The 111912-nt window shown below is 62.8% G+C and carries 118 protein-coding genes and 1 tRNA gene (2 of these 119 cut by a window edge); 45 read left to right on the top strand and 74 right to left on the bottom strand.

The window, feature by feature from the left end; all coding sequences use genetic code 11:
- Positions 1-1838, bottom strand: the beginning of a protein-coding gene (locus tag QCE63_RS31905; protein WP_309838649.1) for a hypothetical protein. Its footprint begins 7189 nt before the window's first position; only the first 1838 of its 9027 coding nucleotides appear in the window; it begins with the start codon at positions 1836-1838; its stop codon lies beyond the left edge, outside the window.
- Positions 1839-2351: 513 nt separating this feature from the next.
- Between QCE63_RS31905 and QCE63_RS31910 the strand changes: the two genes are divergently transcribed.
- Positions 2352-3110: a tyrosine-type recombinase/integrase gene (locus QCE63_RS31910; protein WP_309838650.1), complete on the top strand. Its 759-nt coding sequence runs from the start codon at positions 2352-2354 to the stop codon at positions 3108-3110.
- Positions 3111-3135: 25 nt separating this feature from the next.
- On the opposite strand, the gene QCE63_RS31915 is transcribed toward QCE63_RS31910, so the two are convergent.
- The 5 genes from QCE63_RS31915 to QCE63_RS31935 form a co-directional block, all read right to left on the bottom strand.
- Positions 3136-3212: transfer RNA gene (locus QCE63_RS31915), tRNA-Ile, on the bottom strand.
- A 154-nt stretch (positions 3213-3366) separates the two neighbouring features.
- Entirely contained in the window at positions 3367-5433 is a 2067-nt protein-coding gene (rpoD, locus tag QCE63_RS31920; RefSeq protein WP_309838651.1) for an RNA polymerase sigma factor RpoD, read from the bottom strand.
- A 469-nt stretch (positions 5434-5902) separates the two neighbouring features.
- Positions 5903-7780 (bottom strand): DNA primase, encoded by a 1878-nt coding sequence (gene dnaG, locus QCE63_RS31925; RefSeq protein WP_309838652.1) that lies wholly within the window; start codon positions 7778-7780, stop codon positions 5903-5905.
- Between the two features lie 19 nt (positions 7781-7799).
- The gene (locus tag QCE63_RS31930; protein WP_309838653.1) at positions 7800-8246 is read right to left on the bottom strand and encodes a GatB/YqeY domain-containing protein; all 447 of its coding nucleotides are present in this window, start codon (positions 8244-8246) and stop codon (positions 7800-7802) included.
- A 295-nt stretch (positions 8247-8541) separates the two neighbouring features.
- Positions 8542-9768 (bottom strand): NAD(P)/FAD-dependent oxidoreductase, encoded by a 1227-nt coding sequence (locus QCE63_RS31935; protein ID WP_309838654.1) that lies wholly within the window; start codon positions 9766-9768, stop codon positions 8542-8544.
- Positions 9769-9868: 100 nt separating this feature from the next.
- On the opposite strand from QCE63_RS31935, the gene tsaD reads away from it, so the two are divergent.
- Positions 9869-10897 carry a tRNA (adenosine(37)-N6)-threonylcarbamoyltransferase complex transferase subunit TsaD gene (gene tsaD, locus QCE63_RS31940; protein WP_309838656.1) on the top strand — a complete coding sequence of 343 codons (1029 nt, stop codon included), beginning with the start codon at positions 9869-9871 and terminating at the stop codon, positions 10895-10897.
- A gap of 6 nt (positions 10898-10903) precedes the next feature.
- Here the strand turns inward: tsaD and QCE63_RS31945 are convergent, their stop codons facing one another.
- Positions 10904-11530 carry a glutathione S-transferase N-terminal domain-containing protein gene (locus tag QCE63_RS31945; protein ID WP_309838658.1) on the bottom strand — a complete coding sequence of 209 codons (627 nt, stop codon included), beginning with the start codon at positions 11528-11530 and terminating at the stop codon, positions 10904-10906.
- A gap of 35 nt (positions 11531-11565) precedes the next feature.
- Positions 11566-12807, bottom strand: a complete 1242-nt coding sequence (locus tag QCE63_RS31950; RefSeq protein WP_309838659.1) for an MFS transporter — start codon at positions 12805-12807, stop codon at positions 11566-11568.
- 104 nt (positions 12808-12911) lie between these two features.
- On the opposite strand from QCE63_RS31950, the gene QCE63_RS31955 reads away from it, so the two are divergent.
- Positions 12912-13829 (top strand): LysR substrate-binding domain-containing protein, encoded by a 918-nt coding sequence (locus tag QCE63_RS31955; protein WP_309821072.1) that lies wholly within the window; start codon positions 12912-12914, stop codon positions 13827-13829.
- 50 nt (positions 13830-13879) lie between these two features.
- Here QCE63_RS31955 and folE2 read toward each other — a convergent pair whose 3' ends face one another.
- The 4 genes from folE2 to QCE63_RS31975 form a co-directional block, all read right to left on the bottom strand.
- Positions 13880-14686, bottom strand: coding sequence for a GTP cyclohydrolase FolE2 (gene folE2, locus QCE63_RS31960; RefSeq protein WP_309838660.1), 807 nt, complete (start codon positions 14684-14686; stop codon positions 13880-13882).
- Between the two features lie 150 nt (positions 14687-14836).
- Positions 14837-16753 carry a 1-deoxy-D-xylulose-5-phosphate synthase gene (gene dxs / locus QCE63_RS31965; protein ID WP_309838662.1) on the bottom strand — a complete coding sequence of 639 codons (1917 nt, stop codon included), beginning with the start codon at positions 16751-16753 and terminating at the stop codon, positions 14837-14839.
- Positions 16754-16848: 95 nt separating this feature from the next.
- Positions 16849-17736, bottom strand: a complete 888-nt coding sequence (locus tag QCE63_RS31970; protein ID WP_309838664.1) for a farnesyl diphosphate synthase — start codon at positions 17734-17736, stop codon at positions 16849-16851.
- On the bottom strand, positions 17733-18071 hold the full coding sequence (locus QCE63_RS31975; protein ID WP_309838666.1) for an exodeoxyribonuclease VII small subunit: 339 nt from the start codon (positions 18069-18071) through the stop codon (positions 17733-17735). The genes QCE63_RS31970 and QCE63_RS31975 overlap by 4 nt, the downstream gene beginning before the upstream one ends.
- Positions 18072-18384: 313 nt before the next feature.
- On the opposite strand from QCE63_RS31975, the gene QCE63_RS31980 reads away from it, so the two are divergent.
- A complete protein-coding gene (locus tag QCE63_RS31980) occupies positions 18385-19491 on the top strand; it encodes an aromatic ring-hydroxylating dioxygenase subunit alpha (protein WP_309838668.1) in 1107 nt (368 codons plus the stop codon).
- 102 nt (positions 19492-19593) lie between these two features.
- Here the strand turns inward: QCE63_RS31980 and QCE63_RS31985 are convergent, their stop codons facing one another.
- Complete coding sequence (locus QCE63_RS31985; protein WP_309838670.1) at positions 19594-19854, bottom strand: PepSY domain-containing protein; 261 nt, start codon at positions 19852-19854, stop codon at positions 19594-19596.
- A gap of 139 nt (positions 19855-19993) precedes the next feature.
- On the opposite strand from QCE63_RS31985, the gene QCE63_RS31990 reads away from it, so the two are divergent.
- The gene (locus tag QCE63_RS31990; protein WP_309838672.1) at positions 19994-20863 is read left to right on the top strand and encodes a sulfurtransferase; all 870 of its coding nucleotides are present in this window, start codon (positions 19994-19996) and stop codon (positions 20861-20863) included.
- Between the two features lie 6 nt (positions 20864-20869).
- Here the strand turns inward: QCE63_RS31990 and QCE63_RS31995 are convergent, their stop codons facing one another.
- The 3 genes from QCE63_RS31995 to polA form a co-directional block, all read right to left on the bottom strand.
- Positions 20870-21745 (bottom strand): dienelactone hydrolase family protein, encoded by an 876-nt coding sequence (locus QCE63_RS31995; protein WP_309838674.1) that lies wholly within the window; start codon positions 21743-21745, stop codon positions 20870-20872.
- Positions 21746-21947: 202 nt separating this feature from the next.
- The gene (locus QCE63_RS32000) at positions 21948-23312 is read right to left on the bottom strand and encodes an NAD(P)/FAD-dependent oxidoreductase (protein ID WP_309838676.1); all 1365 of its coding nucleotides are present in this window, start codon (positions 23310-23312) and stop codon (positions 21948-21950) included.
- A gap of 190 nt (positions 23313-23502) precedes the next feature.
- Positions 23503-26241 (bottom strand): DNA polymerase I, encoded by a 2739-nt coding sequence (polA, locus tag QCE63_RS32005; RefSeq protein ID WP_309839368.1) that lies wholly within the window; start codon positions 26239-26241, stop codon positions 23503-23505.
- A 1-nt stretch (position 26242) separates the two neighbouring features.
- On the opposite strand from polA, the gene QCE63_RS32010 reads away from it, so the two are divergent.
- From QCE63_RS32010 to QCE63_RS32020, 3 genes are all read left to right on the top strand, one after another.
- Entirely contained in the window at positions 26243-26992 is a 750-nt protein-coding gene (locus tag QCE63_RS32010) for a TIGR00730 family Rossman fold protein (protein ID WP_309838678.1), read from the top strand.
- A 265-nt stretch (positions 26993-27257) separates the two neighbouring features.
- The gene (locus QCE63_RS32015; RefSeq protein ID WP_309838681.1) at positions 27258-27458 is read left to right on the top strand and encodes a hypothetical protein; all 201 of its coding nucleotides are present in this window, start codon (positions 27258-27260) and stop codon (positions 27456-27458) included.
- Positions 27455-27721, top strand: a complete 267-nt coding sequence (locus tag QCE63_RS32020; RefSeq protein ID WP_309838683.1) for a hypothetical protein — start codon at positions 27455-27457, stop codon at positions 27719-27721. Before QCE63_RS32015 ends, QCE63_RS32020 begins: the two co-directional genes overlap by 4 nt.
- Positions 27722-27786: 65 nt before the next feature.
- Here the strand turns inward: QCE63_RS32020 and QCE63_RS32025 are convergent, their stop codons facing one another.
- Entirely contained in the window at positions 27787-29751 is a 1965-nt protein-coding gene (locus QCE63_RS32025; RefSeq protein ID WP_309838685.1) for a hypothetical protein, read from the bottom strand.
- 253 nt (positions 29752-30004) lie between these two features.
- Here QCE63_RS32025 and QCE63_RS32030 point away from each other — a divergent pair, with 253 nt between their 5' ends.
- Entirely contained in the window at positions 30005-30961 is a 957-nt protein-coding gene (locus QCE63_RS32030) for a glycosyltransferase (RefSeq protein WP_309839370.1), read from the top strand.
- Positions 30962-31528: 567 nt separating this feature from the next.
- Here the strand turns inward: QCE63_RS32030 and QCE63_RS32035 are convergent.
- From QCE63_RS32035 to QCE63_RS32195, 33 genes are all read right to left on the bottom strand, one after another.
- A complete protein-coding gene (locus QCE63_RS32035; RefSeq protein ID WP_309838688.1) occupies positions 31529-31813 on the bottom strand; it encodes a hypothetical protein in 285 nt (94 codons plus the stop codon).
- A 17-nt stretch (positions 31814-31830) separates the two neighbouring features.
- Positions 31831-33306, bottom strand: a complete 1476-nt coding sequence (locus tag QCE63_RS32040) for a hypothetical protein (protein ID WP_309838689.1) — start codon at positions 33304-33306, stop codon at positions 31831-31833.
- A gap of 14 nt (positions 33307-33320) precedes the next feature.
- Positions 33321-33737, bottom strand: coding sequence for a hypothetical protein (locus QCE63_RS32045; protein WP_309838690.1), 417 nt, complete (start codon positions 33735-33737; stop codon positions 33321-33323).
- A 3-nt stretch (positions 33738-33740) separates the two neighbouring features.
- Entirely contained in the window at positions 33741-34316 is a 576-nt protein-coding gene (locus tag QCE63_RS32050; RefSeq protein ID WP_309838693.1) for a lysis system i-spanin subunit Rz, read from the bottom strand.
- 2 nt (positions 34317-34318) lie between these two features.
- On the bottom strand, positions 34319-34840 hold the full coding sequence (locus QCE63_RS32055) for a glycoside hydrolase family protein (RefSeq protein ID WP_309838695.1): 522 nt from the start codon (positions 34838-34840) through the stop codon (positions 34319-34321).
- Positions 34812-35105 (bottom strand): hypothetical protein, encoded by a 294-nt coding sequence (locus QCE63_RS32060; protein ID WP_309838697.1) that lies wholly within the window; start codon positions 35103-35105, stop codon positions 34812-34814. The genes QCE63_RS32055 and QCE63_RS32060 overlap by 29 nt, the downstream gene beginning before the upstream one ends.
- On the bottom strand, positions 35102-35260 hold the full coding sequence (locus tag QCE63_RS32065; protein ID WP_309838698.1) for a DUF3309 family protein: 159 nt from the start codon (positions 35258-35260) through the stop codon (positions 35102-35104). Before QCE63_RS32065 ends, QCE63_RS32060 begins: the two co-directional genes overlap by 4 nt.
- A gap of 54 nt (positions 35261-35314) precedes the next feature.
- Positions 35315-35872: a hypothetical protein gene (locus QCE63_RS32070; RefSeq protein ID WP_309838701.1), complete on the bottom strand. Its 558-nt coding sequence runs from the start codon at positions 35870-35872 to the stop codon at positions 35315-35317.
- On the bottom strand, positions 35856-36275 hold the full coding sequence (locus tag QCE63_RS32075; RefSeq protein ID WP_309838703.1) for a hypothetical protein: 420 nt from the start codon (positions 36273-36275) through the stop codon (positions 35856-35858). The genes QCE63_RS32070 and QCE63_RS32075 overlap by 17 nt, the downstream gene beginning before the upstream one ends.
- Before the next feature lie 75 nt (positions 36276-36350).
- Positions 36351-36773 carry a tail fiber assembly protein gene (locus QCE63_RS32080; protein WP_309838705.1) on the bottom strand — a complete coding sequence of 141 codons (423 nt, stop codon included), beginning with the start codon at positions 36771-36773 and terminating at the stop codon, positions 36351-36353.
- 4 nt (positions 36774-36777) lie between these two features.
- Positions 36778-37305 carry a hypothetical protein gene (locus tag QCE63_RS32085; protein ID WP_309838706.1) on the bottom strand — a complete coding sequence of 176 codons (528 nt, stop codon included), beginning with the start codon at positions 37303-37305 and terminating at the stop codon, positions 36778-36780.
- Between the two features lie 8 nt (positions 37306-37313).
- Complete coding sequence (locus QCE63_RS32090; RefSeq protein WP_309838707.1) at positions 37314-37910, bottom strand: putative phage tail protein; 597 nt, start codon at positions 37908-37910, stop codon at positions 37314-37316.
- A 6-nt stretch (positions 37911-37916) separates the two neighbouring features.
- Entirely contained in the window at positions 37917-39080 is a 1164-nt protein-coding gene (locus QCE63_RS32095; protein ID WP_309838710.1) for a baseplate J/gp47 family protein, read from the bottom strand.
- 1 nt (position 39081) lies between these two features.
- Entirely contained in the window at positions 39082-39528 is a 447-nt protein-coding gene (locus QCE63_RS32100; protein ID WP_309838712.1) for a phage GP46 family protein, read from the bottom strand.
- A 3-nt stretch (positions 39529-39531) separates the two neighbouring features.
- Positions 39532-40071, bottom strand: a complete 540-nt coding sequence (locus QCE63_RS32105; RefSeq protein WP_309838714.1) for a phage baseplate assembly protein V — start codon at positions 40069-40071, stop codon at positions 39532-39534.
- A gap of 22 nt (positions 40072-40093) precedes the next feature.
- Positions 40094-41173 carry a phage baseplate assembly protein gene (locus QCE63_RS32110; protein WP_309838716.1) on the bottom strand — a complete coding sequence of 360 codons (1080 nt, stop codon included), beginning with the start codon at positions 41171-41173 and terminating at the stop codon, positions 40094-40096.
- Positions 41173-42783, bottom strand: coding sequence for a phage tail tip lysozyme (locus tag QCE63_RS32115; protein WP_309838718.1), 1611 nt, complete (start codon positions 42781-42783; stop codon positions 41173-41175). Before QCE63_RS32115 ends, QCE63_RS32110 begins: the two co-directional genes overlap by 1 nt.
- Positions 42784-42786: 3 nt before the next feature.
- The gene (locus QCE63_RS32120; protein WP_309838721.1) at positions 42787-44214 is read right to left on the bottom strand and encodes a DNA circularization N-terminal domain-containing protein; all 1428 of its coding nucleotides are present in this window, start codon (positions 44212-44214) and stop codon (positions 42787-42789) included.
- Between the two features lie 163 nt (positions 44215-44377).
- Positions 44378-44938: a phage tail assembly protein gene (locus QCE63_RS32125; protein ID WP_309838722.1), complete on the bottom strand. Its 561-nt coding sequence runs from the start codon at positions 44936-44938 to the stop codon at positions 44378-44380.
- Positions 44939-44941: 3 nt separating this feature from the next.
- Complete coding sequence (locus tag QCE63_RS32130; RefSeq protein WP_309838724.1) at positions 44942-45316, bottom strand: phage tail tube protein; 375 nt, start codon at positions 45314-45316, stop codon at positions 44942-44944.
- Between the two features lie 59 nt (positions 45317-45375).
- Positions 45376-46869, bottom strand: coding sequence for a phage tail sheath subtilisin-like domain-containing protein (locus tag QCE63_RS32135; protein WP_309838726.1), 1494 nt, complete (start codon positions 46867-46869; stop codon positions 45376-45378).
- Positions 46866-47054 (bottom strand): DUF2635 domain-containing protein, encoded by a 189-nt coding sequence (locus QCE63_RS32140; protein ID WP_309838727.1) that lies wholly within the window; start codon positions 47052-47054, stop codon positions 46866-46868. Before QCE63_RS32140 ends, QCE63_RS32135 begins: the two co-directional genes overlap by 4 nt.
- Before the next feature lie 9 nt (positions 47055-47063).
- Positions 47064-47669, bottom strand: a complete 606-nt coding sequence (locus QCE63_RS32145) for a hypothetical protein (RefSeq protein WP_309838729.1) — start codon at positions 47667-47669, stop codon at positions 47064-47066.
- A complete protein-coding gene (locus tag QCE63_RS32150) occupies positions 47662-48009 on the bottom strand; it encodes a hypothetical protein (RefSeq protein ID WP_309838730.1) in 348 nt (115 codons plus the stop codon). The genes QCE63_RS32145 and QCE63_RS32150 overlap by 8 nt, the downstream gene beginning before the upstream one ends.
- Positions 48010-48012: 3 nt before the next feature.
- A complete protein-coding gene (locus tag QCE63_RS32155; RefSeq protein ID WP_309838732.1) occupies positions 48013-48285 on the bottom strand; it encodes a hypothetical protein in 273 nt (90 codons plus the stop codon).
- Positions 48286-48293: 8 nt separating this feature from the next.
- A complete protein-coding gene (locus QCE63_RS32160; RefSeq protein WP_309838733.1) occupies positions 48294-49340 on the bottom strand; it encodes a major capsid protein in 1047 nt (348 codons plus the stop codon).
- A gap of 76 nt (positions 49341-49416) precedes the next feature.
- Positions 49417-49830, bottom strand: a complete 414-nt coding sequence (locus QCE63_RS32165; protein WP_309838734.1) for a head decoration protein — start codon at positions 49828-49830, stop codon at positions 49417-49419.
- A gap of 27 nt (positions 49831-49857) precedes the next feature.
- Positions 49858-50487 carry a hypothetical protein gene (locus QCE63_RS32170; protein WP_309838735.1) on the bottom strand — a complete coding sequence of 210 codons (630 nt, stop codon included), beginning with the start codon at positions 50485-50487 and terminating at the stop codon, positions 49858-49860.
- A gap of 25 nt (positions 50488-50512) precedes the next feature.
- Positions 50513-51364 (bottom strand): S49 family peptidase, encoded by an 852-nt coding sequence (locus tag QCE63_RS32175; RefSeq protein ID WP_309838736.1) that lies wholly within the window; start codon positions 51362-51364, stop codon positions 50513-50515.
- Between the two features lie 29 nt (positions 51365-51393).
- Positions 51394-53052, bottom strand: a complete 1659-nt coding sequence (locus QCE63_RS32180) for a phage portal protein (RefSeq protein ID WP_309838738.1) — start codon at positions 53050-53052, stop codon at positions 51394-51396.
- Between the two features lie 3 nt (positions 53053-53055).
- Complete coding sequence (gene gpW, locus QCE63_RS32185) at positions 53056-53331, bottom strand: gpW family head-tail joining protein (RefSeq protein WP_309838740.1); 276 nt, start codon at positions 53329-53331, stop codon at positions 53056-53058.
- A gap of 17 nt (positions 53332-53348) precedes the next feature.
- The gene (locus QCE63_RS32190; RefSeq protein ID WP_309838742.1) at positions 53349-55370 is read right to left on the bottom strand and encodes a phage terminase large subunit family protein; all 2022 of its coding nucleotides are present in this window, start codon (positions 55368-55370) and stop codon (positions 53349-53351) included.
- Positions 55348-55926: a hypothetical protein gene (locus QCE63_RS32195; RefSeq protein ID WP_309838744.1), complete on the bottom strand. Its 579-nt coding sequence runs from the start codon at positions 55924-55926 to the stop codon at positions 55348-55350. Before QCE63_RS32195 ends, QCE63_RS32190 begins: the two co-directional genes overlap by 23 nt.
- Positions 55927-56233: 307 nt before the next feature.
- Between QCE63_RS32195 and QCE63_RS32200 the strand changes: the two genes are divergently transcribed.
- On the top strand, positions 56234-56590 hold the full coding sequence (locus QCE63_RS32200) for a hypothetical protein (protein ID WP_309838746.1): 357 nt from the start codon (positions 56234-56236) through the stop codon (positions 56588-56590).
- Here QCE63_RS32200 and QCE63_RS32205 read toward each other — a convergent pair.
- The 12 genes from QCE63_RS32205 to QCE63_RS32260 all read right to left on the bottom strand — a co-directional run bounded on the left by QCE63_RS32205 (position 56584) and on the right by QCE63_RS32260 (position 63316).
- The gene (locus QCE63_RS32205; RefSeq protein ID WP_309838748.1) at positions 56584-56793 is read right to left on the bottom strand and encodes a hypothetical protein; all 210 of its coding nucleotides are present in this window, start codon (positions 56791-56793) and stop codon (positions 56584-56586) included. The genes QCE63_RS32200 and QCE63_RS32205 overlap by 7 nt on opposite strands.
- A 7-nt stretch (positions 56794-56800) precedes the next feature.
- Positions 56801-57487: a hypothetical protein gene (locus QCE63_RS32210; protein ID WP_309838750.1), complete on the bottom strand. Its 687-nt coding sequence runs from the start codon at positions 57485-57487 to the stop codon at positions 56801-56803.
- A complete protein-coding gene (locus tag QCE63_RS32215) occupies positions 57487-58293 on the bottom strand; it encodes a hypothetical protein (RefSeq protein ID WP_309838752.1) in 807 nt (268 codons plus the stop codon). Before QCE63_RS32215 ends, QCE63_RS32210 begins: the two co-directional genes overlap by 1 nt.
- Positions 58294-58503: 210 nt before the next feature.
- Positions 58504-58725, bottom strand: coding sequence for a hypothetical protein (locus QCE63_RS32220; RefSeq protein WP_309838753.1), 222 nt, complete (start codon positions 58723-58725; stop codon positions 58504-58506).
- Positions 58726-58749: 24 nt separating this feature from the next.
- The gene (locus QCE63_RS32225) at positions 58750-59349 is read right to left on the bottom strand and encodes a hypothetical protein (RefSeq protein WP_309838755.1); all 600 of its coding nucleotides are present in this window, start codon (positions 59347-59349) and stop codon (positions 58750-58752) included.
- A complete protein-coding gene (locus QCE63_RS32230; RefSeq protein WP_309838757.1) occupies positions 59346-59624 on the bottom strand; it encodes a hypothetical protein in 279 nt (92 codons plus the stop codon). Before QCE63_RS32230 ends, QCE63_RS32225 begins: the two co-directional genes overlap by 4 nt.
- Positions 59621-60091: a hypothetical protein gene (locus QCE63_RS32235; protein WP_309838759.1), complete on the bottom strand. Its 471-nt coding sequence runs from the start codon at positions 60089-60091 to the stop codon at positions 59621-59623. Before QCE63_RS32235 ends, QCE63_RS32230 begins: the two co-directional genes overlap by 4 nt.
- A gap of 79 nt (positions 60092-60170) precedes the next feature.
- A complete protein-coding gene (locus QCE63_RS32240; RefSeq protein ID WP_309838761.1) occupies positions 60171-60713 on the bottom strand; it encodes a hypothetical protein in 543 nt (180 codons plus the stop codon).
- Positions 60714-60999: 286 nt separating this feature from the next.
- Positions 61000-61611, bottom strand: a complete 612-nt coding sequence (locus QCE63_RS32245) for a hypothetical protein (protein ID WP_309838763.1) — start codon at positions 61609-61611, stop codon at positions 61000-61002.
- Positions 61562-62518 (bottom strand): hypothetical protein, encoded by a 957-nt coding sequence (locus tag QCE63_RS32250; protein ID WP_309838765.1) that lies wholly within the window; start codon positions 62516-62518, stop codon positions 61562-61564. The genes QCE63_RS32245 and QCE63_RS32250 overlap by 50 nt, the downstream gene beginning before the upstream one ends.
- Positions 62519-62520: 2 nt before the next feature.
- A complete protein-coding gene (locus QCE63_RS32255; RefSeq protein WP_309838766.1) occupies positions 62521-62823 on the bottom strand; it encodes a hypothetical protein in 303 nt (100 codons plus the stop codon).
- Positions 62824-63145: 322 nt separating this feature from the next.
- Positions 63146-63316: a hypothetical protein gene (locus tag QCE63_RS32260; RefSeq protein ID WP_309838768.1), complete on the bottom strand. Its 171-nt coding sequence runs from the start codon at positions 63314-63316 to the stop codon at positions 63146-63148.
- A gap of 81 nt (positions 63317-63397) precedes the next feature.
- On the opposite strand from QCE63_RS32260, the gene QCE63_RS32265 reads away from it, so the two are divergent.
- The 19 genes from QCE63_RS32265 to QCE63_RS32355 all read left to right on the top strand — a co-directional run bounded on the left by QCE63_RS32265 (position 63398) and on the right by QCE63_RS32355 (position 75330).
- Entirely contained in the window at positions 63398-64540 is a 1143-nt protein-coding gene (locus tag QCE63_RS32265) for a S24 family peptidase (protein ID WP_309838771.1), read from the top strand.
- 562 nt (positions 64541-65102) lie between these two features.
- Positions 65103-65228, top strand: coding sequence for a hypothetical protein (locus tag QCE63_RS32270; RefSeq protein ID WP_309838773.1), 126 nt, complete (start codon positions 65103-65105; stop codon positions 65226-65228).
- A gap of 201 nt (positions 65229-65429) precedes the next feature.
- Positions 65430-65591 (top strand): hypothetical protein, encoded by a 162-nt coding sequence (locus tag QCE63_RS32275; protein ID WP_309838775.1) that lies wholly within the window; start codon positions 65430-65432, stop codon positions 65589-65591.
- A 122-nt stretch (positions 65592-65713) separates the two neighbouring features.
- A complete protein-coding gene (locus QCE63_RS32280; RefSeq protein ID WP_309838777.1) occupies positions 65714-65887 on the top strand; it encodes a hypothetical protein in 174 nt (57 codons plus the stop codon).
- Positions 65888-65966: 79 nt separating this feature from the next.
- A complete protein-coding gene (locus QCE63_RS32285) occupies positions 65967-67166 on the top strand; it encodes a hypothetical protein (protein WP_309838778.1) in 1200 nt (399 codons plus the stop codon).
- Positions 67167-67206: 40 nt separating this feature from the next.
- Positions 67207-68004 (top strand): hypothetical protein, encoded by a 798-nt coding sequence (locus QCE63_RS32290; RefSeq protein WP_309838779.1) that lies wholly within the window; start codon positions 67207-67209, stop codon positions 68002-68004.
- Positions 67997-68677 carry a YqaJ viral recombinase family protein gene (locus tag QCE63_RS32295; RefSeq protein WP_309838781.1) on the top strand — a complete coding sequence of 227 codons (681 nt, stop codon included), beginning with the start codon at positions 67997-67999 and terminating at the stop codon, positions 68675-68677. Before QCE63_RS32290 ends, QCE63_RS32295 begins: the two co-directional genes overlap by 8 nt.
- 92 nt (positions 68678-68769) lie before the next feature.
- Positions 68770-69177 (top strand): hypothetical protein, encoded by a 408-nt coding sequence (locus QCE63_RS32300; RefSeq protein ID WP_309838783.1) that lies wholly within the window; start codon positions 68770-68772, stop codon positions 69175-69177.
- A gap of 69 nt (positions 69178-69246) precedes the next feature.
- Complete coding sequence (locus tag QCE63_RS32305) at positions 69247-69774, top strand: hypothetical protein (RefSeq protein ID WP_309838785.1); 528 nt, start codon at positions 69247-69249, stop codon at positions 69772-69774.
- Positions 69775-69814: 40 nt separating this feature from the next.
- Positions 69815-70126, top strand: coding sequence for a hypothetical protein (locus QCE63_RS32310; protein WP_309838787.1), 312 nt, complete (start codon positions 69815-69817; stop codon positions 70124-70126).
- Positions 70127-70198: 72 nt separating this feature from the next.
- Complete coding sequence (locus QCE63_RS32315) at positions 70199-70438, top strand: hypothetical protein (protein WP_309838789.1); 240 nt, start codon at positions 70199-70201, stop codon at positions 70436-70438.
- Positions 70435-70620, top strand: a complete 186-nt coding sequence (locus QCE63_RS32320) for a hypothetical protein (RefSeq protein ID WP_309838791.1) — start codon at positions 70435-70437, stop codon at positions 70618-70620. Before QCE63_RS32315 ends, QCE63_RS32320 begins: the two co-directional genes overlap by 4 nt.
- Positions 70617-71855, top strand: coding sequence for a phosphoadenosine phosphosulfate reductase family protein (locus tag QCE63_RS32325; protein WP_309838793.1), 1239 nt, complete (start codon positions 70617-70619; stop codon positions 71853-71855). Before QCE63_RS32320 ends, QCE63_RS32325 begins: the two co-directional genes overlap by 4 nt.
- Positions 71852-72124 (top strand): hypothetical protein, encoded by a 273-nt coding sequence (locus QCE63_RS32330; RefSeq protein ID WP_309838795.1) that lies wholly within the window; start codon positions 71852-71854, stop codon positions 72122-72124. The genes QCE63_RS32325 and QCE63_RS32330 overlap by 4 nt, the downstream gene beginning before the upstream one ends.
- Positions 72125-72161: 37 nt before the next feature.
- Positions 72162-73163, top strand: a complete 1002-nt coding sequence (locus QCE63_RS32335; RefSeq protein WP_309838797.1) for a hypothetical protein — start codon at positions 72162-72164, stop codon at positions 73161-73163.
- On the top strand, positions 73147-73572 hold the full coding sequence (locus QCE63_RS32340) for an HNH endonuclease signature motif containing protein (protein ID WP_309838798.1): 426 nt from the start codon (positions 73147-73149) through the stop codon (positions 73570-73572). The genes QCE63_RS32335 and QCE63_RS32340 overlap by 17 nt, the downstream gene beginning before the upstream one ends.
- Positions 73572-73946: a lipoprotein gene (locus tag QCE63_RS32345; protein ID WP_309838800.1), complete on the top strand. Its 375-nt coding sequence runs from the start codon at positions 73572-73574 to the stop codon at positions 73944-73946. Before QCE63_RS32340 ends, QCE63_RS32345 begins: the two co-directional genes overlap by 1 nt.
- 55 nt (positions 73947-74001) lie before the next feature.
- Complete coding sequence (locus QCE63_RS32350; RefSeq protein WP_309838801.1) at positions 74002-74220, top strand: DUF4224 domain-containing protein; 219 nt, start codon at positions 74002-74004, stop codon at positions 74218-74220.
- Complete coding sequence (locus QCE63_RS32355) at positions 74221-75330, top strand: tyrosine-type recombinase/integrase (RefSeq protein ID WP_309838803.1); 1110 nt, start codon at positions 74221-74223, stop codon at positions 75328-75330. It begins immediately after the preceding gene.
- Between the two features lie 67 nt (positions 75331-75397).
- On the opposite strand, the gene QCE63_RS32360 is transcribed toward QCE63_RS32355, so the two are convergent.
- Positions 75398-76924: an AMP nucleosidase gene (locus QCE63_RS32360; protein ID WP_309838804.1), complete on the bottom strand. Its 1527-nt coding sequence runs from the start codon at positions 76922-76924 to the stop codon at positions 75398-75400.
- A 219-nt stretch (positions 76925-77143) separates the two neighbouring features.
- On the opposite strand from QCE63_RS32360, the gene QCE63_RS32365 reads away from it, so the two are divergent.
- From QCE63_RS32365 to QCE63_RS32375, 3 genes are all read left to right on the top strand, one after another.
- The gene (locus QCE63_RS32365) at positions 77144-77554 is read left to right on the top strand and encodes a hypothetical protein (RefSeq protein ID WP_309838805.1); all 411 of its coding nucleotides are present in this window, start codon (positions 77144-77146) and stop codon (positions 77552-77554) included.
- A gap of 125 nt (positions 77555-77679) precedes the next feature.
- Entirely contained in the window at positions 77680-78651 is a 972-nt protein-coding gene (locus QCE63_RS32370; protein ID WP_309838807.1) for a homoserine kinase, read from the top strand.
- A gap of 8 nt (positions 78652-78659) precedes the next feature.
- A complete protein-coding gene (locus tag QCE63_RS32375) occupies positions 78660-79481 on the top strand; it encodes a BPSS1780 family membrane protein (RefSeq protein ID WP_309838809.1) in 822 nt (273 codons plus the stop codon).
- 111 nt (positions 79482-79592) lie between these two features.
- Here the strand turns inward: QCE63_RS32375 and QCE63_RS32380 are convergent, their stop codons facing one another.
- Positions 79593-79766 carry a DUF3563 family protein gene (locus QCE63_RS32380; protein ID WP_309838811.1) on the bottom strand — a complete coding sequence of 58 codons (174 nt, stop codon included), beginning with the start codon at positions 79764-79766 and terminating at the stop codon, positions 79593-79595.
- 128 nt (positions 79767-79894) lie between these two features.
- Positions 79895-81061, bottom strand: coding sequence for a PHB depolymerase family esterase (locus tag QCE63_RS32385; RefSeq protein ID WP_309838813.1), 1167 nt, complete (start codon positions 81059-81061; stop codon positions 79895-79897).
- A gap of 322 nt (positions 81062-81383) precedes the next feature.
- Here QCE63_RS32385 and QCE63_RS32390 point away from each other — a divergent pair, with 322 nt between their 5' ends.
- Positions 81384-82070 carry a phosphatase PAP2 family protein gene (locus tag QCE63_RS32390; protein ID WP_309838815.1) on the top strand — a complete coding sequence of 229 codons (687 nt, stop codon included), beginning with the start codon at positions 81384-81386 and terminating at the stop codon, positions 82068-82070.
- A 21-nt stretch (positions 82071-82091) separates the two neighbouring features.
- Here QCE63_RS32390 and QCE63_RS32395 read toward each other — a convergent pair whose 3' ends face one another.
- Both QCE63_RS32395 and QCE63_RS32400 read right to left on the bottom strand, forming a co-directional pair.
- Positions 82092-82916, bottom strand: coding sequence for a TOBE domain-containing protein (locus tag QCE63_RS32395; protein ID WP_309838817.1), 825 nt, complete (start codon positions 82914-82916; stop codon positions 82092-82094).
- A gap of 56 nt (positions 82917-82972) precedes the next feature.
- The gene (locus QCE63_RS32400) at positions 82973-84457 is read right to left on the bottom strand and encodes a CHAD domain-containing protein (protein WP_309838819.1); all 1485 of its coding nucleotides are present in this window, start codon (positions 84455-84457) and stop codon (positions 82973-82975) included.
- 197 nt (positions 84458-84654) lie between these two features.
- Between QCE63_RS32400 and QCE63_RS32405 the strand changes: the two genes are divergently transcribed.
- Positions 84655-86241, top strand: a complete 1587-nt coding sequence (locus QCE63_RS32405; protein WP_309838821.1) for an inorganic phosphate transporter — start codon at positions 84655-84657, stop codon at positions 86239-86241.
- A gap of 321 nt (positions 86242-86562) precedes the next feature.
- Positions 86563-86721: a DUF3309 family protein gene (locus QCE63_RS32410; protein WP_309838823.1), complete on the top strand. Its 159-nt coding sequence runs from the start codon at positions 86563-86565 to the stop codon at positions 86719-86721.
- Positions 86722-86827: 106 nt separating this feature from the next.
- Here the strand turns inward: QCE63_RS32410 and QCE63_RS32415 are convergent, their stop codons facing one another.
- A complete protein-coding gene (locus tag QCE63_RS32415) occupies positions 86828-87148 on the bottom strand; it encodes a hypothetical protein (RefSeq protein WP_309838825.1) in 321 nt (106 codons plus the stop codon).
- Positions 87145-87390, bottom strand: coding sequence for a hypothetical protein (locus tag QCE63_RS32420; RefSeq protein WP_309838827.1), 246 nt, complete (start codon positions 87388-87390; stop codon positions 87145-87147). Before QCE63_RS32420 ends, QCE63_RS32415 begins: the two co-directional genes overlap by 4 nt.
- A gap of 275 nt (positions 87391-87665) precedes the next feature.
- Between QCE63_RS32420 and QCE63_RS32425 the strand changes: the two genes are divergently transcribed.
- The 3 genes from QCE63_RS32425 to QCE63_RS32435 all read left to right on the top strand — a co-directional run bounded on the left by QCE63_RS32425 (position 87666) and on the right by QCE63_RS32435 (position 89200).
- Positions 87666-87938, top strand: a complete 273-nt coding sequence (locus tag QCE63_RS32425) for a DUF2866 domain-containing protein (protein WP_309838829.1) — start codon at positions 87666-87668, stop codon at positions 87936-87938.
- Between the two features lie 93 nt (positions 87939-88031).
- Positions 88032-88469: an MbcA/ParS/Xre antitoxin family protein gene (locus QCE63_RS32430; protein WP_309838831.1), complete on the top strand. Its 438-nt coding sequence runs from the start codon at positions 88032-88034 to the stop codon at positions 88467-88469.
- Positions 88469-89200, top strand: a complete 732-nt coding sequence (locus tag QCE63_RS32435; protein ID WP_309838833.1) for an RES family NAD+ phosphorylase — start codon at positions 88469-88471, stop codon at positions 89198-89200. Before QCE63_RS32430 ends, QCE63_RS32435 begins: the two co-directional genes overlap by 1 nt.
- Before the next feature lie 21 nt (positions 89201-89221).
- Here the strand turns inward: QCE63_RS32435 and QCE63_RS32440 are convergent, their stop codons facing one another.
- A complete protein-coding gene (locus QCE63_RS32440) occupies positions 89222-90541 on the bottom strand; it encodes a DNA topoisomerase IB (RefSeq protein ID WP_309838835.1) in 1320 nt (439 codons plus the stop codon).
- A gap of 84 nt (positions 90542-90625) precedes the next feature.
- Positions 90626-91363 carry a metallophosphoesterase gene (locus QCE63_RS32445; RefSeq protein WP_309838836.1) on the bottom strand — a complete coding sequence of 246 codons (738 nt, stop codon included), beginning with the start codon at positions 91361-91363 and terminating at the stop codon, positions 90626-90628.
- A gap of 159 nt (positions 91364-91522) precedes the next feature.
- Between QCE63_RS32445 and QCE63_RS32450 the strand changes: the two genes are divergently transcribed.
- From QCE63_RS32450 to glgB, 5 genes are all read left to right on the top strand, one after another.
- A complete protein-coding gene (locus QCE63_RS32450) occupies positions 91523-92194 on the top strand; it encodes a DUF1345 domain-containing protein (protein ID WP_309838838.1) in 672 nt (223 codons plus the stop codon).
- A gap of 326 nt (positions 92195-92520) precedes the next feature.
- Positions 92521-94197 (top strand): glycogen synthase GlgA, encoded by a 1677-nt coding sequence (gene glgA, locus QCE63_RS32455; protein WP_309838840.1) that lies wholly within the window; start codon positions 92521-92523, stop codon positions 94195-94197.
- A gap of 365 nt (positions 94198-94562) precedes the next feature.
- Positions 94563-97967, top strand: a complete 3405-nt coding sequence (locus tag QCE63_RS32460; protein WP_309838842.1) for a maltotransferase domain-containing protein — start codon at positions 94563-94565, stop codon at positions 97965-97967.
- A 168-nt stretch (positions 97968-98135) separates the two neighbouring features.
- Positions 98136-101459, top strand: a complete 3324-nt coding sequence (gene treS, locus QCE63_RS32465) for a maltose alpha-D-glucosyltransferase (RefSeq protein WP_404990235.1) — start codon at positions 98136-98138, stop codon at positions 101457-101459.
- Positions 101446-103671 (top strand): 1,4-alpha-glucan branching protein GlgB, encoded by a 2226-nt coding sequence (gene glgB, locus QCE63_RS32470; protein ID WP_309838844.1) that lies wholly within the window; start codon positions 101446-101448, stop codon positions 103669-103671. Before treS ends, glgB begins: the two co-directional genes overlap by 14 nt.
- Positions 103672-104284: 613 nt before the next feature.
- Here the strand turns inward: glgB and QCE63_RS32475 are convergent.
- The 3 genes from QCE63_RS32475 to QCE63_RS32485 all read right to left on the bottom strand — a co-directional run bounded on the left by QCE63_RS32475 (position 104285) and on the right by QCE63_RS32485 (position 107741).
- Positions 104285-104656: a hypothetical protein gene (locus QCE63_RS32475; protein WP_309838846.1), complete on the bottom strand. Its 372-nt coding sequence runs from the start codon at positions 104654-104656 to the stop codon at positions 104285-104287.
- A 60-nt stretch (positions 104657-104716) separates the two neighbouring features.
- On the bottom strand, positions 104717-105901 hold the full coding sequence (locus QCE63_RS32480; protein WP_309838848.1) for a hypothetical protein: 1185 nt from the start codon (positions 105899-105901) through the stop codon (positions 104717-104719).
- Positions 105902-106343: 442 nt separating this feature from the next.
- Positions 106344-107741: a hypothetical protein gene (locus tag QCE63_RS32485; RefSeq protein ID WP_309838850.1), complete on the bottom strand. Its 1398-nt coding sequence runs from the start codon at positions 107739-107741 to the stop codon at positions 106344-106346.
- A gap of 357 nt (positions 107742-108098) precedes the next feature.
- Between QCE63_RS32485 and glgX the strand changes: the two genes are divergently transcribed.
- Positions 108099-110324, top strand: a complete 2226-nt coding sequence (glgX, locus tag QCE63_RS32490) for a glycogen debranching protein GlgX (RefSeq protein WP_309838852.1) — start codon at positions 108099-108101, stop codon at positions 110322-110324.
- 84 nt (positions 110325-110408) lie between these two features.
- Positions 110409-111912: the 5' portion of a malto-oligosyltrehalose trehalohydrolase gene (treZ, locus tag QCE63_RS32495; protein ID WP_309838854.1), read on the top strand. Its footprint extends 416 nt past the window's final position; the window shows 1504 of its 1920 coding nt (coding positions 1-1504); it begins with the start codon at positions 110409-110411; its stop codon lies beyond the right edge, outside the window.

The raw sequence follows: 111912 nt of genomic DNA on the forward strand, positions 1-111912 counted from the left end.
CCCGCGCACATCTTTTGCAGCAGCACCGAACCTGTTCGCACCATGGTCCGCGTTTCCGGCGGCAGATGCTTCAGCAAGCCTTCGATCCGTTCCGGGTTCTGCAGTGCATGCGCGAGCCAGCCGAGCTGTTCGGGGAGGCCTGCGTCCGCTGGATACGCGGGAAGATTCGAGCGTTCGAATTGCTCAGCGACATTCGAGAGCATTCGCGCCCATTCCAATACGGGCTGAAGGAACTGAGGAAGCCACGCGGCCAGCCCGTCGTCCCTCAATAACGCTTGCAGGAATTCGGCGAAGCTGCCGTGTTCGTGCGCTTTGAGCAGAGCGCCGAGTTGTCCCGTCAGCATCTGGCAGGAACGCAAGGCTTGGCTCACGCCGGCCCGCGCGCTTTCGGGCAGCACGCGAGCCAGGCCGGGATCGCGCACCGCGCGTTCCAATTGCGTGACGGTGCGCTCGATCAACCTGACACGCGCTTCTGCCGATGCACCGTCGCCACCCTTCCACACCGCGAGCAGACCATCCAGCAGGTCCGCGATGACCCTGAGAGGCACGCGCGCGACGTCGGGCAGCAGCTGGCCCGATTGACTCCTGATAAGACTCGACGATGCGCCGAGCTTCGCGGTCAATGTGCCGGCGCTGTTGTGAATCTCGTGAAACGCACCATAGAGACGCTCGCCTGTCTGATAGAACTCCATCAACACGTTGGACGTGTCGATGACGATCAATACGGGTTCCGGTATGTGGCTTCTCAACGGCGCGCCTGCCGGGCCGCCGAGGAAGCCGACCAGCGCCGCAAGCCGGTGATGGAGCGCGCCCGCTGCGCTGGGTTGATCGGCGGAACCCTCGCCGCCGAGGCGATTGCTCACCACCAGGTAGGCCTCGCTCAGAGCCCGGCAATAGGTGGTGAACGTGGTGAGCCGGTCGAAGGATGCAAAGCCCGCTCTTTCGTCGTCGCCGAGCAGCGTAATCAGGGCTTGAGCCAGACCCGTGAGATTACCCGTACGCTCAAAGATGGCGCGGGCATCGTCCATACGCCGCACGCATGCTTGCAGTGTCGCCAAGGATTGCAGCGCAGCACGCATCGATGCATGCAAGGTCTCCGGCAAGCGGCCTGCCTGCAGGTCGATCAGATGACGGGCCTGCGCGAGCCTGTCGTCCATCGAAAGGCACTCGTTCGTCAGCGTGGGCTCGAGGCTTCGAGTGAGGGCATCGATGGCTGAGTAGCTAGCGAGTCCTCGCTTGAGCCATTCGATGGTTGATCGAGCGATGTCGCGCATGTCCTCCGGCAACACCGCGCTGCATCGATCGAAAAGCGAGAGCCAGGCGACCACGTCTTCGAGCCAGGATGCATGGGGCCGTTCGTCACTTCGCGTCGTTCGATACAGACTGTCCGCCGCGCGCCAGAGTGTCAGGGCATCGGCCAGTTGTGCGGCGGCGCGGATGGCTTGCGGCCGGTATGCATCAGGAAGGTAGGCGACGTAGGTTGGCAGCAACTCGCCGAGCTGCAAGAGCGTGGTGAGCCAGTCTTCGCGGCGCGTGTAGATGGGCTGGAGATCGCGAAAGGCCGTTTCGCCGGCACAGCACTGTTGAACGACATCGTGGCTGAAGCGCAAGGCGATACGCGCGACCAGATCCTGGACGGTCCGGATGAAGATGCCGTCTGTGGGGGCGGAGGAGTTGGAGCCTCGGGACGCGTCATCCTCATCCGGCATTGGATCGTGTTCAAGCGTCCAGGGCGACGCGTGCGGACTCGTGTCTGTGAACGCGCGGAACGAAGCACCGGGCGAACCGACACCTCTTCGTCGTGGCTGGCATTCGTCCCGCCTGTCCCGTTCCCACATCGCGTGCTCCTTCGCTTGTCACGAGCGCCGGGGAGCGCTGCTGGAAAAAAGCGGGTCGAGTGATGCCCAGCGCACCATGCGGAAGCGACTGGTGAAACGGATGATTCAGGCTCGGACGCCAAGTCGCATCGCTGAGGATGCGCGCGGGATTGACCTGTCGATTTAGTTCGGCCGGCGTAGTCAATGTCACCGATGCTACGCGCACGAATTCGCTGGGTTTAAATCAGGACACTAATCCACAAAGCACGAGCATCGCGTTGAAAACACAGGATGTTTTGATGAATCTTCAGGAAAACCGGATGGACGAATTTTCGTCCGGATGCCTTATCGTTTGCTTGAAGTGAAACGGCATGGAGTTCAAGAGGGGATTCTTGTGGCGACGCGAACGAGCGGCAGGCCGCTAAACAGGGCCTTTCCGATGAATGGAGCATAATCTGTTTGCAATCCTGGAGTTTCCGCACTACTTCTCACTATCGATAGTGCGCAAATCGTCCAAACGTGACGAGATAAGGCATGACGTGCCAGGGCACTCACAACGCTGACAGTTGGAGATTGCCTCGACAACGGGTTGAACGCGCAGCAGGTCGAGAAGTCGACGCGCCACGGCTACTAGGTCGCGGTGAAGTTCTGGAGACGAGCAGTCTGCGACGATCGGCAGCGTCAGGCGGGCGATGTGACACTCCGCGGTCTGAAGCTCTCTCGCCGAGGCTGCGAAAGTTCACCCGCAGATTCACAACCTGGTTCTGGACCGGACTTCGCACGTCGGAAATCAATGGACTCGAATGGCGGTATGTCGACTTCAGGGACGACACCATCGGGATCGAGCGCGTGCTGGTTTCAGGAGGGGCGAAGGATCGCACGAAGACTGCCGAGCCGCGCTTGGTGAGATTGAACAGCCGCTCGCGCGCAGCACTACAACGGCAGCGTGCGCTGACGCAGATGGCCGGCGACCGGCTCTTCCAGGATCCGCGTCACGGCGAACCGTACCACTGCGAGGAAGCGTTTCAGCGCGTCTTCTGGGCACGCATGCTCAAGAGACTCGGCATCCGCTACCGCAGGCCCTACAACATGCGCCAGACCTACGCGACCAGCATGCTCATGGCCGGCATGACGCCGACGTTCTGCGCACGCCAGGTCGGACACACGATCGCGATGTTCTTGGGGATTTACACGCGGTGGATCGACGGCAGCCAGAACGACATCGAGATGGCGCGGCTTGAGAGCGCCCTATTGTCCCCGGAAAGTCCCCGAGCGAATGGGTCAGGAAGCTAAGCTATTGATTATAAGGAAGGATTCATGGTGGGCCGGGTGGGATTCGAACCCACTATCGGTCGATTATGAGTCGACAGCTTATACCAATTAAGCTTCCGGCCCTTTGGCCCTTTGGCCCTTTGGCGTCCAGGCGCGACGGGCAAAAAGAAAGCGCCTCGATCGGCGCTTTCCTGACTTCTGAACCGTGCGCTGGGCGATTCCGAAGGCTAGCGAGTGTGCCTCACTACGCCTCTCAATACAAGCCCGCCGTGCCCGTTCAATTGCCTTCGAGGAACGACTTCAGCTTGTCCGAGCGGCTCGGATGACGCAGCTTGCGCAGCGCCTTCGCCTCGATCTGACGAATGCGCTCGCGCGTCACGTCGAACTGTTTGCCGACCTCTTCCAGCGTGTGATCCGTGCTCATCTCGATACCGAAACGCATGCGCAGCACTTTCGCCTCACGCGGCGTCAGCGAATCGAGCACGTCCTTCACGACATCGCGCATGGAGGCGTGCAGCGCGGCATCCGACGGCGCCACCGTGTTCGTATCCTCGATGAAGTCGCCGAGATGGGAATCGTCGTCGTCGCCGATCGGCGTTTCCATGGAGATCGGTTCCTTCGCGATCTTCATGATCTTGCGGATCTTGTCCTCCGGCATTTCCATCTTCTCGGCGAGCGTTGCCGGATCCGGCTCGAGACCGGTTTCCTGCAGGATCTGACGCGAGATGCGGTTCATCTTGTTGATCGTTTCGATCATGTGAACCGGAATGCGGATGGTGCGCGCCTGGTCCGCGATGGAACGCGTGATGGCCTGACGGATCCACCATGTGGCGTAAGTCGAGAACTTGTAGCCGCGACGGTATTCGAACTTGTCCACCGCCTTCATCAGGCCGATGTTGCCTTCCTGGATGAGATCGAGAAACTGCAGGCCACGGTTCGTGTACTTCTTCGCGATGGAAATCACGAGGCGCAGATTGGCCTCGGTCATCTCGCGCTTCGCCTGACGCGCCTTCAATTCGCCCGCCGCCATCTGGCGGTTGGTTTCCTTCAAGTCCTTGAGCGGCAACACAACGCGCGCCTGCAAGTCCAACAGACGCTGCTGCTGCTCGCGAATAGCGGGAATATTCCGCTCCAGCACGGCGCTGTAATCGTGCCCTTCAGCAACCACTTTCTCGGACCAGTCGAGATCGGTCTCGCTGCCCGGGAAGCGCGTGATGAACTCGGCGCGCGGCATGCCGCACTTGTCCACCACCGTATGCAGGATCTGCCGTTCGACCTGACGCACTTCATCGACCTGGGCGCGCAGCGTGTCGCACAGGCGCTCGACGGTACGAGCCGTGAAGCGGATGTTCATCAGCTCGGTCTGGATGGCTTCCTGCGCCTTGAGATACGCCTTCGACTTGTAGCCTTCCTTCTCGTAGGCGCGACGCATCTTGTCGAACCATTCGCTGATGAGCGCGAATTTTTCGAGCGACTGGAGCTTCAGCGCTTCGAGCTGGGCGGCGTTGGCGTTGGCCTGGGCGGCGCCGTCGTCCTCTTCTTCCTCTTCCTCGTCGCCGTCCTTCTCTTCCTCGGCTTCCTCGTCTTCGGATTCGATCGCCTCGGCTTCCTGCTCGGAAAAGCCGTCCGTGTCCTGAGCGTTCGGATCGATCAGGCCGTCGACGAGTTCGTCAACGCGAATCTCCTCGTTCTGCACGCGCTCGGCCATGGCCAGAATATCGGCGATGGTCGTCGGGCAGGCGGAGATCGCCATGACCATGTGCTTGAGGCCGTCCTCGATGCGCTTCGCAATCTCGATTTCGCCTTCGCGCGTCAGCAGTTCGACCGTGCCCATCTCGCGCATGTACATGCGGACCGGGTCGGTCGTGCGGCCGAATTCGGAATCGACAGTGGAGAGCGCGACTTCGGCTTCTTCCTCGACTTCGTCGTCGGAAGAGGCATTGGGCGCGTTGTCGTTCAGCAGCAGCGTTTCGGCGTCGGGCGCTTGCTCGTAGACCGCCACGCCCATGTCATTGAACGTACTGATGATGCCTTCGATCGCCTCGGTTTCCGTGAAGTTGTCCGGAAGGTGATCGTTGATCTCGCCATAGGTGAGGAAGCCGCGCTCCTTGCCGAGCTTGATGAGCGCGCGCAGCTTGCCGCGCCGCTCCTCGAGTTCCTCGACCGTGCCCGGCGCGCTCGACGAGAACGCATCCTTCAGAAGTGCCTTCTCCTTCGCGCGGCGATCGCGAGCCCTGGCCTTTTCGACCTTCGCCGCGGGAGCGGCGGCGCCAGACTCTGCGTTTTGCACTGCGTCGTCTTCGACGGATACATCGTTCAGCTTTTTCGTCATGGAGTTCGCCATACCGGCTTTAGTCTCGACTCGCGGCTGCTGGACAACAGCCGATGGAACCGTGAATACCCAATATGCGCACGCTGCTTCGTCCTGCGTGCCCTGCCCGGAGCGCTACCGCCGATCCGACAAGAATGAACCGCCTGTCTCGCCCTACCCGCAATAGCAGCCGCTTCCCTTCCGCCCGTCTGTACGCCGGCGTGCCTTTCCGTCTGTTTCGTCTGATTTATGCGGCCTGTGCCACGCAAATCGACGAACTCACGACAGATACCGCCGTGAAAACCGCCCGGTCAGCCAGCGCCGTTGTGTGCTCCGCGTGCCGCCTGCTGTTTCCGTGGCCCGCAAAAAGCCGCTTAAATGCCCCTTCAAATGCCCTTTTTCAACCACTCCACCGATGTTGCGCCGTGGGCGTTAAACAACAGTCCTGCGACACAAGCAGTTGACAAAAAGCACTTCCATTTGAACTTTTAATTATAGCATTTCACTTTCCGCTATCCGGACTGGCAACGCGCCTGGCCTTGATCTGCGCGACCCGCGCGGAAAGGTCCGAAAACTCCGCCACTTCCTCCGCCGACAGATTCGCTTGCCGCGCCAGTTGATCCAGCCGGGCGCGATAGCTGTCATGTCTCAGCTTCACGACGGTTGCCTGCAACTCTTCGGCAAGCAGACGCTTCTGTTCTTCGACCCGCTGTGCCGCATCCTCGTCGGATGGATCGCGCAACAGCAAATCGCGAACGTTTTCATCATAGGCGAGAATTTCCTGGAAGATATCTTCGTACGTGGGCGCATTTGCTGCATTTCTCAAGACGTCCGAGAGCATCTGGAACTCGGCTTCACCACCCAGTTCACGTGCATGCCCGATCACCTCGCTGAACAACTCGCCGTGTTCCGTCATGGTGACGAGCGTGCGCTCGCTTTCCTGATCGAGTCCCACGCCAATGCCCGGATACATCACCAGGTTGCGCAATGCCCGCTGTTCCTGGCCGGTCACCCGGCGGCGCTCGCTCTTCGGCACGTTCGCGCGGGCCACGGCGGCCGCGCGTGAATCGATGTCGCACAGCGCGGCGATCTCGGTGAACGGCGTGCTCAGCCGGTCCGCGAGCATGTGCAAAATCTGCACGCGCAACGCGTTCGCGGGCAAGGCCTGAAGCAGCGGCTTGGCGTCGAACAGCGCCTTCGCGCGGCCTTCGGGCTGCTCCAGCTCCTTGTCGTTCAGCACTTCGTTCAGCAGGAACTGCGACAGCGGCATCGCGCGATCGACCTGCTCGCCGAAGCCATCCGTGCCGAACTCGCGGACATAGCTGTCCGGGTCGTGCTCCTTCGGCAGGAACAGGAACTTGATCGTGCGGTTGTCGGCCGCGTGCGGCAGCGCCGCTTCCAGCGCGCGACGCGCGGCGCGTCGTCCCGCCGAATCGCCGTCGAAGCTGAACACCACCGTGTCCGTCTGCCGAAACAGTTTTTGCACATGAACCGGCGTGCACGCGGTGCCGAGCGTCGCGACCGCGTTGGCGAAGCCGAGCTGCGCCAGCGCAACGACATCCATATACCCTTCGACGACCAGCACGTAGCCCAGTTCACGCACGGCGAGCCGCGCCTCGAACAATCCATACAGTTCGCTGCCCTTGCTGAAGAGCGGCGTCTCGGGCGAGTTCAGGTACTTGGGCTCGCCACCGTCGAGCACGCGTCCGCCGAAGCCGATCACGTTGCCCTTCACATTGCGGATCGGGAACATCACGCGTTCGCGGAAGCGGTCGTAGCGGCGCGCCTGCCCTTGCGAATCGGTCTTCTCGCTGACGATCACGAGGCCCGCTTCGACCAGGTTCTCATCCCGATAATCGGTAAACGCAGCCTCGAGGTTCTGCCATCCGTCCGGCGCATAGCCGAGGCCAAAGCGCGCTGCCACCTCACCCGTCAGCCCGCGCTTTTTGAGATAAGCGATGGCATTCGGCGCGCCCCGCAACTGCTTGCGATAGAAATCGCAGGCGGTCTGCATGACGTCGGTGAGCGCGACGCTGACGGCCCGGCTCGGCGCGCTTTCGCCGCCGGATCCGCCGCCGCGAAACGACGGCTCCTGCGGCACGGTCAGTCCCGCGCCTTGCGCGAGATCCTTGACGGCTTCCGGGAAGGTCAGGCCGGTGTGCTCCATCAGGAAGCCGATCGCTGTACCGTGCGCGCCGCAGCCGAAGCAGTGATAGAACTGCTTGGTCGGGCTGACCGTGAACGACGGGCTCTTCTCGTTGTGGAACGGACAGAGGCCCATGAAGTTCGCGCCGCCCTTCTTCAGCTGGACGTAGCGACCCACCACGTCGACGATGTCGACGCGGTTGAGCAGGTCTTGCAGGAAAGCGTGAGGAATCACCGGGCGGTCGGCAGCTGATTTACTTGGCGAGCGCCGCCTTCACCTGTGCCGAGACGGCCGTCATGTCGGCCTTGCCGGCGAGCTTCGGCTTCAGCACGCCCATTACCTTGCCCATGTCCTGCGGACCGGCCGCGCCGCTTGCCGCGATGGCGGCCTGCACTTCGGCGGCGATGGCGTCGGCGGAAAGCTGTTCGGGCATGTACGCGGACAGGATGGCGAGTTCCGCCTTTTCCTTGTCGGCGAGATCGGTACGGCCCGCGCTTTCGAACTGGCTGATGGAATCCTTGCGCTGCTTGATCATCTTGTCGATGACGGCCGTGATGGCGGCGTCGTCGAGTGTGACGCGATCGTCGACTTCACGCTGCTTGATTGCCGCGAGCAGCAGCCGAATCGTGCCGAGGCGCTCGGTTTCGCGCGCGCGCATGGCAGTCTTCATGTCGTCGTTGATCTGGTCCTTGAGGCTCATCGTTCACCCGGTGCAATTGCGATAAATGGCGATAACTGGATTCCGGCTGGCCCGGCGGTGTCGTGCTCGTGAAAGCAAAAGCCCGCTTGGGAACGCATCCTCAAGCGGGACTTTTCTGCGGGCCATTTCGGGCCGCGGCAAGGCGTGCCGCAACGACGCTCCCGCGTGCCAGCCAGAGCGGAGGGTTTCCTCCGATGACCGGTTGAGTATAGCAAACGGGTTCGCGTTTCGAGACTCGCCAAAACCCCCGCTCCGGAACAATTGACCGGCTTTCCGCGCGGCCTTCCGAAGGGGCTCAGCCGGCCGTCGTCGCGCTGCGCGCATGCTCCGCCGCCGCCTGGCCTGCCGCGACGCCCGAGGCCCACGCCCACTGAAAGTTGTAGCCGCCGAGCCAGCCGGTCACATCGACCACTTCGCCGATGAAGTACAACCCGGCGACGCGCGCGCTCATCATCGTCGCCGACGACAGCTCGCGCGTATTTACGCCGCCGCGCGTCACTTCCGCCTTGCGATAGCCCTCGGTGCCGCTCGGCGTCAGCGTCCAGTTCGACAACGATGCGCCCAGCGCGCGCAGCGTGCGGTCGGGGAGATCGGCGAGACGGGCGTCGAGGGCGACCTTGTGCGCCGCGAGCCACGCCTGCGCGAGACGCGCGGGCACCTGCGCGGCCAGCAGGGTGCCGATCTGCTTTTTCGAGCCGGCCTTGGCCTCGAGCAGCATCGCAGTAGCGTCGATGCCGGGCAGCAAGTCGATCTCGACCGGCTCGGACGTATTCCAGTAACTCGAAATCTGCAACACGCCCGGCCCGGACACGCCGCGATGCGTGAGCAACAGGTCTTCGTCGAACTCGCCGCGCGTCTTGCCCTTGCCCGCGCCGATGCGCACCGGCAGCGACAGCCCCGACAGCGCCGCGAACGGCTCCCAGTCCGTCGATGTGAAAGTGAGCGGCACGAGCGCCGGCCGGGTGTCGACCAGCGTGTGGCCGAACTGTTTCGCCACGCGGTAGCCGAAGTCCGTCGCGCCAATCTTAGGAATCGAGAGCCCGCCCGTCGCGATCACGAGCGCCGCCGCGCCGAGCGCGCCCGCGTTCGTGTCGAGCGTGAAGCGCGCGCCGTCGTGACGAATCTCGTGAACCGTCACCGGGCGCCGCCAGGTCACGCCGCCCGCGTCGCACTCGCGCTTGAGCATGTCGATGATCGTTTCGCTGGAGTCGTCGCAAAAGAGTTGGCCCTTGTGCTTCTCGTGCCATTTCACGCGGTGCTGCTTGAGCAGCGCGAGAAAGTCGCGCGGCGTGTAGCGCGCCAGCGCGGAGCGGCAGAAGTGCGGATTCTCCGAGAGAAAGTGGGCCGGCTGCGCGTGGCTGTTGGTGAAGTTGCAGCGCCCGCCGCCGGAGATGCGTATTTTTTCGGCGAGACGCGCGGCGTGGTCGATCAGCACGACGCGGCGCCCGGACTGCGCGGCCACGGCCGCGCACATCATGCCGGCCGCGCCCGCGCCGATGACGGCGATATCGAAGGATTCCATGGCGCGCATTCTAACCGCTGCGCCGGGCCGGCTCGTGGCGACGGAACGCGCGCGGGCCGCCGCTGCTATACTTTTTTGTTCCCTCCGAAGTCTCACTCCCATGCTCGTTCTCGGCATCGAAAGCTCCTGCGACGAAACCGGCCTCGCTCTCTATGACACCGAACGCGGCCTGTTAGCCCACGCCCTTCATTCGCAGATCGCGATGCATCGCGATTACGGCGGCGTCGTGCCGGAACTGGCATCGCGCGATCACATCCGGCGGGCGCTGCCGCTGCTCGAAGAGGTGTTGGAACAATCGGGCGCGGCGCGCGACGACATCGACGCCATCGCCTTCACGCAAGGCCCGGGGCTCGCGGGCGCGCTGCTGGTGGGCGCAAGCGTCGCCAATGCGCTCGCCATGGCCTGGGACAAGCCGACCGTCGGCATTCACCATCTGGAAGGGCATCTGCTGTCGCCACTGCTGGTGGCAGAGCCGCCGCCGTTTCCGTTCGTCGCGCTGCTGGTTTCGGGCGGGCACACGCAGTTGATGCGCGTGACCGGTGTCGGCGTCTACGAAACCCTCGGTGAAACGCTCGACGATGCCGCCGGCGAAGCCTTCGACAAGACTGCCAAGCTGCTCGGCCTCGGTTATCCGGGCGGCCCGGAAGTCTCGCGGCTGGCCGAGTTCGGCACGCCGGGCGCGGTTGTGCTGCCGCGTCCGATGCTGCATTCCGGCGACCTCGACTTCAGCTTCAGCGGGCTCAAGACAGCCGTGCTGACGCAGAGCCGCAAGCTCGGCGCCAATGTGTGCGAACAGGGCAAGGCGGATCTGGCGCGCGGTTTCGTCGATGCCGCCGTCGACGTGCTGGTCGCCAAGTCGCTCGCCGCACTGAAGCAGACCGGCCTCAAGCGGCTGGTGGTGGCGGGCGGCGTCGGCGCGAACCGGCAATTGCGCGAAGCGTTGTCGGCGGCGGCGAAGAAGCGCCGCTTCGACGTCCATTACCCCGACCTCTCGCTCTGCACCGACAACGGCGCGATGATCGCGCTCGCCGGCGCATTGCGCCTGTCGCGCTGGCCGGAGCAGGCCGTGCGCGACTACGCGTTCACCGTGAAGCCGCGCTGGGACTTGTCCTCGCTGGCGCGCGCCTGATTCTGCTTATCTCGGCGGGTTGAACGGCTGCACGATCGCCGCGAACACCGGCAGCGTTTCGCACCGGTCACTGTGGGCGATCAGCGCGGGCCATCGTGTCGACGTAAAAATCTCCGGATGCGCCTCGCGCGCGAAGCGCAGCGCGCAGGCCACGGCGATATCCGCGTGGCCGATCGCATCGCCGAACCAGAACGCCGCCGGACGCGCGGCGCGATCCGATTCCAATGCATTCAGCACGCGTTCGACCTGGCCGGTGCAGCGGTCGAGCCATGTCTGCGACCGCTCCTTGTGCAACACGCGTTCATAGACCAGCGCGACGGCCTTGTCGGCCAGGCCGGTGGCCAGCGCGCACACCTTCAGCGCGTGACGCCGTTCCGGCCCGTCCGCCGCAATCAGCGCGCGCGCCGCACCGGCTTGCTCGTCAAGATAGTCGAGGATCATCGCGCTTTCGATCAGCACGTCGCCGGAATCGAGCACGACGGTCGGCACGCGGATCAGCGGATTGAACGGGGCGATCTTGTCGGCGTCGCCGAAGACGGACCACGGACGATGCTCGACCGCCATGCCGTAGAGACTCGCCGCGATGGCGACTCGCCGCACGAACGGGGAATCGTATTGGCCGATCAGGATCAAGGTGCACTCCGCAGCTGTTTTGCCGGACGGTCAGTTTAAGCGCGTGCGGGCCTCGGAAACAACGGCCACGCGAGCGACGCGCACACGCCCGCCGCCAGCCAGACCAGCGGCCAGGAGCCCAGCGCGAGCACATGTGGAATGGCGAGCGGCGTCAGGAAGAAGCCGACGAACACCGCCGTGTTCGCCATGCCGAGCGCCGTGCCGGCGCGCGCGGTGCCCGCGAGCGTCGCGAGCTCGGTATAGGCCACGCCATGCCACGCGGACACGCATACGCCCGCCAGGATCAGCATCGCGGCCAGCAGGACCGGCAGATGGACCGCGCCAAGCGCCGTCGCGAGTCCCAGCACGACGAACGACGCACAGGCGACAACCGTGGACATTTTCAGGTAAGCGCGACGATTTCCATGGCGGTCGGTATGGCGTCCGCTCCAGACGCGCATCCCGATGGCGCCGAGTTGCAGCGCGCCCATCGTCACGCTGATCGCGGTCACGCCGAAACGTGCGGCGTCGTGCAGGAAAATCGTCGCGAAACTCAGCACCGCGAATTGCGCCACGCACAGCACGCCGATGCCGAGCACCACGCGCCACACCTGCACGTCGCGCAAGGGCGTGCCTTGGGCGGGCCGGACCTTGCCTTCCGTTGGCTTGTGCTGCGCCAGCGGCGGTTCATGGAGCCAGCGCCACGCGAACACGGCCGACAAGAGACACATCGCGGCGAGCATGCCGAAGACGGCCGTGAATCCGTGCGTCGACGCCAGCCACGGCAGCAACGCCGCCCCGATGCCGCCGCCGAGCGGCACAGCCGTCTGGCGAATGCTCATCGCAAGGCCGCGCTCGCCTTCGCCGAACCACGCCATCACGGCGCGCCCGCTCGAACCGTTCACGCTGCCGCCGAGCAGCCCGAGGCCGCACATCGCTGCGACCAGCCAGGCAAAACTCGCCGTGGCGGGCGTGGCGAACAGGGCCATCGCGATGAGCGCAGCGGCGGTCGTCAGCAACCCCGTCAACAGCACCGGCCGATCGCCCCAGCGGTCGGTCAGCACGCCCCACGGCAGTTCGGACAACGCGACGCCCAGTCCCAGCGCGCCCAGCACGACGCCCAACTGGCCGTTAGTAAGGTGATACGCCGAGCGGACCCAGACGGCGGTCGTCGGAAAGCCGGTTGCCGCCGCTGACACGCTCGCATTCGCCGCAACGCCCACGCCCAGCACTTTCCAGCGATGCCGGCTGTCGAGCGCGGGCGACTTGATCGAGTTTGATACCCAGGAAATATCCATGACGCAGTCCGCAAGAAGTTTGACTGCGACCAGTCTGAAGGCTTAGGATCATCCTGAAAATCGCAAAGTTTTTCACCATTCATTCAGATAAACAGGATGATTTCATGGGCCAGACGACTTTCGATCTCGCCGTGCTGCGCAGTTTCGTCGCCGGCATGGATCTGGGGAGTTTTGCGAGAGCGGCGGATCGTGTCGGCCGCTCGACCTCGGCGGTGAGCGCGCAGATCCGCAAGCTGGAAGAACAGGCCGGCACGCCGTTGTTTCGCAAGGCCGGCCGCGGGCTGGCGCTCACGGATGCCGGCGAAGTGATGCTCAACTACGCGCGGCGCCTCGTCGAACTGAACGATGAAGCGGCCGTGGCGGTGCGCGGCGTCGATCTGGAGGGCTGGATCCGGCTCGGGCTACAGGAAGATTTCGGCGAAGTGGTGTTGCCCGACGTACTCGGACGTTTCGCGCGCGCGCATCCGAAAGTGCGCATCGAGGCGCGCGTCGCACGGAATACCGAACTGCTGGAGCGCATCGACGGCGCGCAGCTCGATCTCGCGCTAGTCTGGGGCGCGGCGGGCGTCAGCGACGAAAGCCAGGCAGCCAATCTGCCGCAAGCAATCGCCGCCCCGCCGATGCGCTGGATTGCTTCATCGAGCGTGCCGTGGCACTTCGACCTCGACGAACCGTTGCCGCTGATCGCCTTCGACCGGCCGTGCCTGTTCCACAGCGCGGCCGCCGCGGCGCTCGACCGCGCGGGCATCCGCTGGCGCGTGGCGTTCACGAGCCCGAGCCTGTCTGGATTGTGGGCGGCTGCCGCAGCCGGATTGGGCGTGACGGTGCGCACGAGCTACGGCCTGCCTGCAACTGTCCGTCCGCTCGACGCCGACGAAGGCGGCCTGCCCGCGCTGCCGTCCATTCCGCTGGCGCTGCATCGCGCGTCGGGTGTCGGCTCGCCGCTGGTCGAACGGCTAGCGTCGCTCGTGGTGGAATCGGTGCGGGAAGCGCATGTTTCGTCGGAAACCGCGTTCGCATAAACAAAGAGCCGGTGCGAAGACCGGCTCTGCTGGAGAAGTTGCGCGAACGATCAGGCGTCGAAACGCTTGTCCCGCTCGATCACCGCATACGCGCTGTGGTTGTGGATCGACTCGAAATTCTCGGCTTCGAGCGTGTACGCGACGATGCGCTCATCCGCGTTCAGGCGCGTGGCGACATCGCGCACGAGGTCTTCGACGAACTTCGGATTCTCATACGCGCGCTCGGTGACGAACTTCTCGTCCGGGCGCTTGAGCAGTCCCCACAGTTCGCAAGACGCCTCTTCCTCCGCGATGCGGATCAGTTCCTCCACTGCCACTTCGCCCGCCAGTTCGGCCGTGATGGTCACGTGCGAACGCTGGTTATGCGCGCCGTACTGCGAGATTTTCTTCGAGCACGGGCACAGGCTCGTCACGGGCACGAGCACTTTCATCGACAGACGGGTTTCGCCGTCGCGCCGTTCTGCGATGAAGGTCGCCTCGTAGTCGAGCAGACTCTGCACGCCGGACACCGGCGCGGTCTTCATTACGAAGTAAGGCAAGCTCACTTCGATACGTCCCGAATGCGCTTCGAGCTTGGTCAGCATGTCGGCGAGCAGCGTGCGCAGCGTGACCTGGTCGAGCGGCTCGCGATTGTCTTCGAGCAGCGCGACGAAGCGCGACATGTGCGTGCCTTTCTGGTCGGCGGGCAGATGCACGTCGAGATTCCACACGCCGACGCTCGGCTGCACGCCATTCGCCGTACGCACCGACAACGGATGCCGCACACATTGCACGCCCACGCGCTGAATGACGAGCTGACGCGTGTCGGGCGTGCTCTGGACGTCGGGCATCACGAAGGCGGGATTCATCTGGTTCATTTGTTATGTCCTTATGCGCCGCGCGTCGTGACGACGCGGGCGGTTCGATGCTTGAAGCGCACACGGCGCGGATTGGAGCCCGCGCCGTGTGTGAAGCGATCCAAGAAACGATTCGTATCGTACGGCGCGCCCCGAGCGCGCCGTGTTGTCTCAGGCCACGCGCTTGGTCAGCTTGCCTGCCTGCTCGCTCTCGACGGCGTCGAGGAAGCGTTCGCGAATCGAGCGGGCGATGCCGGCCGCGTCGAGGCCCACGCTCGCCAGCAGCTTCGCGGGGTCGCCGTGATCGATGAACACATCCGGCAGACCGAGTTGCAGCACCGGCTTCAGCACGCCGCCCGCAAGCAGCGCTTCCACGCAGGCCGAGCCTGCGCCGCCCATGATCGTGCCTTCCTCGATGGTGACGATGGCGTCATGCGTGGCAGCGAGTTCGCGCAAGAGGTCGGCATCGACTGGCTTCACGAAGCGCATGTTCGCGACGGTGAGATCGAGCTCCCCGGCCGCAGCCAGCGACGGCGCGACCATCGTGCCAAACGCGCAGATGGCAATGCGCTTGCCCGAGCCGAGCTTCTGCGACGACTCGCGGCGAATCTCGCCCTTGCCCACGGGCAGCGCGGTCATCTGCTTGACGGTCGCGACACCGGCGCCCGCGCCGCGCGGATAACGCACGGCCGTCGGGTTGGATTGCTGCAACGCCGTGTAGAGCATCTGGCGGCATTCGTTCTCGTCCGAAGCCGCCATCACCGTCATGTTCGGAATGCAGCGCAGGAACGCGAGGTCATAGTTGCCCGCGTGCGTGGCGCCGTCCGCCCCGACGATGCCCGCGCGGTCGATCGCGAACACGACCGGCAGGTTCTGCAGCGCGACGTCGTGGATCAACTGGTCATACGCGCGTTGCAGGAAGGTGGAGTAGATCGCGACGACCGGCTTCATGCCGTCCGCCGCCAGGCCGCCGGCGAACGTCACCGCGTGCTGCTCGGCAATGCCGACGTCGAAATACCGTTCCGGGAAGCGTTGTTCGAACTCGACCATACCCGAGCCCTCGCGCATCGCCGGCGTGATGCCGACCACGCGCGAATCCTGCGCGGCGGCGTCGCACAGCCATTCGCCGAACACCTGCGTGTAAGTCTTTTTCGAAGGCGCCGTCGACGGCTTGATGCCTTCGGCCGGATTGAACTTGCCCGGGCCGTGATAGAGCACCGGATCGGCTTCGGCGAGCTTGTAGCCCTGGCCTTTCTTCGTCACCACGTGCAGGAATTGCGGACCGCGCAGTTCCTTGATGTTCTGCAATGTGGGGACCAGCGAATCGAGATCGTGACCGTCGATCGGGCCGATGTAGTTGAAGCCGAACTCCTCGAACAGCGTGGCCGGCACGATCATGCCCTTGGCGTGTTCTTCCAGCTTGCGCGCGAGGTCCAGCATGGGCGGCGCGGCGCGCAGCACGCGTTCGACGCCCGCGCGCGCGGCGGCGTAGAAACGCCCCGACATCAGACGCGCGAGATGGCGATTCAGCGCGCCGACCGGCGGCGAAATCGACATGTCGTTATCGTTGAGGATGACGAGCAGCGGCAGGTCGTCGGCGACGCCCGCGTTGTTCATCGCCTCAAAGGCCATGCCGGCGGTCATCGCGCCGTCGCCGATCACGGCGATGGAGTAGCGGTTGTCGCCCTGCAGCTTGTTCGCGACCGCCATGCCGAGCGCCGCCGAAATCGACGTGCTCGAATGCGCGGTGCCGAAGGTGTCGTACTCGGACTCGGAGCGGCGCGGAAAGCCGGAGATGCCGCCCAGCTGGCGGAGTCCCGACATCCGGTCGCGGCGGCCGGTGAGGATCTTGTGCGGATAGGTCTGATGGCCGACATCCCAGACGATGCGGTCAGCAGGAGTATCGAACACATAGTGCAGCGCGATCGTCAGCTCGACAGTGCCCAGATTGGACGACAGATGCCCGCCCGTCTGCGAGACGCTGTCGAGCACGTAGGCTCGCAGCTCGTCGGCTAGCGGTTGCAGTTGGCGTCGATCGAGGGCACGCAAATCGGCCGGATCGTCGATGGATTTCAGCAGGTCGTACATCGTCGTCCCATTTTAGGAAAACTGGCGTGATTCGTTCAGCGCGATGCTTCCGGGTTGGCCCGCTCGCGCCGTGGGGTTCGTCACGCGTTCAACAATCAATTCACCCGGTTCACAACCAGGTCTGCAAGCTCGGCCAGCCGCTGGCCGCGCGGGCCGAATGGCTGGATGGCGCCGTGCGCGTCGCGGCCGAGTTGTGCGGCGAGTTCGCGCGACGCGTCGAGACCGATGATCGACACGTAGGTCGGCTTGTCATGCTGCGCGTCCTTGCCCGCCGTCTTGCCGAGCGTGGCGGAGTCCGCGGTGACATCGAGGATGTCGTCGACCACCTGGAACGCGAGGCCGACCGCGGCGGCGTAGTGATCCAGCGCCGCGAGCGCCTCTGCGTCCGGCGTTGCGCCCGCCAGCGCACCCATGCGCACCGACGCGCGCAACAACGCGCCTGTCTTCTTGCGATGCATGGTCTCGAGCTCCGGCCGCGACAGCTTGCGCCCGACGCTCTCAAGATCGATGGCCTGCCCGCCCGCCATGCCGAGCGAACCGCTCGCGACGGCCAGCTCGCGCACGAGCGCGGCCTGCTGGGTATCGTTCAGACCGTTGCCGGCCGCGGTCAGTGCAACGAAGGCCTGCGATTGCAGCGCGTCGCCGACGAGCAATGCCGTCGCTTCGTCATATTGGATGTGTACCGTGGGCTTGCCGCGACGCAATGCGTCGTCATCCATGGCGGGCATGTCGTCATGCACCAGCGAATACACGTGAATCATTTCGAGCGCCGCGCTGGCCGCTTCCACCGCCTGCGCGCTCGCGCCGGTCAGTTCGCCGGCCGCATGGACCAGCAGCGGACGCACACGCTTGCCGCCGCCGAGCACGGCATAGCGCATGGCTTCGTGCAGCCGCGCAGGCGCGACATCGGTACCCGGCAGATAGTGCTCCAACGCTGTCTCGACGCGGTCGAGCGTCGCACGCATCCATTGTTCGAAGGTCATAGGTCGTCGTCCCCGTCGTCTTTCGTTGCACCCTGGGTGGCGCGCTGTACCTCGGCGGGCAGCGGCTTGAGCGTCTCGCCATCGAGGACGCGTACCTGCTGCTCGACTTTTTCGAGCTGTTGTTGGCAAAACCCTACAAGCGCCGCGCCGCGGCGGTACGCCGCAAGCGATTCCTCGAGACTCAGCGCGCCCTCTTCCATGCGCGCCACGAGCAATTCGAGTTCGCTCAGCGCCGCTTCGTAATTCTCCGGAAGCCGCGCGGCGTCCGCGCGGGGCGCTTCGGTGTCGCTCGCGCCGGTGACCTCACCTGTGTCCTGAACAGCGGTTTTCGCCATGAATCGTGGATGTGCAGTTTAATTTTTTGGAGCCAAGTCGCACATTCTACGGCAAAAGACAAAATTTCGACCCGCATCCGGGCTATCCGGAACTGCTAACAGTGCTTTGCCGCATCGTTCGTGAATTCATTGTCGGAATGCGAAACGTGCGCGCCCGCGGCGCAATCGCGCGGAACTCCCGGCACAATTTATACCCAAATCAAGACCTTAAGCTCCCCAAGGAGGGGGATTTCGGTATAATCGCGGGCTCCCTAAATCGAATCCATCGATGGTTGGGTTGTTCACTGCTTTCACGTTTTCATCGGGAGTGGGAATGTCCAATCTGAGCAATGCATTGCAGCTCAAGGCTGTTCATAGCCAGCTGCCAGTCACGGCTTACTTTGACGAAGCGCTTCTGACGCGCGAACTCGACATACTTTTCAAGCAGGGTCCACGCTATATCGGGCACGAACTCATGGTGCCGGAAGCGGGAAACTATTTCGCGCTTCCGGGGGAAGGCGAAGGGCGCGTGCTTGTTCGTAATCAGCAGAACAATATCGAATTGCTGTCGAATGTGTGCCGCCATCGCCAGGCCATCATGCTCAATGGCCGCGGCAGCGCGGACAACATCGTCTGCCCGTTGCACCGCTGGACCTACGATCTCGACGGTCAGTTGCTCGGCGCGCCGCATTTCGCGGACAAGCCCTGCCTCAACCTCGGCAAGACCCCGCTGCAGAACTGGCAAGGGTTGCTGTTCGAATCGGAGGGCCGCAACGTCGCTGCGGATCTCGCGAGACTGGGCACCGCCCGGCATTTCAACTTCGCGAATTTCATGTTCGATCACGTTGAAGTGCACGAGTGCAACTACAACTGGAAGAGCTTCATCGAGGTCTATCTCGAGGACTATCACGTCGCGCCGTTCCATCCGGGACTCGGCAGCTTCGTGTCGTGCGACAACCTCGAATGGGAATTCGGCGACTGGTACAGCGTCCAGACGGTCGGCGTCCACAAGAATCTCGAGAAGCCGGGCAGCCCGACGTATCGCAAGTGGCACGACGAGGTCCTGCGCTTTCGCAACGGCACGCCGCCCGAATTCGGCGCGATCTGGATGGTGTATTACCCCGGTCTGATGATCGAGTGGTATCCGCACGTGCTAGTCGTGTCGTGGCTGATTCCGGAGGGCACGCAGAAGACGCGCAACATCGTCGAGTTCTATTACCCCGAGGAAATCGCGCTGTTCGAACGCGAGTTCATCGAGGCCGAGCGCGCCGCCTACATGGAAACCGCGCGCGAGGACGACGAGATCGCCGAACGCATGGACGCCGGCCGCCGCGCGTTGATGTCGCGCGGAGAAAACCAGGTTGGTCCGTACCAGAGCCCGATGGAATCCGGCATGCAGCACTTCCACGAGTTCCTGCGGCATCAGCTCGGGACGATCTGAACGTCGTCACGCAAGCTTCGGAATGACGCATGGCCCGATCGGCGCAAGCTGAACGGGCCATTTGCTTTCTGCGCAGGCAAAGGGCAGCCGCGCGGTCTGGCTTCAATGCTTCTGTTCACTCTTCGTGATCGCACCCGAATGAGGATCGACGTGCAGTTCGTAGATCCGTCCGCCCTTTGTGGCTTCGCCTTCCCAATGACCATCGTCAGCCTTCAGATAGGCGTTGGCATAGCCCTGTTGCGTCAGCTTCTGAATGGCCTGTTCCTTTGGCATCCAATCCGCGCCGGGGGTATCGGCGAATGCGGTCTGAGCGGCCAATACGGTCGCCGTCGCCAGCAGGATCCGCAGTTTAGTTGTTTTCATTGAAGCCTCCGTCGTATGAATACCCGGCGCAGCCGCAAGATCCGCGCCGTACCGCCCCATAACCCATGACGACGCACCCCGCATTTGTTTAGACTGACACCTTCCCTCGCCCACAACGAGCGCCGCTCCAGGAGCCGCCATGCAGCACACCCACTACACCACGCTCATCTCCGCCGCGAACCTCGCTGAGCGCCTCGCCGCCGCGCCCGGCAGCGTGCTGGTCTTCGACTGCCGTTTCGACCTCGCGGCGCCCGAAGCAGGCGCGGCCGCTTACGCCGCCGGCCACATTCCCGGCGCGCATTACCTGCATCTCGATCGCGACCTGTCCGGCGCGAAAACCGGCACGAACGGACGGCACCCGTTGCCCGAGCGCGCGGCACTCGTCGAAAAACTGGCGAGCTTCGGACTCGACGAAGGACGCCAGGTCGTTGCCTATGACGCACAGGGCGGCATGGTCGCGGCGCGTCTCTGGTGGCTGCTGCGCTGGCTGGGACACGATTCCGTCGCGCTGCTCGACGGCGGCCTGAACGCCTGGGAAGCCGCCGGACAGCCGCTGGAGACCGCCGTGCCGGCGCGCACGCAAGGTTCCTTCAAGGCCGCGGCGCCGTTGCAAGTGACCATCGACGCAGCGGCCATCGAGCGCAGCATCGGCACCCGCGATCATCTGCTGATCGATGCCCGCGCCGCCGACCGCTATCGCGGCGAGAACGAAACGCTCGATCCCGTCGGCGGCCACATTCCGGGGGCGCTGAATCACTTCTTCAAGGACAACCTGAACGCGGACGGCCGCTTCAAGACCGCGCATGATCTTCGCGAGGCCTTCGGCACGCTGATCGGCGCGACTTCGCCCGAGCGCATCGTCCTGCAATGCGGCTCGGGCGTGACGGCGTGCCACAACGCCCTCGCGATGGAGATCGCGGGGCTGCACGGCGCCGCGCTCTATCCCGGCTCGTGGAGCGAATGGAGCGCCGATCCGGGCAGGCCCGTCGCGACCGGCGCGAAGCCCTGAAAGGTGTTATCGGACGCCGTGCTCGCGGAACCACGCGAGCGCGCGTTTCCAGGCGTCTTCCGCGTCCGCCTTGCGATAGCTCGGCCGATAATCGGCAAAGAACGCGTGCGGCGCGTCGTCGTACACGACGAACTGCGAGTTGCGGGCGGGCGGCGGATCGTTGGCGAGCGCCTGCTTCATCTGCTCGATGGTGTCCTGCGGAATGCTCTGGTCCTGCCGGCCGTACAGCCCGAGCACCGGCACCTTGAGCCCGCTGGCCAGATCGAGCGGATTGCTGGGCGTGTTCTCCGTCTTGTTGCCGACGAGCCGTCCATAGAACGCGACCGCCGCCTTGAGCGACGGATTGTGTTCCGCATAAAGCCACGAGATGCGTCCGCCCCAGCAGAAGCCGACGATGCCCACGCGCTTCGGATCGCCGCCATGCTCGCCCGCCCACTTGACGGTCTGGTCGATATCCGAGATCACCTGCGCGTCCGGCACCTTCGACACGAGTTGCTCGTTGAGTTGTTGCATCGACTTGTAGGCCGAGGCGTCGCCCTGGCGCGTGTAGAGGTCCGGTGCGATCGCCAGATAACCCTGCTTCGCGAAGCGCCGGCACACGTCGGCGATGTGCTCGTGCACGCCGAAGATCTCGTGGATGACGATGATGACCGGCAGATGCGTCTTGCCCTTCGGCTGCGCGCGATACGCCGGCACGAGCGTGCCGTCCGCGCCGCGCACGCCGATTGCGCCGGCTTCGAGGCCGCCGCTGTCGGTGAGGATGGTTTGCGCGGAGACCGGCAGCACCGCGGCCGCGAAGCCGGTGCCGATGCTTGCCTTGATGAAGTTACGGCGATTGAACGGGACGTGCGGAATGAGGCTGTCGACTTCTGGGTCTAGCATACGTGGCTCCCGCGGCAAGGCCGTCGCATTGCGCTTGCAGTGTCAATGCGCGGCACGGATCCTTGAAACCGCGCGACGTGCTCAGGGCTGCACGCGGCGCGGCGCTGCACGACAACGAACGTGCGCTTCGGAAAAAGCGCGCCGCTCATTCTAAACAGCTTTGAACGAACGACGCAGCGGTTCTATTCCATGGCCGTGCGCATCAATGCAGCTTCACGCGCGGCGCGGTGGAGCGGCGCAGCCAATGCGCGATGGTATCGAGCACCATGCGCGCATAGCCGTGCAGCGCGGCGACATGCAGCCGGTACAGCGACATGTACATGAAGCGCGCGAACAGCCCTTCGATCAGCATGTTGCCGCCGATCAGCCCGCCCATCAGATTGCCGACCGCACTGTAATGCCCGAGCGACACCAGCGAGCCGAAGTCGCGATAGGTGTACTCCGGCAGCGGCTTGCCTTGCAGCAGCCGCTCGAACGACTTGAACAGGAAGCTCGCCTGCTGATGCGCGGCCTGCGCGCGCGGCGGGACGTTGCGCTCGTTGCCGGGCCACGGACACGCGGCGCAGTCGCCGAGGGCGAAAATGTTGTCGTCGATTTCGGTTTGCAGCGTGCGGCGCACGTTCAGCTGGCCGAGACGATTGGTCGGCAGGCCGTCGAGGTTGGTGAGAATCGCGGGCGCTTTGATGCCCGCCGCCCACACCGTGAGGTCCGCGCGGATCATCTTGCCGCTCGCCGTGTGGATCGAGTCTCGGCTCACATGCGCAACGGTTTCGCCCGTCAGGAGCTTCACGCCGAGCTTGGTGAGCAGTTCGGCGGTCGCGGTGGAGACGCGCTCCTGCAACGCGGGCAGCACGCGCGGACCGGCCTCGATCAGCACGATGCCGATATCGTGCTTCGGGTCGAGCTTGTGCAAGCCGTAGGCGGACAGCACCTGCGCCGTGTTGCGCAGTTCCGCCGACAATTCCACGCCCGTCGCGCCGGCGCCGACGATCGCCACCTGGATGCGCGGCACCGGATCGACGCCCGGCGGTTCTTCGGCTTCGTCGATGCCGGCGGCCACCGGCTCGGGCGCGACGTGCTCGGCGCGGATGCACGCCGCAATCAGCCGCTTGCGAAACAGCTCGGCCTGGCCGACGGTATCGAGCGCGATGGAGTTGGCTTGCGCGCCGTCGACGCCGAAGAAATGCGTCGTGCTGCCGATGGCGATGACCAGCGTGTCGTATTCCAGGTCGCGTTCCGGCAGGAGTTCGCCAAGTTCCTCGTCGCGCAGCGCGCTGATCCTGATGCGCCGGTTCGCGCGGTCCAGTCCGATCAGATCGCCCTGCTGGAACTCGAAGCCATGCCACAGGGCTTGCGCCGCGTACTCGAGTTCCTGTGTGAACGGATCCATGCTGCCCGCGGCGACTTCATGCAGCAGCGGCTTCCAGATGTGCGTCGGATTGCGGTCGACCAGCGTGATCTGCGCTTTCGGCGGCGTCTTGCTGTCCGTGCTGCCGAAGCGGTCGCCGAGACGCGTCGCGAGTTCGAGGCCGCCGGCCCCTCCGCCGACGATGATGAAGCGATGCATGGAACTCTCCCTGTGCTTTTATAACCGGTCGGCTGTCGTGCTGGTGTGTGCTCGTTTCCTTGAAGAACGGATTGTGCGCGAGGCCCGATGACAGTCACAAGCGCGTCGATGACATGCCGGGCATATGCGTCCGAAGCAGCATAGGCCTTCGCGCGGCGTGTGTCAGCAGGCCTCGATGATGCTCACGGCGTCAGTGCGCCTCCTCCCAGTTGTTGCCGACGCCCACTTCCGCGATGAGCGGCACCTTCAGCTGCGCGACGCCGCACATCAGTTCCGGCAAGCGCTTCCTGACTTCTGGAAGCGCTTCCTCGGGGACTTCGAGCACGAGTTCATCGTGGACCTGCATGATCATCTTCGCACCGGTGCCCGAGGTTTCGAGCCAGTCCTGCACGGCGATCATCGAAAGCTTGATGAGGTCGGCGGCGGTGCCCTGCATCGGCGCGTTGATGGCCGCGCGTTCCGCCGCCTGCCGGCGCGGACCGCTGCCGCCGTTGATCTCGGGCAGCCACAGACGCCGGCCGAAGACCGTCTCGACGAAGCCATGCGCCTTCGCGGCGAGACGCGTGTTTTCCATGTAGGCAGCGACGCCCGGATAACGCGCGAAGTAACGGTCGATATACAGCTTCGCCGCATCGCGCGTGATGCCGAGGTTCGACGCGAGACCGAACGAGCTCATGCCGTAGATCAAGCCGAAGTTGATGACCTTGGCGATGCGGCGCTGATCTTTGTCGACTTCGAGCGGCGTCACGCTGAAGACTTCCGAGGCGGTGGCGCGGTGCACGTCCTCGCCTTCCTTGAACGCGCGCATCAACGAGGCGTCGCCGGAAATGTGCGCCATGATGCGCAACTCGATCTGCGAATAATCCGCGGAGACGATCTTGCGGCCCGGCGGCGCGATGAACGCTTCGCGAATGCGGCGTCCCTCGCCGGTGCGCACCGGGATGTTCTGCAGGTTCGGCTCGTTCGACGACAGCCGCCCCGTCACCGCGACGGCCTGCGCGTAGTTCGTATGGACGCGTCCGGTGTCGGCGTTCACCATGCGCGGAAGTTTGTCCGTGTAGGTGGACTTGAGCTTCGACAGACCGCGATGTTCGAGCAGCACCTTCGGCAGCGGGAAGTCTTCGGCGAGCTTCTGCAACACTTCTTCGTCGGTGGAAGGCGCGCCGCTCGGCGTCTTCTTCACGATCGGCAATTGCAGCTTCTCGAAGAAGATCTGGCCGATCTGCTTTGGCGAACCGAGATTGAACTCGCCGCCCGCAAGCTCGTACGCCTGTGCCTGCAAATCGATGAGACGCTTCGCGATCTCGGTGCTCTGCGCATCGAGCCGTTCGCGGTCGATCAGCACGCCGTTGCGTTCCATCTTGCGCAGCACGCGCGACGTCGGCAATTCGATGTCGCGATACACGCGCAGCAGCCCTTTTTCCTGCTGCACTTGCGGATACAGCGCATGATGCAGACGCAGCGTGATGTCGGCGTCTTCGGCGGCGTAGGCTGCGGCCTGTTCGAGCGGGACTTCGTCGAAGCCGATTTGCCCGGCGCCCTTGCCCGCGACGTCTTCGTACTTGATGGTCTTCACGCCGAGATGGCGCAACGCGAGGTTGTCCATGTCGTGCGGACGGTGCGACTCCAGCACGTACGATTGCAGCAGCGTGTCGTGCTCGACGCCGCGCATCTCGATGCCATAGTTCGCGAGCACCTGCTCGTCGTATTTCAGATGCTGGCCGACCTTCTTCTTCGATGCATCTTCGAGCCACGGCTTGAGCTTCGCGAGCACTTCGTCGCGCGGCAACTGCTCAGGCGCATCCGGCCCGCGATGCGCAACCGGGACATACGCCGCGTGACCCGGCTCGACCGAGAACGACATGCCGACGATCTGCGCAGTCAATGGATCGAGCGAAGTGGTCTCGCTGTCGAACGACGTGAGTTCCGCTTCGTTGATGCGCTTGAGCCACGCATCGAACTGTTCCCACGTCTGCACGGTCTCGTAGTGATGCTCGATCTCGGTGACTTCGGCGGGCGGCGTGTCGCTCGGACCTTCCACGGCATCAGCGATTTCAACTTCGCGCAGCCAGGTCTTGAAGCCATGACGCAGGAACACGTCGCGCAGTTCATCGCGTGATTCGGGACGGCTGGCGAGCGTTGCATCGATCGATTCGATCTGCGAGGCAAGGTCGCATTCCGTGTGCACGGTAACGAGTTTCCGGGCCATGGGCAGGAAGTCCAGAGCCTTGCGCAGATTGTCTCCTACCGCACCTTTGATCTCGCTGGCATGTTCTACGATGCCATCAAGGGTGTCGTATTGCGTGAGCCACTTGAGCGCGGTCTTGGGTCCGCATTTCTCGACGCCCGGCACGTTGTCGACCGTATCGCCGATGAGAGAAAGATAGTCGACGATGCGCTCCGGCGGCACGCCGAACTTGGCCTGCACGCCGGCGCGGTCGAGCGTTTCGTTGGTCATCGTATTGATGAGGGTGACATGATCCGTCACGAGCTGAGCCAGATCCTTGTCGCCCGTCGAGACGATCACCTTCATGCCGCGCTTCTCGGCCTGCACGGCGAGCGTGCCGATGACGTCGTCAGCCTCGACGCCCTCGATCATGACGAGCGGCCAGCCGAGCGCGCGCACGGCAACGTGAATGGGTTCGATCTGCCTGGAGAGATCTTCGGGCATCGAGGGCCGGTTGGCCTTGTACTCGGCGTACCAGTCGTCGCGGAAGGTCTTGCCCTTGGCGTCGAAAATGCACGCGCTATACTCTGCATTGATTTCGCGCCGCAAGCGCCGCAGCATGTTGATCATTCCATACAGTGCGCCAGTGGGACCGCCGTCGGGGCCTCGCAGGTCAGGCATCGCATGGTAGGCCCGGTACAAGTAACTAGAACCGTCGACCAATAGCAGGGTCTTACCTTCAAGACTGAGTTCTTCAGGCATTATGAACAAGAGAAAAGTGATTCCGAGTCTGCGATCGCTCGCAGATCAAGAGCGCGCGACAGCCAAGAAGGCTCGCGCATCGTGGCAGATGTTCACGATTATGGCAGAGTTTATCGAGGCGACCGAGTACCTCTCGGAGATCCGGCCTGCCATCAGCATCTATGGTTCGGCCCGTCTCAAACCCGAGTCGCCGTACTATCAGCGCACCATCGAAATCGCGCAGAAATTCTCCGACGCGGGCTTCGCCGTGATCTCGGGCGGCGGCCCGGGCATCATGGAAGCGGCCAACAAGGGCGCGCATGCGGGCAAGTCGCCTTCGGTCGGCCTCAACATCGAATTGCCGCATGAACAGTCCGGCAATCAATGGCAGGACATCTCGCTGCGCTTCCGTCACTTCTTCACGCGCAAGGTCACGTTCGTGAAGAACTCGGACGCGGTCGTGGTGATGCCGGGCGGCTTCGGCACGCTCGACGAACTTGCTGAAGTCCTCACGCTCATCCAGACGAAGAAGTCGCGTCACGTGCCCATCGTGCTGGTTGGCGGGGAGTTCTGGGCCGGCCTGCTCGACTGGTTCAAGCAGACGCTGCTGACCAATGGCGTGATCGGCGAGAAGGATCTCGACCTGATGCAGGTCATCGACGATCCCGATCAGGTGCTCGACGCCGTACTGCGCTTCTATGAAGACCGCGAAGACGCGCCCGAGCAGCCCGCCGAAGGCAAGTCGGACGAAGACCGCATGTTCTATCTGTGACGTTTTTTCGGGGCGGGCGCCGCTCGCCCCGATGCGAAGCTTCTGACTTACTGGAACGCCACTTCGGCGAAGCTGCGCAGCTTGCTGCTTGTCTCTTGTCTGTAAACAATGAGTTACGCTCTTTTGTCAAACTTGCTGCTCAAACTTCGAGCAGGTTGCATCAAGCTTTTCCGGGCTTTCCCGAGGCCTTGTTAGACAGCGTCGCACCCGTTCTATTGCCTCCGCTATACTGTACATCCATACAGTATTTCGGAAGGTGGCGAGAATGGCGGCGACGTCGATGTGGTGCCCGCTCTGCGCGCGGCGGCTTGAGCGCGACGAGTTCCAGCCGGCGGTCGGTGACGTGCCGAACCGTTGGATGTGCGGCGACTGTGACTGCGTGGTCAACGAGTATGACGACGAGTACGAGCCGCCCGACTGGATCGAGCCAGCGCCGGCAGATGCCCAGACGCAGGGTCAGTCATGAGGAAGGGAAGCGTTTCGCTCGGCGAGGTATTAGCCCGAGCGAGCCACATCAACATCGCCTGCTCTCGTTGCGATCGCAAGGGGCAATACCGGGTCAGCAGATTGGTCGCCGAATATGGCGAGGACTTCGCGATGACAGATCTCGGCGCCGAGCTGGCCGTCTGTCCAAGGCGCACAGCCACCGCGCAGCACGAGCGATGCGACGTCTACTTTCCGGGATTGCGCCTGCTCATGGATTCGACAAGCGAGCCAAGTGTCGGCTGAGCGCCGTACTTGGCTACCTGAAGAGATTCTTGCCGAGCGCGCTTGGGCATCTGTGTCCGCGAAGATCAGTCGCACGGTTCGTACTCAATGCGGGCCGTTGCTAATACCGCGCTGTCGGCACTGCGAAGCTCGAACTTCAGTCCGCCTTGGAGCCATTTAGCAATCTCCGCGGTCCCGATAGACTGAGATAAAGCAAGGCGATTCCATGCCTCGCTTGGCGGATTATTCACAAACAGTTCTGTCTGATCCGTACCGACGACCTTCCAATCCACTCGTGCGGTCCCGTCCAACAGCTTTGCCGGCGCACATTGCTTCACCGGTCGAACATTCAGTTGCGCCTCATTTACCGTGACCACCTTTGCCACGAGCTTGAACTTGCTAGGGGCGTCTCCCGGCACGCCGTTCAGATCGGCTTCGCAAAGCGCAATGTCTGCCGAGACGTTAGTCGATATGGATCGGCACCGCTTGAAGTCTATCCGAACTCCCATCTTCGATAGCCATTCGAAAGATGGCGGTGTCTTGAAATAGTAGGCAACAAACAACGGCCCAGCGGCGTTCCGAATCTGCTTTGCGATGGCCTTGGACACACCATAGCCTCGGAAGTTATATAGGTACCATGGCGTCCCGACGAAGCTGACCGATGGTTGTCTCTCATGTAAAAACGGAGCCATGAAGGCTATCGGTTCGTCTGCGAGAACAACAAGGGAATTCCGCGGTAGTGTAGGAGCATCGATCGAAAACACCCGATCTGCGTACGCAACTCGCTGAGTATTGGGCGGGACCGTGAAGAGCGTCGAGGCTATGACGAGCAAGGCCGCGGCGATGACGGCGGCACTCTTCGCTCGAGAACCAAAATTGTCGCAAGCCCGGCCGATGAAGACCGGCACCAAAACGCAGATCAGGCTTTCAACGGGGATCGCATAACGAAGGATGGAAAACAGGGCGAGCCAAGTGAAATATGAGAACGTTGCAATGAAAGCAACGAGAAACATTGACCTCTCTACAGCAGACGTTTGCCCTATTCGCTGGTCATGTACCTTGGTCACGCGAGCGACTACGCCGAGAACAATCACCAAATATAAAAAAGCAATGCGAGGGTCTCTAGTCGGCAACTCGCTCACCGTATTACTCGCCGACAGAGCCCACTTCAGTGGATAGAAAGCCCAATCGGCAACAGTCTTAGGGAGATAGCGCGTGTCCCGACTGCCAATCTCAGCCCACAGCGGAGAGTGAAAGACGTTATTAAACATCGGGAAGAGCGGATTGCCCGTCTCCCGGTACAGATGGGCTCCCCAAGGCAAGTAAGACAAGCCGAATGCAAGTCCAACGCCAAGACCAAATGCGCCGAACGCGCGTAGCCGCTTTTCGAACACCGGTGTCGAGAGAAGGATTGCTAGTCCTAATGCTGGAACATACGTTACTGCCGTCAGCTTTAGGCCAACGGCGGCCCCCACCAGCGCCCCAATGATCATAGATCTGCGCGTGGAGATCGGGCTTGGCTCTGATTTGGTCACGCCACGGAGAAAAATTAACACGGCGAGCAGAACGAATACTGCGAGTGAAACCTCATTCGTCGTGGTGCCTGCTTGAGACCATAACGCCGAACCGCCTGCAGCGAAGCTGACGCAAATCAGTGCGAGCGTTTGTTTCTGCCATTGGCTGAATCCAACTAGTTGCGAAACAAGCGCGTCGCTTATCAAATACAAAATGTACAGAACTAAACCGTACTGCATTCCCATTACGGCAGAAACGACCTTCGGCCATTGCCCTAGGTTCGCAACAAGGAAATAGTATGGGAGATCCAGAGCGGGATCAAAATAACTCTGAAACTCTGCAGCGAAACGATCGATCCCATAACGAGAATGCGCAAACGCCCACGCATTGTAGTAATGGTAATTGAGCAAGTCCCAATTTGCATCCTGACCTCTGAGAACTGATGCTATTGCCCCTATCGCGATAAACATTACGAAACAAGCAATATTTAAGCACGCCGCCGAGAGGCAATATTTACTGCCGCGTTTCCTGTCCATTTTATTTCGATCTTTCGTTCTTATCCACGCGACACAAACAGCAGAAATCAACGATTGGATGTAGTTTTCGAGCGCCGCAAAGGAGAAACGGAGCTTAGGTCAACCACTCGTACTTGCCGCAACGAGGGTGCAGGCGGAATTATACGATACATGATCGCCTGGTCAGGAGATACGGTAAGATTCGCGTCTTTGTGAACCAGTAGACGTGGACCGTTGTACTGGCGAGCTATCCCCACCCGAAAGCGCCTATATGATGAAACTCCAAGACACAGCTCGCATAGCTGTACTAGTCCCGTGCTACAACGAAGCGACAACGATTACGTCCGTGGTCAAGGATTTCAAGGCGGCACTTCCAAACGCTAACGTCTACGTGTTCGATAACAACTCCACAGACGACACCGTTGCACGAGCTCGTGACGCGGGGGCGACGGTCCGGCGAGTTGGGTATCAAGGCAAGGGAAACGTGATTAGGCGGATGTTTGCTGACGTGGACGCCGACGCCTATGTGCTAGTCGACGGTGACGATACATACGACGCGACTGCAGCTCCGGCGCTCGTGGAGGCCTTGTTCACTGAAGGACTTGACATGATCGTGGGCGCACGGAAGTCAGACGAGCGCGAAGCCTATCGTCTCGGTCACCGGTTAGGCAACAAGGTATTGACACGGTGTGTCGCGACCGTTTTTGGACGCACATTCTCCGATATGCTTTCCGGGTACCGCGTATTTTCACGACGATATGTGAAGTCTTATCCTGCGCATGCCGCTGGCTTTGAGACCGAGACAGAGCTGACTGTTCACGCCCTTGAACTCCGCATGCCGGTCGCTGAGATTGAAACCCGGTATAAATCACGTCCGGCTGGTTCCACTAGCAAGCTCAACACTTATCGCGACGGATGGCGGATATTGCTTACCATCATCAAGCTGTTCAAGACTGAAAGACCGCTTCTGTTTTTTTCGTGCGGCCTTGCGGCTTGTGCAGTGGCTTCGACTTTGCTCGCGTTGCCACTCCTGCGCGACTACTTCATAACAGGCCTGGTACCACGGCTACCTACTGCCGTACTCTGCGCAGCATTGATGCTTCTCGGATTCGTACTCCTCACGTGTGGGATCGTTCTTGACACCGTGACACACGGTCGTCGCGAAGTGAAGCGCCAAGCTTACCTCGATCAGCCTGCCCCCTCCGTTGACTTAAATCGATTCTCCACGTGAAAAGCCAATCTCTTCGATGCGTGGGCTTCCAAGCTTCGAAACTAGTCTGAAAGAGCCGAAACGTCGGTTCCTTTGTGCATCTGATCATAAGTAATAGAGATCCCGCCCTGTGGAATAAGGAAGGTAATAATGGCTCCAAAATTGTCGACGCCCAACGTTTCAGTTTCAAAGAAGCTTATCCGGGGCATTGCCCTTACGATGCTCACATGCGCATTTCTTTACGGTGCGATCATTCTCGCTGGGTCAGGTTTTGCCGGCTTGCAGCTTTCCGACGCGCTGCGCTGATTGTGCAGGGCGACGCGCAACAGTGTCGCCGGAGCCGTAGGTTTTCCACGAAATTGGCGAGTCGGCAGTGGAAGATGCGTTAAACCGGCCCCACCCGGTTCTCATCCGCTCGGCGGGCGGCACTACCGTTCTTCCTCAAGACGCTCCAGCGTTCACAGAATCGAAACGCTGCGTTTCATACTAGTGCTTGAACAGCGACTCGTGGCGGCCATACTGACAGAGGACGCTTGCATGGCGTCTGGTTGCATTCAACCCTCATTGCCCGGCCGCGAGCCGGGCTTTTTATCGGTCCTGTACCGAAATTTGAATCCGGCGCGTCTCTATGCGACCTGCCGACGTCTTGATGGCGCATGCGACGATGTACGAGTTGCCCACCGTGCCACCCGATAGCCATGCGACAACGATACCGTTTCCGATGCTCGACGAGTCAACGTTCATTCCAGCGGCCGGCGCCACTTCCTGCTCGACAATTGATTCGTCCGTGCCAAGCCACGCCGTCCAGTCCCAGCTGAAGTCCAGCACTGCGGCCGGGTCTTTCGAGAAGCCCGGAATATAGGAATATGCCATCTGCAGCTCCGGTGAATTTATGCGACCTGTTCATGCTCGATCACGAGCACTCGTGCGTCGGCCGGCACGACGAACATGCGCCCCTCGTTTTCGATGAATAAGCGCCGCGCCTCAGGCTCTATGGCGTACGCAACCGACATCACCGGGATAACTGACACGGCTCCAGAGGCCGCGCCACGGTTCGCGCCCTGACGCGCCGCTGCCGCGCCCGCGACAGAGATCGCGCCGGAGGCGGCTGTGCCATTGCGAGTCGACGCGGCCGCGTACCCCCCAGCGACCGTGTTGCCGGTCGACCAAGCAACGTCGGCAGCCTGCGCTGACGCCGCCGAACCCGAGCCGCTCACCGCGCCGATAGCGAACGCAGCGTTGGCCTGCTGCTGGCTCGCCGCTGCCCCCTGGGAGACGCCTGGCAAGATGTCCGTCGTGCCTGTCGCGCGCGCCGCGTCAGGCTGTTGCACGCCTGCCGCCGCGCCGCTGATCAAGACCGTACCCGAGCCCGATCCTGCGTCTGGCTTCTGCGATCCAGCGCCCGATCCTGAGATCGAAACAGCGCCTTCGGCAGCCGCGAAGTCTGCGCGTTGCGACGACGACGCGATGCCGCCGACCGACACGGCCCCGACTGCTGCGCCAGTGTTGGACGCCTGCTGGCCAGCGGCTGACGCAGTGATCGAGGTCGTGCTGCTCGCGTTCCCCGCGTTGGCGCGCTGCGCGCTCGATGCGACGCCACCCACGATGGCCGAGCCGGACGCACCGGTCGTGTCCGCACGCTGACTAGCCGAAGCCGCACCGGTTGCTGTCGATCCGCCAACGGCGGCCGCCGCGTTTGTCGACTGCACAGCGGCAGCTGCCCCCGAGACGCCGACAGCACCAGATGCTGCCGCACTGTCCTTGGCCTCAACCGCCGCGCCGTTGCCGGTGCGCGTCGTCGCCACGGCTGACACTGTCGCGGCGTAATACCCGACATTGGCATTACTATCACCGTCCGCCGTTTGGATCGTTACGTCAACGGTGAGCGTTTGCCCGGCTGACCCCGCAGCGTAGGTGACTGTGGAGACGTTCTCATTCTGGCCGTATTGACCAGGGGAGGTGAAGTTGTTGGTGACGGTTGGGGCGGAACCATCAGACAACGTGGCGACTAATCGTGCGGTGCCGGAGTACGCATTCCAGTACACCACTGCGGTGCGCGTGTTGGTGTCCGCGGGAAACGTTGTTCGATACCCGCCCACCGCGAACGTGGACGTTTGGGTAAGGTAGATGTCGAAGTGACCGGAACCTGAGGCGCTGGGCGAGCCGCCGGACCAAATCACATTGCGCGGATCGCCGTTATAGTTGCCGTGGCCATTACTCCCGATGAAGCTGAAGCCGATCGCGCTCCCACCCGCCGCGCGCCGATTAGGCGTGAGGTTGGTCGGGAAGTTGATCCAGTCACCGAATGTATCGTTGAGAACTATATCAGCGGTGCTGATCGTGTTGACGACTCCGAGCGAGGCCATGGATCACGATCGCCTTAGTTCTGATTCGCCAGCGTGTACGAATTGATCTTGACGGCTTGGTTCTGAGCGATCGACGGGTTATCCAGGTTGAGGTCGCAACCCGTTTGACCCACCGTGCCGTCCACCACCGCGGTCGTACCATCCGCCTTGAAGATGCGATACCACGTGGGGGTCTTACCGGTGCCCGCCGCGGCGGTCCCGGTGCCGCTGGCGATCGTCCCGGCGGTCAACACGCCGTTGGCCGACGCGGGCGCGAACGGAGACGCTCCGACGCACTCGACGAGCATGTTCTGCGTGGTCACGGCCACGTCCGGCGAGGCGGGTTGCGTCCCATCGTACAGCCGGGCTTTGCCGCCATTGCCGATGAGAGTGGCGATGGCGTCTTGTTGGGCATTCTTCGCGGCCGTGCTGTATTTGAGGTTCGATGCCATGGTTCATTCCTTCGCGAGGTCAATAGAACAGGTACCCGCAATCACTCCTTGCCGCTGGAGGACGCAGACGTAGTGCTGGAGGTAATCGGCTTTGGCGCGGGCGTCGCTGTCGGCGTCGTCGACGATGCCGAAAAGAGCTGATCCAAACGCTGGTGATAGTTCGGCTGTGCCACCGGCACCATCGCCCACGCCGCTGGCGCCTGCGCCTGAATCTGCGGCACTGCTACCGCCTGCGGGAGTGTAGGCGGTGACTGCGACGCGCAGCCGGCGAGCGCCGTCAGCAATAGCAGCGCGGTTCTTCGCGTTGTCGGCTTCATGGGATGCTTTTTCCTGGCTGAGTTGAGAGTCCAACGCCGCCAGCTGCCCGGCCGCGTCGTTCTGTTTCGCGATCGCCGCGCGCGCCGCGCTCGCGGCCGCGTCGGACACGGCCTGAAGCTTCTGCGCGTTCGTCTCGTTGTCGCGCGCGTGCGCCGCCTGTTCGGCTGACAGCTTCGTCGAGTCGACGGTGTGCAGCGCAGCGCCGCCGATGGCGATTCCGAGCGCGCCCGCGATGATTCCCGTGATGAGGTATGGAGACATGGTCAGTTTCCTCGGCAGGCTCGCGCCTCGAGCTGGCGCCGCGTCACGATGCCACCGCACCTGTTCGCCGCAATTGCGCAGTCCTTGCCGGCCACGAAGCGCCACTTGATGAATTCGGTGCATGCGCCGGGGAAGTCGCGCGCGATGTAACGCCGGCGGAGCGTCGATCCCTTGTAGTTCGGCACGCCGATGTTGTAGGCGAGATCCACGACGGCGACCTTCTGCCCATCGGTCAGCGTGTCAAAGCCGGGCGTGACCGCCTTCACCTGGTCGGCATAGCCCGCGAGGCTGTCGCTGAGCATCGACTTGCACTCGGGCAGCGTGTACGACCGCATGTCGACGTTCGTCTCGCCGAAGCAGACCGTCTGGATGTTGTTCGCCAGCCGGTCGTTGTACGGCTTGAGCGACACGCCCTCCTGTGACGCGGTGAGCGCGACGAGCGCGGCCGCCGCCGCCGCGCCGACCGTCGCCGCGAGGGTCTTCTTGCCTGGGCGCTTACTTGGCTGCTGCGCTTGCGTCGCCATTCGCTTCCCCAGTGGTCGTTTCCGCTTTCGGCGTCGTGGTCGTGTAGCGGGCCGCGATGATGGCCATGCAGCCGATCGCAATCGCTATGGCAAGCCGCCAGCTATTCGGCAGCAGCGACTTCACCTCTTCAGGGATGCCCGCCCAGAATGCCGTCACGAACGGTGAAGCGATTGAGATCGCGCCGAGCGCGGCGGCGATCTGCGTCGATGAGTAGGTGTGGACCTTCGACGCGTCATCGACCAGGCGCAGATTCAGGATGCTCATATGCGCCCCATCAGCAGAAGAACGATGACGACGATCAGGACGATGCCGAGCACGCTGGACGGGCCGTAACCCCACGACCGGCTGTAGGGCCACGAAGGCACGGCACCGAACAGCAGCAGGATCAGGATGATGAGCAGGATGGTTCCGATGGACATGACTTTTCCTTCGCGCCGCACGGCGCTAAATGACATCGCAGAAAAGGGATTGGACTATCGGCGGTTGCCGATCCAGGGCTGCGCAGGAAGTGCGGGATGCACAGCGGTTTCGAGCTTCTTGTCGACGGCCTTCGCCGTTATCGCTGCCTCGTCTGCCTTCGACGCGGCGACGTTCACCTTCTGCTCGACGACTTCAGTCTTCGCGGCTGCGACGGTCGCGGCGGCGGCGGCCTCGCGCGTCTGTTTGATCAACGTCGCCTGACGCGCGTCAGTCAGCTTCGCGCGGTCACCGAGAAAACGCAGCGTGTATTGCGCGACGTCGTGCGTGTCGGTGATCAGCGATCGCAGGTCCGACAGCGCCTGGGCGTTCTGCTGGTTTTGCTGCTGAAGCTGCTGAACCTTGCCCTCGTACTCCGCAACGCATGCGTTGCGCGTCTCGGTGCGGACCTCAGGGAAGCGCTTGATGTACCCTGCCCGTTCCTTCGCCCATTCAGATCGATCAACCGCCATACCCCACTGTCCGATGAAGAAGCCGAAGGCGGCAACGCCGGCTAGGCCGCCAATGATGCAAATTCCAAGAACCCACCACCGCCAATCACGAATTCGGAACATCTGAAGCCCTCCGGTTACCGATCGCCGACTCTAGGCGCTCGATTCGATTCTTCAAATCGGACACTTCCGCTTCGGCTCGCTGAGCTCTGCGATTCGCTTCATCAGCACGTTGCTCGGCGTCGCGCATGAGCTGCTCCGCACGGTCCGCGCGTTGCACAGCGAGAAGCTCACGAGCCTCTGCGCGGCCCGCCCGTTCCTCGGCCAACGTGGCGAGCCGCTCGAACCTCGCAATCGCCTCGACCTGTCCCGCAGAGTCGGCTTTCGTGATCTGCGCGTCGCCTTCGCTCGCCGCTTGCTTGCGGCGGTCGATCTGCCGCCACATGCGGCCGCCGACCCAGAAAGTGCCGACGCTTCCGAGAGCCGTCACGATCGACTTGACGCCTTCATTCCAGAAATCCGACATCGGTACTGCCCTCGTAATCTCGCCGGTCGTCCGGGCATAAAAAGCCGCCCGAAGGCGGTTGTTCCACGTCTTGGATTAAGTGGTTGGCGCGGCCGGCCAGACCGGCGTGGCTTGCGTGAGATCGACCCGATTGACGGCGACGCGGTACTGCTTCCACTGCTTCAGAAGGGCCGTTTCTTCGTCGGTCGCTTCGTCGAGATCGACGGCATCCTGCAGGGGGGCGATAGCGAGCGCAGCGGCGGCGAGCAGCGCGTCGCGTGCGTTCGTGTTGAACGCCTTGATTTCATCTGGCGTAGGCGGCGGCGGATCGACTGCGATCGGCAGACCATCGCCGCCGCGCACCAACCTCTTTCCATTGGCCTGCGCGTCGAGCAAGGCTGTCCACTGTTCGTCGCTGATGTCCACGGTTTGAATGCCCTCAGGTGCCGGGCTGTCCTCGGTGTCGTAGAAGGCGATCAGCGCGTCAGCTTCGTCAAATGCCGCTTGTTTTTGGCTCATGGCTTCAGTATCCGATTGCAAGAAGTGAGGTGTTTCCAGATACCGCCGCGCCAGAGCTATTCCACCGATAAAAACCAGCGCTCGAAAGACTCCAAACTGAAGTCGTTGCGTACGTCGCGCCGGTATCGGCGTTATTAACGAATACGCGTGCCACAGCAGTCGGAAAGGCAATGGGGAACGTCCAAGTGCCGCTTGCACCGTTGGCCGTGCCCCACTGAATGAATAGCGTTCCGGCAGGGGTCGGTATCTTCAAATATCCATTTGTGCTGAGGACAGCCGCGAAGAGAGACTTCAGCGGAAAGAGCGCTTGAAGTGCTTGATAGACCTGGTTGTACGTCGTTTTGCTCGGTGTGAGGCCGCCGGCGACTACGACAGCCCGCAACTCCTCCTGAATCATGTTCAGCCACGCCCCGCGAACATTCGTCGCGGGCGTTCCTGACGTGGGGTTACCTTCCGTGAAATAACCTTCGGTCCCTGCGGCTTCGGGCGTCGGCAGACTCGTTGCTGCGGTTGCGTCATCAATGCGGAACATGTGGCCTCTTATGCATAAGCGAAAATTGGAATCGTGTGCGCCGGCATGATTGCGCGGAATTCGCACTCGAGTACTTTATTGCCCCACGCGGCGAGCGGGTCGCCAGCGGCCATCGCGCCAGCGACTGCGCGCACCACGGTGTTCAGCGGCGCTGTGATCTTCCACGCGAAGTTCCAGTCGTAGCCGCAGCAAGGCTGACCAGCCTTGAGCATGCCCGCCCGCGCCTGCGTGTATTGAGTGATCGTGACCGTGTAGCCAAGGCTGGCGGCGAACCCAATCAGGTACGGAATCGACGCCCCTCCAACGTTCGTGAGCCGCGCTACGACCTGCGCGCGTCGCTGCTGTATCGTTGGCGCAGCACCGGCGCACGGATCTGGAAGGCCGAGCGTCGCTTCCCACTCGGGCAGCAGTTCATACGTCGTCGCGGGGTACGCGTCGACCAGCAGATAGTTCGCGCGTGCCGTCTGACGCTCATAGCTCGGCGCGAGCCCAGCGATCACCTTCGCCTGAACTGTGTCCAGATCGCGAGGCCACACGCGCCCGCGCGGCAGAAGCGCCTGCATCGCCGCCAAGAAATCAGCAGCCTTGAAGTTCGGTGCAAGCATGTGGCCTCACACGTAGATCACGCTTGCGAGGACCGGCAGCTGGCCGGTACCGCTCGTGATGTTGCCCGGATATGTCGTGGTCGTCGTTCCGACAACACCTTGGACGAGCGTAATGACGAAGCCGCTCGTGCCCGACACCGATGCGATTGCTGATTCGATGTCCGACCGGTTGATCGTGCCTGCGAGCGGACTTCCGTTGCGGAATAGAACGTTGGCAATTTCCGATGAAATCGCCGCGCGCGTGGCCGCGGACGCCCCGAGAAGTCCAGAAAGCGTGAAGGTGAGGCTGTTCGGCACCGGCGCACATGAGTACACCAGCGCAGTGACAGGCTGTTCGTTGACGATGCTGTCTGCAACCACCAACTGATCGCCAGTGGCAACCGTGCCGCGCGGCGTTCCGCCCGGCCCCTTGTCGAACTGGGAACACCCATTTGTGCCCTGCGGAAAGCCGTTATTCGAGGCCTCCGCCACATCCCACATCGTGTACAGGACGACAGTCCCGCCGCCGAATCCATTCGGCGCCACCCATGCACGCGTGACACCGGGAACGGCCAAAGACCAGCCGATGTAGTCGTTGGCATCGCCGCCTTGCGGCGTGTTCTGGTATGCCGCGAGCATTCGGGTGCGCAGATCGTCGTTATCTTCGACGTCTGCCCCTGAAGCGACCGTGGCGGTGATAGTGCCCGTCGACTGCAGTCCATCTACCGCTGACCCGAGTGAGACCGTCGTGCCAGGGTCAGAATTGCCTGCCGCACCCTTGACGGTCGCGACGATCGTGACGGACACGAACCCGGTACCGTCCACGGTTGCTGTCGCGGCGGTCGTGTACCTGGCGCCGTCGCTGCGCACCACCTGCGTGCCGGCGCTAAGCGGCTTCCCTGTCACGCCTGGGAAGGTGGCTGTCAGCTGGGCCGCGGTGGCTTGCTTCAGATATACCTTCTTCAGCGCTGCCCATCCCTGAAGGTATTCGTCCTCTGCCGTGAATGGGACTGACTGCTTTGCAATCCAGTCGAGATACCCCATCTGCAGATTCGACATCCCTGCCTGGATCTTGCCGATCACCTTCAAAACGGTGAATCGGAGCAACGCGTCGGCGCCTTGCAGCGACGAGTTGATGTCGGCCGCCACCTCCGCAAGCAGAGTGGAGAGCGTCTTTCGTTGGAATGGCATGTCAGGAGAGCTGTTGCCACGCCCACGCGTATTGAAGCGATACGCTGGGCCCGGCGGGTTGATAGAGCATGATCTGCGCGCCGAGAAACGTGTCGCGCGTCCATTCCGTCTGAACGTCCATGCTGGCCACTACGCCGTCATCAACGAGCCACTGAAGTGCCTCGGTGATGTAGTCGCGAGCGTTGTTCAGCACCTCCTGCGTCTGCTTCGAGCGATCGAGCAACCAGAGCCGCGAGCCGATCGGCGCATCTTCGCCGAGGTCGCCCCACCATCCGCGCGGGTCGCCGGTGCCGTCGGGGATGACGTCGTCGCTATTGGCGACGCGGTCAGTGAAGAGGCTGAGCAGCACAGCCGTTTGCAGATCATTACCGGTCAGCAAGCCCGGCCCGAGCTGCTGCCAATCGCCGCGGCTATTCGCGACGTCCCAGACGATGCTGATGTCAGACATGCGTTACTCCAAAGTCGTCGGTGGATCGGTGTTGGAGCCGCCACGCTGCACGCCGCTGTGCACGTGCGCGTTGTCGTGGGCGCGCATGTCCGCCATCGAGTGAGCGTTCGTGCCGTAGTTGTCGATGATGTCGCCGGTGCACTTCAGCAGCGGCGTGTCCGCGAGAATGTCCGGCGTGTTTGTGATGGTCACCGGCTTGCCGCCGCCGTCGAGAACCATGCCAGCCTGCGAGAGATAGACCTTCTGGCCGGTGTTGTCGTGCAGCACGACTTCACCGCTCTTCAGCGCCGTGACGCGGAATGTCGCGTTCGATGTTGCGATGACGATTCCGTTCGTCCTCTCGCCGTTGCCGAAGACGACAAGCGCCTCCGAGCCGATTGGCGGATTCGATGACAGGCCGTACTCGACATACCGCGGGATGTCACCGACCGTTTCCAGCGCGTTGATCCTCGCCTGCAAGTACTGCACGGTCCTCGTATCGTCAACGAACGAAATCACCGCGCGACTCACGAACAAGCAGATCCGCCGCGACAGCGCGTTCAATGCATCGATCATGCATGGGCCTCTATGCCGGCGCGATGTCCGGGTCAATGCGTTGAAGAACGAGCGGTTCCGGCAGATACGCCTGCCGCGGCGCGAGCAGCAGCTCAGTGTGCGTGCCGTTCTCGTCGAGGATGAAGCTGATCTCGGTGATCAGGAGAAGCGTCTTCTCTGGAATCTTCAGCAGCGGCATCGTCACCGGCACCTGATAGTTCAGATACCATGGCGACCCTTCTGCGTCCGTCCAACTGTCAACCAGCGCGCGAACCTGACGCGACATCCCATAGGCACGAGCGATCTGCCAGTCGACACGCCGCTGCAGGTACGTTCGGTCAGAGGCGGGCTGTTCCGACACGATGTACTTCGGGCGCCACCGCTTCACGCCCGGATCGCTCGCCGTGTATTCCGGGAGCAGATTGACGCCAATGTCGGTCGCGTTGTTGTAGTTGGTCAGCACGCCAGATACGCTCGAGAAGCGTCCAAGCGAGCTTTTGACTGACACCGCTGATTCGACATTGGCCCCCAGTTCGAGACCGGTTGAACCCAGCTCGTCGCCGGCGAGCGCCAAGCACAGCGATCCGTCTTCAAGTTCGAACGCGAGCACGCCGCTATAGCGGCAGCATCGTTCGATGACCTCCCAAGGCGTTTCGGTGATCGAGATCAGTTGGAAGGGAATCGTCGGCAGGTCGTCGATGGTCGCCTGCAGGCTGGACGACAGCACCACGTCGATGTCGAATTTATCCACCAGCGAACGACAGACCGCGTCGATCCTGCTGTTCGCGAGGATGCGATCGACCGGCGCGCTGCAGTCGATCAGATCCTCGCACCGGCCACGTCCAGTCGCACGGATCAGGTGTTCATGCGGCGTGATGATGTATTCGACCGTGTCGACATATCCGGTCAACAGCAGATTGTCTTCGTCGATCGCGATCTGGATGGGCACGCCGCCGATCAGCGAGGTTTCATTGACCTCATCAGGAAAGCGCTCGGTCATTTCCAGCACGAATGCGCCCGTGCAGTTCTCGATTGACCGCGTGACGCGCGCGGCCTTCCACCCGCTGATCGACAGGCCCGCATCCGGAAGCGTCACGACAAGCGAGTTCATCAGTACGTCGCCCCGAGTGCGAATTGGCTGGTTGATCCTGTCGAGCCGCGCTCCACAGTCGATTTCACGTTCGGCGTGCCGGAGACCTCCGCGCGCGATCCCTTCGGAAGATTTCCGAGTTCCACCTTCACACGAAGCTCGCCGTCGGCGCGCGCCGGCGACTGATCCTGCTGTGCGGCAGCTTGCTGCGACGTTCCGCCTGAATACAGCCCGGCGATTCGTTCCGCGGTCGCAGAGCGCGCCGCAGCGGCCCCGTCTGCATCGGCAGGACGCTCATACAGCCGCGAAACTACGTCGGCTGCCTGGCGCGCCGTGTTTGCCGTCTCCAGTTCCGCACCTGCTCGCTGCTCGCCGCCCTGCCGCAACTCGTAGTCGACGAAGCCAAGCTGTTGTTCCAGAGTCGAATTGCCGATCCAGTTGCCCGCCCAATTTTGGAACGCTGCTTGCCGGTCAGCATGCCACTGCGCAATCCCGTAAGCTTTGCCGCTGTCGCCGGAGGCAGAAGGATCGATGCCGCTCTCGTGCTGGAGATTCGAGACGATACCGATTGCTTGCGCGCGCGACCAACCTCGTGATTCGAAGAATTCGACGGCGCGCGGCACGTTTGCATTCGGTTCCGCGCCGACCTGCGCATTCGTGCGAGCACCGTTCCCACGCAGGAAATTGCCGAACTTCTCCAGACCGTCGATCGCACGGTCGCCTACGTTCGCCGCCGGCGGCGCATCTGGCGCAGACGCGGGCACATACCCTTGCCCATTCCAGCGAGTCGGGACGTATTCCTTCCCGTTCAGCCGCGCCGTGACGCGCTCCACTCCTTCAAGGAAGGTCGTCAACGCAGGCGCGAGGCCTCCGAGGATGGACTGTTTCGTTTTGTCGAACTGCGCGTCGAGCCGCGACATCGCTTCGGCGTAGTCGTTGGCGTGCCGGATGTCGTCTTCCGTTGGCGCGAGGGCCAAGCCGCGTGAGTACCGATCGCGAACGCCGCCGGCGCCCTTGTTGAGCAGATCCTCAAGTCCGCCAGCGTCGAGCGCCTCGAATAGCCGATGCCGCGCGAGAGGCCCGTTTCGACCGTTCACGCTCTCGCCGGCGGCCGCGATTTGCTCGAGGAGGCGCTCGGAGCTGAACTGCCCGCGCTCGTCCTGACCGTTGATTCCATACGCCTGGTAGATCATCCGCTTCTGCGGATCGCGGCCCTGAGTCGACTCGTAATAGCCCCGCGTCACGCCTTCGACGGATGACGTCGCCTGCTCGGCGTTCAGTCCCACCGATTTCGCCGCGTTCTGAATTCCGAACAGTTGCTTCGCGTCGATGCCGAGAGACAGCGACTTGTTGCTGACGCTGCGCACAGTGTTCGCCCACGCGGATTCAATCGACAGAATCTTCGACGTGACGAGCGCGGCCGCTCCCAAGACCCCGGCAAACAACGCGGTACTGAGCGCGCTCGCGCGCGTCGCGCCAGTGACGAAGCTCTGCACGGCGGACATGCGCTGCGACGAACGAGACGTGCGCATCATCGCCTGATCGATGGCCCGCAGGTTCCGGTTCGCCGATGCGAATCCGGCGCCGGTCCTGTCGAGCGCAGAAATGACGATCGTCAGGTTATTTGCCATGGTTCAGGTCGCGAGTGCTTTGAAGCTGGTCGGGAAAAAAGCTGGATGAATTGGGTCGGCCTGCGCTGTCAATTCGTCCGCGCGCGCCGCGTCTCGATAGATGCGATTCGCGAGCGTCAGAGACGGCAGCGATGCTTGGAACAGGAAACTACGAATCGCTGGCAATCCCGCCCCGCGCTGATTCAGATCCGAGACGACAGCCCTTCGGAGCGAGCTGAGCGCTTCATAGGTTTCGTCATCGTTCTGATCGCCAGCAATCGACATTTCCGTATCGATCAGGGCCAGTACCTGGCCGCGAACCCGAGCGGCGTCATCGCTCGACGTGGGCTCGTAGCTCGAGGCCGCCACCGCAACCGCTGCGATCGTGCTGCGACGGAACAGGTCCGCCGAAGCTGACTGCATCGTCGCCATGGCCGTCCCGATCGTCGATGACGTAGTGACGCCGCTCGGCGAATAGCCGGCCAACGATGTCAGCAAGCGCATCGAGTCGGCTGGATCAGGGGTTGCCGCGAGCATCGCGCTCGTGACGCCCTGAACCGCCGTGGTGAAGTCGTCGACTGACGATGCATCCAGGCCGTGCGCCGCCGCATCTAGACTCTCGGCAGCTGCATCGAGATTCGCGCGCGCAGCCGCGGCGGCGAGCGTGAGACTCGCCACAGTGGCGCCGCTCGTGTCGACGGACGAGCTCGGGTACTTGCTGAACGTCGGCACGGTCGCGCTACCGGCAAAACGGCCAAAGTCTCCCGGCAGGTTCGTGAGCAACCGAAACAGGTTGCGGGCGTCACCCACCAGATTCTTTGCGGACGTGTACCAGCCGACAGCCGTGTCCACGGCCTCGCCGAGCACCGCGGCGCCGTAAGCAAGGGTGGTGAGCGCCGTGCGAGCGAAGTTCAGCGCGGCAGCCACGTTCAGGCCACTCGCGGCGCTCTCCACCAGGCTACCGCTTGCGACCGATGATGCGGGGAAGACACGTGGGCCGCCCTCGATGAAGTCGAACTCGACTTCAAAGTAGCGGCCCTTCTCCCACCGCTCAATCCAGCGGCTGTCCATCAGGCTCACGTCTCGACGGCCATAGGTCGGATGGACGAGAGCGCCTGCACCCTCCTTCTCGCATGCCGCGATCATCAGATCACGCTGAGCAATCACATCGTCGCCGACGAGAAACCCGAATACACGGAATCGTCGCGTGCCGCGGCCGAGGTCTTCAACCCACGGATCGGCGCGAAGCGGATATTCGTGAACCTCGTTCCTACGCCCGAATGATCCCTCCCCACCCAGCGAGACGAATGGCACGCCGCGAAACGACGCCGGCCGCAGCTGATCGAAGTACGATCCCGCGGATCCGCCGAGTCGCGCGGCGAGCGAGCTTGCCAGATTGGAGATGCCCGAGGTCGTGCCGAGCACTGCGCCTGCGCCGCCTCCAATGTTCATGCCTTCGCTCCAATCTGTTGTTTCATGCGTTTGGCCTGGTCGAGCCAGCGCAATGTCTCGGAAACCGTCATGCCGTCGACGTCATTCGGCCCCCAGCACATGAAATGCGTCAGGTCGGCGAGAACCTCGTCCCATCCGTCCGGCATGGCCGTGACGGCGGCAATCAGTCGTCCGAGTCCGCTGTCCGCCGAAGCTGAAAACCGTTGAAGTACGCGCATGCGGCCATGAAGTCGCGCGCTGTCAGCGCGCGCACCGCGTTCTTCGGCACCTTGGACACGATGCTGATGAGCGCGATGCTCGATGCGAACGTGCCGCCGGCTTTCGACGCCTTGCGCTTCTGCTGATTCGTCGGCTCGCTCAGGTCTAGCGCCGACACGTTGAGCGGGCTGTCGTCTGCCGTCAGCTTCACCGGCGACTGCAGGGCCAGCGCATATTCGTCCTCGCTCGGATTGAGGCTGCTGATCGCGTCCTTGCCGAAAGAGCCGATGAAGTCTGCCGCCTCATCAATCTGACTGGTGTACATCTGGTCGATCACATCGACCGGCACACCGCTCAGCAGGGCGATCAGAGCAACCTGCAGCCCGTACACCCCCGCTGCGCTCTCTGCCTTTTCGTACTCACCGGCCGTCGGCTCTCGAAGGGTGATCGATTCGACGGTCGTTGCCGCTTCGCCCTTTCCGTAGGTGAGCGGCTTGCGCAGTTGAATGGTTTTCGTGTCCGACATCGATCAATTCTCCGTGACCGCGCCTTGCAGCCCTTCCCATTTGACGGTGAACTTCGCCTCCGTCGTATCGACTTCCTGCGCATCCACCGTCCACATGTTGCGGCCGATGATCGTCTTGCCGTTCGCCAGCTCGAGCACCACCGTGTTACTGCGCATCGCATTGAACGCCGCGAGGCTGACGCCGCCCGAGTCGCGAATCGATGCAGAGATCGACGGCGCCTTCGGCTTCTCGCTGAATCCGTGAACGGTGTCCTGGCCCGCGAGCGACTCGCGCGTCACGGTGCCGACGTCGTACTTCAGCTCACCTTCGAGCTGGTAGTTCACGCCGTCGATCGTGATGTACGCGGTGCCGGCGATGAAATTCGTGTTGTTCGCCATCGTTGGCTCTCCACAAATGAAAAAGCCGCCCGGTCAGGGCGGCGCACAGCGTTGGCGAATTACGTCTGGCTGGTCGACAGGCGGAACTGCGCAAGCAGCGCGAAGATCCGCAACTGATTGATCAGCGTGCCAGGCCACAGCACGTCCACCCGGTTCGGGTTCTGGGCATTCTGCTCGACGATGATCGCCTGCGCGAACGCGTCGCTGCCTTGGACATAGCCCTCGTACTCCATCGCCTGATACTCGGCGATCTGGTCGGCCTTGATGATGTTCGGCGTCACGATGCCGGAACCCGGCCCGAAGCGGGTGCCGTTCGCGGCGAGCTTCACACGTGCGTACTTCGACGTCACCAGCGTGCGTAGGCGGCGCAGCACATACGCCAGCAGGAACATCGTCTCGATCTCGAGATAGCTGTTGTCGGGCTGGCCGAAGGCGTTGAGCTGATAGGTCGTGATGAGGTTCTCGATCGCGACCGTGCCGTCTTGGGCAACCGTGAACGTCGAGACGCCGTCGTACAGCAACGTGTTGCGCTGGCTCAGGTTGAACCGGGACTGCAGCGGCGGCGCGAGCACGCCGGTCAGAGCGACCGTCTGCATGGGGACGCCCGGGTCGGCGCGCACGCTGACTGCGGTCACCGCTGCGATCGCGGCCGCCCATTGCCAGGCTGGCGTCGGCGAATCGTTGAAGCCCATGACCGACTCGTGCTGATTGTTGCGAGCCGTGCCGAACGTCGTCAGGTTTGCCCACGTGCCGCGATATGCGGCGAACACGTGCCCGTACACCTGCTGCTGCCAGCTCCAGCGGCCGGTCGAGTCGTTCAGGAACGCCTTAAGCGCATCGAGAGACGTCACATCCGTGAATGCGCACGCGATGAAGTCGAAGGGCATGTCCTGCAGATTACCCAGCGCCGTCGTCAGCGTCGGATTCGTCGCGCCGCCAGCCATCGCGGTGATCGTCGCGGCGAGGCCGGTCGGCAGCGCTTCACCAGCAGGAGTGCCCTGATAGTTGAAGCGGATGTCGATGTCGTTGCCGACGAGCCCCTTGTTGTCCGCGGTCAGCGTGACGGTGCTCGTTGCCGCGCTCGCCGTGACCGGCATGGCCGGGATCAGGTTGATCGCCGCAGCAACAGCGGTTGCGATCTGCGCCGTGGTCTGGCCGGCGGTCACCAACACCGTGACCAGTTGGCCGGCGATGTACAGCGAGATGGTGCCGTTCGCCGTCGGCGCCGCCGTGAAGGCGATCGACCCGCTCGCCGCCGTCGCGCCGGCCGCATCCTGGACTGGCAGATACCAGACCTCGCCGAACTGATCGTTCTGGCGATACGCTGCGGTCATGAGCGCCAGCACCGAGTTCGCACCCGCCTGCACGTTGGCGTCGCCAGTGCCCGACGAGATGAGCGGCACGTTCGGCGTCGCTGCGCCCGCCGATGTCATCGGCCCGATGATCAGCGCGCGCTGGTTCGCCACTGCCGAATTTGCGTGCGAATTGTCGATCTCGGCATAGAACAGCGGCGTGCGGATGTTCTGCGGGATCTGCTTGAACGGAATGGTCATTCTGCGTCACTCCCCGACTGCTTCGGTGCGGGCAGTGCCGCGTTGTCCGCGAGAACGACGTCGCCGTCATTGAGCACGCGGGTCCAGAAGATGTCGCCGTCGGGCACTTCGATGCCTTCGGACGGCAGCAATTGCTTCGTGACCGGATGCCGCACACTGAGGCCCGGTGCAGGTTTGACGATCATTCGTCGCTCCTATTGAGGAAATTGGACGTTCACCGCGCCTTCCGCGCGACCATCTGGGCCCTGCGTTCGCGGGGCCGGCGTGACGGCGTCTGGGAAGGGCGGGTTCGGATAGGTGCCGTTCGGATCAGCGACGTTCACGAGGTCCGCCGTCAAATCCATCTCAAGCAACTGCGTGTTGATGTCGGGCACGAACGTCTCCATCATCTCGATCCCGAGAAGAATGGAGAGCCCGGCGATGTGCGATGCTCCGTCTGCACTCACTTCGGTCTCGGTGTCACAGAACGGGAAGTTCTGCGCACGGCTCCTCAGCGGAATGCTCTTGAATATCGCCGCCTCGATCTCGGCGCCGAGCGTCTCGACCGCCAACATCGCAGCAGGGCCGGAGTTTGCCTGCAGTTCCGCCTTGATTTCGAACGCGGCGACCGTCGTGAACGACGTCTGCCCGTTTCTCCCGTTCGATTCCTTGCGCTCCTTCGCCTGCCGCAGCTTGATCGCTGGCAGCTTCGGCGCCGGCACGTTCCAGTCACCAGGCGAATACACCGTAACGTCTGGAATCGTCTGCAAGATCGAAAGAAGCACGGCGCGAAGCTCCGCGCGGCCAGTCGGGTCAGGCATCGGTTTGTCCCGGAACGTTGAGCATCAGCCGGCCGCCGCCGTGGCCATCGAGATGAACCTCGCGCACCTGCCACTGCTCGCCCGTCTTGTTGATCATCAGCGTGTCTTTTTGCTGCGGCACTATCCCGGCCACCGCGAACTGCGAGACCTGAATGCCGATGGTCGGCTGGTTGGTGACGACCGTCGAGCCTGTGACTGCGTCGACGCCAAAGAACGCTTTGTCGTAGATGCCGCTGATCTGAAACGACCCGCCGACGGCTGGCATGTACGTGATCGCGGTGCCGAACTTCTCCACCAGCGGGCCGAGAATCTTGCCGTCGACGATGTCGTCCCAGTCCATCGCTCAGTCCGCCTCGTTGATCGACACCTGCCCGCCGCTGATGCGAGCACCCTCGAGAGTCACTTCCTCGACCTTGGCGGGCAGCAGATAACCTAGCGCGCGCAATCGTACGACCTCGGACTCAGGAAGACGGACCTTCTGGCCCGCCGTCTTGATCACATCCGCCACCTCCAGCGCGATGTTCTTTTCCTTGTCGGCTTCTCGCACGATCACACAATCGTGGATCGTGCGATTGCGCGCGACGACGGCTTCAACCATTTTTTCGTTGGTAGCCATCAGTCACCTCAAGCGACGGTTGCGGCGAGCGCAGCGTTCACGCGGCTCGGGATGATGATCGGTGCCGACTGCATCATCATGAAGCGCTGCGCCGGGTCTTCCTTCACCCAGGTCTTGGGCGCAAACGGCAGCGAGGCGTAGTTGAACTGCGGGTCGATGATCATGCCGAAGGCGCGCGTACCATCGAGGTCCGGGCCGGTCATGATCAACGTGCCGTCCGGAATCATCGGCTGCTCGACGTTGTTGTCGTCGACGAACCAGTCGTTGTAGAGCCAGAGGTTGTACTGCCCCCAGATCCCCTTCGACACCGCGCCTTTCTGAATCTGCGGACCGACGTTCACGACGTTGCCGTTCTGGCCGAGCGCCGGGTAGTAGATCGCGCCCTTGAGCAACGGATCGAGCTTGAAGCCGTTCCATGCCTTCGGCGTGAAAATGATGTCCGTGACGCCAGCGCCCGAGGACTTCAAGACCTGCGTTTGCCACGCCTCGATGTTGGCCGTCGGATTTGCCGTGCCAGCCGTGATGTTCGCCGCCGTCCACTGCGCACCGCCAGTGAGAGCGATCGTCAGCGAGCCGTCGCGGCCGAAGTCGATCACGGTCGTCGGGAAACCTTCACCCGAGACGGTGAGCGTGCCGGTGACGAGCACTTGCGCGGCCATCCATTCCAGACGCCGCGTGAGCATGTCGATCTGATCTTCGATCTCGAACGCGATGTTCTGTGCTTCGCGCTCTTCCGGCGCCATGTCACCACCGATGCGCTCGCCGATCATGCGGCGAACGGGCTTGCGCAGATCCGGGGCGCGCTTGTCCTTGATGTACGGCGGCTTGAACGTGTTCGTCTGGTAGCGCCGGCTCTCGACGAGCTTGCCTTCCACCAGCGGCGAGCAGAACGGCGACATCCGGCGCTTGCCGACGTCCACGTCGATTGCCACGAATTCTGTGTCCGACATGATCATGTTCGGGAAGAACCGATCCAGCATCCAGCTCTGCGCCGTTTTGAGGTTGCGAACGACTTTGATCAGGGCGATCGTGTCGTAATTCAGGTTTCCGGGCATTGCTCTCTCCGAGTGTGTGGCCCAAATGAAAAGCCCCGCTCAATGGCGGGGCCTTCGCATCAGTCAGTTGAGGGTTTTAGCTCGGGTCAGCAGCCGTGACCGAGGACTTGAGGTGGATGCCGAGCGGGCGCAGCGCATCCTGGGCGGCAGTTGCCGTGATGCCGGTACCGAGCGTGACCGCGTTGACGTTGAATTCGCCTTCGAGGTACACGCCGGCAACCACGTCACCACCGCTGCCGTCGGCGTAATCGGCGAGGATCGCCGTCGGCGTCTGGCTGCCATCGGACGAAGCCGAGAGCGCCGCCGTGTACTTGCCGCTGGCGGTGATCTTGCCGAGCACCGTGCCGCGCACGAACGGGCCGCCGGTGATCGTGACGTTGCGGGTGACCAGTTGCTTCGGGCCCGCGATCAATTGATCGGGTACGAAGGTCTGGGCGGATGCCGACGGAACCTGCGGGTTCTCCCCGACAGTGGTAGGAATCAATGCCATCTGAATTTCTCCGGGTGTGGGGAGGGGTTACTGTTCGACGTGGCGCCGCTTGGTCGCCGCGAGGATTCGATCGGCGGCATCCGGCTCAGCTGCTGCCGGCGCGGAATTGCCAGGATTGGCAGGACGGGAACGCGCCATGCGCTCGTCGAGCGACGGCGTGCGCGCGGCGGGAACGACGGGCGCAGAGGCTGCCTGCTCGGGCTGACCGTACGACAGCGCATTGATCGCTTCGCGCGCGCTCATGCTCGTGTCGAACGCAAACGCGCATGCTTGCTTCACCATGCCGCGCTTCACGCCCTCCGCGACGATGGCGGCACAGCGAACGCGCTCGCGCTGTCGCGCGCCGTTCGCACGGCCGGCCCGCTTACCTTCTTCCTTGTCGTCCTTGTCGTCGGCCTCTGCGTCGGCGTCATCGTCGTCCTGCTCGGCGCGCCGCGCGTCCTTGTCCCTCTCTTCCTGCTCGGCCTTCTTGGCCTTGTCCTTCTCGTCCTGTTCTTCCATGCGCTTGGCATAGTCGTCGTCGGACTCGCCTTCGCGCTGCTTGCGATCCTCGTCTTCCTCCGCGCGGGCAGCCGCGCTCGGCGACGATGCGGACGCGCTGGGCAGCCCGAGGAAATGGGCGAACGGCATCGCGCTCGCGATCTTCGAGAGCTTCATTTGATAGCTTCCCTTGAGTAGAAATTTAAGACCGGATCGACTGGATCAGGGCTCGAAACGCGGCATCGGGCGCCGCCACTTCATCCGCCAGGCCAAGAGCGACACCCTTGTCACCCATGAACGTGGCGGCTTGCGTATCGCGCACCGTGGCGGCCGCGATATTCCGGTTGCGAGCGACTGTTTCGACGAACAGTTCGCCCATCGTGTTGATGTCCGCCTGGAACCTCGCCAAGGCGTCCGGCGCCAGCGGGACCTCCGCATGACCGTCGGCTTTGTAATCGCCGTAGGTGATGAAGGTCACCTTCATGCCGGCCTTCGACAGCGCTTCCGACAGGTCGACGTGAGCGCAGATGACGCCGATGCTTCCGACGCCGCCGGTGCGCGGCACGATGATCCGATCCGCCGCGCTCGCCAGCGCGTACGCGGCGCTGTATGCCGACTCATTGAGGATCGACCACATCGGCTTCACGCCGCGGGCGCTGTGAATCATGTCCACCAAGTCGAAGCAGCCTGCCACCTCGCCGCCGGGCGAATCGATGTCGAACGCGACTGCTCGCACATCCGGATCGTCGAGCGCCATCAGCAGGTTCTGGCGGATGCCGTCGTAACCCGTCATGCCGCTATACGGCCGCAGCGATCCGAGTTTCTGCACCAGCGTGCCCTGGACTTCGATGAGGGCGACGCCGCCGACGTTGTCGTACCCCGCGCGCGGCGTGCGCCCGGGCTCGGCGAAGCCGTATTCGTCATCTTCCATCGCTACTGGAACGAGCCCGGCGCCATCCAGCCGCACCATGCTGCCGATGCCAAGCCGGTCCGCAAGCGCCGCAACGACGATCTCCGCCTTACGGGGATGGATGGCGACGGGCGTGTTGAACATGCGCGTCGCCAGCCGCGGGAGAAGGTTGTTCATTGCGCCTGTGGTTCCTGTGTGACCTCTTCCGCCGACGCATCGTCCTTCAGCGTCGTCGGAAGAGGTATGCCGCGGTCCTTGAAGTACTGGATCTCGATCGCGCGCTGATCGATGTTGTCGCGCCAGTCGTTGCCCGACAGTTGCGCCGACTCGTCTTCCAATGTCGAAAGGCCCGACTCGATGCCGAGGGCGGCGCCTTGGCGCTCCTTCAGCGGATCGACATAGCCGCGGCCCGGACCAATCCACCATGCCCGCGTGTATGCCGCACGCGCGCGCATGAACTCAGGCGCGCCGGCGGGCAACGGCAGCTCGCCGAGGTCCATCGCTTCTTCCGCAATCGCGCAGAGGATCGGTTGGCCGAAACCGCGACCGAAGTCGCTGCGGCGCCGGTCGAACGTCTTCCATGCCTCGAGCGCGGCGGCACGATACGAGCTGTAGTTCACGTCGGCCCAGTTCTGCGTGATCTGCTGCGCGGACATGCCGGTACCGGCCGCGACGTTACGCAGCATGGCGTTCTCGAACTCAGCGAAATTGCCTGCCGGCCGCGTCGCCGAAACGGTATTGATCTGTTCCCCAGGGAACAGGATCGGCAGCCGCGCGCCGCCGAGGCGCAGGTCGGTCTTGTCGTGGAAGTCGGCCCGGGTGTCCTGATAGCCGTTCATGGCAAGTTCGTCCTCGCCATCACCAAGTGCTTCCGTTACCAGCTGTTTGTCAAACGGGCTCGTGACATACGCACCGAAGATCGCGTTGATGATCGCCGCGTCGAGCTCCGTGCCGTCGTACTTGATCAGCATCTTCAGCCGCTGCAGCACTGGCGTCAGAATGCCCGCGCCGCCGCGGTGCTGGCTCGCGCGGTCGAAGTCGTAGTCGTGGACGACGATCGGCCGTCCCCAGTCTGTCTCGAACGGGATCCGCTCCCACGACACTTGCTTGTTGCCACTGAACCAGTCGCCCTGATGCGCCCTGCGGATATGCGCTGCCACCGGTGCGCCATATTCATCGACCTCAACGCCACCGCGCATTGTCTGATTGTCGAAGTTCTGTTGAGGATTCGACAAGCGGTCCGGATCGATCAATTGCAAGACCGTCGCGAAGTGCGCGCCGCGGGGCAGGCGTTCCGGCATCCACTGCAGGATGCCAAGCGCGTCGCCGTCCACGATCTTGTGCCGGAACGCCAGCCGCATCAATTGCGGGATCGTCAGCTTGCGCTGAGCGTCGCAGAAATGCGCTGGATCTTCGGCCCAAGTCCTCCATCCGGCCTCAAGCGCGCGGCCGAATTCATCGGCCCACTTGTGATCGAATGCTTTGATGCCAGTCATCGCCGCGAGCGCGCGATAGTCGGGCTTCGAGATCGGCCGGAAGTCCGCGCCGATGACGTTGTCGAGCGTGCGCGTGACGGCAGCCGATGCCCATCCGTCGTTCCGCACGAGATCGCGCACGCGCGAGACGATGCGGTCACGGTACGGGTTGAGTTCGCCATCTGGCGACCACAGCACCGGATTCCACTCGCGCATGTGCTGGCCGTACATATCGGCCGCGTCATAGGCGCTTTGGCCGCCGTAGCTGTTATAGCTGCCGTTCAGCGCGAGCGCACGGCTCTTGCGTTCCGGCAGCGGTTTCCCGTCCGGACCGAGAAGCTGTACGTTCGATTCCATGCGTCATCGCCTGGTGAAAGAGATTCGGTTTGCCCTGCGGGGCGAGTCGACAATGCCGAGCTGCGCCTGCATGAGTTGGATCGCTGCGGTCAATTCCGCAAGGTTCGCTCGCGTGTAGGTCACAGACCGCGTGCCGTCGCCCTGCGTGTACGAATACGACTCGCCCTGCGCGCCGCTCATCAACTGGATGTAGATCTGCTGCGCCTGCGCGAGCGACTGCCGCAAGGCCGTCTCGTCCATGCCGGCGAGAAGGCTGCGGCTCGGGTCGAAGCGTCGCAAAATATTTCTCCTCTGCTTCAGCCGGCGAGCCGCCGAATCCGAGAGCGTTTCTCAGGTTGTGCCTGCTTGATGACTGGTCCGTCTGGCCGCACCGGCCGGGACGCGCTCACGACGTCAAGCTCGACCTCCTCTTTTTCCGCGGGTGCAGGCGGCACGAGATCGCTCGGATCCGCCTGCACCGCCTCGACCCGCCGATTCAGCTTCAACCCCATGTGCATGAGGCCGCAGAGCGCCGCGTAGCCGTACACGCGGATGTCGAGCGCTTCGTTTGCGCGCCCGGGTGGTAGCTCCCACACTCGGAACTTCTGCCCGTTGGCAAACTTCGTCACCGAGCGCTCCGAGATGAGCTGCGCGAAGTAGTTGATGTCCCGATCGCTCGGGAAGTGCATGTACCCCGCGGGGTACGTCAGCACGCCATCGGTGTCTTCCGGATCGCGCCGCAACCGCTCGCGGACGACGTCCTTGGCCGCGTTCACGCCGATGATGATCGGGCGGAACGTCGACTTCGTTCGTGACGACGGGCGTTTCGTTGGCCACACCGGCGATCGCGCGCCGCCGCGCGCCGACTCGCCCTTGATTGCCCAGATGCGGCGCCCGAGCCGCGCCTTCGCGAACTCGTACACCTTCTGAGTGTGGTGTCCGCCAGAGTCGATGCACGCAGCCGAAACCGCGAACCCGCGCCCGTCCGCCCGGCGCCACACGCGCTTCAGGTACTCGTCGACGCGCTTCCACAGCTCTGCGCTTTCGGGATCTCCTTCGATCACCGCGTGGTCAATCGACCAGCTTTCCTCGTTGTGCCCCCAGCCAATCGTTTCGAGCTCGACCCGATCATCTTGGACGTCGCCGCCGACCGTGATCAGGCCAACGCCGTCAGGCACTTCCGCGTCCCACACCTCGGTGCGCGCCGCCAGGCGCGTCTCGCTCAGTGCGCGGTCGCCGCGATCCTCATATGGCTCGCCGAGCACGAGGTTGATGAAGGTCTGCCGCGCCAGCGGATCGTCCTTCACGCGCAGCCATTCGGCCACGAGGTTCGCCCAGCACGCATTCGGGAACAGGCTATACCCGGCCCAGATATGAAATCCGGCGTGGCCCTTGAACGGCTTCGTCGCGCGCCACTCACCGCCCGCCACCATGTCGGCCTTGTCGACCTCCTGGATGATGCAGCCGTTGTGCCGGCAGACGTAGTAGACGCTGTCCGGCAGACCGTTGCCGTGCTCGTCTCGATCCCACTTCATGCCGTGGGGCGTGTCCGGACCGCCCCACTCGAGCACCTGGTGCTCGCCGCAGTGCGGGCAGGCCACGAAAAAGTAACGCTGGTCGCTCTCGTTGAAGCTTTTCTCGATGCGGCTGTAGCCCTTCACCGTCGGCGTCGAGCCGAGCACAATCTTGCGATTCCAGAACGTCTCCGACCGCTTCGTGCCCAGCGCGATCTGATCGCCTTCGTTCCCGGCACCGTCCACCGGATAGGCGTCGACCTCGTCGAACATGACGACTCGCGACGTGATCCGCCGGAAGCCCGCGGGGCTGTTCGCGCCGACGAGCGTCAGGCTGGAGCCATTGCGGAACGTCTTCGCGAGGATCGTCTGATCGCTGTTCTTCGCCTTCTGGTCGCCCGCGATGGATGCGAGCACCGGCGTATCGCGCAGCATCGGCGCGATTTCCGTCTTCGAGTAGCTTTCCGCATCCTCGACGCGCGGCTGCACGACAAGAATCGGCGAAGGGTCCTGGTGGATGAAGAAGCCGACCGCGTGGTCCATCAGCTTCGTATAGCCGACCCGGGCCGACTTCATGACGCTGATCTTCTCGACGCTCGGATCAGTCACTGCATCCAGCATGCCCCTCTGGTAACCGAACGCGCGAAAGCGGCCGGTCTGCGCACTCGTCTCCCGCGACAGCACCGCGTAGCGCTCGGCCCACTCGCTCAGCGTCAGCTTGGGCGGCGGCGTCAGGTTCTGCCGGATTGCCGCCGTCAAGCCCGAGCGCAACGCCTCATACCCGCGCGCGTACCGCCGGGTGCTATTTGGGGTTGCCTGCTCCATCGCGAGTGAGTTCTTCGAGCGCTTCTGTGATGACCTCCTGCAGCATGTCCTGCAGCTCGGCAGGCGTCTTGCATCGGTGGAGACGCGGAGCCTGCTCCGCCGGAATCGACAGCAGCCGGGTTCTGACCTTGGCGTATTCGGCGCCGACGGCCTTCGCCACTTCGGCGACGTCGATCACCAGACCGGAGTCGCGGTCATATTCGAGCTGAGCTTTCAACCCGAGGTAGTTTTCTTTGAAGCAGCGCGCTTCGTCAAAGTCGAGCAGCTGCACGTTGCCCGACAGGATGCGATCGGCCGCGTCCGCCGCGCTCTCGCGCGCACCGAGCGTTACCTCACTCGCCGCTTGGGTAACGGTCTTGGGCTTGTTACCCTTCGTCGGCTGGGTAACAGGCTGGGTAACAGCCGGCGTGCCGTCGCGGCGGTACCGTTTCAGCAGCGCATTCGACGCATCGACGTCGACCTCATCGCCCGCAAACACAAGCCAGCCGCGCTCCTTCCACTTCGTGACCGTCTTCCGGCTGACGTCGTGGAGTGCCGCGAACTCGCTCTGGTTCATTGCCCGCTCGTGTTACCCGAATTTGAAAATTTCATGCCTAGAAAAACATCGCGCGCGCGCAGTGCCCTCGAAGAGAAGGGCGCATAGAGGGACCCCGCCGCTTATAGCGGGCACGACATCGACACGCTTCGCTGCAGAAGAGAGCCCCCGCGCGCTTTGCGATGAAGAGTTCCCCGCATTCTCGGCAGTTCGGGAAGTGAACAATCGACGATGGCATTCCGCCAGCATGTTCTTGAACGCAGTCGTCGCATGACATCGCCGTCTTGGCATGTGACAGCGTCACAAGACGCGTGAATGAGACGGCGCAGTGCTGGCACGTCGCAACGCGTTCGATCGTGAGTGTATTCATCGCGTTCGTGCGCCGGTCTACAGCACGCAGATTCGCTCGCCGATTGTCGAGCGCGTCACGATTGATGTGATCGGCATCGCGCGTATCGCTGGCGTCCATGCCAAGCACAACCCGATGCATCCTGATCGTGCGGTTCTTGCCGTTCTCGACGACGTTGCGCACGGCATACACGTGATTTCCAGCGCCGTTCGGCTTCGCCTTCCACTTCCACTGCGACAGGAACGCGACCATGTCGTCATCCACAAGGGCGAATTCGTGCCGCCCGACAGCATGCCTGCCAGACAGTTTGATCAAAGCCATATGGAATCTCAGTAGTCGCCGTTCTTCAGCATTACGATGCCTGGCACGCCCGCATCGACAGCACTTCCCTCGTCGATCTGCGCATCACCCGGAAGGCCCACCGCCTGCAGCGCAACATTCAGCAGATGCTCTGCCGCCGATGCGCATTCCGCTACGATCACTGCGGCAACGCCCACCGGGTAGAAGCCGGTGAAGTTGGAGCAGGTGTAGATCTTCATGGCGATCTCAGCGAGCGGTTGCAAGGGCCGTGGCAAATGCGGCAGCGAACTCCGCGCGGTAGGTTGATGCAACGACCTCGCGGCCGCGCTTCCCGAAGTCGAGATGCTGCTTGACCGGCTGCGCGTCACCGAAGCGGATCAGTAGCTTCAGGTGGCCCGTCTTGTTGACGCCCCGCAGCGCGACACCGCGCTTTCCGCTGCGCTTCACCGTCTTGACTTCTGTCGGGCGCTGCCAGACACCGCCGATCGACTCGCCGCTCTTCGTCTTGATCGACCCGACGAAGATGTCCGGCCGCCCTTCCAGACGTTTCAGCGCCGCACGGCTGAAGTTGCCGTACTGGTTCAGTAGCGCCATGTCTTTCGGGTTCAGCCAAGTCTTGCCCGAACCGATCAGCTTGTGCGTGCCGCCAAACTCGTAGGGCGCGAGGTAAGCGGCGGCGATGTCCTTCACGAACACCAGCGCTTCCTGCGTGTTCTTCTTCGCAGCCTTGACGCCGATCGAGTTGACCGTAAACGGCGTCGGGCGGTCGAACACCTGTGGGAGGGCCGCTTTCTCGGCGGCCTGAACGCGTTTTGCGACTGCCGTCAGCGCCTGTGCAGACGCGAACGGCAGCTGCTTGCGTTCGAAATCGTTGAGCCTCCGCGTCAGCGCGTCGAGATCCGACTGAACGCTGATGCGGATAGGGCTCGGCATCACTCGTCCTTGATGGCCGGGTGGTTCTTCAGATCCGCCAGACGCTGGATCAGGCGCTGGTACTCATGCACCGCGGCGTTGCCGACCATGCGCACCAGTTCTTCGATCTCGCCGATGATCGTCAGCGGATGCTCTTCGCTCGGCTGCGCCGCCGCTGTGCTGTCGACGGACACATCAGCGTCGCCACCAGCGGCCAAAGGGACAGCGCTCGATTGCGCCTGCGCGTCGAGATTCGGCGCTGCGGGCGTGGGGCTGAGATCAGCCGACCCTGCGCCGCCGGGATCTGCTTGCGCATCGGTCACAACCGGCTCGGGAGCATCGACCACTGCGTCAGCAGTCGATTCCGTAGACACCGAGGTAGAACTCGCGGCGCCGGCCGGTTGCGTATCGACGCTCGATGCGAAGCTCGCATCCGAGGCGGCGGTCGCATTGGGCGAGCCAGCGACAACCGCATCCGCGTTTCCCGTGTCACCTGCGACCGGAGTCTCGCCCGACACCGCAGCGGGCGCATAGGTCGTAGCGGAAGTATCGACGGGTGCCGCCTCCGCAGGTGCCGCATCGATCTTTCCCGCATCAGCGCCCGTATCCGAGCCGATCACAGGCACAGCCGGGTCCTGAACAGCCTGGACATCGCCAGCCGTCGGCACGGCTGACGAGGTTTGCTCCCCCACGTTGGCGCTCGCATCGACGCCTGCTCCATCGGCGATCAGGTCGGGGATCTCATCGCGCGTGATCTCGCGAATCGGCGCGACGGCCGCTTCGTCGTTGTCGAAGATAACCTTCGTGTCCGGGTTGTACTTGAGCACAGCAACCTCCAGAAAAGAGAACGCCTCGGCTGTTGACGGCCGAGGCGTCAAAATCAGGGCAGTTGCCCCGCGAGGAGACACGCGCGAACGTGTTCGAGCGATGCGCAAAGCAAAAAGCCCGCTGTCTTTCGACTAGCGGGCTTTCAGGGCGCATCTTTCCGGCAGTTACTCTATCCGAATTGGAACGCCTGTGCAATACGTAATTGGAGCCTACCTTTTCACTGGCGGGTCGATGCGCATGTAGTTGTCAGAGCCAGCCTGGACAGAAGCGTAGAAATATTCTGCGCCCTGCTTGCTTTCTGCTTCGGCCCGCGCCTCCTCTTCGCTGGAGAAAAGACCAAGCATCCGCTCGGGCTGGCGTGCTAAAGCGACCCAACCCAATACCCATCCAGGATTTTCAGGGTCTTGCTTCAAGTTCGGTGATCCGCTCATTATCTTCTCCTTGACGAGGCGAGATTATAACGAGAGCAACACCTCGACCCGAATGAGATGTCGTGCGACCAGCATGGGGAATAGTCGCTCCTTCGCGGCCTGATACGTCTCGTGCTGGTCTCCCGCGCGCCCGCTGCCCCACACCTTCCAACCGCATTCCTTGTTGCGCATGCTGGTGCTGATCGCCGCGCGTTGCTCCGCCGTCAGCGCGTCGACACAAAGCTGAACTTGCTCCGATTGCTGGTCGTCCGCCCATTGATAAGCGGCTTCGCTATCCTCCTCCGCGTTCGCCGGCGTCTCGTATCCGCGGCACGTGCGGTCCTCCGGCCGATAGAAGTGCGACAGCGTCTCGCGATGCGACTGCCGGATTTGCCACTGATACCAGACCGACAGCAGTTCTTCGATGTGTTCGCTCTGTTCGCGCGTCATGAAAACCCCCTCCTCGTATTTTCGGCATCGCCGCATGTCGTAGACGCTCAGCGCTGCTTTCTGAACCGCGTTGTTGCATATGAACTTCGTCGTGCCGCCCCAGCGCGACCGGATCAACTGAGCGCAGCCGAGGCACGTGCCCGCCTGCCGCTCCTCGAGCACGATCGCCGGATCCCGGTAGTCGCCACGTCTCATCGCTTGCTCCCGTAAAGCCGCTCGATCGTCGCTGCCAAGCAGTCGAGCTCGCTGACCTTCGCAACCTCCCACATGCGGCGCTGCCCGTGGATGCCGTTGAAACTTCCCTGATGGCAGTCCTTGCACAGCGGGATCACGCAGAAGTTCGGGCTCTTGCGGCCCGGCGTGCGGCCAGCGAGTATGTGGTGAGCATCGCTGGGGCCTGCGACGCCACAGACCGAGCAATCAAGCTCCTTCACCCTGTAGATGTGGCGTTCCTCTGCGGCGCGCGTCATTCGAACTCTCCAATGACCGCCTCAACCATCTGCTCGCGACCGGCGTCGTCCAGTTGCGGCCAAAGGAACCGGTATGCGTGCGGCTGACGCAGGAACGCAATCACAGCGTCGTGCACGTCGCGGAATGCCGCGTCGTCGAGCGCCTCGTATGCGATGGACTTCGGCATCGCGATCCAGTCACCGTTCGGACCGGGAACGAACTCGCAGTGCCCTGCCCCCACTTCCAGCCACTTGCGCATGCGCTCGGCGTCGTTGAACACCTCTTGCGCGGCGAAGAACGCACCGAGCATGGCGAAGTGCAGACGGTGGAAGCGCGGCGAGCGCGGGATCTTGAACTCGAACGCCAGCGTCTCACCGATCCGCAGCTCGCCGAGCTTCTGGCGGAAACGGTCATATGCGCGCTCCTGCCGATCGTCGATACCGGACAGTCGCCCCGTTTCGTCCTTTCGGAGAATCACCTTGCTCATCTCGCCACCTTCGCGGGCTTAGTCCAGTCGCGCCGCTTCACTCCCATCACGGCGAAGTAAGCATCGAAGTCTGCGGGGATCATGCGGCTCTCCCGAAAAAGGCTTGGGTCAAGTCATCAACCTTCGGAATCGCCCGGCGACGACGAACGTTGTACTTCTTCTTCATGATCTCTAGCTCGACCGGATCGACGCGCTCAAGGTAGCGAAGGTTGCGTTGGCGCTGTGTCATGGGACTGGGCTTCTTCGCGCTTTCGCCTTTTCCGCCCAAGTAGATGGCCTGCCATTGCCCCTTTTTTCCGACTTGTCTCCAGACGGCTATATGCGCGCGCTCTTCGTCCACAACGCGAGTCATTACTTCGTGCAGATGGCCCCAGCAGATCGCTATTTCCTTGAAGACGTCAAGCCTTGTTCTAGGCTTACAGTCGGAAAGCAGTTTTTCGACCTCGAATACCAGCTCTGAGTAAGAACGGGGCTTATGGGCAAGTCCGAGCTTAAAGGCCTTCCGTTCAATGCTATGCACGGCACGCCCCGGAAGCTTGTGCGCCTGTAATTTTGTTGGAATAGGAGACTTCCACATTTCCTTCAGCACTTCAATTTCCTCGTCACTCCACAGCGCGCGCATTACGCTCCCCTCCCCGTCAAACACTCAATCGCCTGTTCCGGCGTCTCGACTACGTACGCTTCGCCCTTCCAATTCCCGAACCACACTGCCTCGTCGTCTGTCAGCTTTCGCGCGCTAGGCGGCTTCTTGCCGTCCTTCACTTCAAGCACCAGAGTTCTTCCGCGGAATCCGACGAGTAGGTCAGGACATCCGTTTCCGACCGCATGGATCGGCGTTACGCTTGCCCCCACCTTTCGCAGCGCCGCCACGATCTCGGGCTGATTGACGTCGATCTTTGCTGCGCGCCTCATGCGGCGACCTCGTTCCGCTTGTGGATGACGCTGGCGCGGATCTTTGCGAACTCGTCGTTCCTGTATGCGGCCTGCGCACCAGAGCCTGACAGGACCGCATCCTCGGCGTGTCGCAGCACTTCTGCCGTCAGAGACGACCCGTTGCGCGCTCGCCCCGTACTCACCATGTCGAAAGCCCATGCGACCGATCCGACCAACCGCGCTGCGCGCGCCGCAGCCTGGCGGATCTGAGGCATGGCAGCGCCGACCGTCTCAGCCGATGCCCGAACACCGTTCTCAAGCTGCGGTGCAGTGCTTGCCGCGGCCTCGACGCGAGCTTGCTTGCAATGCGCGATGAACTCGGGAAGCGTGGGCGCCTTAACAAGCGCTGTCAGGTTGTCGCTGCCCGCCTTTAGCTGAGCCTTCGACAGCTTCGCGAGCTCGACGGCCCATGCCTTCTGCACCTCGACCGGGTTCGTGCCGCGCCAAGCATCCGCAAACCGGGCGCCGTAGAACGCGCTCATCTTGGAAAACAGAACTTCCATCCACTTGAGCGGCAAAGCGTTTTCCGGCCATTCCTCACGAAAGTCGGGTTGCTTCAACGTCGACAACTCGGTCATCTGATTCATTTCGTCGGCTCCGGCCGGTCAGTGCTGCGATGGTTTCTGCGCGTTCGTCGTGGTAGCTGCGGTGCTGCGGTCGAGATCGGCCAGAGGGAGGCGGCCTGGCGGCATCGGCTGTCCAGCGCTGAGCAATCGCGACAACGAACCCGGCTTTGATTCGGCCGCTCGTGTCGGAGGCCTTGGCTTCAGCACAAGCTGCCTCGATGGTTTCGACGCTGATGCCGGCCTCTGCTGCGGCAACGATTCGCGGATCACCCGGTTGCGCTTCGATTGAATTTCTCCGCATCGCGGCGGACAGGTCGGACGGTCGGACGGGGGCGCGAGTCTCACCACCTACGTCCGTCCTTGCCCCTATGTCTTTATCTTCTTCTCTTCTCTTCTCTTCTCTAGCGTTACTTGTGACGCTCACCGTTACGTCACCAGTAACGTTATGCGTTACGTTACTGGTGACGGTTTCTACGTCGTCATGCTGGCGAGTAGATCGGTGTTTTTGACGGTATCGAGCTTGCCGTTCAGCATTGGTCGATCTGGCGTTGTCCTTTGCTGGGGCGTTGTTCTCAAGGAAGTTGGGCATTTCTACGGTGCGACTCTCAGCATCGAAAATTGCCCACCCCGCGGTCTGCATCGCCTCGCCGAATCCGGGTATTCCTGCAGCCTGGTCAATCGTCCGGAGCGTGCTGTTTTTCCACACGCCGTCATCTGTGTGTTCGTTCGTTGCACACCAGACACGTAACAGAGCCGCGAGCGTAACGTCACGCGTAACGTCACGCGTAACGATCTCGTCGAGACATCCATTGAATCCGGTTGAAAGACGACGCCCCACCTCGGTTGACTCGCCGACGATCTCGGCGATCAGCAGAACCTTCGGGTGAGTGCAAAGAGACGCGCGCATCTTGATCCAGTCGCCAGCCATGATTAAGCCTTCGGCAGCCCGATGAGTTCTTGAGACTTGCCAGTAGCGGCGTCGCGACGCGTGTCGCGCTTCTGGAGCAGACTTGCATCCAAGAGCGAGCGCACGCGTCCACAGACGCTGGAGAGTTTGAGATTGGTGCACGCAGCGATTTCCTCGCGCGTGAGAAGCGTCTCCTGACCGATGAAGCAGTCCATCACCATTCGCTGCGTGTGACAGAGCTGCTTCGTCGTCAGAGAGTGAAACGACGCGTGCTGGGTCTCAGCGACGCGCCTGCCCGATCTCGGGCTGTAAAAGTCAGGTTCCATCTGGGCCTCCATTGAGGAGTACTGAAATCGAACAGAAGCAGCCTCTGAATGAAACGGCTTTTGTTTGAACTCTTCCCAGCAGTTACCGGCCTCGTACCGGTGCTTAAATCAGCCAGTGGACTGGCCAGTCATTTTCCCCGCGCGATCCCAATGTGGGCCGCGTAGAAAGCTGCTACTTCAGGATGCAAGACACCGTAAATCGACCGCAAAACGTGATACCCGACGTACTTCTGAATCGAAACGCCCAATCGAAGCGATTCCGCGACCAGTTCTGCAGCCTCTGGGACGGGAATTTCCGCTGCGAGATGCGTTCTTTCATCGGTCATGCGTGCACCGCGCTCCCGTGTTGGGACGGTTCAGCACTGACGCCGATCAAGTTAGCCGGCAAAGTGCCAACTGTGCCGAACAGAAACAGCTTCGTGATGCGCGCGAGCGCAGCCGAGTCACTGTCAATGCCGTAAAGCGCCTTGAAGGTCTGCATGCCGTCGTACACGGCATCCTCCAGGCGCGTCTTTACTTCGTTTCGAAACTCGGCTCTTCGGGACATGCTCCTTTCTCCAGTAGAAAAACAACAATGAAACTCACGCAGAAACGGGTGCGCAAGATGATGTCAGGCCGGCGCCGGCTCGGACTGATGCCGGTCGACAAGGAAGATCTCGGGGAACTCCAGCTTGACCGCGGCGGGGATACCTCGCTCCTTCCAGTTGTAGACGCGCTGAACCCCTCCGCGGGTGGTGAACCCAAGAGTCTTGGCGAGCTGAGCAGGGCCACCGAGTCTTTCGATCAGTTGCCGGTCAGCCAGAGTAGAGAGAGTTTTCTTGTCCATGCACCATTAAACACCGCGTTTAAACAAAAGTCAAACGCTTTGTTGAACAACAATTTGTTTAGGTGCGGGATGATGTCGCCCATGCAAGATTCAACAAAACGCCTCTATGAGGCAGTCGACGTCATCTCCCCTTCGCCGCTCCTGTCGAAGGCCGACGTCGCGCGCTTCCTGAACGAGTCACAGCAAAGGGTGAAGAACTGGGAAAGCCGAGGCGTGCCCTCGAATTTTGCGATGGAATTCGAGAAAGCCCATGGGGTCAGTGCGCGATGGCTTCTCTTCGGGGAAGGAGCGATGCAAGTAGGAGCGTCGCAAGCGGATCCCGCGCCCAGGCCGATGGTCCGAGCTCAAACCCGAGACAGCGCAGAAAATTTGCCTCTGATCGATGATTCGGCCGCCGGTAAGCTTCCGCATAATAATGGCCAAGCTGCCGATTCACGGACAGGAAATGTCCCGATCCCGATCCAGTATTCGGTAGACAAATCGAAGTTTCGCCCCATCCCCGTCGTCGGACGTGCTCAGGGCGGAATGCCTGAGAGAATCTGGACTGATGGGGACTATCCTGTGGGAGCCACAGATAAATACGCTGAGGTCGCGACGAGCGATCCGCACGCCTTCCTTACGCCGATCGTCGGAACGTCGATGTCGCCGAGGTATAACCCGGGCGAGTTCGCGCTGGTCGAGCCGGCAACTGACCCAGAGCTTGAGGATGATGTCTTGGTGCGCCTGACGACCGGCGAGACCATGCTCAAACGGCTCGTGTCTCGGCGCGGTGGCGTCCAGCTCGCGTCCTACAACGAGCCTGGCACGATGCTCTACGACGAGACTGAAATCACGTGGATGTATTACGTCGCGCACCCGGTCCCGGCCCGGAAGATCAAACAGCGAGTCTGACGCCCAGCGCAGCCTTACGCACAGCCTGTCACAGACGATCGCCTCCCCAACCCGCTTCGGCGGGTTTTTTGTTGCCCGCGCAACACAGCAGCCTCCTCCGACTTCTCCCTGTTACAAATTTCTTCAACGCGATTAAACAAAACGTTTTGACTTCTGTTTAAACATCGTGTTTAATACAACTCATGCGCTGAACGAACAGCGCGGCGCCAGACGGCGATGCTCTTTAACAAGTTGGAAACGATAAACCAGCCGAAAGGCTGTACACGCCGATGGCTCGCATGAGCGACTAGGCGCAGGACGTAACCCTCGACTCCTGATGAAAGATCCGAGGCTATCCGCCAGACGCCTGGTTGCCAGATGCAGCTATAGAACGGCTGGCGGATTGATCCCATGCACTAGACCCGGAGCCGACGCGATCGGGAGTAGCCGGGCTGATGCATGACAGTGGGCTTGGAAATGCCCGTTCGGGGAGCGGTCATTTCTTAGTCCATTGCGGTAAGCACTACTGAGTCTTATCAAGACGCCGTGACAGGACGTCGTGACAAGACCACACGAGGTGACCATGAACGTCCTTCACAACTGGATCTACATCGGCGCGAACGCGTATCAGGAATACACGTTCGTTCCATGGCTTAACCGCTCCGTGTACCGGAGAACAGTCGATCTCAACAGCATCTGCCTTCAGTGAGCACGCCATGCGAAGAAAAGAACCTAGGCCGGGCCGCTACGGGTGGTGCTGGCACTGCAAGACCAATGTCGAGAGCGTGATCGTAGACCAAGGATTTGGCTACGACTACGGCTCGATCAGCGAATACCACGCGGTTGAAGACCACGTCTGCCCTAAATGCAGTGAGCGTGTCAACGAGCCCAAGGATGAGGAGGTCGAGTCATGAACCAGCACGAGATGAGAGCGGTACTCGACACCTTGGAGATGGCCCGCGACGCGCTGACTGTCAAGGTGACAGAGCGCGAGATGGCCCAGACAAAAACGATGCTCAACCTGCACATCCTTCAGATGCAGCGCGAGCTGATGACCGTGGAGCGTCGCTGATGCGATCCGTCACTGAGCAAGAACTCAACGATGCCGACGTCTTCGCATCTGCCATCACTTTCTGTTTCGGCGCCGTGTTTTTCGTCGGCGTCTTCGCAGTCTTCTTCTCGTAGGAGCCAGCCATGAAAGACATGTTCACCGAGCAGCGCAAAGCGCTTCTCAAGGATTGGTCTGAGTACGTTGACAGCCACGAAGAGCGCCTGGAGCGCGCGAAAGAAGCGCTGGGCGATCGCTACCTGCTGGCACCGTGCAACCGCGTTCAGCGGCTCGCGAAGCCCTACGGGAGCATCCGATGAGCTACGTCTTCGTCTGGCTCGCCCTTCAACTTCCCGTCGGCATCGTGCTCGGCAAGTGGATCAAACATCGAGGTTTCGCGTGAACAAGAATGAATTGAGCGTGCCTGAACGCGCAGCTGTAGCGCTTGGTACGTCTGAGCATGAAAAGAAGTTGCGCGAATTGGTTACACAGTCCGGATCGATCGTCGAGATCAAGAATGCAGACGCCCGTACGCAGTGCCATGCTGCGTACATGGTCCTGAAGAATGCGCGCGTCGCAATCGAGAAGGTCGGCAAGGAGGCTCGCGAAGATGCGACGGCATTCTCGAAAGCGGTTATCGAAGAGCAAAAGCGGCTTTGCGCGATCACCGAAGCCGAAGAAGCGCGCCTGCAAGGTCTGCGCGACGAGTGGGACGAAGCGCGCGAGGCCGAGAAACGTGCAGCCCGAGAAGCGGAAGAAAAACGCCTTGCCGCGATCCAGCGCGCAGTGAACGACATCCGCACGACGCCGGTCGACTACGCCGGCAAGTCATCGGAAGAGATCCAAGGCGCCTACAACCTGCTCACGTCCCTTGAGATCAACGTCGACGTGTTTGACGATCAATGCGGCCACGCCGAGATCGCAAAGACCGAGACGCTCAAGAAGCTGGAGCAGATGTTCGCTGATGCTCAGACGCGTGAGGCTGAGGTGAAGCGTCTTCAGGCAGAGCGAGAAGAACTGGCAAGGATGCGAGCCGAGCAGGAAGAGCGTGATCGCCAGGCAGCCGCCGCGCGAGCAGAGCAAGAACGCAAGGCTGCAATCGCACGCGCCGAGGAAGAGCGCCGTGCGCGCGAACTTCGCGAGCAGGAAGAGTCTGATCGCCGCGAAGCGAAACGCCGTGCTGATGAAGCAATTCGCGCCGAGCGTGAGGCGCACGAAGCTGAGATGCAGGCTCAGCGCGACGAGATCGCCCGCCAGCAGGCAGCGATCGCGGCGGCCAAGGCTGAGCAGGAGCGAGTTGAACGCGAACGTCAGGAAGCGATTGAGGCCGAAGAGCGCCGCAAGCGCGATGAAGCAGAGGCAGCCGCGCGCGCCGAAGCCAGTCGTATCCGCGCCGAGCAAGACGCCAAGCTCGCCGAGCAGAAGCGTCGTGAGCGCGAAGAGTTTACCGATAAAGGGCCGGGTGACGTCGAGATCGTGCGAACGTTGGCTTCGCACTATGACGTCACTGTTGGCGACGCACTCGAATGGCTGAAGCGCTTCGATGCGAAAGCCGCTGACGAGCAATTCGCTGAAAACCGAGATCTTCAAACCGTCTAAATCCACAACGCCCCGCCTAGTCTGGGGCAAAGGAGAAATCATGTCTGAACTCATCCCGGCGCAGTCCTTTGACCTGTCGCCCAAGTCGCTCGACGAGGCCCTGAAATTCGCTGATTACCTCGCCGACTCCAGCATCGTGCCGAAGGACTTCCAGCAGAAGCCCGGCAACATCCTCGTCGCCATCCAGTGGGGCATGGAGCTCGGCCTGAAGCCGATGCAAGCCATGCAGAACATCGCCGTGATCAACGGGCGTCCGTCACTCTGGGGTGATGCCGTTCTCGCCCTGGTGCGCGCCTCGGCGCTGTGCGAATACGTCTACGAGACGTTCGAGAATGGAACGGCAATCTGCCGCGTGAAGCGCCGCGGCGAAGAAGAGCAGATCCGGACATTCAGCGAGGCGGACGCCAAGCAAGCCGGTCTGATCGGCAAGCAGGGACCGTGGGCGCAGTACCCGAACCGTATGAAACAGATGCGCGCTCGGGCGTTCGCACTGCGTGACGTGTTCCCGGACGTGCTGAAGGGTATGCCGATCGCTGAGGAAGTCGGCGATTATCTGCCCGCTGAACGTGACATCACTCCACGTGAGAAGCAGTCGCCGGCGCAGATCGCTCAAAGCGCCGCACAGTCGTCGCGTCCCGAACGCAGCGAGCATCACGAGAAGATCATCGCTGCGCTTGAGACGGTTGCAAAAGAACTCGGCTTCGAACCGTTCAAGGAAGAGTGGTCGAAGCTGTCGAAGGAAGACCGCGCAGCCATCGGCCTGAACGAGCGCAACCGAATCGCAGAAATCGCCAACTCAACGCCGGTTGATCCGAATGAAGGAGCCAGCAATGAGTGACGTGATCGAACAGCGCACCGATGCCTGGCGCGAGGCGCGCGCCGGCAAGCTCACCGCATCGCGCTTCATCGACGCCATCGCGATGTCGAAGGTCGAGCCGGGCGACATGTACAAGTCTGGCCCGCGCAAGGGACAGCCGAAGATTGCTGAGTCGCTGGCGCCGCGCGAGAAGTACAAGCGCGAGGTTGCGTTCGAAAGGCTGGCAGGCATGCCCCGGCATGAGATCAGCGGCCACGCGCTGCGCTACGGAAGCGAGGTCGAGCAGTTCGCTCGTGAGGCTTACGAACTGCACACCGGGAACATCGCAGTCGAGGCGCAGTTTGTCTGCCACCCGGACTACGACTTCATCGGCGCGTCGCCGGACTTTCTTGTCGACAGCGACGGCGGAGGCGAAATGAAGTGCCCGATGGATGAAGGCGTGCACATCGGCACCTGGCTTGAAGGCGTGCCGCTTGATCACATCCCCCAGATCCAAGGCGGAATGCTCGTGACCGGACGGCAGTGGTGGGATTTTGTGAGTTACGACCCGCGCCAGTGCGACCGCCTCCGACTCTATGTCCAGCGAATCCCGCGCGATGACGACTACATCAATGGAATCCTGCTTCCCGGCCTTCTGCAGTTCAACGCGGAGGTCGAGCAGATGATCGCCGAGCTGAATCGGCGCGCAGCCTGATTTCAACGGGGAGCGGCCCGGCGCTCGAAATCCGGGACTAATTCAAACCCGCCGCGCGTCGGTCCACGCGTAATCACGAGGAGTTTCACATTATGTTCCGCAAAATCATCGTCATCGCAGCAGTCGCAACTCTCTTCACGGGCCATGCACAAGCAAGCGGCTTCCAAGTTGGTGGCGGATTTGGTTCGTCGGCTGACATCTCCGGCGGCTCGCAAGCAACGGCCGGCAGCAACGGTAACGGCTATTCGTATCAGACGTCGGGATCGAGCGGCACGATGTACAGCGTAGGCGGAACCGCGCTCGGCGCAGGGGTGAGCTACGGCGGAAACGTAGGTGCAATTGGTGGCGTGTCGGGCTCGTATGCGACCGGCGGCTCGGTGACGAACGCCACGGCCTACGGCACGACCGGATACGACGGCTACGGCGCGACGAAATCGGGCGCTGGCGGCGACTACAGCAGCTACGGCAACAACGGCGTGTCTGCTTCGTACGCGTACTAAACCCAGAAATGAAGAGGCCCCGGGTGCTAGGAACACCCGAGGCCTGACTCCACACGAGGAAGGAGCCCCATGAACACGAAGTCCACGGCAGTCGCCATTCTACTCGCTCTGAGCATCGGCCATGCTCAAGCGCAGTCCAGTTCGACCGCGCAGCAGTCGAGCAACTCTCAGTCCGTCGCGCAAGGAAGCATCACCTTCTCGCAGTCGCCCGCCGACCAGCATCTCTCTGAGACTGTTCGCAATGTCCCTTCGATTGCACTCGGCTCATACGCGAGCAGTTTCAGTCAGATGAACTGTGCAAGCACTGCTCAAGCGGGGATGTCTGTCGCAGGCTTCGGTATTGCAGGCGGCGCGAGCAAAGACAGTCCGTCGTGCGTGCTTGAAGTGGCTGCCGCCGAACTTACGCGTCAATCAACCGTTGACCCGAGCAACGCTACGAACCTCCAAAAGGCAGCTATTCAAGTTCGTTGCCAAATCAACGAGCAGATCTACAACGCGATGATCGACGCGGGCTTCGACTGCAAGCGCAAGCCGAAAGACCTCACCTCCCGCACGGACACCCAGCCCGAGTCGACGCGCGTCGCATCTGGGAACTGACACCACCCGGCCGCGCGCCGGACCTAGATACGAGGAAGAAATGAGCGAGAAGACGGCCTCAACGAAGAACAAAGAGCAGATCTACGACGAACAGATCTCGCCGCTGATGGTTCAGATCATCGCGATCTGCAAAGAACACAACATCGCGCACCTCATGTCGTTTTCGATTCCGACCGACGAGGATCCGGATCTCGCAGTGACGACGGTGCGCCTGACGTCAGAGTGCAATCCTCCCGAGGAACTCAGGAACGCGCTGCGTGCTATCCGTCCGGATCTCTTGCCCGCGGCCCCAATGATGATTCGAACCGATCACGGCGACGGGTCGACAACCATGACCTCCATCATTGGATAACCCCACCGCGCGCTCCCCGACTCCCTCGAAGCGCGCGAAACAAAGAATGAGGACAGCATGAACTGCACTTGCATGAACGATCTGGAAAAGAAGCTCGCGGAGAAGTACACGGCGGATCTTGGCAAGCCAGCAGAGGCGAAGTGCGAAGGCGTCGCGATCGTCTTCGGACGGTCCGTGTCAGCGATGCACCGGACGCCGTTCCGCATCAAGGCCGACGTGCCCGGCTATCGAAAAGGCAAGGAGGTTTCATTCTTCGCCAGCTTCTGCCCGTTCTGCGGGAGGTCGACAAAGAATGAAGAAACGCCAGCATGATCCGCACGCTCCACACCTTCCGCACGCTGCTCGAAGCACTCGACGCGCTCGGGAAGGCCAAGAGATCCACTGACGCGCTTTTGCACCGCGCTTGCTCGGCATTCGTGGCGATGGTCGCGGAGATGACCAATCAGCGCGTGACGATCACGATCGGCGAAACACCTATTGCGAGAGATAGATGAGCCTGCAACTTCAGACGGACATTTTCGCCGAAGGCGCGCAACGCCTGCAGATGACCGAGTCGATCGAGCTGACGACCCAGTCGTTGCAGGCCTACGGCCCGGATCACGAGCACTGGGGCATCGCTTGGTCCGGCGGGAAGGACAGCACCGCGACGCTCACGCTCATCTGCTGGCTGCTCGACACCGGCAAGATCGCGCGCCCGAAGACACTGGCCGTGTTCTACGCCGACACCCGGCAAGAACTCACGCCGCTCGCGATCTCGGCCGAGCGGATCATGGACGAGCTGCGCGAGCGCGGCATCACGATCGAGGTCGTGCGCGCGCCGATGGACAAGCGCTTCATGGTCTACATCCTCGGTCGCGGCGTGCCGCCGCCGAACAACAACACGCTGCGCTGGTGTACCCGGCAGATCAAGATCGACCCGATGGAGGAAGCGCTGCGTCAGCGCCTCGACGGTATCGGCGGCAACATCCTGATGATCACTGGCGTACGTCAGGGAGAAAGCGCGATCCGCGACCGCCGCATCGAGATGAGCTGCGGGAAGGACGGCGCCGAGTGCGGTCAGGGTTGGTATCAGCAGGTGCTGCCGAACGCGCGCGGTTTGAAGGGGCGACTCGCGACGCTCGCGCCGCTGCTTCACTGGCGCGTCTGCCACGTCTGGGAATGGCTGCGCCACTGGGCACCGGCCGAAGAGTTCGGCGACTGGTCGACGCGCGCGATCGCGGACGCATACGGCGGTGACGAGGCGGAAGAGCTGAACGCACGAACCGGCTGCATCGGCTGCCCGCTCGCCCAGGAAGAAAAGGCGCTGGAAACCGTTTTGCGGAACCCGCAATGGGCGTATCTCGCGCCACTGCGGGGCATCAAGCCGCTCTGGCGCGAACTGCGCGAGCCGCAGCATAGACTACGCAAGCCCGGCCTCGAACTTCTGAAAGACGGCTCGTTCGCAAAGAATCCGCAGCGCCTCGGGCCGCTGACGTTCGAAGCCCGGCTGATGGGCCTCGATCGCATCCTGTCGATTCAGGACGAATGCAACCGCGCAGCGCGCGCCGCCGGCCGGCCGCTCATCAACCTGATCGACGACGAGGAAGAGGCGCGAATCCGCGAGCTGATCGCGGCGGAGACGTGGCCGCAAGGCTGGGAAGGCGACGAGCCGACCGGCGACGTGATTCTCGACGTCGTCTATGCCAACGGCGCCGTGCAGCCGCGGCTCTTCAGCGAGGAGGACGCGTGAACGCACCCACAACTCAGCGAGAGCTTCAGCTTTTGCTCGACGGCGGCTTTGACCCCGTCGCCTACTGGGCGGACAAGCCCTTTAAGAAGTGGGTCGTCGACGTCGGCTTCTGGAATGGCAGTCGATGGAAAGGCGAGACGGTGCTTGTGCGTGCGTCGTCGCGCGACGGCGCCGAGCGCACCGCGATCGCCAACGTCCGCCGCGCGAAGAGCGCGAAAGCCCACGCCAGACTCGCAACGCCGCGTGATCTCGGCTGTGTACCCGCCTGACCCGCTGTCTCGACGCAGCGACAACGAGGGGATTGAGATGAAACTGACTGACGTTCAAATTGTTGAGTGCCTGGATGCGGCTGATAAATCACTCAAGGGGAAAGTATTCGAAACTCCGGGTTTCCGAGATATTGCGTGGACCCGCGCGCTTCTCTCCTCCGCGCTTGCCGCAGAAGGCGGAGAGGTTTGCGGAAACTGCAACGGTACGGGCCGGATGGTGCGCGATCCTGACATTGGAATGGATCAGGAATGTTTCTCTTGCGATGGCACAGGGAAGTTTGACGCCGCCCCTCAATCTCAAGTCGATAGCGGCATCATCGATTGCGGGGAGTGCGCCTGCCTTCCGGGCTTCTGCGACAAGCAGGGAGACGTGCGGAGCGTACTACGTTTGATCGTGAACAAGATCGATGAAGAAGGCCCGGCATCGCACGATTGGAAGGGTTTCAACCATCTGTGTGAATTAGCGAAAGAGTTGTTGGACGCCCCTCAATCTCAAGTCGATAGCGGGAGAATCGCCGTGACTTATGAGGAGGTTCGAGAGCGCATTGAACACCATACCGATTGCAATGGGCGCCTCGACGAGCACGGTCTCGCGATAGACCTCTCCACGATTACGGGCGTAGCCGCCCCTCAATCTCAAGGAGAGAAGGCGGTGGCGAGCGAGGATGCGCGGGATGCGGAGCGCCTCCGCGAGCTAACGAAGACGCTTTCGAACATCCTTCACGACTACACCACCGCCATGCAGGCAGCGCTGATCGAATGGAAGCACGGTAAGGGCGCGGACGCCGGCTTCGATTGGATCATCAACACGCTCGACGGCCCCGGACTTCTGCCTGATTTCGACGCCGAGCACGGGACGAACGCGCAATTCTGGTTCAGCGCGAACTGTGCAGATCCGATGCCGAAGTGCTTCTGCGGAAACCCTTCCAATACGCTCTGGATGGGTCAGGGCTTCTGCTGCAGAGAGCACTACGCCGAAGCCAAGGCGAAGTACGACGCCGCCACTGCCAAGGAGAAGCAGGATGGCCCGGCTGAATAAGGCGGACCGCGAGGCCGTGCGCGCCATGTTCGGCGGCCGGTGCGCGTACTGCGGCGCCGAGCTTGCCGAGCGCTGGCACGTTGACCATGTCGAGCCGTCGCTGCGCAAGCTGGAGATCGTCAAGACCGACCGCGGCGCCCGGTGGAGAGCCGGGCCGACCACGCGCCCCGATCGTGATGTGCTGACGAACTACATGCCCGCGTGCCCGCCCTGCAACATCGACAAGCACGCGATGTCGCTGGAGAACTGGCGCGGCAAGCTGCAGCGGACCATCCAGGTGCTGACGAACAACTCGCCCACCTTTCGGCACGCGCTCAGGTTCGGGATGCTCCACGTGCTGGAAGCGCCTGTCGTGTTCTATTTCGAGCGCTGCGCGGCACCGCGCACGCCGAGCCAAGGGGAAAACTGATGAAAAAATTGATTCTGGCCGCGTCCTGCATGGCCGTGCTCGCTGGCTGCAATGACGCAGACATCGCCTCGAGCAACCTGTCCAAGGCTGCCGACAACTTTCAGATCCAGCGCCGCATCGTGTTCTACAACACGCAGAGCGACACCATCATGCTGACCATCGAGGGGCTGTGCTCGCTGGGCAACCAGGACAAGTCCGGCGAACTGTCGGTCGTGTGCAAGACCGGCCCGACCCGCTTCCACAAGGAATTCCTCGGGCTGTCGCGCAACGTCACCTACGTTGTTCAGCAGCTCGAGGACGCGTCGGTCAGCGACTACCACTACAAGGTGGTCTGGAAGCCCGCCGTGCTCGTGCCGAACATCGAGATCAAATGACAGCAGAGTGCATCGAAGAATTCATGCGCTTAACGCGCGAAGCCTGGGGACTGGAATGGAATCATTGACCCTGACCGAACAGGAGATCGTCGAGGCGACCGGGTACCGGCAGCCGATTCGACAGATGGAAGCACTCGCGCGGGCCGGTATCCCGGCAGACAGACGACCCGATGGCAGCGTGCGAGTCTGGCGTCACCACATCACCGGCGCCGCGCCCAAGAATGAACGCTCCCGGCGCCGCCCGCAGCTCACATCGGACATGAAGGCGGCGTAAATGATCGGGAGAAGAAAGAAGCCATCGCATCTGCCCGCGCGCGTGTACGAGAAGCACGGCTCGTGGTGGTTCGTCGATCAGCAGAGGAAATGGCACAAGCTGTGCCGCCTCGACGAGGGCATCACGCGTCTGTATGAACGGCTTGCCGACTTCACGAGGGTCGGAGATCAGTTGCGCTCGAGCACCGGCACGATGCCGGCACTCATTGACGACTGGATCATGACGAAGCTGTCGGCGTACTCACCGAAGACGAAAGGCCAATACGTGCGCATGGCCGCGTTCATCAAACAGGAATTTGGTCCGCAGTGGATGATTGAAGACGTGCGGCCTGCTGACGTTGCGCGCTTTCTCGACAAGCATTTCTCCGGGAAGGCGAACACGAGCAACAAGTACAAGGCCCTGTTCTCGCTGATCTTCGCACACGCGATACGGAAGGGATTGCGAGATCGCAACCCGGCCCGAGAGGTCGAAGGCGCCAAAGAGAAAAAGCGTGATCGCTACATCACGGATGCCGAGCTCGACGCTATCCGCGCAGCCGCGCTCGTCGATAACCACGGGCGGCCGGCAGTTTCTGGACGCGCGCTTGTCTGTTTGGTGGATCTCGCCTATCAGACGGCACAGCGCTTCGGCGACCTTCTCGCGCTGAACTGGCAAGACGTGACGGACGAAGGTATCTACTTCCATCCGAGCAAGACCGTCAACAGCAGCGGCGTGCGCCTCTTGATCGAGATGACACCCGATCTTCGGACAACATTGGAAGGCGCCAAGCGCGGGAAGATCAAGGCGATTGGACCGGTTATCTGCACGAGCACGGGCGGACGCTATACGTACATCGGCGCCCAATCAGCGTGGCGGCGTGCCGTCGCGCGCGCACGCGAAGAGTACGAGAAGCTGTGCAGCGAAACAGGCGCCCAGCCAGAACCTCGCTTCCTTAAGGGAATGCATTTTCACGATCTGCGCGCCAAGGCGCTCACCGACAAACGGCGGCTCGAAGGTGCTGACGCGGCGCAGGCGCTGGCCGGTCACACCACTGCTCAAATGACCGCGCACTATACGAAAGCGCGCGAGGTTGAGAGGGTATCGCCAGTGCCGATGAAGCGTGCAAGTTAGACACCCCTGCCCAAGTTAGACAGGGATGGAAACAGCCACGCGCCAAGATCAACACAGCCGGGCCTCCTCACTGGAACGCCACTTCGGCGAAGCTGCGCAGCTTGCGGCTGTGCAGTTGCGACAGCCCGTTCATGCGCAGCAACTCCATCGCCTTCACGCCGATCTGCAAATGCTGATCCACCTGCGCGCGATAGAACTGGTCGGCCATGCCGGGCAGCTTCAGTTCGCCATGCAGCGGCTTGTCCGACACGCATAGCAACGTCCCGTACGGCACGCGGAAGCGGAAGCCGTTGGCGGCGATCGTTGCGCTTTCCATGTCGAGCGCAACTGCCCGGCTCTGCGACAGCCGCCGCACCGGCTCGCGATGATCGCGCAGTTCCCAGTTGCGGTTATCCACGCTCGCCACCGTGCCCGTGCGCATCACGCGCTTCAAGTCGGTGCCTTCGAGCCGCGTCACCTGCGCAACCGCCTTCTCCAGCGCCACCTGCACTTCCGCCAGCGCCGGCACCGGCACCCACAGCGGCAGATCGTCATCGAGCACGTGATCTTCGCGCACGTAACCGTGGGCGAGCACGTAGTCGCCGAGCCGCTGTGTATTGCGCAGCCCCGCGCAATGTCCAAGCATGATCCACGCATGCGGGCGCAGCACCGCGATATGGTCCGTGATCGTCTTCGCGTTCGACGGCCCCACGCCGATGTTCACCATCGTGATGCCGCTGCCGTCCGCGCGCTTCAGGTGATACGCGGGCATCTGCGGCAGGCGCGCGGGCGACGTGCCCTCTTCGGGCTGTTCGCCGAGGTTCGAGTTATACGTGACCACGTCGCCGGGTTCGACGAACGATGAGTACTCGCTGCGATAGGCGCGCGTGGCTTCGTCGTCGGCACGCGACATCATCGTGCGGCCGAGCTTCACGAATTCGTCGATATAGAACTGGTAGTTCGTGTACAGCACGTAGTTCTGGAAATGCGTCGGCGAAGTCGCGGTGTAGTGGCGCAGCCGATGCAGCGAGAAGTCCACGCGCGCCGCCGTGAACAACGCGAGCGGATGTGGCTCGCCAGGTCCCGGCTCGAAGGTGCCGTTGACGATGCGGTCGTCAAGCAGCGCGAGGTCCGGCGTGTCGAAGATGTTGCGCATCGCGAGCAGGCGGTCGCGATCCAGGTCGCCCTCGAGATGAATGCCTTCCGCGAACGCGAAGTGAATCGGGATGGGTTGCGCCGACACGCCCACTTCGATGCCCACATGATGATTCTTCGCGAGCAGGCGCAACTGCTCGCGGTAATAATCGCCGAACAGGTCGGGGCGCGTGAGCGTCGTTTCATAGATACCCGGACCGGCGACGAAACCATACGAGCGGCGTGAATCGATCTGCGTGTTCAACTCGGTCCGCACGCGCACGAACGGATAGCACGCGCGCACGCGATGCGTGAACTGCTCGTTACGCCGGTAGCGCGCGAATGCATCGCGCAGGAATGCGGTGTTGGCTTCATAGATCGCGGAAAGCCGCGTGACGGCCGCGACGGGATCTTCGAAAGATTCGGTCGGGAAGTCGTTGGCAGGCGTGCCCTGGGTGCTTTGAGTCCGGTCGTTTGTCATGATCTTGTGTCTTTTTTTCGATGCCCTCGATGAATCGACATTAACACGGAAGAATGCCCGATCCATGAAGCCCCTGATCGCGTGAGTGCGTGCGATCACATCGCACCACAGTGTTTTTTCGGCGCCACGTCGAAACGCTGAAAACCGGCGCACAATAAGGCGTTCCACTGATTCGGCAAGGCTTTTTGCTAGAATTCGGCCATCGCCTGGAGAACCATCATGAAGCTGCACCTTTGCGCCGCCGTCGCGGCAGTCCTCGCCGCCGCAAGCCTCGGCGCAGTTGCGCAGCCAGCGCCGCAAGCCGCTCAGATCGAGCCGCAACCCGCTACACAGAAAATGTCGCCGGAAGAAGCAGCAGGGCTTCCGGACCTGAAGTCCATCAACCGGCCGCCGGCCAACGTCAGCTCGAAAGTCGAAATCTCGCCGCCGCGCACGCCCAGCTTTCACGAACTGAGCACCAACGGCACTGAAATCACCGAATTCCGCGACAAGGGCAAGCCTGTCGAGATCGACGTGCGCTCCAACTTCGGGACGCGCTATCAGATGAGCTCGCCCGCCGATACCTCGCCGCAAGTGCGCGACAACGGCAAGGCCAGCACCCGCCTGCCGTCGATCAACCTGCGTTACTGATCCTTCCTGATCACGCCGGACTCGCTGCGAAAGCGGGTCGCGGCCTCGCGGCGCGGCGTCCGACAGGCCGCGCCGATCTTCACAGGCCCGCTCCGGGCCGTCCAACCTGACCGACGCTTCCCTGCATGGCCGTCTTTACCCCCGTCACCCACGCCGAGCTCGGCGACTGGCTGCAAGACTACGATCTCGGCGATGTCGTCGAATTGCGCGGCATTGAGTCCGGTATCGAAAACAGTAACTTCTTTCTCACGACCGCGCGCGGCGAATACGTGCTGACGATCTTCGAGAATCTGAGCGCCACGCAGTTGCCGTTCTATCTCGATTTGATGCGCCATCTGGCCTCGCATCGCGTGCCGGTGCCCGATCCGATGCCGCGCCGTGACGGCACGCTGTTCGGCATGCTGCATGGCAAGCCCGCTTCGGTGGTCACGAAACTGGAAGGCGCGCCCGAACTCGCGCCGACGCCGGCGCATTGCATCGAGGTCGGGCAGATGCTCGCGCGTCTGCATCTTGCCGGACGCGATTTCCCGCAGCATCAGCCGAATCTGCGCAGCCTGTCGTGGTGGCAGGAGAAGGCGCCGTCGATCGTCGAATTCCTGAGCCATGAGCAGCGCGAGCTGTTCGAGGGCGAGCTGGCTTGGCAAGCGGCGTTCTTCGGCTCGGCCGATTACGCTGGACTGCCCGAAGGCCCGTGTCATTGCGACCTGTTCCGCGACAACGTGCTGTTCGCGCCCGGGCTCGAACACGCGCGCCTCGGCGGTTTCTTCGACTTCTATTTTGCGGGCGTCGACAAATGGCTGTTCGACGTTGCCGTGACCGTCAACGACTGGTGTACGGATCTCGCGACGGGCGCGCTGGATGCCGCGCGGGTCGATGCGTTGCTGCGCGCGTACCAGACCGTGCGGCCGTTCACGCCCGCCGAAGAACGTCACTGGAACGACATGCTGCGCGCCGGCGCGATGCGCTTCTGGGTATCGCGGCTGCATGATTTTCATCGGCCGCGCGAAGCGCAAATGCTGAACGCCCACGATCCGGGTCATTTCGAACGCATCCTGCGGGCGCGCGTCCAAGCTGCTGCCCCATCCGCACAAGGCTGATTCTCTCTATGCGACTGATCGAAGTTCCGGCCAAGACTGGCTACGTGTGGTTCCGCCAGGGTCTCTGGCTGTTTCGCCGCAACCCTTTTGCGTTTCTCACGGTGTTCTTCGCGTATTTGTTCGTGATGACGCTGATCTCGCGCGTGCCGCTGATCGGACCGGTGCTGCCGCTCCTGTTCATTCCGGGCGTGGCGGTTGGTTTCATGGCGGCGTGCCGCAACACGATTGCCGGCAAACCCGTCTGGCCGACGGTGCTCGTCGACGGCTTCCGATCTTATGGGAGCGTCGTCGCGCGCAGGCTGCTCGCGCTCGGCGCGTTGTATGTAGTGGCGATGGCCGTGATCTTCGCGGTATCGGCGCTCGTGGACGGCGGCACGCTGCTGAACCTCATGATGGGCGACGCGCCCGCGGGCGATCCTGAAACCGTCGCGGCGAGCTTCAGTCCGCTGGCGGTGCTCGTCGCGCTGGCGTGCTACATCCCCTTCGCGATGCTGTTCTGGTTCGCGCCGATTCTCGTCGCATGGCACGACGTGCCGCCTGCGAAGGCGTTGTTCTTCAGCCTGGTCTCGTGCTGGCGCAACCGTGGCGCGTTCGTGTACTACGGCGTGTTGTGGATTGCGATTGCGCTTACGGTGTCGTTCGGCCTCACCGCGTTGATGCAGGCGCTCGGCGCCGGACAGGAAATGGCCTTGGCAGTGCTGATGCCGGCGTCGATACTCGTCACTACCGCGCTGTATTGCTCGTTCTATGCCACGTATCGCGGCTGCTTCGGCGTGCAGTCGCCGGATACGCCGGATATCCCGGACGCCTCCGATACCCCGAAGGTCTAGAACACCACGCGCGAGGATTCGAGACAAAAAGAAGCCGGCTCAAGCAATTGAGCCGGCTTCTTGGTTTGTTGCTGCCGGATGACGATCCGGCAAACGACTCAAGTCAGAGACTTAGTTCGCCATCCACGACGGATGACGCGCCTTGACTCGCTGATCCAGCTTCTTCATACGATATTCGAGATCGTAAACGTCCGTGGCTTCGGCGAGATAGGCGTCGTCGCGCTCGCGGTCACGCTGGTCGGCGGACTTGGTCAGGAACAGGAAAATACGGCTGAGCAGGAACATGGTGGGCCTCGCTGGGATACTAGGGTTACTACCTATGAAGCGATTATAGGGTAATCCCTGATCCAGCGCCAGCCCTGAACAAAATAAATCGCTGATCTAAAACACAATTTTGCGACACTTCGAGGCTGTCAGGCCACGCGGGCCTTGCTGGCGGCCTCGCCGGCGCGCCGCTGGTGCTTGAAAAATTCCCACATGACGGCTGAGGACTCCGGCCCCTTTGACGAATGGAAGGCCACCGTGTCGTCGCCGCCTGCCCATGCATGGCCGAGTCCGCGCACGATCGACGTCTTCACGACCCGCCGGCCGTTCTTGATGTAGTCGCTGACCACGCCGTCGGCGAGCTTCTCCTCGCGGACTTCGCCCGCGCGGCGATTGCCTTCCGCGTCGATGAAACCGTTGAGCCGCAGGAACTGCCGGGTCAACTGCTCGGCATTCGCGGCCGTGACGACGGAATCCAGCTCGCCATGCACGATGATCGCCGGCATGCCGGGGTAATCGCGAACGTCGACGGCGGCATCGATCAAGGCGACCGGGTCCGTGCGGCTGCCGCGGCGCATGACATCCATCGCGCCGATGGCCGAATGCGCCTCGCCGAACACGACGCCGGAATGCAGCCCGACCGCCGCGAACGTCTGCGGATGGCGGATCGCGAGCAGCGCGGCAAGCCCCGCCCCGGCCGACATCCCGGCAACGTAGACGCGCTCTTCGTCGAGATCGTGTTCCAAGACGATCGCCTTGACGAGCGAGATCACGGAAGCCGCCTCGCCGCCCCCGCCGCCGCCCGAGTCGTCGTACCAGTGCCAGCAGCGATGCGCATGCTCGTGCTTGGATTGCTCCGGATACAGCACCGCGAAGCGGTATTTGTCGGCGAGTAGATTGATGCGCGTGCCTTGAGCGAACTCGTCCGCGTTCTGCTGGCAGCCGTGCAGCATGACGACGAGCGGCAAAGGCTCAGCGCTTTCGTTCGGCGGCAGATACAGCGCGTACGACAGATGATTCACAAGACGACCGGCCGAAGTCGGCGGCGCTGAGTGATAGGAGCGCGCCCACTTTCCGCGCGCCCAGGCCGACGCGCGCGGGCGCACCCGCGACTCACGTGCGGCCGGCCGCGCGCCGGTGCGCGGCGACGACGCCTTGGCGCTCGCGCCGGACTGGAGTTTCGTCTTGACGGTTTTCGCCCGCGTGGGCTTGGCCTTGGGCTTGACCCGAGGCTTGGGCGCGTGAACCGCTTCCGCATGACTGGCGACCAGGCGTCTCAAGCCGCGCAGCCAGAGCTTGGTAAGGCTTTTCGACATTCGGCTGGATCCTTTGCAAACTGGCAATTGAACGGCGCAAGCAGAAATTCCACGCCGGGTTGTGCAATGCACAATAACATCTTTTGCTCGGGCGAACGCTCGTCCTTGCGTGACATACCGGGACGAATTAACAGCAATTCAACAAAATAGCGAAAATTAAACGAAAGTTACGCGATGTAACGGGCCGACTAGTCTCGCGTTGGCACATAATTGCGCGTGACGGCAGACCGTTATACTGCTGAAGAATGGCCTGCCAACTTACGTCCTGACAGTGCAAGCCGTCGGCTACCGCGCTGCAGCAACCCCTATTCCCAAGCCATCAATGACCCTGGAGCTTCCCGTTTCCGTCTGGTACTGGATCACCGCGCTCGGCAGCGTCGGCGTGATGGGCCCGGTCGCGCTCATCATTGCCGCGTGGCTCGCGCTCGGCTATCGCTGGACCTACGCGGGCGCATGGCTCGCGCTGCTCGGCGTGGCAAGCGGCCTCGTCGCGTTGAGCAAGATTGCGTTCATCGGCTGGGGAATCGGCATGCGCAATCTCGACTTCACCGGCATCAGCGGACATGCGCTCATGTCCACGTCGGTGCTGCCGGTGGCCGTTTTCGTCGCGCTGCTGCCCGCGCGGGGTCCGCTGCGGGCGCTCGGCGTCGCCGCCGGATTGCTGCTGGGGCTGGCCGTGGGCGCATCGCGCGTGGTGCTCGATGCCCATTCGGTGTCGGAGGTGGTCGCGGGTTGCGCGCTCGGCGCCGTAGTCGCGCTGGCCTTCGTGCGCTTCGCGTGGCGCACCGAGCCCGGGAAGCTGGCGCCGATGCCCGTGGCCGCGAGTTTCGCCGCGGTCGTCATCGTGTTGCACGGCGTGCCGGTGCCGACGCAGCACTGGATCACCGAAATTGCCTTGGGTTTGTCAGGCCATGCAAGGCCCTATGTGCGAGCCAGCTGGAAGGTCAAAGGCCTGCGCGCGCCGGAGCATCGCACGGAGGTTCCGGCGGCGGACCCAAACGCCGCCTGAGGCTCAGCCGAAAGAAGAAGCTCAGTCGTTCACGCCGATGATCACGCTCGACGCCTTGATCACCGCCACCGCCTTCTGACCTTGTGCGAGTCCGAGCGTGTCGGCGCTCTGGTTGGTGATGATCGCCGTGACGGTGGTGCCGCCGTCGAGCGTGAGCGACACTTCCGCGTTCACCGCGCCTTTCGTCACGCTGCTGACGGTGCCGCGCAACTGATTCCGGGCCGAAAGCTTCGCGCTCGTGTCTTCCATCAGCATGACCCACGATGCCTTGATCAGCGCGAAGGCGTCGCTGCCTTCCTTCAGGCCGAGCGCCTGCGTGCTTTCGTGCGTCACGACCGCGACGATGGTCTGGCCGCCCGACAGGCCGAGCTCGATTTCATCGTTGACGGCACCGCGCGTGACCTTGGTCACCTTGCCGGCGAGTTGATTGCGTGCGCTTGTTTTCATCCCCAGTCTCCCGATTAGTTGCCAGTCATGGGCAAAGCCGGCGATCGCCGCGCCCGCCCGTTGCAGAAATTTGCGATGCTCGCGCTCGACCACGCGATACGTCTCGATGAGCCGCAGCGCCGCCGGCGTGAGGGTCGTGCCGCCGCCGCCCCGGCCGCCGCTCGACGTGGTCACGAGCGGTTCGCCGGCGAGGTTGTTCATCGTATCGACGGCGTCCCACGCCGCCTTGTAGCTCATGCCGATCCGCTTGGCGGCGGCGGTGATCGATCCGGCGTCGCGAATCGCGGCGAGCAACGCAATGCGCGACGCGCCGCCGAGCGTTTCCGTCCCGTTCGTCAGCCACACGGAACCGCCGAGTTCCAGCGACTCGCGCTGTGCGAGCGGTTCGTCAGCCTTCATGCGTCGTCTCCAGAGGTCGCGCCGTTACTGAAACCGAAACAATCCGGCGTGCCGCATTATAGCGACGCCTTCAGCCGCGGACGACGCAGCGCGCGCAGCAAGCGCTCGCCTTCCTGCGCGTCGACGCGCGCTGCGGCTGCGCTCCACGCACGCGCGAAACCGCGCTGATAGTCGGTGGCTTCGGGCAGCGCGGCGAGCCGGTCGGCGGCGACGGCGGCATCGTTGGCCTCGCCCAGCGCGGACTGGAGTTGCCCCAACAGCGCACCGGCATGCTTGCGGGTTTGCGACGACAAGATCGAGCGGAAGAACTCCAGCGCGTAGCGCAGCCGTTTTGCGTGAATGCGCACGCGATGCCGCTCTTGCGCCGGAAGCCGGACGAGATCCGGCACGCCCGCCATACGGCGATAGTCCTTGCGGATCCGCCGCGCCGCGAACGCGATGAAACTCACCGGGGCGGCATCCTCTTGCACCGCGAAGCGCGCGAGCCATTCGATGAAGGCCAGCGCAAGCCGCGCATGCCGCTTCGACGCCAGCGCATCGCGCAGTCGTTCGCGTGCGTCCTGCCGCCGCGTGCGCGCCGCCGCGATGAGCGCTTGCCAGCGGGCGGCGTCATCGTCGGAAGCGGCGTAGGCCGGCAGCGTCTTGCCGACGAAGACGTCCCAGTCGCGCGCTTCGGCGAGCAGCCCGCCGAACCAGGCGAGATCAGGAGCAATGCGCGTGTGCCAGGTCTCGTCGATATCATCGCGAAACAGCTTCAACAGCGTCTTCAACCGCCGCTGCGCGACGCGCAACTGATGCACGTGCTCGTCGCCGAGACCGTGACGCGCAGCGGCTTCGTTGCCGAACCACTGCCCGGCCACCGACGCCGCCATCGCAACGAAGGCCGCTCGCCGCGTCGCCGAAGGAGGCACGTCGAGGCCGGTCGCGTGAACCGGATCGGTGTTAAAGGAGGAAGTCGCGCCGGACGCAATGACGAACGGCGTTGCGTCGATGACCGCGCCGGCGAGTCTGAACAGCGCATCCAGCGAACCGTCCACAGCGGGTGCGGCCAGACGCAGTTCCGGATGGCCGTCGGCGGCGGTGTCGAGCAGCGCGCGCAGGAACATGCCGTCCATGTCGATGCGCCATTCGATGCGCTCGATTTCACGACCGTCGCAGTCAGCCGGCAATGCCTGGGCCGCAAACCCGATCACACGATGCGCCTTCGCCAGCGGCGCGCGCAACGCGGCTTCGGCTTCGGCAAATTCGCGCAGCGATGCGCCGAGATCATCACCCGCCGGTCGCGCGAAGCTCCGATAGCGCGTGAAGCCGGGCAGCGCCGGTTCTTCCGTCTGGATCGCATGCAGCGTGCGCGCGCCGTCCCGCGTCTCGACCGTGAGCCGCCAGTCTGACGCTTTCAGCGGAATCTCGCGCACGTGGAGCAGCGCGCGCGCGGATGATTGCCCGGTGAATGCCGCAAGCCGCGCAAGCGCCGCTGTCAGCGCAGCCGTCCCGTCCCCTGGCTGGCCCGCCCGCAACGCGATTTCGATCCACATCGTCATGGTGTCTCCCGAGCGGGCTTGCGCCGCCGTTCAGATCATATGAATCCACGATTGATCCGCGATTGATGCGTGTTTCATGAAATCGACACATGGCGGGTGAAACATCACCGATTGTGCTTTGCAACGCACCCATCCGCCGTTTCCCTATTTGCCGCCCACTCGCGCCACGCGCGCAAGCCCAGCCTCAAGGACGCGACATGAATCAGGTTGTCTTTCCCCAATCCCAGGAAGGCCGCTCTCCCGGCCAGCGCTACGCCCTGCTGATCTTTCTGCTGGTGATCGCGGCAGGTGTCGTCTATTGCGTGATGCATCTGCTTGACGATCTCGCGCCGGTGCGGGAATCGTCAGTACTTCCGTATGTCCTGCTCGGCGTCGCGCTGCTGATCGCGCTCGGCTTTGAATTCGTCAATGGCTTCCATGACACGGCCAATGCCGTCGCCACCGTCATTTACACCCACTCGCTGACGCCCAATCTGGCCGTCGTCTGGTCCGGCATGTGGAACTTCATCGGCGTGCTGGTTTCGAGCGGCGCGGTGGCCTTCGGCATCCTGCAACTGCTGCCGGTCGAACTCATCATCGGCGTCGGCAGTTCTCAGGGCTTCGCCATGGTGTTCGCGCTGCTGATCGCCGCGATCATCTGGAACCTCGGCACCTGGGCGCTCGGCCTGCCGTCGTCGAGCTCGCATACGCTGATCGGTTCCGTGATCGGCGTCGGCCTGATGAACCAGATGCTGCATGGCACGAACGGCACGTCGGGCGTCGACTGGAGCCAGGCAGTGTCGGTCGGCAAGTCGCTGCTGTTTTCGCCGATCGTCGGCTTCGTGCTTGCGGGCTTCCTGCTGTACGTGCTGAAGCTCGTCGTGCGTGTGCCCGCGCTCTACAAGGAACCGGAAAAGAACGCGCCGCCGCCGTTCTGGATTCGCTGCCTGCTGATCCTGACCTGCACGGGCGTCTCGTTCGCGCACGGCTCCAACGACGGCCAGAAGGGCATGGGGCTCATCATGCTGATCCTCATCGGCACCGTGCCGACCGCCTATGCGCTCAACAAGGCCGTCACCGCCAACGAAACCCAGACCTTCCTCGCCGTCAGCCACAGTGCGTCCGAGGCGTTGCAGCGCTACAGCAACGGCGTCGCGCCCGCTGCCGACGCACGCGCCCAGGTTGAAAAGTTCGTCCAGACGAGGACCTTAGCACCGGATTCCGTGGCGTCGCTCAAAAGCCTCGTCGATTCGATCGAATCGCAGGTTCGCCCGAGTCAGACCATGGCTGAACTGCCGCAAGGCAACGTGCGCAACGTGCGCAACGAGATGTATGTGGCGTCCGAGGCGCTGCGCATCATGGAGAAGCAGAAGACGCCTACGTTCTCGCAACCCGACCTCGCGACCCTCGACAACTACAAGAAGCAGCTCGATCACGCGACCAAGTTCATTCCGACATGGGTGAAGGTGGCGGTCGCGGTGGCGCTGGGGCTTGGCACGATGGTCGGCTGGAAGCGCATCGTCGTGACGGTGGGCGAGCGTATCGGCAAGACGCATCTGACGTACGGACAGGGTGCATCGGCAGAACTCGTCGCGATGCTGACCATCGGCGCCGCCGATGTCTACGGCCTGCCGGTCAGCACGACGCACGTGCTTTCGTCGGGCATCGCCGGCACGATGGCCGCGAATGGCTCCGGCCTGCAATGGCGCACGGTGCGCAGTCTCGCGCTCGCATGGATTCTCACGCTGCCGGTCTCCATCGCACTCGCGGGCTTCCTGTTCTGGGCCTTCCGCAGCATCTTCTGAAGAGCCGCCTGAACGCCTGCACGGCGGGAGCGCGACGAACCGCGCTCCCGTCCGTTTGAAAGTTTTGCGTTTCCTCTATCGTTCGCTCGTCCTTTTGACAATCCGCCTGTACCGGCGTCTGCCTTGGGCAATGCCGAAGCCCTGTGGCGCTTGGGTTTCAGGTGACTGGCACAGCCATTGCTCTACTCTCCTCGTCGATCGCACCTCGGACCGGACGGCAGTCAAGTTCCGCCGCCCCGGCGCACTGTGCTGCAAGGCAGTTGGGAGGCCGCGCCGGGTGTCGATTCGTCAATCGCGATCAATTAACAAGGAGACGTCAAAATGACGATCGGAACCATCCTGCTGATCATCCTGATCCTGATTCTGGTCGGCGCCATTCCGTCCTGGCCGCATAGCCGCAGTTGGGGTTACGGGCCAAGCGGTATTGTCGGCGTCGTGTTGATCGTGGTGATCGTGCTCTTGCTGATGGGACGGCTGTGACGTCCCGCGCGCCCGTGCTGCACTGAACGGGTCGCGACTTGCGCAAACAGAAAGGGGCGCCCGACCGGGCGCCCCTTTCTGTTTTTTTCGAACCCGTCCGGCGTTGTCAGACGCGCATGACCTGCCCGTTCGGCTCAATCTTGCGCGGAATCATGGGTTCGGACTGCGGGTTGGACTGTTTTGGAGACGATGCCTTCGGCGGCGCCGCGACAGCGGGCGCTTCGATCGCAGCCTTATCGGCCACCTGTTTCACCGCCGGCGCGCTCTTGCGCTTTTTCTTCGCGGCGATCTGGCTGCCCGTGCGTGCCTTCGACTTGCCCTTCACGGCTTGCGCCTCGGGCGGATTCCAGACTTCCGTGTAACGCTCGGCGGCAAACAGCGACGACGAACCGAAGACCAGCAGAAGAATGAGCAATGCGCGCTTCAAAGGTTTCGCTCCAACGGTAGGTGGCCCGCTCTGCGCGAGAGGATGGCGTCGAGCGAGCGCTCGGAGGTGTCCAGTTCGTGTAACGCGGCGTCGAGTCGACCGATTGAACAGGCGGCGGACTGGCCGCCTGCTTCGAGACCGGGCTCGCCTCGCGTGGCGTCGAACGCTGCGTGGACGGCTCGCGTCGCGCGCATGAAACGTTCGAGTGCGGCGGCTTCGGGCGAATCGCTGGGTCGATTCATCAGCAAGCTCCTGTTACGAACAAGCTGTACGAATATACAGTAATCGACCGGCACGGCAAACCCGTCCAATCCGGCGTGGTGAAAATACCGCAACCCTCTTGACCCGCCCGCCAACGCCATTTTCCGCTGTCCCGGTGACATTTCGACGCGCTTCGCGACCCGCTATCTCGAAATTAAGTCGCGCTTAATTCTGTGTCGACACACTCCAAGCGCGATCCGGCTCCGCTGGCGCCGTCTGCACGACGGCCCGAGCCGCCCACGATGAGGAATGTGCCATGCCCGCCAACACCACTGCGCGCCCGTCTTTCGCCAATCTCGCTCCGACGCTGCGCAAGAAGCACGCACTCGCGTTGCGCCGCTGCCGCCTGTCCGCGCCGGTCGAGCCGCTGTTCGGACCGGCTTACCGGATGGTCGAATGGGAGGACAAGAACGATCCGCGCGTCCAGTGCCGCATCTTTCCCGCCGATTGCACGTCCAAGCAGATTGCCGAAGCCTTGAGAGCGCATGTGCCGGGGCGTCGCTATGGTTCCGGCGATGAAGACGCGTGATCCGTCACGCCGAGCCCGAAAGTTCATGCATCACTTGAATTAATCCATATATGGACTAATATAGTCATCAAGTTCTTTTGGAGACTTGATGACATGTCCCATGCCGCACGCGCCCATTCAGCGGCGACAGGCCACACGCCGCCGCCCCCGGCCCTGCATACAGGCGACCTTTCGGCTGCCGGCCTGCGTGCCTTTATCAACATTGCCCGGGACTGGTCGCTAACGGCCGAAGAGCAAATCGTCCTGCTCGGTTCGCCCGGGCGCTCCACCTATTTCAAATGGAAGAACGCGCCTGAATCAGCGCGGCTCGAACGCGACAAGCTCGAACGCCTGTCGCTCATTCTCGGCATCTACAAGGCGCTGCAAATCCTGCTGCCGGACCCCGGCGCCGCCGACACCTGGATCCGCCGCCCCAACACCGCGCCGCCCTTCGGCGGCAAGCCGGCGCTCGATCGCATGCTGGCCGGCAACATCAGCGACCTGCTCGCCGTCCGGCAATACCTCGATGCCATGCGAGGCGGATGGGCGTGATGGGCATCGACTTCGGCAAGAACCCGTCCGACTGGCGGGAACGCTGGCCGCATGGCCTGCTCGACTGGTCGCCTGCGTATCGCGTGATTCCCACTCGTTTTCCTGCTGTGAACCTGTTCGACCGCGTGGCGTCGCCGCACGATTTCGAAGCGTTGTACGCACTGGAGGCGATGACCAACGACCGCCTGCGGACCGAACTCGGCGAACTGGATCTCGTGCCGCACTACGAGCGCTGCTTCGGGCCGGGCAGTGGTCCGATCATGGCCGCGTTCACGCATCTGAATCCCAACGGCAGCCGCTTCTCCGACGGACACTATGGCGTGTTTTACTGCGCCCGCGACCGGCAGACGGCCATCGAGGAAACGCGTTATCACTCGAGCGCGTTCTTGCGCGCCACGAACGAAGCGCCACTGCGGCAGCAGATGCGCCTCTATTCGGTGACGGCTTACGGTGAAGTGGTCGATCTGCGCGGGGACGCCATTGCGCGGAATGGTCTGGATATGCGTCTGCTTGATCCCGTCGATTACAGTGCGGGCCGCGCGCTCGGCCGTGCGGCCCGGGCGGCAGGCGCGGCGGGGATTGCGTATCCGTCGGTGCGCGATCCGCAGGGCGAATGCCTCGCAGCCCTGCGCACGACGATGCTGCGCGACTGCCACCACGCGGCCTATCTCGAATACAACTGGAACGGCCACGCGATCGATTACGTGTTCGAGCTGAACCAGGTGGGCTGAACGCCCCGCTGTCAGTGCCTGTCAGCGGATGGCCAACGCCGTGGACGAACGCGTCCGCGCAAGCTTCTTCGACGCCGGCCGCGCCGCCTTGGGCGCCGGCTTCTTCGCAACGCGCTCCAGCGCCTGCGCCGCTACGTGCTTGCCGCTCGTCTTCAGCGCTCCGGCGCGCGCCTCGCGGCTGGATGCGTCGAGCAGGTTCGTGAGACGCGCATCGCTCGGGTCGGCGCCCTTGCGATGCTTGCGCGCCGCTTCACGCGCGCGGCGCTTCGCGTCCATTTCGAGAAAGATCGCGAGCACGGCTTCGTCGGTCTTGAGTCCGTGACGACGGCTTGCCGGCATCGATTCAGCGAGTTCGCCCGCCTCGAAAGCCTCGATCACCGCCGGATGCACATAGCACTTGCGGCACACCGCCGGGGTATTGCGCAGCAGCTGGGACACTTCCTTGATCGTGCCGACGACATGCTTGCGCGCCTCCGTCACCGTGTCCCACTTGAGCCTGCGCAGCGCCGCAAGTGCGAACACGCTGCCGGCCCACGTGCGATAGTCCTTCGCGGTGAAGTCGGCGTCGGTGATCTCGTGCAGATAGTCGTTGATGTCGGATGAACTGACCGAATGACGTTCGCCGTCGGCGTCGAGATACTGGAACAGGTCCTGCCCAGGCAGATCCATGCAGCGCTTGATGATGCGCGCAAGCCGCGCGTCGCTCACCGAGACATCGTGCTCGATGCCGCTCTTCCCGCGAAACCGGAAGCGCAGCGTGCCGGCTGAAACCTTCAGATGACGCTTGCGCAGCGTCGTCAGGCCGTAGGAGCGGTTCTCGCGCGCGTATTCCTCGCTGCCGACGCGGATCAGCGTCGTATCCAGCAGCCGCACCACCGTCGCGAGCACCTTGTTGCGCGGCATGCCGTCCAGCGCCAGATCGCGCGTCACGCGCGCCCGCAGCTTCGGCAGCACCGCGCTGAAGGCCAGCATGCGCTCGTACTTGGTGGCGTCGCGGGTCTCGCGCCATTGCGGGTGATAGCGATATTGCTTGCGTCCGCGCGCATCGCGGCCGGTGGCCTGCAAATGACCGCGGGCATCGGGGCAGATCCAGACATCGGAATAGGCGGGCGGAATCGCGAGCGCGTTGATGCGGCGCACTTCGGCTTCGTCGTCGATACGCTTGCCCAGCGTGTTGAAGAACGCGAACGCGCCGTCGATCCACTCGCGCGTGTAGCCGCGCCGTGAGTCGTCCATGTAGCGCAGGCCCGGCGGCAGATCTTCCGGGCAACCCTGCACGCCGCCGGCCGGCACGTCGCTCGCGCCGCCGCCCGCTTCACCATTTCGTCCGATTCTTGCCACCGTACGCCTCGCCTTGTTCTCGTTCGACTGATGGCAAGACATCGAGCAACGGCCGTGCCGGGCGCACGGGCTGCGACGATGGAATCAGGGCAGCGCGAGTGTGCGGGCGCCTTCGGAGGCGGCCCAGCGTTCCTTCACCGACCAGCGTTCGTCCGTGCCGGCCTGCACGATGGTCAGCCGCCCTTCCGACGCGAATGCGCCCGTGTCGATGAAAATCTGCGAGCCGATCTGCTTGATCGCGCGCATCGGCGTGTGGCCGCAGTAGGTGGGCGACAGCCCGCGCTGCTGCCCCGGGTCCGCCTGGCCCAGCGCGAGATCGCGTCCCCACAGCATTTGATTGCGGACATCGTCGGAGTAGTCGGCGGCGTCGAGGTCGGCGTCGCTGCCGAAGAACTCCGCGTGCAGCACGTTGAAGCGCTCCGCGCCCTCGCCGACGATGCGCACCAGCGGCAGCTTCGCGAGCCGCACCGCGAGTTCGCCGAGATGATCGTCGCCGAGCGTCTCGGCCCATGCGCCGCCGATGGCATACCACGCCTGCCTTCGCATCGCGCCGGTCGCCACGGCGATCAGTGAATCCTCGTGATTGCCGAGCACTGGATAAAACCACGGCTTGTCGATCAGATCGACCGCCGCGAGCGAGTCCGTGCCGCGATCGACCAGATCGCCGACGGAGAACAGCCGGTCCCGCGAGCCATCGAAGTGGATCTCGTGCAGCAGATAGCGCAGCGCATCGACGCAGCCATGCAGGTCACCGACCACGAAATCGCGGCCCGCGTTGTTGGCGGGGTGTCGGCAAACGACAGGATAGGTAGGACCATTCATGCGTCGATCTTAGCGCCGGTGGATGACAGCGTGTGCGGGGTGGCTCGCTTTCGGGAGTCGAATGGTGCGCGCGCCAATGACCCAAAGCACACGCTGCGCTGTTTGAAAGCCGCATAGGCAATAATCCCGGCATCGCGCGCATCCGTCTGGACTTAGTGCATGCCGAATAACAAGCAAAAAAACGTCCTCCCGTCCGTGCTGCGCAACCGTCCGCGAATGCTGATCGGGCTGATGGTGGGCTGTGTGGCCGCCGCGCTGCTGCCCGCGCATTTCCGTCCGACCGCGCGCGCCTTGATCGGCTGGGATACGGCCGTGTGGCTCTATCTCGTGCTGATCTGGCTGCAGATGGCCACCGCCGGCCAGAGCGACGTGCAGGCGCTGGCCGAGCGCGAGGACGAAAACGCGGCGATGGTCCTGATGATCGTCAGCGTGGCGGCGCTGGCGAGCATCGTGGCGATTGTCGTCGAACTGGCGTCCGCGAAGAGTCTCGGCGTCAAGGCAGTGCCGAACTACCTGCTCACCGGCGCAACCATGCTCGGCGCCTGGTTCCTGATCCCGACGATGTTCACCCTGCATTATGCGCGGCACTATTATCAGTCGCCGGACAACGAGCCCGCGCTGCGCTTCCCTGACAAGCACCTGAAGCCCGACTACTGGGACTTCCTGTACTTTTCCTTCACCATCGCGGTCGCCTCGCAGACCGCCGATATCGCGCTGGGCTCGACCGCCGCGCGCCGCAGCGCGCTCGCGCAATCGGTGCTGTCGTTCTTCTTCAATCTCGCGGTGCTGGGTCTCTCGATCAATATTGCGGCCAGCCTGGTCGGCGGCTGAAGGCGCTGACGGGAGCACGCAGCGCTTCATCACGCCGCTGTCACGCGGCTTCCCCACACTCATTGAGCACGCGTGTAAAAACGCGGCGCGCGCCGCTGTCAGTTTTACACGCGGCGCCGACGCCGTTGCGCACCGCACCCGATCAGCGCGGTCGGACGCTCTTGTCGAACGAAAGGCGGACATTCCCGTGCTGCACCGCACATAGACCGTGAGCGGGTGGCACAGCGATTGCTGCATTGCGCCAGCCAGTCCCATTCGCATATCCCGATCAGCACTCGCCGGCGCGGCGCATCGACCGCGCGTTCCTCTCGCTCAGGAGCCCCATTTTGCCTTTGAACGTTCTGCTGGTCGCCTCTGAAGCCGTCCCGCTCGCCAAGACCGGCGGACTCGGCGACATGGTCAGCGCCTATGCCGCCGCGCTGCGCCAGGCCGGCGTCGATGCCACCATCCTGCTGCCCGCTTATCCGAACGCGATCGCGCAGGCTGAAGGTCTCACCAAGGTCGGCACGCTTGCCGGCCTGCCCGGCGGCGACGCCGATTTGCTGCGGGGCCGCATGCCCGATACCGGCGTGCCGATACTTTTGTTGCGCTGCGATGCGCTGTACGCACGCACCGGCCTCTATCAGGACGCGCAAGGCCGCGACTATACGGACAACGCCGTGCGTTTCGCGACGCTCTCGGCGGCGGCAGTTCGAATCGCACAAGGCGTGCGCAACGTGAAGCGGCCGGACATCGTCCATGCGCACGACTGGCACACCGGTCTCACGCCGCTGCTGATGAAGGCTGCTGGCGTGCACGCAAAGAGCGTTTTCACGATCCACAATCTCGCATTCCAGGGCAACTATGCGCTCTCGCTTGGTGCGTCTCTCGGCGTGCCCGACAACTGGCTCGTGCATGCGCTGAGCGACCCGAAGAGCATCGAGTTCTACGGCGCGTTGAGTCTGATGAAAGCGGGCATCATCCACGCTGATCGCGTGACGACCGTCTCCGAAACCTACGCGCGCGAAATCCTGACGCCGCGTTTCGGTCATCTGATGGAAGGCGTGCTGCAAAGCTGCGCGGACAAGCTGTCGGGCGTGGTGAATGGCATCGACGAACACGTGTGGAATCCCGCCACGGATCCGACCATCGAGCGCAACTATTCTTTCGACGACATGCGCGGCAAGCATGCCTGCAAGCGCGCGCTGCAACGCAAGTTCGGCCTGCCCGTCGATCCGTTCGCGCCGGTGATGGCCATCGGCAGCCGCATGACCAGCCAGAAGCTCGCCGATGTCGTGCTCGAAGCGCTGCCGCGTCTGCTGGCGCAGCATCCGCGCCTGCAACTGGCCGTGATTGGCAAGGGCGAAGCGCATATCGAAGCAGGCTTCCGCAAGCTGGCGCAGGAATGGCCGGATCGCGTCGGCGTGACGATTGGCTATGACGAACGGCGCGCGCACGCGCTGCACGTCGGTGCCGACATCCTGCTGCACGGCAGCCGCTTCGAGCCGTGCGGCCTGACGCAGATGTATGCGATGCGCTACGGCACGCTGCCGATCGCATCGCGCGTAGGCGGCCTCGCCGACACGATCGTCGATGCGGCGCAGAACGCCGATGTCATCGCGTCCAACGTGCTGCGTCCGTCCGTGTATTTGCGCGACGGCACGCACGACCAGCCCATCGCGCACGCCTCCGTGCAGCGGGCCGCAGACGCGCCCACGGGCTTCCTCTTCGACGGCGAACGCGCCGACGACATTCTCCACGCCGCCGCCCGTGCGCTCGACGCCTACATGCGTCCGCAAGTGTGGCGCGCGCTGCAGCGCAACGCGATGTCCTGCGATTTCGGATGGAACGAAGCCGTCGCGGAGATGGTCGCACTGTACGCCGGCGTGAGCGATGCCCGGCCGAGCCGGACAGCGCTGCGGCCGCGCCGTGCCGCCGAGGCCGTGCCCGCGCCGGTGTCCGTGCCGGCGCAGGACGCGCATGCACTCACAACCGACAAAACGCTCGTCGCGCGCAGTGCGTGAGCGCGACGCCTGCACTTGCTCCATAGTAGTGCCCTGATGCAGAGCTGACGCGGCCGGCGTGCCGGGCGCGGCACGCAACGTGCTCCCTCCCCGTGCGATGTTCCTGGGGCATTCGTTCGGGATCGACTGCCGGGACGCGTGGCGCACCGCGAGCGCGAATTGCGCCTGGCGCACGGTATCGCGCGACAGGCGAACAGGCCGATGTCGACATTCGACCGGTTCCGCGCCTATTGCCCGCACGCGAGCAGCAGTGCGCCATGCGCCGGAACGTGCGGACCGGCTCTTCAGCCGTTTGGTCCGTGAGCGCGATCGCGATCGAAGTCCGCATCCCCGCCACCGCAGGACGACTCTGGAAAATACGAACGATGGAAAACCATCAAGCTCATCATGCGTACGCGCCGCGTATCTACTTCATCGATCCCCTGCTCGTCGGCCCTCTTGCGAACTGGGCGGCCCAGTTCGAGCATGCGGCCGCGCTCGGCTTCGATCACGTCCTGATCGGCTCGCCGTTCGTGCCCGGCAGCAACGGGCATCGCGAGGCCGTCGCCGATCATCACCGTCTGCATCCCGTATTCGAGTTCGACGGCAACGCCGCCGAAGGGCTGGGTCAGCTCGCCGCCGCCGCGCAGAAGCACGCGCTCACGCTGCTGGTCGATATCGTGATCGACCGGGTCAGCGCCGAAGGCGGCCTGTACCAGGACAACAAGCACTGGTTCCAGCCGTTCGAAAGCGCCGATGCGCGCCTCGACCCGCGCATGCCGCCGCGCAAGCGCGACGTCGCCTGGGCCGACTTCACGAACGGTGAAGCCGCGGACCGCCTGACCGAATGGTGGGCGCGCGAGCTGAACCAGATGTCCGATGCGGGCGTCGGCGGCTTTCGTTTCGATGCGCCGCACGCCGTGCCCGCGCACGTGTGGCGACGCCTTGGCGCGGCGGTCCGGGAAAAGCATCCGGAATCGCGCTGGCTCGCGTGGACGGTCGGCGTCACGCGTCACGACCTGCACGGCCTCTCCGACGCCGCCTTCGACGCCGTGTTCACCTCCACCCGCTGGTGGGACTTCAAGAGCGCCTGGCTGTTCGACGAACACGCGGCGCTGGCGCGCATTGCGTCGCCGGTGGCGTTTCCGGAAGATCCGTTCGGCACGCGTTTCATCGGCGACCTGACCGATACCAGCGACACCGCACTGCTCGAACGCGCCTATACGCGCGTGCTCGACACCGCCGCCGCGCTCGGCACCGGCTGGATGGTGCCGATGGGCTTCGAATACGGCATCGGCCTGCCGCTGTCGCCGCAGTATGGCGTCGCGGCCGAATACGCGCGCGCGACGAACGAGAAGCGCATCGACCTGACGGCGCGCATCCGCCGCGCCAATGATCTGCAACGCAATGTGGCGACGCTGTCGAGTGTCGGCGAACTGCGTTCGCTCACCGGCGCGGGCACGCCCTACGCGGCGCTGATCCGCGCCGACGGCGGCGATCTGCGGCGCAGCGAAGGCGCCGTGCTGGCGGTGTTCAATCCCGATCTCGTCGCGCCGGTGCAGGTGGATACGCTGCATCTGCTCGAATCCGTGCCGGGCAACTACACGCGTTTCGCACCGATCGACGACACCCTCGGCCAGGCCGAACGCCTCGCGCCGTTCACGCTGCACGCGGGCGAAGTGCGCCTGTTCCGCGCCGAAGCCGAGCCGTTCATCCTGCTCGCGCAGCCGCAGGTCAAGCGCGGCGCGAAGGCCGCCGACAAGAAATCGGTGGCCGAGGCGATCGCCGCGTCGCGTGTGTCGATTGAAAGCGTTACGCCGTCGGTGGATCACGGGCGCTTCCCGGCAAAACGGATCGTCGGCGAGGCGTTGGAAGTGCAGGCCGCGATCTTCGCCGAAGGTCACGACAAGATCGCCGCCTCGGTGCAATGGCGCGCCGCGGATGAAACCGACTGGCACGAAGCGCCGATGACCGCCGTGCAGCCCGCCGGCCTCGATTTGTGGCGCGCGCGCATTCCGCTGGAACGCGTGGGGCGTCACGAGTTCGTCGTGATGGCGTGGCGCGACGACTACGCGTCGCTGGTCGATCACATGCAGAAGAAGCTGAAGGCCGGGCAGACCGTCGAGCTGGAAGTGGAGGAAGCGAAGCATCTGTTCGCGCTGATCCTCGCCGAAGTCAAGACCGCCGGCGACGTCAACTCCGACAGCGCCTCGCTCGACGCCATCGTCAAGGAATTCACCAAGGCCAACGACGCGCGCAAGCTGGAACTGGTGCTCGCACCCGCGACCGCGAAGGCAGTGGCGGCGGCGCGGCACCGTCCGTTCCTGTCGCGCGATCCGGTGGTGTATCGCGTGGACGCCGAACGCGCCGCCGCGCGCTTCGCGAGCTGGTACGAGATCTTCCCGCGTTCGATGAGCGACGACGTGAACCGTCACGGCACGTTCATCGACGTGATCGGCAAGCTGCCGCGCATCCGCGAGATGGGCTTTGACGTGCTCTACTTTCCGCCGATCCATCCCATTGGCGTGGCGAACCGCAAGGGCAAGAACAACACGCTGACGACCGAGCCGGGCGACGTGGGCAGTCCGTATGCCATCGGCGGCAAGGAAGGCGGACACACGGCGGTGCATCCGGAACTCGGCAATCTCGATGACTTCAAGCGCATGCTCGAAGCCGCGCATGAACATGGTCTCGAGATCGCGCTCGACTTCGCGGTGCAATGCTCGCCAGACCACCCGTGGCTCAAGGAGCATCCGACGTGGTTCGCGTGGCGTCCGGACGGCACGCTGCGTTACGCGGAGAACCCGCCGAAGAAGTATCAGGACATCGTGAACCCGGACTTCTATGCGCAGGACGCGAAGCCTGAACTGTGGACTTCGTTGCGCGACGTCTTCCTGCACTGGATCGACGCGGGCGTGCGCATCTTCCGCATCGACAATCCGCACACCAAGCCTTTCCCGTTCTGGGAATGGGTGATCGGCGACGTGCGCGCGCGCCATCCCGACGTGATTTTCCTCGCGGAAGCTTTCACGCGGCCGCGCGTGATGAACCGGCTGGCGAAGCTCGGCTTCTCGCAGTCGTACACGTACTTCACCTGGCGCGAGAGCAAGCGCGACTTCATCGAGTACATGCACGACCTCGCGCAGACCGACGCGAAGGAATTCTTCCGTCCGAACTTCTTCGTGAACACACCGGACATCAACCCGCGCTTCCTGCAAAGCTCGGGACGGCCGGGTTTCGTGATCCGCGCGGCGCTGGCGGCCACCTTGTCCGGCTTGTGGGGCGTGTACAGCGGCTTCGAACTGTGCGAGTCCGCCGCGCTGCCGAACAGCGAGGAGTATCTGAACTCCGAGAAGTACGAACTCCGCGCGTGGGACTGGAACCGGCCCGGCAACATCGTCACCGAGATCACCGCATTGAACCGCATCCGCCGCGCAAATCCCGCGTTGCAGTCGCATCTCGGCATCAACTTCTTGCCCGCGCATAACGACAACATCCTGTTCTTCGAGAAAGCGAACGCCGCGCGCGACAACGTCGTGCTGGTCGCGATCAATCTCGATCCGTTCAATGAGCAGGGCGCAGACATCGAACTGCCGTGGCAAACGCTCGAGGCCTGGGGCGTGCGCGAATGGGATGCCGTGGGCGTGGAGGACCAGGTGACGGGCGAACGTTTCGAATGGCGCGGACGGCGTCAGCACGTGCGGCTCAATCCGCATTCGCTGCCGTTTGCGATCTGGCGCATCGCGCCGACCTGGGGCCTGCCGAAGCCTCAGCCGGACACGGCGGCATGAACCCATAAAACACAGACAGCAGCGCCGAGAAAGCACACCAGAAACAAGGGCGAACCGACATCGGCGAGCCCGACAGAACATTGGAGCGAAACCGTGGATACAAGGGTGAAGCGCAACAAGAAGGCGTCGATTCTCAGCGACGATCCGCTCTGGTACAAAGACGCGATCATGTATCAGGTTCACATCAAGTCATTCTTCGATGCGAACAACGACGGCATCGGCGATTTTCCCGGCCTGCTCGCGAAGCTCGATTACATCGCGGAGCTGGGCGTCGATGCAATCTGGCTGCTGCCGTTCTATCCATCGCCGCGTCGCGACGATGGCTACGACATCGCCGACTATCGCAACGTGCATCCCGACTACGGCACGATTGCGGACGTCAAGCGCTTCATCCAGGAAGCGCATGCGCGCGGCATTCGCGTGATTACCGAACTGGTCATCAATCACACGTCGGACCAGCATCCGTGGTTCCAGCGCGCGCGCCATGCGAAGCCCGGCTCGGCGCACCGCAACTACTACGTGTGGTCCGACACGGACAAGAAATACGAAGAGACGCGCATCATCTTCATCGATTCGGAGCCGTCCAACTGGACGCATGATCCGGTCGCGGGCCAGTACTACTGGCACCGCTTCTATTCGCACCAGCCGGACCTCAACTTCGACAATCCCGCGGTCCTGAAGGAAGTGCTGTCGGTGATGCGCTTCTGGCTCGACATGGGCATCGACGGCCTGCGGCTGGACGCGGTGCCGTATCTGGTCGAACGCGAAGGCACGAACAACGAAAACCTGCCGGAAACGCACGACATCCTGAAGAAGATCCGCGCGACCATCGACGCCGAGTATCCGAACCGCATGCTGCTCGCGGAAGCGAACCAGTGGCCGGAGGACGTGAAGGAATACTTCGGCGATGAAGATGAATGCCACATGGCGTTCCACTTCCCGTTGATGCCGCGCATCTACATGTCGATTGCAAGCGAAGACCGCTTCCCGATCACCGACATCATGCGGCAGACGCCGGACCTCGCCGAGACGAACCAATGGGCGATCTTCCTGCGCAATCACGACGAACTCACGCTCGAAATGGTCACGGACTCCGAGCGCGACTACTTGTGGAACACCTATGCGAGCGACCGCCGCGCGCGGTTGAACCTGGGCATTCGCCGGCGGCTCGCGCCGCTGATGGAACGCGACCGACGCCGTATCGAACTGATCAACTCGCTGCTGCTCTCGATGCCGGGCACGCCGGTCATCTATTACGGCGACGAGCTCGGCATGGGCGACAACATCCACCTGGGCGACCGCGACGGCGTGCGCACGCCGATGCAATGGTCGTCGGACCGCAACGGCGGCTTCTCGCGCGCCGATCCGGAGCAACTGGTACTGCCGCCCGTAATGGGCTCGCTCTACGGCTATGACGCGGTCAATGTGGAATCGCAGAGCCGCGATCCGCATTCGCTGCTGAACTGGACGCGCAAGATGCTCGCGGTGCGCCGTTCGAAACATGCGTTCGGACGCGGCACGATCCGCTTCCTGCGGCCCGCGAACCGCAAGATCCTGGCTTATGTGCGCGAACTGGAAGGCGAGCCGCCCATCCTGTGCGTGGCGAACCTCTCGCGTGCGCCGCAAGCGGTGGAGCTGGACCTGTCGGAGTTCGCCGGCTCGGTGCCGCTGGAAATGACCGCCGACTCGCCGTTCCCGCCGATCGGCCAGCTGACTTATCTGCTGACTTTTCCGCCGTATGGCTTCCTGTGGTTCCAGCTGTGTCCCGGCAACATGCGGCCCGCATGGGCGCAGGCGCCGTCCGAACAATTGCCGGAGTTCGTCACGATGGTGATTCGCGCCGGCCAAACCGGACCGACGCCTGAGAACGTGCGCCTGCTCGAATCCGAAGTGCTGCCGAGTTATCTGAGCAAGCGCCGCTGGTTTGCGTCGAAGGATCAGAAGCTGCATGCGGTGCGCCTCGCCGCGCTGACGACGATCGAGAACGCGGGCTTTGCCTTCACCGAGATCGAAGCCGATGTCGGCGACCACTGTGAACGCTATGTGCTGCCGCTGTCGATTGCGTGGGGCACGGAAACCACCTCGCCGCTGTACATGCAGCTGGCGCTGGCGCGCGTGCGGCGCAATCGCAACATCGGTCATCTGACCGACGCGTTCTCGGTGCCGCAATTCGCCTACGGTGTGTTGCGCAAGCTCAAGGAACGCGCGGTCGTGCCTACCGTGCAGAAGAGCGAAATCCGCTTTCTGCCGACGGAACGCCTCGACCAGCTCGACTTCAATCCGGCCCAGCCGCCTGAGATCCGCTGGCTTGCGGCCGAGCAGAGCAACAGCTCGCTCGTGGTCGGCGATACGGTCGTGCTCAAGCTGGTGCGGCGCGTGGTCGGCGGCATTCATCCGGAAGCGGAGATGAGCCGCTATCTGACGAGCCTCGGCTATGCGAACACGGGTCCGCTGTATGGCGAAGTGGTGCGCGTCGATCCGGAAGGCGTGCCGCATACGCTCGTGATCCTGCAGGGCTTCATCGACAATCAGGGCGATGCGTGGAACTACGCGCTCGACTATCTGCGCCGCACCGTCGATGAGCTGGCGGTGGTCGTCGAAAACGAGGAGAACACGCAGGAACGCGATGCCCAGGCCGAAGGCTTCACCGGCTACTCGAACATTTCGGGCGTGATCGGCAAGCGGCTGGGCGAACTTCACGTCGCGCTCGCGAGTCCCACTGACGACGCGGCGTTCGCCCCGCAGCGCGCCAGTGAGGAAGATGTGAAGAACTGGATGGACGGCACGCTGAAGCTGCTTGAATCGGCGCTGGATATCGTGGCGCAGAAGATCGGCGAGTTCAACGAACACGATACGTTCCTCGCGCAGAGCCTGCTGGACCGGCGCGACATGCTGGTCGATGCCGTGAAGAAGCTGGTCGCGCCGTCCGCCGATGCGCTGTGTATTCGCATCCATGGCGACTTCCATCTGGGTCAGGTGCTGATGGCGCAGGGCGATGCGTATCTGATCGACTTCGAGGGCGAACCGGCGCGCGCGCTGGACGAGCGCCGCAGGAAGACGAGCCCGCTGCGCGATGTCGCCGGCTTGCTGCGTTCGCTGTCGTATGCGAGCGCCGCAGCGCAGTCGACGACTGAAGTGGCGCCCGCGCTAACCGCCGACCGCAAGCGCGCGCTGTTCGAACGGCTGCGGGCGATTGCCGAGGAAAGCTTCTTGCGTGAGTACATGGCAGCCATCGCCGCATCGCCTGAACAGATCGCGGCTGACGATGTGTTCGAGCCCTTGCTCGATCTCTTCCTGATCGAGAAGGCCGCCTACGAAATCCGCTACGAAGCAGCGAACCGGCCGACCTGGATCGGCCTTCCGTTGCGGGGTCTCGCGTCGCTCGCGAGCCGCCTGCTGGGCGACACGGGCGAGCCGCCCGCACCCGGCACGCGACCTGTGTACGGAGCAACCAAGGACAATCCGGATGGAACCCACCATGAACAATCGTAGCGATCCGGCGGATACCAGGAATCCGGCGCACGGCCTCAATCCGCTCGATATCGACGCGCTCGTCGACGCGCGCCATCCTGACCCGTTCTCGATGCTCGGCATGCATCAGACCGATGTCGGCCACGTCGTGCGCGCCTATCTGCCGGGTGCATCGGGCGCGAGCGTCGTCGATGCGAAGAGCGGCGAGCATCTCGGCGCGCTGACGCGCATTCACGACGCGGGACTGTATGCGGGCTTCGTCGAGAGGCCTGCGGCGTACCGGTTGAAAGTTGACTGGCATGGCACGCCGCAGGAAACGCACGATACGTATTCCTTTGGCCCCACGCTCTCCGATGAATGGCTGACGCGTCTCTCGCACGCCGATCCTTATGCCGTGCTCGAATGCCTGGGCTCGCGACCGGTCACGCATGACAATGTGGCGGGCGCGCGCTTCGCCGTGTGGGCGCCGAATGCACGGCGTGTGTCGGTGGTGGGCGACTTCAACACCTGGGACGGCCGTCGTCATCCGATGCGCCTGCGTCACAACGCGGGCGTGTGGGAGCTGTTCATTCCGGGCATTGGCGCGGGCACGCGCTACAAGTACGAGATTGTCACGCGCGAAGGGCATACGCTGCCGCTCAAGGCCGACCCGTGTGCGATGCAGAGTGAGAAGCCGCCGTCGACAGCCTCGGTGGTCGCGGATGCGGATGCCATCGATCATTACGCGTGGACCGATGCCGACTGGATGGCTTCACGTGGCGGCAAGCAGACGGCGCAATCGCCTATCACGATCTATGAGGCTCATGCCGAATCGTGGCTGCGTGTGCCGGAGGAAGCCAATCGCGGCATGAACTGGCACGAGCTGGCGGAGCGTTTGATTCCGTATGCGAAGGGCATGGGTTTCACGCACCTCGAATTCATGCCGATCGCCGAGCATCCGTTTGGGGGTTCGTGGGGTTATCAGCCGCTTGGGCAATTCGCACCTTCAGCGCGCTTCGGCACGCCGGAGCAGTTCGCCGAGTTCGTGAACCGCGCGCACGAGGCGGGACTGGGCGTCATCATCGACTGGGTGCCGGCGCACTTCCCGAACGATGCACATGGACTGGTGCAGTTCGACGGCACGCCGCTCTATGAGCACGCGGATCCACGCGAGGGCTATCACCAGGACTGGAACACGATGATCTACAACCTCGGACGCAACGAGGTGAGTGCGTTCCTGATTGCATCGGGTCTGGCTTGGCTGAAGCGCTATCACGTCGATGGTCTGCGTGTGGACGCGGTGGCGTCGATGTTGTATCGCGACTATTCGCGCAAGGCGGGTGAATGGGTGCCCAACATTTACGGCGGACGCGAGAATCTGGAATCGATTGCATTTCTCAAGCACCTCAATCATGAAGTGCGGCAGATTCCGGGCGCGATCACGGTGGCGGAAGAATCGACGGCCTGGCCCGGCGTGACGGCGAGCGTGGAAAGCGGCGGACTGGGTTTCGACTTCAAGTGGAACATGGGGTGGATGCACGACACGCTGCATTACATGGAGGAAGACCCGGTCTATCGCCAGTATCACCATCATCTTTATACGTTCGGGATGGTGTACGCGTATTCCGAGCGCTTTGTGCTGCCGTTGTCGCACGATGAGGTGGTGCATGGCAAGGGCTCGTTGATCGGCAAGATGCCGGGAGACCGGTGGCAGAAGTTTGCCAATCTGCGGGCTTATTTCGGCTTCATGTGGACGCATCCGGGGAAGAAGCTCTTGTTCATGGGCGGCGAGTTCGGGCAGGTTGCGGAGTTCAATCATGATGAGTCACCGCATTGGCATCTGCTTGAAGATGCATTGCATGGCGGGTTGCAGAAATGCGTGCGTGATTTGAATCTGCTCTATACGGGCGAACCGGCGTTGCACAAGCTGGATTGCGATCCGCGCGGGTTTGAATGGATCGTCGGCGATGACAACGGGAATAGTGTGTATGCGTATCGGCGGACTGATGCCGAAGGGCGCGATCTCGTTATTGTTTGCAACATGACGCCGGTGCCGAGGCTGGCTTATCGGATCGGCATGCCGCGGGCCGGGCGCTGGAGCGAAGTGTTCAATTCCGATGCCTCGGTGTATGGAGGGTCGAATCTTGGCAATGGCGGGGTTATTCATACCGATGACTATCCGAGTCATGGACGCGGGCAGTCGGCAGCGTTGACGTTGCCGCCGTTGGCGACGGTGGTTCTGCGGGCCGATTGAAAGGGGATTGGGGTTGGGTGGGCGGTGCTTGGATGCTTGCATGAAACTTGTGAGCACATCGGTTTGTTGGCGCTGCCCTTCTCTCGCCATGCGCTTTCATGGACTTCCCGTTTTCGCGTTGGTTTGCTGGCACTGCCCCTCCCCGGGGCGGGGGTAACTTTCTTTGCCGCTGCAAAGAAAGTCACCAAAGAAAGCAGCTTTCTTATCGCCCAGTGTCAGCACACGGGCACAGCACAGAACCATATTTCTGGCCCGGCACTAGCGAGTGCCCTCATAGGCCCCACCGGGCGTGGATCGCGGACCCACCGTGCAACCGCGCCATTGAACAAACTGGTACAGCCCCTCAAAGCTCCGGCGCTGCGCTTCGCGCCGCCGTCCGGTCAATCGGGTCTGCCCGCGCCTGTTTGCTGATGCCTCCATCTCACTGCTCGTGCCGCCCACTGGTTTCCCTTGCATACCCTGCGGCAGCGCGTAGCGCTGGGCCGGCGCTTTCAGGGGCTGCACCAGTTCGTTAAACGGCGCGTTGTCACGGTGGGTCCGCGATCCACGCCCGGTTAGGCCTGTGAGGGCACTCGCTATTGCCGGGCCAGTGAGGTGCTTCTGTGTCGCGCCACTACTGAACCTTGGGCGATAAGAAGCTGCTTTCTTTGGTGACTTTCTTTGCAGCGGCAAAGAAAGTTACCCCCGCCCCGGGGAGGGGCAGTGCCAGCAAACCAACGCGAATACGGGAAGTCCATGAAAGCGCAGGCAAGCCAAACACAAGCAACCCACGCGAAGGACCAGAGCGAATACGGAAAAGCCCATCGAAGCGCATGCATAGGAAACGAGGCGACAGCATGAGTCGGAAGGCGCTAGCAAGAAAGCACGAACCGACCTGATTGACCGCCGCCGCCGCTATCGCGGCCGAACCAAGCAGATCGCTCTTGCTCATGTTTTCGTCGTCATGCGCCGAAGCTTTCCATGCCCAAAAATGCATTGCCATCATTCTCGATCCTGCCAATGCCATTCGAGGCGGTCACGCAGAAATGTCCCCTCCGTCTTCAGTCTAAAAACGCTGCCAAAACAATGTGCCAGACGGATCAGACAGATAACTGCTGTAGGCGTCGAAAAAGCCGTTAAGCGATCCAGGATCGCTTCTCAACAGTGACAGGCCCTCCACAGCGAACTTGTAAGAGTCCGCATTGTCGACCATGTACGGCGAATATTGGGTCAGCATATCGCTAAGCACCGCGTGTCGGCGGTCTGGATCTGCCAAGAGAGCTTCGAATCTATCCTGAAAGGTTTCTCCATTTTCCTTCGGCGTGGCTTTCACTCCGGTCATATAGCCATCGCTTTCCAGCCCTCTCAGATAGATGGTCAATGTCTGTCTCAGCAAATCCGCGCCGACCCCTCTGATACCCTTACTTCTTATCTCGTGCGCTGCCAACAGGACCAGCCGGGATACCGTGAGTCCGTAACAAGTCGTTCCGTGATATACCTCGAAACGGCACTCATCAGTTGCATGCACGCTCTCGCGAATCAACGTGGTACTCAGGCCACGGGAGAAATGCGATGCAGCAAGACGCATCATTTCTCCCATCCCGTATTGATAAGCCGTCATCCAATACGCAGATTCAAAAAAACGGATTGGACGATGATGAAGCGCCAAGCTATCGCCTTCGCCCGTCGTGAAACACCGTGGTCTGTTGTTCGATAAGACCGTCCCCATGACGGCGTCTTCGGCTTGCTTTTCGTAGCGGATATCCTTCGATGGCCTGAAACTTTCCAGCACGAGCTTCGATGTACGAATCCGCGTTCCAAGCCGGGAAACAGCGGAGTCGCTGTGATCTCCGAAGAAAATATCCAGAAGCAGATTCCGGGACGTACACACGGCGGGATCGTCCAGCGCCTCCAGCGCATGAGTTGTCATGGTTATGGCATTCACTCGGGCAATCCGAATGGCCGCCCGCATCTCACACGCCTTGGCTTCACTGAGGTTCCAGGTCCGATGGGCGAATGGCTTGGCATCCTTGTCCAAGTGACCTGTCTCCTGGATTTTCGATGCCGGCCAGCCGATCAACCAGGCAACAATGCCCGGGTAGTCGAACACCGGAAAGCTGGCAGACTCTTCTTCACTCTGGTCGTTCGCAGCAAAGGCCGCGTCGTGGTATTGCCTGCGCGGCTCCGCATGTTGTGACTCGCTCGAGAACGTCTTTGCGGGAACGCGAAGCAGATCCTGAAACCTTGGCATGACCAAGTCACTCCTGTAAGCAGACTCTCAAGGCACGAGGCAAAGCGCACCCAACTCCAGAGAATGGATCCGCATCGGGTGGGCCCCGCACGGCTGTGCATCTGACGAGCCATGATAGAGGTCATCCAGGCGCAGAACTCAACCGCATCAGATCGAGATGACATTTTTTGCGTCATTGCGCACGCTATTTCAGGAAGCAGAACGGCTGCGCATGAGCATGCCCCGAAATCGCTCAATCGACGTCACGAGGCCGGCGCGAGAATCTCTCGAAAGATGAGACATCCAGTTATGGCGGGCGCGCGAGCGGATTGAGAAGTTTCGCGACTACGGCCGTTCTTGTCTCGTTCGCAAGCTGCCTGCTTCACAACTGGCCCGCGGTTACCGGCATTATCAGCCGGACTCAGGTTTATCTGAGTTTATGGCTGCTGATGAGGCACCACTCTCACTTCCAGTTGAGGACCAGACGATCATCAATCAGGAACGCCTCGTAATCTGCGAAGAAATCGTCGAGCGCGGCCGGGTCCTTGTTCAGCATCGACAATCCGTCCACCACGCGCATGAAAGAGTCGGGGTTATTGAACATATAGGGCGCGAAATCGTCGAGTATGTCGGCAAGCAGCCCCTTGCGTTCGGGCATATCCGACCACACCGCTTCAAATCGTGCTTCATCCAGCCCACCGTCTTCGGACAAAAAAGTGGGCGCTGGTTCATGGATCGAAACCCTCGTCCGATGCATGAGCAAGGTCTTCTTCAGAAGCATCTCGGGCACGCTTCCTGAACCCTTCGTCTTGATCTCGTGCGCGGCGTGGGTGATCAGCGGAGCGACGTCCGGTTCCCCATCGACGCAGTCTTCGTACATGTCGAACTCGATGGGGTTGGTGACATGAAAGCTCTCGTGTAGCAGCGTATCGCGCATCGCCTCAAAATAATGCGCCCCTTTCTGTTCTTTCAGCGCCTTCATACCGGCATCATAGGCGTACATCAGGTACGGCCCCTTGCCTGCTTCACCCTCACTGCGGTACAGATTCAGGCTGCTCCCCGAGCCCGACGTAAAACGGGGAGGACGGCCACCATAGACCGTGGACATGAGCGCCAGCCCCTCTGCAGCACGATACCGGATCTCCGCCGATGGACGAATGCTCGCGAGCGCCCGCTGGGCCGCTCGTATCCGCCGTCCCAGTTCACGACCGAGCTTTTCGGAACTGCTCCCGAAGAAGATATCCAGCAAGCGCTTCCTTGCCCCGCTCAGCGCCTGGGCGACGAGCGCCTGCAGCGCCTGGCTGGTCGACCACAGCGCGGCATCCCGCGCCCTCCGTAGATCCCAGCGCATCTCGCGAGCTCGTTCTTCGGGAACATCCGGGTCCCGAAAGCGGAAGGGCTTCGAGTCGTATTGCCAACCCTTGATGCGCCAGGCAGGGCTCAGCGCCCAATCGGATCCGCGCCAGAACACCGTTGCGCGATTCCTCGCCTGCGCGGCGGAATCGGATAGCCTGAACCATTCGGTTTCGCTCACGTACTCCACCTCGCGGAATGTGCCGCTCATGGGGATGAAATAGCGCGTGTCGTCACCCTCACTCAACTCTTGAACGCCAAAGAAGGTCGCGGAGGGTTTGAGTCCGGACTCTCCAGCATCGTTCCGTGGCAGACGCCCTCGTTCATCTTGATCCTCGGATCTCGCCGGTCGACGCCACAGCAATTGACCCGCTTGATCCTCTTCCTCGTCGATCTGATGCAGCGCTTGCAGAGCTTGCGCTCGTTGCGTGAGCGGACGGGACGCGCTTTGTCGCGTCCTGGCAGCGTTCTTTTGAGGCGCAAAAACGGGTTTCGCGAAGGTGGGCATGACGTTCAGTGGGTACGGTGGCGGAAATGAATCGGCGTTGACGTCTGTCTTGATCGTCGAACCCAATGTAGACCCGTTGCGTTCAGCCCGCACGCGCTTCTCATGAACGAGTGGTAATTTTTGTTTGCAGACCGCGCTTCGTTGCGCCGACCGAGTCATTTCCAGGAGAGCGTATCTGCATAGGCGGAACAGATTCGCCCGCCATGCACACGAAGGTTCCGGCAAACAAGCTGAATTTCTCGTGTGGCCCGGCCCACAGACGAAATTGGCCTTGCAGCCGACAATCGGGTCGGCCCGGACTTTGCTTCCCGCAACGTCGCGATGCAAAGCCGTACGACAACTAAGAGGACAGGCCATATGGCAAATGCACTTCCCGACAAGTTGCTCCCTGGCGCGCCCTATCCGCTCGGAGCCAACTGGGATGGATTGGGTGTCAACTTCGCGGTGTTCTCCTCCAATGCGCACCGCATCGAGCTGTGCCTCTTCGACAGCACGGGCCGCAAGGAACTGATGCGCTTCGATCTGCCCGAATGCACCGACGAGGTGTGGCACGGCTACCTCCCCGGCGCGCATCCCGGCACCGTCTACGGCTTCCGCGCCCACGGCCCCTACCAACCGCAGCAGGGCCATCGCTTCAATCCGCACAAGCTCTTGCTCGATCCCTACGCGAAGAAACTCGTCGGACCGTGGCGCTGGTCGGATGCGCTGTTCGGCTATCGCGTGCATTCGAACCGGCTCGACATGTCGATGGACCGCCGCGATTCCGCGCCCGCCATGCCCAAGTGCATCGTCACCGACGACGCCTTCGACTGGTCGCGCGACGTCCGCCCCGACACGCCATGGGGCGAAACCATCATCTACGAAACGCACGTGCGCGGCACCTCCATGCTCCGCGACGACATCCGCCAGCACGAGCGCGGTTCGTTCGCAGCGCTCTCGTCGCCGTGGTTCATCGAACATCTGCAGAAACTCGGCATCACAGCCGTGGAATTCCTGCCGGTGCACGCATTCCTCAACGACCGCTTTCTCGTCGAACGCGGCCTCAAGAACTACTGGGGCTACAACACCGCCGCGTTCTTCGCGCCGGAGCCGTCGTATCTGTCCACCCACCGGCTCAACGAAATGCGCATCGCCGTGCGCCAATTGCACGCGGCAGGCATCGAAGTGATCCTCGACGTCGTCTACAACCACACCTGCGAAGGCAACGAACTCGGCCCGACCGTGTCCTGGCGCGGCCTCGACAACGCCAGCTATTACCGCCTGATTCCAGGCGACGAACGCCATTACATCAACGAAACCGGCTGCGGCAATACCGTGAATCTGTCACATCCGCGCGTGCTGCAAATGGTTATGGACTCGCTGCGCTACTGGAGCACGGCGTTCAACATCGACGGCTTCCGTTTCGATCTCGGCGTGACGCTCGGCCGTGAAGGTCATGGCTTCGATCCCGGCTCGGGCTTCTTCGATGCGATCCGCCAGGACCCGATCCTCTCCACCCGCAAGCTGATTTCCGAGCCGTGGGATATCGGACCGGACGGCTATCAGGTCGGCAATCATCCGCCCGGTTTCGCGGAGTGGAACGACAAGTATCGCGACGGCGTGCGCCGCTTCTGGCGCGGCGACGCCGGCATGCGCCCGGATCTCGCCGCGCGCCTCACGGGCTCGGCGGAACTGTTCAACCGGCGCTTTCGCAAGCCCTGGGCGTCGGTCAACTTCGTGGCGTCGCACGACGGCTTCACGCTCGCCGATGTCACCGCCTACTCGCACAAGCACAACGAAGCCAACCAGGAAGGCAACAACGACGGCCACAACGAGAACTGCAGCGCGAACTGGGGCGTGGAAGGTCCAAGCGACGACCCGGCCCTGCTCGACGTCCGCGCCCGTCTCGCACGCTCGATGATCGCCACGACCATGCTCTCGCTCGGCACGCCGATGATGCTCGGCGGCGACGAATTCGGCCGCACCCAGCGCGGCAACAACAACGCCTACTGCCAGGACAACGAGATCTCGTGGATCGACTGGGCGGCGGCGGCTCGCCCGGAAGGCGCCGAGATGACGGAGTTCATCGCGCGCGTTATTGCGCTGCGAAAAAACTACCCGGTCCTGCGCGAAACGCGCTTTCTCTACGGCGATCGTGAGGTGCTTCCTGGGCTCTACGATGTCAGCTGGTTCGACGAACGCGGCAACGCGCTCGCCATCGAGGCGTGGCAGGATCCCGAGGGACGCGCGCTCACGCTGCGGCGCGCGGGGCCGGGCGTCGACGGCGAGATCGACGTGCTGCTGCTCATGTTCAACGCATCGGCCCAGCCGCTCACCTTCACCCCGCCCGCGCCGCACTTGGAATGGAATGTGCTCCTCGATAGCGCGGAACCTGACGCGATCACGCGGCCGCTCGTGGGGAGCGAACTGGAGGTGGCCGCGCACAGCATCGTCGTGCTGCTGGCCGAGCCCACCGGCGAGGCGGACTGGCAGGCGGTATGGATGGCCGGCGCCCACCAGGGGCCGCGTCTCCTGACCGCGCTGCCGCCCGATCCCGGCACGATGTCCCCGCAACGCGCGCCAGACGCCGATCCGTCCCATTGATACGCGGACCGCGCGAACCGTACAGGTGCGCGGAACTTCATCGATACACCAAGCATTGCAGTCACGAGAACCAGGCAAGCCATCATGTCCGAACGTCCGATCGATCCGCACAAGCATCAGCATGCGTATTGCCTTCCTTTCGGCGCTCATTTGACGGGCGCAGCGCGCGAACATCCGCGCACGCGCTTTCGTTTCTGGGCGCCGTCGCGCGAGTCCGTGCAAGTGGAGATCCAGCGCACAAGCGGCGCGCCCGAGCGGATCGACATGCAGCCCACCGGCGACGGCTGGTTCGAAGCGGAAGCCGATGGCGGCGCGGGCACGCTGTATCGCTACCGGCTCGACGAAGATCTGGCCGTGCCCGATCCCGCCTCGCGCTTCCAGCCGCAGGATGTGCATGGCCCGAGCGAGGTGATCGACCCGCGCGCGTATCGCTGGACCCATACGAACTGGCATGGCCGGCCCTGGGAAGAGACCGTGCTGTATGAACTGCACGTCGGCGCGATGGGCGGCTATGCGGGCGTCACGGCGCGCCTGCCCGAACTCGCGCAACTGGGCGTGACGGCCATCGAACTGATGCCGCTCAACGACTTCTCCGGCAGCCGCAACTGGGGCTATGACGGCGTGCTGCCTTACGCGCCGGACTCGTCATACGGTCGTCCGGACGAACTGAAGCGATTGGTCGATACCGCGCACGGACTGGGTCTGATGGTATTCCTCGACGTGGTCTACAACCACTTTGGCCCCGACGGCAATTACCTCGATGCATACGCGAAGACCTTCTTCCGCGAAGGCGTGCATACGCCGTGGGGACCGGCGATCGATTTCGAGCGGCCGCAGGTGCGCGACCTGTTCTTCGACAATGCCCTGTACTGGCTCAATGAATATCGCTTCGACGGCCTGCGCCTCGATGCGGTGCATGCAATCAACGACGACGAGTGGCTGCGCGAGCTGTCACAACGCATCCGCAGTACGGTCGAGGCCGGCCGGCATGTGCATCTCGTGCTGGAGAACGAACACAACACCGCGAACCTGCTGGAATCGCACTTCGAAGCGCAATGGAACGACGACGCGCACAACACGCTGCACGTGCTGTTGACGGGCGAGAGCGAGAGCTACTACGGCGCGTATAGCGACCGTCCCATCGACAAGCTTGCGCGGATTCTCACCGAAGGCTTCGCGTATCAGGGCGATCCGTCGCCGATCCACGACGGCAAGCCGCGCGGCGAAAAGAGCGCGCATCTGCCGCCGACCCGCTTCGTCATGTTCCTGCAGAACCACGATCAAGTGGGCAACCGCGCAATGGGCGAGCGCCTGCGCGCGCTGACCGATGACGAAGCGCTCCATGCGGCAACGGGCCTGCTGCTGCTCTCGCCGCAGATTCCGCTGCTGTTCATGGAGGAGCAATACGGCTCGACGCAGCCGTTCCTGTTCTTCACCGACTATCACGACCAGCTTGCTGACGCAGTGCGCGAAGGCCGTCGCAAGGAGTTTGCGAAGTTCTCCGCGTTCACCGATGAAAAACGCCGCGCACAGATTCCCGATCCGAACGACATCAAGACCTTCGAGATGTCGTCGCCTCATGCGCTCA

It is taken from the genome of Caballeronia sp. LZ065 (assembly GCF_031450975.1).
In the GTDB taxonomy this organism is placed as follows: Bacteria; Pseudomonadota; Gammaproteobacteria; order Burkholderiales; family Burkholderiaceae; genus Caballeronia.

Coding starts and splice junctions, on each gene's coding strand:
- QCE63_RS32305 (WP_309838785.1), top strand. CDS start 69,247: ATGAACACGAAGTCCACGGCAGTCGCCATTCTACTCGCTCTGAGCATC.
- QCE63_RS32015 (WP_309838681.1), top strand. CDS start 27,258: ATGGCGGCGACGTCGATGTGGTGCCCGCTCTGCGCGCGGCGGCTTGAG.
- QCE63_RS32035 (WP_309838688.1), bottom strand. CDS start 31,813: ATGGCATATTCCTATATTCCGGGCTTCTCGAAAGACCCGGCCGCAGTG.
- QCE63_RS32190 (WP_309838742.1), bottom strand. CDS start 55,370: ATGGAGCAGGCAACCCCAAATAGCACCCGGCGGTACGCGCGCGGGTAT.
- QCE63_RS32090 (WP_309838707.1), bottom strand. CDS start 37,910: ATGCTTGCACCGAACTTCAAGGCTGCTGATTTCTTGGCGGCGATGCAG.
- QCE63_RS32325 (WP_309838793.1), top strand. CDS start 70,617: ATGAGCCTGCAACTTCAGACGGACATTTTCGCCGAAGGCGCGCAACGC.
- QCE63_RS32320 (WP_309838791.1), top strand. CDS start 70,435: ATGATCCGCACGCTCCACACCTTCCGCACGCTGCTCGAAGCACTCGAC.
- QCE63_RS32265 (WP_309838771.1), top strand. CDS start 63,398: ATGAAACTCACGCAGAAACGGGTGCGCAAGATGATGTCAGGCCGGCGC.
- QCE63_RS32135 (WP_309838726.1), bottom strand. CDS start 46,869: ATGACCATTCCGTTCAAGCAGATCCCGCAGAACATCCGCACGCCGCTG.
- QCE63_RS32395 (WP_309838817.1), bottom strand. CDS start 82,916: ATGAAGGCTGACGAACCGCTCGCACAGCGCGAGTCGCTGGAACTCGGC.
- QCE63_RS31930 (WP_309838653.1), bottom strand. CDS start 8,246: ATGAGCCTCAAGGACCAGATCAACGACGACATGAAGACTGCCATGCGC.
- QCE63_RS32480 (WP_309838848.1), bottom strand. CDS start 105,901: ATGCCAAGGTTTCAGGATCTGCTTCGCGTTCCCGCAAAGACGTTCTCG.
- QCE63_RS32430 (WP_309838831.1), top strand. CDS start 88,032: ATGTCCCATGCCGCACGCGCCCATTCAGCGGCGACAGGCCACACGCCG.
- QCE63_RS32275 (WP_309838775.1), top strand. CDS start 65,430: ATGAACCAGCACGAGATGAGAGCGGTACTCGACACCTTGGAGATGGCC.
- QCE63_RS32050 (WP_309838693.1), bottom strand. CDS start 34,316: ATGTCTCCATACCTCATCACGGGAATCATCGCGGGCGCGCTCGGAATC.
- QCE63_RS32375 (WP_309838809.1), top strand. CDS start 78,660: ATGCGACTGATCGAAGTTCCGGCCAAGACTGGCTACGTGTGGTTCCGC.
- QCE63_RS31975 (WP_309838666.1), bottom strand. CDS start 18,071: ATGGCGAAAACCGCTGTTCAGGACACAGGTGAGGTCACCGGCGCGAGC.
- QCE63_RS32400 (WP_309838819.1), bottom strand. CDS start 84,457: ATGACGATGTGGATCGAAATCGCGTTGCGGGCGGGCCAGCCAGGGGAC.
- QCE63_RS31970 (WP_309838664.1), bottom strand. CDS start 17,736: ATGACCTTCGAACAATGGATGCGTGCGACGCTCGACCGCGTCGAGACA.
- QCE63_RS32240 (WP_309838761.1), bottom strand. CDS start 60,713: ATGCGCGCGCTGTGGAGTGACGAGGAAATTGAAGTGCTGAAGGAAATG.
- QCE63_RS32030 (WP_309839370.1), top strand. CDS start 30,005: ATGAAACTCCAAGACACAGCTCGCATAGCTGTACTAGTCCCGTGCTAC.
- QCE63_RS31995 (WP_309838674.1), bottom strand. CDS start 21,745: ATGCTAGACCCAGAAGTCGACAGCCTCATTCCGCACGTCCCGTTCAAT.
- QCE63_RS31980 (WP_309838668.1), top strand. CDS start 18,385: ATGTCCAATCTGAGCAATGCATTGCAGCTCAAGGCTGTTCATAGCCAG.
- QCE63_RS32145 (WP_309838729.1), bottom strand. CDS start 47,669: ATGCCTGACCCGACTGGCCGCGCGGAGCTTCGCGCCGTGCTTCTTTCG.
- QCE63_RS32360 (WP_309838804.1), bottom strand. CDS start 76,924: ATGACAAACGACCGGACTCAAAGCACCCAGGGCACGCCTGCCAACGAC.
- QCE63_RS32010 (WP_309838678.1), top strand. CDS start 26,243: ATGAACAAGAGAAAAGTGATTCCGAGTCTGCGATCGCTCGCAGATCAA.
- QCE63_RS32110 (WP_309838716.1), bottom strand. CDS start 41,173: ATGAACTCGCTTGTCGTGACGCTTCCGGATGCGGGCCTGTCGATCAGC.
- QCE63_RS32140 (WP_309838727.1), bottom strand. CDS start 47,054: ATGATCGTCAAACCTGCACCGGGCCTCAGTGTGCGGCATCCGGTCACG.
- QCE63_RS32080 (WP_309838705.1), bottom strand. CDS start 36,773: ATGAGCCAAAAACAAGCGGCATTTGACGAAGCTGACGCGCTGATCGCC.
- treS (WP_404990235.1), top strand. CDS start 98,136: ATGTATCAGGTTCACATCAAGTCATTCTTCGATGCGAACAACGACGGC.
- QCE63_RS32310 (WP_309838787.1), top strand. CDS start 69,815: ATGAGCGAGAAGACGGCCTCAACGAAGAACAAAGAGCAGATCTACGAC.
- QCE63_RS32365 (WP_309838805.1), top strand. CDS start 77,144: ATGAAGCTGCACCTTTGCGCCGCCGTCGCGGCAGTCCTCGCCGCCGCA.
- QCE63_RS32420 (WP_309838827.1), bottom strand. CDS start 87,390: ATGAATCGACCCAGCGATTCGCCCGAAGCCGCCGCACTCGAACGTTTC.
- QCE63_RS32000 (WP_309838676.1), bottom strand. CDS start 23,312: ATGCATCGCTTCATCATCGTCGGCGGAGGGGCCGGCGGCCTCGAACTC.
- QCE63_RS32445 (WP_309838836.1), bottom strand. CDS start 91,363: ATGAATGGTCCTACCTATCCTGTCGTTTGCCGACACCCCGCCAACAAC.
- QCE63_RS32450 (WP_309838838.1), top strand. CDS start 91,523: ATGCCGAATAACAAGCAAAAAAACGTCCTCCCGTCCGTGCTGCGCAAC.
- QCE63_RS32300 (WP_309838783.1), top strand. CDS start 68,770: ATGTTCCGCAAAATCATCGTCATCGCAGCAGTCGCAACTCTCTTCACG.
- QCE63_RS32095 (WP_309838710.1), bottom strand. CDS start 39,080: ATGCCATTCCAACGAAAGACGCTCTCCACTCTGCTTGCGGAGGTGGCG.
- QCE63_RS32410 (WP_309838823.1), top strand. CDS start 86,563: ATGACGATCGGAACCATCCTGCTGATCATCCTGATCCTGATTCTGGTC.
- QCE63_RS32165 (WP_309838734.1), bottom strand. CDS start 49,830: ATGGCATTGATTCCTACCACTGTCGGGGAGAACCCGCAGGTTCCGTCG.
- QCE63_RS32405 (WP_309838821.1), top strand. CDS start 84,655: ATGAATCAGGTTGTCTTTCCCCAATCCCAGGAAGGCCGCTCTCCCGGC.
- QCE63_RS32295 (WP_309838781.1), top strand. CDS start 67,997: ATGAGTGACGTGATCGAACAGCGCACCGATGCCTGGCGCGAGGCGCGC.
- QCE63_RS32225 (WP_309838755.1), bottom strand. CDS start 59,349: ATGAGACGTGGCGACTACCGGGATCCGGCGATCGTGCTCGAGGAGCGG.
- QCE63_RS32425 (WP_309838829.1), top strand. CDS start 87,666: ATGCCCGCCAACACCACTGCGCGCCCGTCTTTCGCCAATCTCGCTCCG.
- glgB (WP_309838844.1), top strand. CDS start 101,446: ATGAACAATCGTAGCGATCCGGCGGATACCAGGAATCCGGCGCACGGC.
- QCE63_RS32370 (WP_309838807.1), top strand. CDS start 77,680: ATGGCCGTCTTTACCCCCGTCACCCACGCCGAGCTCGGCGACTGGCTG.
- folE2 (WP_309838660.1), bottom strand. CDS start 14,686: ATGAACCAGATGAATCCCGCCTTCGTGATGCCCGACGTCCAGAGCACG.
- dxs (WP_309838662.1), bottom strand. CDS start 16,753: ATGTACGACCTGCTGAAATCCATCGACGATCCGGCCGATTTGCGTGCC.
- QCE63_RS32120 (WP_309838721.1), bottom strand. CDS start 44,214: ATGAACATTGGAGGCGGCGCAGGCGCAGTGCTCGGCACGACCTCGGGC.
- QCE63_RS32235 (WP_309838759.1), bottom strand. CDS start 60,091: ATGAGCAAGGTGATTCTCCGAAAGGACGAAACGGGGCGACTGTCCGGT.
- QCE63_RS32085 (WP_309838706.1), bottom strand. CDS start 37,305: ATGTTCCGCATTGATGACGCAACCGCAGCAACGAGTCTGCCGACGCCC.
- QCE63_RS32315 (WP_309838789.1), top strand. CDS start 70,199: ATGAACGATCTGGAAAAGAAGCTCGCGGAGAAGTACACGGCGGATCTT.
- QCE63_RS32340 (WP_309838798.1), top strand. CDS start 73,147: ATGGCCCGGCTGAATAAGGCGGACCGCGAGGCCGTGCGCGCCATGTTC.
- QCE63_RS32205 (WP_309838748.1), bottom strand. CDS start 56,793: ATGAAGATCTACACCTGCTCCAACTTCACCGGCTTCTACCCGGTGGGC.
- QCE63_RS31950 (WP_309838659.1), bottom strand. CDS start 12,807: ATGGATATTTCCTGGGTATCAAACTCGATCAAGTCGCCCGCGCTCGAC.
- QCE63_RS32040 (WP_309838689.1), bottom strand. CDS start 33,306: ATGGCCTCGCTCGGAGTCGTCAACACGATCAGCACCGCTGATATAGTT.
- QCE63_RS32355 (WP_309838803.1), top strand. CDS start 74,221: ATGATCGGGAGAAGAAAGAAGCCATCGCATCTGCCCGCGCGCGTGTAC.
- QCE63_RS31935 (WP_309838654.1), bottom strand. CDS start 9,768: ATGGAATCCTTCGATATCGCCGTCATCGGCGCGGGCGCGGCCGGCATG.
- QCE63_RS32210 (WP_309838750.1), bottom strand. CDS start 57,487: ATGCCGAGCCCTATCCGCATCAGCGTTCAGTCGGATCTCGACGCGCTG.
- QCE63_RS32230 (WP_309838757.1), bottom strand. CDS start 59,624: ATGACGCGCGCCGCAGAGGAACGCCACATCTACAGGGTGAAGGAGCTT.
- glgX (WP_309838852.1), top strand. CDS start 108,099: ATGGCAAATGCACTTCCCGACAAGTTGCTCCCTGGCGCGCCCTATCCG.
- QCE63_RS32025 (WP_309838685.1), bottom strand. CDS start 29,751: ATGGACAGGAAACGCGGCAGTAAATATTGCCTCTCGGCGGCGTGCTTA.
- QCE63_RS32380 (WP_309838811.1), bottom strand. CDS start 79,766: ATGTTCCTGCTCAGCCGTATTTTCCTGTTCCTGACCAAGTCCGCCGAC.
- QCE63_RS32335 (WP_309838797.1), top strand. CDS start 72,162: ATGAAACTGACTGACGTTCAAATTGTTGAGTGCCTGGATGCGGCTGAT.
- QCE63_RS32160 (WP_309838733.1), bottom strand. CDS start 49,340: ATGCCCGGAAACCTGAATTACGACACGATCGCCCTGATCAAAGTCGTT.
- polA (WP_309839368.1), bottom strand. CDS start 26,241: ATGCCTGAAGAACTCAGTCTTGAAGGTAAGACCCTGCTATTGGTCGAC.
- QCE63_RS32155 (WP_309838732.1), bottom strand. CDS start 48,285: ATGGCTACCAACGAAAAAATGGTTGAAGCCGTCGTCGCGCGCAATCGC.
- QCE63_RS32180 (WP_309838738.1), bottom strand. CDS start 53,052: ATGGAATCGAACGTACAGCTTCTCGGTCCGGACGGGAAACCGCTGCCG.
- QCE63_RS32345 (WP_309838800.1), top strand. CDS start 73,572: ATGAAAAAATTGATTCTGGCCGCGTCCTGCATGGCCGTGCTCGCTGGC.
- QCE63_RS32170 (WP_309838735.1), bottom strand. CDS start 50,487: ATGAAGCTCTCGAAGATCGCGAGCGCGATGCCGTTCGCCCATTTCCTC.
- QCE63_RS32150 (WP_309838730.1), bottom strand. CDS start 48,009: ATGGACTGGGACGACATCGTCGACGGCAAGATTCTCGGCCCGCTGGTG.
- QCE63_RS32175 (WP_309838736.1), bottom strand. CDS start 51,364: ATGTTCAACACGCCCGTCGCCATCCATCCCCGTAAGGCGGAGATCGTC.
- QCE63_RS32055 (WP_309838695.1), bottom strand. CDS start 34,840: ATGGCGACGCAAGCGCAGCAGCCAAGTAAGCGCCCAGGCAAGAAGACC.
- QCE63_RS32220 (WP_309838753.1), bottom strand. CDS start 58,725: ATGAGCGGATCACCGAACTTGAAGCAAGACCCTGAAAATCCTGGATGG.
- QCE63_RS32045 (WP_309838690.1), bottom strand. CDS start 33,737: ATGGCATCGAACCTCAAATACAGCACGGCCGCGAAGAATGCCCAACAA.
- tsaD (WP_309838656.1), top strand. CDS start 9,869: ATGCTCGTTCTCGGCATCGAAAGCTCCTGCGACGAAACCGGCCTCGCT.
- rpoD (WP_309838651.1), bottom strand. CDS start 5,433: ATGGCGAACTCCATGACGAAAAAGCTGAACGATGTATCCGTCGAAGAC.
- QCE63_RS32020 (WP_309838683.1), top strand. CDS start 27,455: ATGAGGAAGGGAAGCGTTTCGCTCGGCGAGGTATTAGCCCGAGCGAGC.
- QCE63_RS32195 (WP_309838744.1), bottom strand. CDS start 55,926: ATGAACCAGAGCGAGTTCGCGGCACTCCACGACGTCAGCCGGAAGACG.
- QCE63_RS32475 (WP_309838846.1), bottom strand. CDS start 104,656: ATGATGGCAATGCATTTTTGGGCATGGAAAGCTTCGGCGCATGACGAC.
- QCE63_RS32065 (WP_309838698.1), bottom strand. CDS start 35,260: ATGTCCATCGGAACCATCCTGCTCATCATCCTGATCCTGCTGCTGTTC.
- QCE63_RS32350 (WP_309838801.1), top strand. CDS start 74,002: ATGGAATCATTGACCCTGACCGAACAGGAGATCGTCGAGGCGACCGGG.
- QCE63_RS32070 (WP_309838701.1), bottom strand. CDS start 35,872: ATGTTCCGAATTCGTGATTGGCGGTGGTGGGTTCTTGGAATTTGCATC.
- QCE63_RS32435 (WP_309838833.1), top strand. CDS start 88,469: ATGGGCATCGACTTCGGCAAGAACCCGTCCGACTGGCGGGAACGCTGG.
- QCE63_RS32115 (WP_309838718.1), bottom strand. CDS start 42,783: ATGGCAAATAACCTGACGATCGTCATTTCTGCGCTCGACAGGACCGGC.
- QCE63_RS32250 (WP_309838765.1), bottom strand. CDS start 62,518: ATGGCTGGCGACTGGATCAAGATGCGCGCGTCTCTTTGCACTCACCCG.
- QCE63_RS32060 (WP_309838697.1), bottom strand. CDS start 35,105: ATGAGCATCCTGAATCTGCGCCTGGTCGATGACGCGTCGAAGGTCCAC.
- QCE63_RS32485 (WP_309838850.1), bottom strand. CDS start 107,741: ATGCCCACCTTCGCGAAACCCGTTTTTGCGCCTCAAAAGAACGCTGCC.
- QCE63_RS32390 (WP_309838815.1), top strand. CDS start 81,384: ATGACCCTGGAGCTTCCCGTTTCCGTCTGGTACTGGATCACCGCGCTC.
- QCE63_RS32125 (WP_309838722.1), bottom strand. CDS start 44,938: ATGTCGGACACGAAAACCATTCAACTGCGCAAGCCGCTCACCTACGGA.
- QCE63_RS32100 (WP_309838712.1), bottom strand. CDS start 39,528: ATGTCTGACATCAGCATCGTCTGGGACGTCGCGAATAGCCGCGGCGAT.
- QCE63_RS31985 (WP_309838670.1), bottom strand. CDS start 19,854: ATGAAAACAACTAAACTGCGGATCCTGCTGGCGACGGCGACCGTATTG.
- QCE63_RS32255 (WP_309838766.1), bottom strand. CDS start 62,823: ATGGAACCTGACTTTTACAGCCCGAGATCGGGCAGGCGCGTCGCTGAG.
- QCE63_RS32270 (WP_309838773.1), top strand. CDS start 65,103: ATGAACGTCCTTCACAACTGGATCTACATCGGCGCGAACGCGTATCAG.
- QCE63_RS32245 (WP_309838763.1), bottom strand. CDS start 61,611: ATGAATCAGATGACCGAGTTGTCGACGTTGAAGCAACCCGACTTTCGT.
- QCE63_RS32460 (WP_309838842.1), top strand. CDS start 94,563: ATGGAAAACCATCAAGCTCATCATGCGTACGCGCCGCGTATCTACTTC.
- QCE63_RS31955 (WP_309821072.1), top strand. CDS start 12,912: ATGGGCCAGACGACTTTCGATCTCGCCGTGCTGCGCAGTTTCGTCGCC.
- QCE63_RS32385 (WP_309838813.1), bottom strand. CDS start 81,061: ATGTCGAAAAGCCTTACCAAGCTCTGGCTGCGCGGCTTGAGACGCCTG.
- QCE63_RS32075 (WP_309838703.1), bottom strand. CDS start 36,275: ATGTCGGATTTCTGGAATGAAGGCGTCAAGTCGATCGTGACGGCTCTC.
- QCE63_RS31910 (WP_309838650.1), top strand. CDS start 2,352: ATGACGTGCCAGGGCACTCACAACGCTGACAGTTGGAGATTGCCTCGA.
- QCE63_RS32130 (WP_309838724.1), bottom strand. CDS start 45,316: ATGGCGAACAACACGAATTTCATCGCCGGCACCGCGTACATCACGATC.
- QCE63_RS32280 (WP_309838777.1), top strand. CDS start 65,714: ATGAAAGACATGTTCACCGAGCAGCGCAAAGCGCTTCTCAAGGATTGG.
- QCE63_RS32290 (WP_309838779.1), top strand. CDS start 67,207: ATGTCTGAACTCATCCCGGCGCAGTCCTTTGACCTGTCGCCCAAGTCG.
- QCE63_RS31990 (WP_309838672.1), top strand. CDS start 19,994: ATGCAGCACACCCACTACACCACGCTCATCTCCGCCGCGAACCTCGCT.